This window comes from bacterium (assembly GCA_016703265.1).
Classification (GTDB): domain Bacteria; phylum Krumholzibacteriota; class Krumholzibacteriia; order LZORAL124-64-63; family LZORAL124-64-63; genus CAINDZ01.
Genome location: JADJCK010000006.1, coordinates 1 through 115,343, shown reverse-complemented (window position 1 = coordinate 115,343; position 115,343 = coordinate 1). Strand labels below are relative to the sequence as shown.

Here is a 115,343-nt window from a genome sequence, read left to right as displayed (position 1 = left end):
GCTGCTCTGCAACTTCAAGGCGCAACTCGGCATCGACGAGGTGCTGTTCCACAAGCGCACCCCGCTGCTGTCGGACCGCAGCAAGGTGCAGGACCTGCAGCGGCGCGGCGCCCGCCTCGTCACTGACTCGGACCGTGTCGACGGTTTCACGAAGATGGGACTGCCGGTCGACATCACGACGGAAGATGCGCTCGAGGCCGCGCGCGTTGTCGTCGATTGCACCCCAAGCGGCAATGCGATGAAAGAGCGGTGGTACCAGAAGTTCGAGCACAACACCGACGTCTTCATCGCGCAGGGCAGCGAGTTCGGCTTCGGCAAGCCCTATGCGCGGGGCATCAACGACGACACGCTCAAGGTCGGTCGCGACAAGTACCTGCAGGTCGTCAGCTGCAATACCCACAACATGTCGGTGCTGCTGAAGACCTTCGGGCTGCATCACCATGGCCCCGAGAACCTGGTCGAAGGCCGCTTCATCTGCATGCGCCGCGCCAACGACATCAGCCAGGACGCCGGGTTCGTGGCCAGCCCGCAGGTGGGCGCGCACAAGGACCAGCGTTTCGGTACCCATCACGCGCGCGACGCCTGGTACCTGTACCAGACGATGGGCCCGGCCTGGGACCTCAACCTGTTCAGCAGCGCCATGAAGGTCAACAGCCAGCTGATGCACATCATCCAGTACAGCCTCAAGGTGAAGGAGCCGGTGACCCGCGACGAGCTCATCGCGCGCTGCGAAGCCGACGACCGCATCGCCCTGACCTACAAGACCACGGCCAACAGCGTCTTCTCGTTCGGCCGCGACCACGGCTTCTGCGGTCGCATCCTGAACCAGTCGGTGCTCCCGGTCGATACGCTGCACGTCTCGAGCGACGGCACGCAGATCACCGGCTACAGCTTCACGCCGCAGGACGGCAACAGCCTGCTCAGTTCGGTCGCCGCCGTTGTCTGGGGGCTGTACCCCGAGACTTACGACAAGATCGTGCAGTGCCTGAAGCCGTACTTCTTCCAGGAAGTCTGATCCACGCAGGGTTGCGAACGGAAGCGGCCGGGTCCACGGGGATCCGGCCGCTGTCGTTCGTGGTTGTCGGCCCGGCTCAGGGCACCGGCTGGCCGCCGCCGAGTTGCCGATGGAGCTCGGCCGCCTCGCGCAGGATCGGCAGGTCGGGGTCAGCCTTGGCCAGTGCCCGATCCAGCTGCGTCAGTGCAAGGGTAGCTGCCTCGGTGTCCCCGAGATCGCGGTGGCATTGCGCCTTCAGCCGCAGCATCTCCGGCAATCGCGGATTGACCGCCAGCACCGGATCGATCTGGGCGAGTGCTTCGCGTGGCCGCGAACTGCCGCGCAGGGCATCGGCGAGGCGGATCCGCAGGCTGAAGAGCTCGTAGTCCGGGAGCTTGTGCTTCAGGATCTCGATCGCGGCTGCCCAGGCTTCGGCCGCGTGGGCGCGGTCGCCGCGCAGGTCCGCGGTGATGCCGTCGAACTGCAGGGCGGCAAACTCGACCCCGTCGCGCTCGCCGGGGTGCTCCGAGTACCTCTTCGAAGCGCGCGCCACGGCCAGGCTGGAGTCCATGACGGCGCGTGCCTCGGCCTCACGTCCCAGATAGGCGAGCCTCGTCGCCCGGTAGATCGAGGCATCTTCCGCATCCGGATAGCGGCCGATGAACCGCCGCGCAGCCTCGTCCAGTTCACTGGTGAGTCCCGCCCGCAGGTAAGTCCGGATGATCTCGCGATCGACGCCTGACTCGAGTTCGGATCCGGCGAACTGGGTACGCAACGTCTCGAGAATCTCGATACCGCGCTTCAGTTGCCCGCGCGCCAGGTACACCTTGCCGATATTGATCAGGGAAAAGTAGAAGTCGGGTTGCATGCGGACTGCAGCCTGGTATTCCGCCTCGGCTTCCTCGTACCGGCCCAGCACCCTGTAGACATCGCCCAGCGAATCGTGCGGATTGGCGAGATTCGGGGCGAGGAATGCGTACTTCTGCATGTGCTCGATCGCGAGGTCATAGTTCCCGCGGTTCAACTCGATGTAGCCGAGCTGGTTGTAGCTCTGGGCGTAGTTCGGGTTGCCTTCCAGTATCCTGCGCCAGACGCTGGCGGCCTTTTCGGGATCACCTTCCTGTTTGGCGCGTTCGGCTTCGACCTCCAGGACATAGATGTCAGCGGGAGTCCGCTTGAGAAGCAGTTCATAGATGGAGTCGCGCATGGCGTAGTACCTGGACTCCGGCAGCGTGCCCAGTCGAAGCTGTGCCACCAGGCGCCGCTGGTCGTCGCGGAGTGCGCCCGTCAGGCTGTCCGCACGCGCCAGTTCGCGCTTCATGTTGTTGCGCTCGCGAAGTGTCAAGAATGCCATGGTTCGCGAAATGGACGCTTCGGCCAGCGACGGATCCTCTTCCAGGCTGCGGCCCAGCTTTTCCACCGCGGCCTGGAACCGGAACGCGTGCAGGTCCGCCGTGCCCTCCTCGCAAAGGGCCGCTGCCTCCGGATTGCGCGAGACGCGCCCATCCTCGTGGGAGCCGGTCGCCACCAGCCCGATGCCGATCAGGGCCGCCGCCGCCGCCAGTGCAATGATGAACCACTTCACGTTTCTGCCTCCACCCGTCTAGGCCGATGCGCCGCCCGCCATGGCCATCCTGTCGACCGTCGTGATCTTCAGGCCGATCATCGTGATGTCGTCGTCCGAATCGTCGCGGCCGCTGAATGCACGCAGGTCGCGCGTGATCGCGGCGAAGATACCGGCCAGGTGCAGGTCCCGCTCGCTGTGCAGCAGGTCGCCCAGGCGCAGTTCGCCGAAGTCCTCTTCGCCGTCGGGGCCCTTGGTCTCGGTCAGCCCGTCGGTGTACATGAACAGCAGGTCGCCGGGTTCCAGCGTGAGCCGGCCCTCGTCGTAGGTGCCGAAATCGAAGGCCCCCAGCGGCAGGCCGCCTTCGCTGAGCAGCTCACGCGTCCCGTCCGCACGCACCAGCAGGGGCGGATTGTGGCCGCCCGAACTGTAGACCAGCTGGCGCGTGAACGGATCGTACATGGCCAGGAACAGCGTCGCGAAATGCTGCGGGTCGGTGCTGGCATGCACCTGCCGGTTGATCCGTTCGAGCAGCAGGCCCGGCGAGTCGCACATGTCGCACTGCGCGCGCAACGCCGCCTGCAGGTTCGAGGCGAGTATGGAGGCGGGCACGCCCTTGCCGCTGACATCCGCGATCACGATGGCCAGCCGGCCGTCCTCGCGCTCGATCACGTCGTAGTAGTCGCCCGAGACCTGCTTGCTGGAGATGTTGACCGCGTCGATCTCGAGGCCGGCCGCGCTCGGCAGGTTTCGCGGCAGCAGGCGCGACTGGATCTGGCGCGCCATCACCATCTCCTCCTCGAGCCTCTGCTTGGCCGCTTCCTCGGCATAGAGGCGCGTGTTCTCGATCTGCAGTGCCGCCTGGCCGGCCACGATCGCCAGCAGTCGCAGCTCGTGCAGCTGGTACTCGCCGTCGCCCGGCCGCTTCGGCAGGGCCACCACGCCCACCAGGCGGCCCTGCAGCACCATCGGGATCAGCAGTTCGACGCCGGCCTCGGCCAGCAGCTGCTGTTCCTGCAGGCGGGCCAGCAACTCGACCTGTTCGCGCGTGATGGCCTGGCGGCCGACGGCCTGGTCGGCGCCTGGTGCCTCGGTCCACAGCGGCTCGCCACGCAGGGCAAGGTGTCGTGACAAGCCAGGCAGGGAGAGCTTTTCGGGATAGTGGGCGCGTGTGGCGGATAGCCCGCCGGAGCCGGTCGCCTCTGCGGCGCGCAGCGGCCGCGAACGGGTCTGCGAGGCCAGCTGGTAGGCAGTGCCGTCGCCCCCCGGGGTGGCCACGTAGACGGCCAGGCTCGGCAGGTCGAGCACGGCCTGCAGTCGCGCGCCCACCCAGCGCAGCATGATCTCACGCTGGAACAGCCGGGGAATCTCCTTGCTGAATTCCTCGATCAGCGTTGCCAGGTTGTCGCGCGAATGGAAGAAGCGTGCGTCCAGCGCCCGCTGCGCCTGGCGACGCACGGGCCATAGTCCAGCCGCCACGGCCAGCGCGGTGCCTGCTGCGGCCAGCGGCCCGGCACCCGGCAGCAGTGTCAGCGCCTTGCCGCCCAGCCACCAGGCGCCGCCCAGGAAGCCTGCCCAGATCGCGAACGTCAGCAGGCCGTACGAGAGGTTCCGCTTCAGGAGCACGTCGATCTGGAGCACCTGGTAGCGCGCCACGCAGTAGCCGAACGAGATCGGGATGGCAGCCAGCGGCAGGGCGCCCAGGCGCGTCAGGCCCGTGCGGAACGACAGCTCTTCCATGCCGATCTTGAAGACCAGGAACGGGATCACCGCGCCCAGCGTGCCGAACGTCAGGATGCGCACGCGCTGCCGCATGAGCGGATCGCGATAGCTGAAGTAGGCGTGCAGCAGCGCGGCCAGGCCGCACATGTAGTACATCCCCAGTACAATCCAGCTGGCCGCATGGATCCGGGCACCCTGTTCGCCGAGGAACTGGTCCAGCGTGAACCGCAGGTACAGGGCCCAGGGCAGCAGGTAGAGCAGCGGCACCAGGAACGGGTGCCGCATCAGCACCAGCTTCTTGGTGGGGAACACGAGGAAGAAGTTGAGGAACACCGCCGGCAGCATGAAGCGCGCGAAGGCACCCATGTTCTGCGCGATGATGGCGCCCAGGAAGTAGCTGGCCGCCTGCAGGTTCGTCATGAAATAGAGCGCGAACAGCAGGCAGAGGACGTAGAACAGGGCTGCCGGACGGTCGTCCTGGCCGCGCAGGTAGACCGCGAACCCGATGACCAGGTAAATGACCGCCAGCACCACGTTCACCGCGTAGTCCTGCAGGTCGACGCGCGTCGAGGTCAGTGGCACCTTGACGGTGATTTGCCGTCCATCGCGCTTGATGAGATAGTTGATCTGCTGTCCGGGTTCGTGGCGGCGCAGTTCACGGGCGGCGCTCTGGGGCGAATCGACGATGGAGTTGCCGAGGCCGACGATGATGTCGCCTGCCTGCAGGGGCGTCGGCAGTCCCTGCGGCCGCGGCAGGACGTCCAGCACTTCCAGTTGCGGGCGGCCCAGCAGCCAGACGGTGCCGTCGCTCGGGCGTGTGCGCGTGGCGTCGAAGCCGCTGAACAGGACCGCCGCCAGCGTGAGCGCGCCCAGCGTCAGGTGCGCCTGACGCGACTGCAACAGTCGGGCAAGACCCGACAGGGCGTGGGACTGCTGCCGTACTGGGCGGCATGATGCTCCGTGGTTCGCGTGTCGCGCCCGGCGCGGCAGCCGGGCATTCGGTCAGGTTCAGGTCCGCCGGTCCTGCGCGGCCGGTCCGGTGGTGGGATCCGGGTGCCGGCAGTATATCCCCTGCGGGCGCTCCCGGCACCACCTGAGCCGCCACGCTACCCGGCGTGACGATAAGGTATTCGGCGGCGGCCATGGCCGGCGACAGGTTATGACGGTCCGGACCCCGGGAGGGTTGCATGGCGGCTGAACTGCGGCGAACAAAGGCCCTGGTCTGGGACCCGGCAGCCCTGCCGGGACCGGTCCGCGTCGGGCGCGGCCGGCTGGCGGTGAGCCTGGAGGTGAGGTCCCTCGGGCGCGACCTGCTCGTGACCGTGTCCGGGGGCCAGGCCCACGCGGGGGCCGTGGCGATGGCCGCGTCCGGCGTTGCCGCGCCCGGGGGCGGCCTGCTCGTCCTGCCGCCGCACAAGGAAGGCCCGCTGGCCGAGGAATGCGCGCGGATGGTCTCTGCAGCTGCCGGCTGCACGTGTGTGGCGACGGCCGGCATCCATCAGGACGGGGCCACGCCGCCCGAGATCGCCGCCATCGTGGCCAATGCCCGTGCGGGGATCAAGCGCCTGACTGCGGAACTGGCCGCGGTGCCGCCGGCTCAGAGATATTGCAACGCCAGGCTTCCGAAGCCCAGGACACCGTAGGACAACCAGGCCGGGTGGCCGCGCCCGAGCTCCTGGCGACAGCGCGCGGCGGCCTGCCAGGCGGCGGCGCCGGCGCACCAGCCACGGCCCATCCCGGCATACAGGTGGCCGGCGTAGAGCCGGGCCGGGCGGCTGTAGATGGGCACCAGGGGCCCCACGAACGTCGAGGCGCCGGCACGCACGAAACGGGCGCCCAGTTCCGGCACCGCACACCAGCTGTTGGAGAATACGAGCGGCGGCAGCTGGCCGCGCTGGCCGAGGATCTCCGGTGACACGGGCCCGTCATCGAGCAGCCAGGCCGCCGATCCGCCGTGCGCGGCCGGGCCGGCGGTCGCCGCGGCGCCATTGCCGCCAGCATGCAGGCCGGCCGAGGCGTGGGCCGCCTGGCGACCGTGGTTCTCGCAGATATCGTCCAGGAGCGACGTGACAGGATCGACACCCAGGATCTCCCCTTCGCAACCGAAGGCCTCGGCAACCTGGTCGTCATCGGCGTACGACGCTTCCTCCAGCAGGCGATTCATCCAGTACTCGCCGAGCGTGTCGTCGTGTCGCGCCGGGGCGCTGGTCGGACCGGCAAAGTGGAGGATCTGGTAGGCCACGTTCTGGTCGCAGAGATGCCGGGGTGTCACGGCGTCGACCGGGACTTCCAGGCGCGCGAGCGGCCGGCCGGCCACGCCGGCGCCGAGCGCTTCGGCGATCATTTCGGCTTCGCGGTAGATCAGGCGACGCATCTGGGGATCGGTGTGCCCGGGGATGAACAGCAGCTCAGGCAGGCGGGCGCCGGGCGACTGCAACTGGTCACGCACGGACCGCAGGTCCTGGGCGCCACCATCGCCGACCAGGAAGCCGGCGCGCACCTGGCGCTGCATCCAGGGGCGTCGCGCCTGTTCGGGCGGCAGGGCGGCCGGGCGCAGGCTCGCGCACAGCGGGTGCTGCTCGAGGATGAAATTCAGGCCGTTGTGCAGCCAGCCCCAGGGCAGGCCGAGCCAGCAGGCGTCGACCACGAGATGGAAGCCGGCCAACGCGTCATGGACCGTCTCGCCGACGGCCGGGGCGTCGAGGGTGGCCGCGCGCCGCGAACGGTCGAAGGCGTGGGGCACGGCCCGGGTCAGGGCCGTGAAGAGGCAGCGTCCGGTTTCTTCCATGAGCGGCATCAGGCCGAGGGCGTCCATCCCGTCGCGCGCCTGCACCTGCGGGAAGCGTGCCGCCAGGGCAGCCGCTTCGGCCAGGGACTGGTCCAGCACCTGGTCGGTTCCGGGCTCGGGCAGGATGATATCGTACCAACGCATTTCGTCCTCCGGCCGGGGCCCTGCCTGGGCGGCGGGCTCCGCTCACTCAAATTGTTGCCGGACAAGGCGTTGGTCGCCAGCTGAGGCGACGCCGGCCCGGCGCTTGGACGCAACGGGACCGGTTCTGCAGAAAACGTGCCGAACGATGTCGGGATCAGCCTCCCGCCCCGGACAGGAGTGGGGGGGGAAAGCAAAAATCCCCTGCTTCAGCAGGGGATTTTATCGAGCAAAGGCATTCTTAACTGAGGAAGGTATGGTGCCCAGGAAGAGACTCGAACTCCCACGGGGAAACCCCACTACGACCTGAACGTAGCGCGTCTACCAATTCCGCCACCTGGGCACTCGACTTCAGACTGGTCACCGGGATGCGACAGCTGAAAGCGGCCTCGAAACCCGACCCAAACCTGAAAGCGAGTAGCCATCCTCGCGCAAACTCCACGCTATTGCGTTTTGCTGCGCCTGCCCGCAACCGGGCAAGCGGCGCCAATCTAGCGGGCGCAGCAGGGGCTGTCAACCCGGGCGGTGAAAATGGTACGCCGCGACCGGCAACGCCCTGTTCAGGCAAGCCTCGATTGGCAGCGCCCGCAGTGAAGGGTATATTCTGCAACCTGTCATACACCTCGGGATCGCGGGCGGGAGCTGGGCATGGCGCGCAAGGTTGACAATGAAGGCATCAAGATCGTGGCTTCGAACCGCCGCGCCCGCCACGAGTATGAGATCCTCGAGACATGGGAGGCCGGCCTCGTGCTCCAGGGGACCGAGGTCAAGGCCCTGCGGGAAGGCCATGTGAACCTGGGCGACGCCTACGGTGAGATCCGTGACGGCGAGGGCTGGGTGGTCAAGATGCACATCGGCCCGTATGAGCAGGGGAACCGGGAGAACCACGAACCCTTCCGGCCCCGGAAGCTCCTGCTGCACCGCCGTGAGATCCGCAAGATGCTGCCGAAGCTCGAGGAGAAGGGCCTGACCCTGGTGCCGTTGCGCCTGTATTTCCGCGAAGGGCGGGCCAAGCTTGAACTGGGACTCGGGCGCGGCAAGAAGCTGCACGACAAGCGCGAGTCGAAGGCGAAACAGGATGTCCAGCGGCGCATCGCCCAGCACATGGGCCGCCGCGAGCCGTGAGGAAACGCGCCCGATGACTCGTTCCGCCGCCTACTGTTCCCTGGGATCGGGCTGGCCTGCGTGCCGGGCGCTGGTCCGTACGATTGCGCCGTACCTGCGCGCGAGGCCCCTGTACGTATTCCTGGTGGTTGCGGCGGTGCTGCCGCTGCTGGCGGCGGCGTTGCCGGCGCACGCCGCCGACAGCTACCTCGACCCGCTGGCCTGGACGCGTATCGATGCGCGCGCGCCGGTGGTCAATCTCGTGGTGGAGCAGCGGGGCACCCGACAGACCCAGACGGTCGGGGCCAGGAGGCTCCTCGAAGGCTCACGTGAGATCTACGTCCGTTCAGCCGACTTCGCGACGGCGCTGCGGGCCGGTCGATTCTGGCAGGACACGCTGCGCCGCCTGGATCTCGACGTGGGCGGCAAGGTGTTCACGGTGACCGGCGGGAGCCGCGTCGTCATGGGCGGCCCGGGCGAATCGCTGCTGCCGGTGCCGGTGCTGGATCACGCCGGTGACCTGTGGCTGCCGCTCGACGCCCTGCTGCGCGTGGTCGGCCCCGCGACCGGGCTCGAAGTGGCGTTCGACGCCGGCACGGGGCGCGTGACATTGGGACCCTCGGACGACAACGTCGAGAAAGTGACGATCGAAACTCTGGGGCACAGCACGGCCGTTCACCTGCGCTGCCGTGATCCGCTCGGCTGGTCGGTGGAACGTCCCGCCTTCGATCAGGTGACGGTGTCCCTGCGCAGCGGTCGCGCCAACGCTGCGGCATTGTCGGCAACGCCGGCCGCAGGATTCGTGCGTGCCGTCGAGGCCCGCCAGGACGCCGACCGCCTGGTCGTCACGCTGCGCCTTGGCGACGGCGCGGGCGAGCATCGCGCCTACGCAGCCGACGGCGGTCGCGACGTGGTCGTCGTGCTGGCCGCGGCCGCGGGGATCATGGAAAAGGACGTGAACCTGGCCGTCGCCCGCGAACTCAAGCAGTACCTCGAGCGGTCAGGTGAGCTCGACGTGGTGCTGACCCGGCAGCGTGACGAGGCGATGGACCTCGACGCGCGGGCCGAGGCGGCCAACGCGGCCGGTGGCGACCTGTTCATTTCCCTGCACTGCAACAGCTGGTTCGACGACCAGGCGCGCGGGTTCGAGACGTACTTCCTTTCGCCCGCCAGCAGCGACTGGGCACGCAGCGTCGAAGCCGCCGAGAACGGCGCCTCGGACGGCGGGCGTGAGCCGGGCGATGTCGAGTTCATCGTCTGGGAACTGGTGCAGAACCGCTACATCACGCGCAGCAGCCAGTTCGCCGAATACCTGCAGGCGCGCGCCTGCCGTGAACTGGGTTCGCCTGATCGTGGCGTGCGCCAGGCCGGTTTCCGGGTGCTTGTGGGAGCCTACATGCCGGCCGTGCTCGTGGAACTCGGCTTTCTCAGCCACGCTGATGAAGAGATGCGCCTCGACGAGCGCTCCTACCAGAGGCAGCTGGCGAGGACCATCGGCGATGCGGTACTCGGCTTCGCCCGCACTGCCGCCACGGCGGGCGCCGGCACGGAGGCGTCACGGTGAACGGCGAACCGAACGGCGACAACGGCGGGCTGCCGCCGCTGGATGAAGGGCGCGGGGGACCTCTCCGTTTCCTGCGCAACCCGAGGGTCCTGGCACCGCTGGTCCTGCTCACGATCGGCGCGCTGGCCGTGGTCTGGTGGACGGCGCGGCAGGCAAGCCGTCCGGCGGACCTTGCAGGTGAGATCCAGGATGCGCCCGGGACTGTGGTCGATCTGCCGAGGGCGGGCGATCGCGCCGTGGTGCTCGTGTTTCCCCGTTGGGACGGCGACGGCTGGATCAGCGAGGATCGGCGCGTGCCCAGCCGCGGCGAACCCGGCGAAGACCTTTTGGCGCTGATGACGGCGCTGTGCGACGGTCCCGGGACCGGACGCGCGATCAGCGCGCTGCCGCGCGGCACGCGCGCGCTGGCCGCCTTCGTCGATCCGGCTCGCGGCACGGCCTTCGTCGACTTCAGCCGCGAGCTTGTCGCCGGACATCCCGGCGGCAGCGCCGCCGAGACGGCAACGGTCACCTCCATCCTGCGCACCGTCGCCGTCAACTTCCCGCAGGTCGGGGCCTGCACGATCCTGGTCGACGGGCGCCAGGTCGGAACGCTGGCGGGCCATGTCGACCTGGCTCACCCGTTCGCGCCGCGGCGGTGGCTCTAGGTGGCGATCCGGACGACATCCCGTACACGCGCACCGATCGGCGTCTTCGACTCCGGGCTCGGCGGGCTGACGGTCCTGCGCGCGCTGCACGAGCGGTTGCCCGGCGAGGACCTGCTGTACTTCGGCGACACGGCGCGCGTGCCGTACGGCACGAAGGGCGAGAAGACCGTGCGCGCGTTCGCGCGCCAGGACGCAGGCCTGCTTGTGGCGCGCGGCGTGAAGATGGTCGTGGTCGCGTGCAATACGGCGAGCGCGTTCGCGCTCGACCACCTTCGCGAGGTGCTGCCGGTGCCGGTGCTCGGCGTCATTGAGCCCGGCGTGCAGGCGGCGCTGGCCGCCACGCGGGGCGGCGCGGTCGGTGTGATCGGGACCTCGGGTACCATCCGTTCAGGGCGCTACCAGCAGGGACTGGCAGCGGCCGGATTGTCCGCCGGGCGCATCGTGGCAGCCGAGTGTCCGCTGTTCGTGCCGCTGGTGGAGGAAGGGCTGGGCGGCCATGCGATGACGCGCCTGGCGGTCGCCGAATACCTGCGCCCGCTGCGCGAGGCGCGGCTCGACACGCTCATCCTGGGCTGCACGCACTATCCGCTCCTGAGTGCCGACATCGGCGCATACCTGGGGCCGGACGTGCGCCTGGTCGATTCGGCCGAGTCGCTGGCGACCGCCGCGTGTGCGGCGCTGGCCGACGGCGACCTGCTGTGCCGCGAGCCGCAGGCCGGACGCCTGTCGTTCATCCTGAGCGACATCCCGTGGAAGTTCGCGGAGATCGGGGCCCGTTTCCTGGGCAAGCCGATCGCCGATGTCGAGTCCGTCGGGCTCGACGAGATGGAAGAGGCCGGGCGTGCGCTCGGTCCTCAGGCTGGCGACGACGCCCCGCACCGAAAGGACCGATCGTGATCGAACGCGCCGAAGGCCGTGAACCCAACCAGCTGCGCCCGGTGCGCATCACGCGCGACTACCTGCCCCATGCCGAGGGCTCCTGCCTCATCGAGATGGGCCAGACGCACGTCATCTGCACGGCCAGCATCGCCAACGGGACGCCGAAGTGGCTCAAGGGCTCGGGGCAGGGCTGGGTGACGGCGGAGTACGGCATGCTGCCGCGTTCGACCGGGGAACGCATGCGGCGCGAGGCCACCGGTGGCGGCCAGGGCGGTCGCACCATGGAGATCCAGCGCCTGATCGGGCGTTCCCTGCGCGCGGTGACCGACCTCAACGCGCTGGGCGACCTGACCATCACCGTCGACTGCGACGTGATCCGCGCCGACGGCGGCACGCGTTGCGCCTCGATCAACGGCGCCGCCGTGGCGCTGTACGACGCGCTGCTGCGACTGAAGCTGCGCAAGCACCCCATGCACTCGCTGGTGGGCGCCATCAGCCTGGGCGTGATCCAGGGCAACGTGCTGGTCGACCTCGACTATCGCGAGGACTCGGGCGCGGATACCGACCTGAACCTGGTGATGGCCGAAGGCGGCGGGCTCATCGAGGTGCAGGGCACTGCCGAGCACCGCCCGTTCACGCGCGCGCAGCTCGAAGCCATGACCGACCTGGGCGCGGCGGCGATCGCCCGCGTCAACGAACTGCAGCACAAGGTCCTGAACCTGGGCTGAAGGGGATGCATGTGACCACGTCTCGCAAGGTCGTGCTGGCCAGCCGCAACCGTGACAAGTTGCGCGAACTGGCCGAGCTGATGGAGGGACTGCCGTTCACGGTGGTCTCCGCACTGGACTATCCCGGGCTGCCCGAGGTTGTCGAGGACGGCGTGACGATCCGCGGCAATGCCGTGCGCAAGGCGCTGGTGGCGGCGGCCTGGACCGGCGAGATCGCGCTGGCCGACGACACGTCGCTGCAGGTTCGCGAACTGGTCGGCTGGCCCGACATCTTCGCGGCGCGCTTTTCCGGGCCCGGCGCCACCTACGAAAGCAACGTGGCGCTGCTCCTGGACCTGATGAAGGATGTGCCCGACGGTTCGCGACAGGCGCGCTTCGCCACCGCCTGCGCCTGGGTGGACCCGCGTCCCGGCCCCGGCGACGTTTCCGTCTCGGCGCCCGCCTACAAGCGCTGGCTGCACAATCCCTGGGCGCGCGCTGTCGAACTGCGCGTACCCGGCGAGGGCCCCGCGTTCTGGGCGACGCTGGGTGCCGATCGCTCCGAGTGGAACAGCTACGCGGCCCTTCGCAGCGCCGACCTGGCCAACTGGGGACACGATGCGGCGCATCTGCGGCGCGTGGCGAACGCATTCCTTGAAGCGGGACCCGACGGCGCCGCCGAAGCGGCCGGCGCCGGTGCGGTGCGCCTGCCCGAGCCGGAACTGTGGGCGGCCTATTCGCGCGAGGAACCGGGACGGCCACCCACGATCGTGGCGCCGGCCGGGTTGTCGCGTGAAGCGCCCGGCCGGGAGCGCCAGGAACCGCTCTGGCTGGAGCTGGGTGCCGAAGGGCGCCTGGTCGGCGAGATCACCCGGCAACCGCTGGGCACCGGCGGCTTCGGCTACGACCCGGTGTTCCGCCCCGAGGGTTCCCCGCTGACGCTTGCCGAGCTGGATGGGTCGCAGAAGCACGCGATCAGCCACCGGGGACGCGCCCTGGCCCGGTTGCGGCGGGCCGTCATCGACGCCTACGGGCTCTCGCAGGGCGATTGAGCCCTTTCCAGCCTGGCGGCCGGTGCCCCCAGGCGTCTCGGCGCCCGTGTCCGTCACCCGGCGCTGACGCCGGCGCGATTGACAAGCCGCCTGCCTGCCGTTACCCATAGGGCCGCGGCGCGCCGGAAACCCCGGCGGGCGGCCTGCCCGGATGTGCGGCAGTCGATCGGGAACAGCAGATGCATCAGGTCGGGGCGTGGCGCAGTCCGGTAGCGCACCTGCTTTGGGAGCAGGGTGTCGCAGGTTCAAATCCTGTCGCCCCGACCAGCGGATCGACGGTCTTGACACCGGGGTGCCACATCGCCATTATTCGCGTCCGCCCGCGGGAAACGACCTTTCCCCGAGCGCGGGTTCCGACGATGTCGCGTTTCGAACGATGTCACATCGGCGCGCCCGTAGCTCAGCTGGATAGAGCAGCGGATTTCTAATCCGCAGGTCGCAGGTTCGAGCCCTGCCGGGCGTGCCAGAAAACCGCGAATAATGGTGGTGGATGTAGCTCAATGGCGGAGCCCCTGGTTGTGGTCCAGGTGGTTGTGGGTTCGAGTCCCATCATCCACCCCATTTTTTTTCCGCTTTCCCGGCTTGTTCTGTCATAGTCCGACCTCCCGCTGATCAGCCTGGAAAACAAACCGAGGACGGGGGCGGCCCGCGATATGCGGCAGCCGTCCCGACAAGGCAAGGAGAACGCGATGGCTGGCGTCAACAAGGTCATCATCGTCGGCAACCTGGGTCGTGATCCCGAGATCAAGTACACCCAGAGCAACGTGCCGGTGGCGAACTTCTCGGTGGCGACCACCGAGAGCTGGAAAGACAAGAACAGCGGGGAATGGCAGGAGAAGACCGAGTGGCATCGCGTGGTCGCGTGGCGGCACCTGGCCGAGCGCGCCGAGCGTTACCTGAAGAAGGGCAAGCAGGTCTACGTCGAGGGCCGCCTCGAGACGCGCAAGTGGACCGGCCAGGACGGCCAGGAGCGCTACACCACCGAGATCATCGCGAACCAGGTCATGCTGCTCGGCCGCCGCGACGAAGGCGAAGGCCAGGGCGGCGGGAGCTTCGGTGACGGCCCCGCGCGCGGCGGCCGCGCTGCGAGCGGCGCCGCCGGCGGCGGTGGCAGCGATTTCCGTCCCGATCCCATGAGCGATCCGGGCCCGTCGGACGACGACGATCTCCCGTTCTGATCCGCAGCGAGCACCGCTGAAACGAGAAGGCCCCTTCACGGGGCCTTCTTGTTGCCGTTAGCCGGCAGGTGTGCACGTGAGCGCAGCCTCAGGACACCGTCAACCCCAGCTTGCGGCGGATCTCGTCCTGGACCCGCTCGGGCGCCTGGGTGCCGTCTACGTCGATCACGAGGTCGTGCGCGCGGAAGAAGTCGAGTACGGGCGCCGTCTGCAGGCGGAAGTCGGCCAGTCGCGACGCGATGGCCACGGGCGTGTCATCCTCGCGCACCACGACGGCGCCTCCGCAGTCGTCGCACACGCCCTTCGCGCGCGGTTGCCGGCCCTGCAGGTTCCAGTCGCGGCCGCACTCGGCGCAGATGCGGCGGTCGAGCATGCGCGCCGTGACGACCTGGTCCGGTACCGCCACATTGATCACGGCATCGAGTTGCAACACATTGAGCAGGTACTTCGCCTGCTGCAGGTCGCGCGGATAGCCGTCCAGTACGAAGCCGCGTTGGCAGTCGCCTTCGCTCAGACGGGTGCGCAGCACCTGGTTGACGATGCTGTCGGGCACCAGATGGCCGTCGGCAACGAGGTCGTGGATGGTCTTGCCCAGGTGCGTCCCGGCACGGATGTGGCCGCGGAAAACCTCGCCCATCGAGATATGGACCAGGTTGTAGTCGGACGCCAGCAGCTTGGCCTGCGTGCCCTTGCCGCTGCCCTGGATACCCATGATGACGTACTTGCCCATCGTCGACGCTCCCGGCTGGAGGACCACCCCTCAGCCCGGTTATCGGCCGGCCGCGCCGCGCCTGTAGCTTTTCAGGCGCGCGCCACGCACCAGCGGAACAGCCCGCAATCATCACACTTCGGCGACCGCGCCGTGCAGGTCTTGCGCCCGTGGTCGATGATCAGGTGCCCGTAGTCGCGCCAGTCGGCCTCGGGCACGCATTCGTTCAGCTGGCGCTCCGCCTTGACCGGGTCGTCCTGGTCGGTGAGTCCCAGCTTGCGCGAGATGCGCCCCACATGGGTGTCCACGACCACGCCCGCCGGCTTCCCGAACACCTCGCCCAGCACCACGTTGGCGGTCTTGCGCCCGCAGCCGGGAACCTTGACCAGCTCGTCGATGCTCCCGGGCAGCCTGCCGCCATGCTTCTCGATGAGCGCCCTGGCGGCGCCCTGCAGCGACTTCGCCTTGTTGTGGTAGAACCCCGTCGACCGGATGGCCTCCTCGATCTCCTCGATCGGTGCCGCGGCGAAATCGGCGGGCGTGGGGAACTGCCGGAACAGGCCAGGGGTGACCTGGTTGACGCGGGCGTCGGTGCACTGGGCCGACAGGATGGTGGCCACCAGCAGTTGCCAGCCGTCGACGTGTTCAAGGCTGCAGCGCGTGTCGGGAAACTCGGCTCTCAGGACCTTGAGGATGGCGACGGCCTTGCGGCCGCGTTCGGCCGGGGGCGCCAGCGCGACGGTCTTCGGCGCCGCAGCCTTGCTGCTTGCCTTCTTGCTGCCCGTGGGGCGCGCAGGGGCCATGATCGGACCTTTCCTCATGTTGCGTCGGGCCTGCCGGCCGCACCGGCCGCAGGTCGCGGCGGCGTTCTTGACAAGGCCGTTGGCGGCTGCTATTTATTGCCCCCTGCCGTGCCGGGGCGTTTTCATTGGCGTTCGTCCACGCTACACGCGGACTGCCTGCATGGCTACTGCTGGAATGCCAGCGTTCGATTCCGGTGCGCCGCTAGCTCAACTGGTAGAGCAACTGACTCTTAATCAGTAGGTTCGGGGTTCAAGTCCCTGGCGGCGTACCACCTCTCATCGCGCGGCGCAAAGGCGCCCGACGCAGGACAAACGAAGCGCCCCGGCCAATCGGCCGGGGCGCTTCCGTATCTTCGTTGTACCTTCATCGTCGCGGCGCGGACGGGCGGGAGGCTCAGGCCTTCACGTTCTGCTTCGCCCACACGCCGTACTGCTTGTCCGATTTCTGGATGTGGTTGCGCACCCAGTCGCGCAGGAATCCCATCAGCTTGACGGAGATCATGGCCTTGCCGGCGTCGTACTCGGCCTTGAAGGCGGACACCTGCTTCATGAGCTCGGCGTGCTCCTTCTTCTGCTGGGCCAGGCCGGGGTAGCCGATCTTCTCCATGTAGCGTTCCTCGGACGCGAAGTGGGACTGCGTGTAGCGCGCGAGTTCGCCGAAGACGCGGTCCATCTCGTCCTTCGTCTTGCCCTGCTTCATCGCCTCGTTCAGGTTGTTCACGAGGTTGATCAGCTTCTTGTATTCCTCGTCCATGCCAGACTCGTCGACACTCAGGCTCGAGTTCCAGTCCAGCAGCGCCATGTTCCTGCTCCTTGCGGTTGGGTCCCGGCCGCATCTCGGCCTTGCCTGGACGTTGCGGCGCACGCAGTGCGGTGCCGGCAACCCGTCCCCCTGTGGTTCCCGGAAGTCCCTGGAACCTTGTCAGAATTGCTTGGACTCTTCGGCCGTTTCCCGGTCGGCTGTAGCAATGACTTGTCCTGCCTCCGCACGCCGTGAACCTCGGGCATCGTGCCACTGGTCGATGCGGCCGACCGCTTGCACCAGATGGCCCGCCAATGCCGTCAGTTCCTGGCAGCTGGACGCTGTTTCCTCGGTGCTGGCTGCGTTGTCCTGCACCACCTGGTCCAGGGTGGTCAGGCTGTGTCTGTTCGTGCCGCGCGATTTGGGCCGCATTGATTCTTCCAGGGTGGCGACAAAGGCCCCGCCGGCCGGAATCCCGCGTCAGTTCGGGTCGTTGCGCCTCCCTCCGGCCAGGATCCGCCCCCCCCCCCTGGGCCCCGGCCCGCCCCCCCCCAAGGCCCCGCACCACCGCCGCCGCTGCCGCCAACGCCCCGACCAGCACCAGCGGCGCCAGGCTGCGTGCAACCAGGGGTGTCTGTTTCGACTTCCCCCGTAGGAGTGCCTGCCAGTGCGGGCCAGGCCGTATGGCCTGGCCCGTAGGGTGATCCGGCGGCGAACGGGGCCGATCAAAGGCCGCGACGCACCAGCAGCGGCTCGATGCCCGGGTCACGCCTGCGGAACCTGCGGTAGAGCGCCATGGGGTCGTCGCTGCCGCCGCGTTCGAGGATGTTCCGCCGGAACGCAAGCGCCGTTGCGGGGTCGAACACGTTGCCGGCCTCGGTGAAGGCCGCGAACGCGTCGGCGTCCAGCACCTCGGCCCAGACGTAGGAGTAGTAGCCAGCCGAATAGCCGCCGCCGAAAACGTGACGGAAGTACGGGCTGCGGTAGCGAGAGGCGATGGCGTCGATCAGCCCGAGACGGCCGAGAGAGGCGGCCTCGAAGGTGTCGGGATCAACCCCGGCAATCGTGTCGGGGTCGGCAATCGTATGCCAGTCCATGTCGAGGAAGCTGGCGGCGAGGTACTCGACCGTCTCGAATCCCTGGTTGAAATGGCGAGCGCCGCGCAGGCGCTCGACCAGGGCTGCGGGCATCGGCCTGTCCGTCTGCCAGTGCCGGGCGTACAGCGCCAGCACGTCGGGCTCCAGGGCCCAGTTCTCCAGGACCTGGCTGGGCAGTTCCACGAAGTCACGCGCCACCGCGGTGCCGCTCAGCTTCTCGTAGCGGCACTGCGACAACATGCCGTGCAGCGCGTGGCCGAACTCATGGAACATGGTGCGGACTTCGTCGAGGCTCAGCAGTGCCGGCGTTTCGGCCGTCGGGCGCGTGAAGTTGCCGACGTTGTACACGAGCGGGAGCACGCGCTGCCCGCCCTCGATGCGTTCCTTCCGCAGGGAACTCATCCAGGCGCCGCCGCGCTTGCTCTCGCGCGGGAAATAGTCGCTGTACCAGACGGCCAGGCGCGTGCCGTCCGCATCGAGCACGTCGTAGACCTTCACTTCGGGGTGCCAGGTCTCGATGTCGTTGCGCTCGGTGAAAGTGAGTCCCCACAGCCTGCGCACAGTCTCGAACAGCCCGGCCCGTACGTTCTCCAGCTCGAAGTAGGGGCGGAGCATCTCCTCGTCCAGGTCGTAGCGGGCCTTCTTCACCTTCTCGGCGTAGTGCCACCAGTCCCAGGCAGCCAGGGTGAAGCCGCCGCCCTCCTGGTCGATCAGGGCCTGCATGTCGGCGGCTTCGGCCGTTGCGCGCGCCAGCGCGGGTGTCCACAGCTGGTTGAGCAGGCCGTACACGGCATCCGGAGTGCCGGCCATGTTCTCGTCGAGCACATAGTGGGCGTGGGACGGGAACCCGAGCAGCCGGGCGCGCTCGAGCCGAAGCTGGACCGTCCGCTTCAGGACATGACGGTTGTCCAACTCGTCTCCGTTGCTGCCCATTGCCAGGTAGGCGCGATAGATCTGCTCGCGCAGGTCGCGGCGGGTGCTGGCCTGCAGGAACGGGATCAGGCTCGGGCGGTGCAGGGTGAACACCCAGCGGCCCGGCTTGTCGCGCCTGGCGGCTGTCTCGGCGGCGGCCTGCACCAGGGCCGGCGGCAGGCCGGCCAGTCCCGACTCGTCCTCGATGACGAGTTCGAGACGGTTCGTTTCCTTCAGCACGTTCTCGCCGAACTGCAGGCCCAGCAGGGACAGTTCCTCGTTGATGGCCCGCAGGCGCCCGCGACCGGCCTCGTCCAGGTCGGCGCCACCGCGCTTGAATTCGCGCCAGGTTTCCCGCAACAAGCGCTGCTGCTCGATATCCAGTGGGAGCTTATCGCGTTCGCGGTACACGGCATCGACCCGCGCGAACAGCGCCTGGTCAAGCAGGATGGAGTCCGCGTGCTGCGACCGCTTCGGTGCCAGGCGCCGGGCGATCGCCTGCAGCGAATCGCTGGTCGATGTGCCGTTGAGCGCGGAGAACACGCTGCCCACGCGGGACAACAGCTCGCCGGCGCGGTCATGTGCCTCGATCGTGTTGCTGAACGTCGGGCTCGCCGGATCATCCCTGATCGCAGCGATCTCCGCGTCGTGCCGGTCCATCGCCTGCAGCATGGCCGGCTCGATATCGGCCAGCTCGATGTGGGCGAACGGGGGCGTCGCCTCGGGAGTGTTCCAGGTCGCAAGCAGGGGATTTCCCCGCGCGGGCCCGGCGACGGCGTCGCCGCCGCCGACAATGCTGATGAATACCATGATGGCTGCAATCCTCCTCATCTCAATTGCCTCGCCAGTTCTGCTCGCCCTTGGGGCGGTTGTCCAGGATCTCCTCGATCCGTTCCAGCACATCGGGCGTCAGCCGCTCGGCAACGGCCAGGGCGCCCAGGTTGTCCAAGATCTGCTCCGGCTTCGAAGCCCCGGTGATGACGGTGCTCACGTCCTCGTTGGCGAGGCACCAGGCCAGGGCAAGCTGTGCCATTGTCGCGTCCAGTTCCTTCGCCAGCGGCGCCAGTTGCCGGACCTTGGCCAGGCGCGGCGGCCCGTCCGGGCCTTCGACGATGCTGCGCAGCCAGCCGTATTCGGGCAGGGCCAGCCGCGAGCCGGCGGGAATGCCGTCGTTGTACTTGCCGGTCAGCAGTCCCGAGGCCAACGGACTCCAGATCGTCGTGCCCAGCCCGATCTCGTCGTACAGCGGGGCGAATTCGACCTCGACCTTGTCGCGGTGGAACATGTTGTACTGCGGCTGCTCCATCGTGGGAGGGACAAGGTGCTCGCGGCGCGCGATGTCGTAGGCCCGGCGGATCTGCGCCGCCGACCATTCGCTGGTGCCCCAGTACAGCGCCTTGCCCTGGTTCACGAGGTGATCCATGGCGCGGACGGTTTCCTCCAGCGGCGTGTCGATGTCGGGCCGGTGGCAGAACAGCAGGTCCACATAGTCCAGTTGCAGCCTCTTCAGCGCGGCGTTCGTACCCTCGACAAGGTGCTTGCGGGAAAGGCCGCGGTCGTTCACCCCGTAGCGGTAGGGCTTGCCGGGCCCCTGGTACTCGCCGCCCCAGAAGATCTTGGTCGAGACCACGAGATCGCTGCGGCGCCAGCCGGCACGCTGCAGCACCTGGCCCATGATGGTCTCTGCCTGCCCGCCCCCGTAGGCCTCGGCGTTGTCGAAGAAATTGACGCCGGCCTCGAACGCGGCGCTCATGCAGCGGTAGGCCAGGTCGGCGTCGACCTGCTCGCCGAAGGTGACCCATGCGCCGTACGACAGTGCGGAAACCTTGAGGCCCGACTTGCCCAGGAAACGGTATTCCATGGCCTGACTCCCTGTGTGGCTGGTGAATGGTCGGCCCAATGTACCATGGGCCCGCCTCCGCCGACAGCAGCGGACCGATTAAGCCCTCATTACCCTTTACCCGGGGATGGGATCTCTGTAGCTTGAGGTAACCCTTTGCAACCGGTCCGCATCGAGGAGAGCCCGGCAACTCTGGTTCCGCTACCCTCGCGATGGTCCGGGCAGACCCGGGAGGCACCCTCATGAACCGCTGGCTCCGAATCGGTCGCGGCCGCCAAGGCCGCAGCCTCGTCACATTGGCGCTTCCGCTGGCCTGCCTGCTTCCGTTCACGGTGACCGCCCGCGAGGACATCTCCAACGGCGGCGGCGACGGCGATTCCCAGAACGGCGATCCCCTCGATTCCAACGACTTCGGCAGCGGCGGCGGCAGCGGGGAACGCTACCAGCACGACCCGAACTGGCCCGGGATCCAGTCGAAGCCGGTGACGGGTCCGGTCATCGACGGCCGCCGTGTCCTGTTGATCCCTGTCAATCAGGGCGGTCTGTTGACCTTCAGGCTGGTGATCATCGACGAGCGTGTCTCCACCGCGGAGCCCCACGATGCGCGCTGAGTTTCAGCGGGTAGAGCCCGCTGCCCCGGCGCCGGCGGCCCTGAGCGAACGTTGCCTGGACCCGACGCGCTGGGATGCCGCCTGGCGGCGCTTCCTGGACGAGGACTATGCGGCGGCCCTCGAGTTGGCTCGCGGATGCCTGGACTGCCTGGCTGACGACGGCACCGGGTGATGCGGAACGGCAGCGTTGCCGACAGTCAAGGATGCGGTGGTGCTGGCGGCCCGCTGCCTGTTCCAACTGGAGCGGCGCGCCGACCTGGACGTCCTGCTGGCCTCTGCCGGTCGCTGGGGACTGGTGCCGGGTGACCTGCCCGAGCTGGAGGCGATCCAGTTGGCGTTCGGCTGCAAGGCCGGCGAGTACGCTCGCGTGGTCGAGGGCTGCAGCGCCTGGATCGCGGCGTCGACCGGCGAGTTGCCCCCCGGTATCGCCGACTTCCTTTATCTCCGCGGCCTTGCCCTTTCGCATCTGGGTGAGCCTGAGCGTTCGCGCGAGGATGCCGAATCGGCCTTCGCGCTGTTCCGCCTGCTTGGTCGCGGGTTCGAGAGTGCCCGCGCGGCCAACCTCCTGGGTATCGTGGCTTTCCGCGAATCGCGCTATGACGAGGCGGAGACCTGGTGGCGCCGTGCGCACGAACTGCATGCCGCCCTGGGCATGATCAAGAACATGGGCGGCAATCGCCTGAACCTCGGCCTGGCAGCCGGCAAACGCGGCAACTTTTTCCGGGCCGAATCGGAATTGCAGGCAGCCGTGCGCCTGCTGGAACAAGTGGGTGCGCGGGTGAGCCTGTGCAGGGCCGGACTCGCGCTCGGCCAGGTGCTGCGACTGCGCGGGCAACTCTCGGCGGCGCGTGTCCAGCTGCTGGAAGCCTTCCGCCAGGCGGGAGAGTTGTCGTTGCCCCGCGAGGAAGCACTGGCCCTCGAGTTCCTCGGCGACGTGCAGCGTGACGACGGCCGCCTCGACCAGGCCCTGCGGTACTATGACCGCGCCCTGGCCCTGGCCGTGAGCATCGCGCCGGACGGGGATATCGTCATGGAAGTCCGGCACCGGCAGGGGCTCTGCCTTGGTCGCCTCGGTCGCTCGACGGAAGCCGTTGCGCTGTTGCGCACAGCCATGGGCCAGGCCCGGCGATTGCGCGACCGGTTCGAGGAAGGTGCGATCCGGCGCGCGCTGGCCGAGAACCTGATGGCGCTGGCCGACCCCGATTCGGCCGCTTCGGCGATCTGCGAATCGGTGCGGCTCCTGCGCGAGGTGGGCGCCGAATACGAACTGGCCCAGTCGCTGCTGATGTCTGCCGAACTGGGACTTGCTCGCTTCGAAACCGGGCTCGTGGTTGATCCGCAGGCGGTGCTCGACGATGCCTGGCAGGATGCACTCTCGGCGCTGCACCTGCAGCTGCGAATCGAATCGGAACCCGGCATCCGCAGGGCCCATGAACTGGTTGCCAGGGTTGCCGATCGCCGCCAGCGATTGGCGCAGGAGCCGGCGCCGTCTGCGGCCGGTGCTTCAGTGAGGCACGCGGCGCGGGCCGTGTCGGCTCCCGTCCGGATCGTCCATGTTTCTTCCGTGGTCCGTGACCTGATCCAGTTGACCGACGCCTTTGCCGACAGCGACGAACCCGTGTTGATCACCGGCGAAACCGGCACGGGCAAGGAACTGTTCGCCCGCCGCCTGCATGAGCGCAGCCGGCGTCGCGGTCGTGAGATGGTGGCGGTGAACGTCTCGGCCGTGCCCGAGTCGCTGTTCGCACGCGAGTTCTTCGGACACGTGCGCGGCGCCTACAGCGGTGCCGACGGGGATGGCCTCGGACTGGCGGCGCGGGCCGACGGCGGCACGCTCTTCCTCGACGAGATCGGCGACCTGCCGCTCGAACTGCAGCCAAGGCTGTTGCGGCTGCTGCAGGACGGCTCGTACCAGGCGATCGGCGACCCGGCCGCGCGTCACGCCGACATCCGGCTGGTGGCCGCCACGAACGCCGACCTGCGCGCACTGGTCGCTGCGGGCCGCTTCCGGGCCGACCTCTATTACCGCCTGCGCATCCTCGAGCTGAAGTTGCCGCCGCTGCGCGAGCGGCGTGACGACATCCTGCCCCTGTTGCGGCACCTGCTCTCTGAGGCTGCCGGGCGGCCGGTCGAGTTGACGACCTACTTCAGCCAATCGAGCCTTGAGCGGGCCCAGCAGCACCGCTGGCCCGGCAACGTGCGGGAACTGGGAATGGTGGCCCGCCAGGCGCACCATCAGCTCGCGGCCTGTGGTCGGGTCCAGGTGGACCTCGAGGCCCTGGACGGCGGGCGACTGGTGCTCGACGGCCCTGCCGAGGACGACGCCCGCACGGTCCGCGGCCCGGAAGAGGCGCCCCGGACCGGCGGCCGGGCCCTGATCCTGGCCGCGCTGGCGGCCAGCCGTGGCAACCGGGCCCTGGCCGCCCGGCGCCTGGGTGTCAGCCGCAGCACGCTCTATCGCCAGATGGAGCGTCTCGGGATCGAGCCGCGTCCGGTCGGCCTCTGAGGCCGGCCAGTCTCGCATCAAGGCGCGGCGCAGCCGGCCGAACATGATGCCGGGCCTGTGCCCGGTCGCGAGTCCCTGGACGGGAGTCGCCACCGGCGCAGTGCCGGCGCCCATGACAGCAGGCGGAACAATCGCGAAGCGCCTGGCGCCCCTGACGGCCGGATGGCGGAGCCTGCGCGCAAGCGTCTGGCTCGCCTGCTTCATTGCCGCGGCAACCCCCCTGTCGATCCTCATGATCGTCTTCCCGGGAGCCTTGCCGACGGTGCCGGTTGCGGAGTTGTTCCTGGTGTCCCTGCTGATTTCCTACCAGACATCCGTCTACATCGTCCGGCCAGTGGTCGATCTGGAACGCGCGACCCGGCGTGCTGCCGTCGATGCTGCCGACAAGCTGGCGGCGGCGGCACCGCTCGAATTGCGCGCCGTGGCCGAGCGAATGACGACGCTAACGCACGAGCGGGACGCGGCGCGGCGGCTGGCAGGTCGCCAGGCCCGGCAGTCCGCGGCGCAGGTGGCGCTGCGACGCGCACTGCGCGCGGGCACGACATCGCGCGCCCTCGCGCGCAGCATCCTGCATGTACTGGCCGAAGTCGGCGGTGCACGTGCCGGATCCTTCTACCTGATGCGCGGTGGCCAGGTGCTGGAGCTCGCGGCGCATTGCGGACCGCGCTGGCCCGCGACGCCACCGACGGAACTGAAGCTGGGGGAAGGCCTTGCCGGACTGGCGGCAGCCCGACGCGCGCCGCTCAGCGATGACCGGACGCTCACTGCGGACGGTGCCGCGCTGGTGGCGGTGCCCTACCAGTTGACCGGGCGCGTGAAGGGCGTGGTCGTCCTGGCCTGGGATCGGGCACCGACGGACGCCGATCTGGAGTTCCTCGACGACACGTCCGAGCCGATCGCGATCGCGCTTGATGCGCGCCGGGCCCGTGAGCGCGTGCAACTGCTCCTGGAGGAGACGCGTCGGCATGCGTCCGTGTATGCGACACAGCAACTGGAACTGCAGCAGACGAACATCCGACTGCAGCGCTCGGATCGCTACAAGAACGAATTCCTGGCGAACATGACGCACGAACTCCGTTCGCCCCTGAACAGCATGCTCCTCCTGTCGCAGGTACTGGCGGAGAACCGGCACGGGCACCTGGCCCACGACGAAGTGGATGCTGCCCAGATCATCAACAAGGCCGGGCGCGAGCTGCTCGTGATCATCGACGACATCCTGGACCTGACGAAGGCGGAGGCGGGGCGCCTCGAGATCCACCCCGGCGATGTGCAGGTTTCCGACCTGGCCGAATCGTTGGCGGGGAATGTACCGGCCGCTGGCGGTGCGCAGGGGCCTGGCGTTCAGCGTTACCGTCGAGCCGGGGACGCCTCCGGCGTGTTTCACCGATCCGACGCGACTCGGCCAGATCCTGAAGAACCTGCTGAACAATGCCCTGAAATTTACGGAGCGAGGCTCTGTCGACCTGCGCATCGCCGCTTCACCTGATCCGCACGGTGCAGGCCCGGCCCTGGACTTCACGGTCACCGACACGGGCATCGGCATCAGCGCTGATGTGCTGCCGGCCCTGTTTGCGGCGTTCACCCAGGGTGACGGCTCGATCGCGCGACGCTTCGGCGGATCCGGCCTCGGGCTCTCGATCTGTCGCAAACTTGCCGAGCTGCTCGGTGCGCGCATCAGCGTGACAAGTCGTGTGGATCACGGCAGCACCTTCACCCTGACCCTGCCCCTGTCGCCGCCGGCAAGCGTGGGCTGGCAGGGGCAGGAGGCTTCGGCGGCCGACGTGCTCGTCAGGCCGCCCCTGCCCGTTGCCGGGGCGAGTGCCGCCCGGACACATTGCGAACTGCTGCCGAGCGCGGTGCCGGCCGGCGCCTCGTCGCTCGCCGCCGTGGCCGGCCGGCTGGCGGGACTGTCGATCCTCGTCATCGACGGCGACATGCGCTCGGTCTTCCGCCTGACTGCCATCCTGGAGGCAGCGGGATCGCGCGTTCGCGTGGCACGGGATCCGGCCGCAGGCCTGGCGCGCCTTGTCGAAGGTCCGCCGCCACGCCTCGTACTCACGCGCCCTCGCGTGCTCGAGGCGCTGCCTCCTGCGGCCCGCCAGTCCTGGTGGGCCGATGTCGCCGCATCGGGCGCCTGCCTGGTTGTCCTGTCCGCGTTGATTCCGCCGTCGGCGGACCTGCCGCCCGGCCTGCCGGTCCTCGATCCCGAAGCGCCCGCTCCCCGTCTCTGTCAGGCACTCGCGGGCCTGGCGTCAGCCGAACCGGCCGCGCGACAGGAGGTGTGCTCATGATGACCCCCGGCGACACGGCTTCCCCGATGCTCAACCTCCTGATCGTCGACGATCGTGAGGCCAACCTCCTTTCCCTCAGCCAGCTGCTGGCGCGCGATGATGTGCGCATCTTCACGGCACTCTCCGGCAACGAGGCGCTGGGGCTCCTGCTGGAGCATGATTTCGCACTGGTGCTGCTGGACGTCCAGATGCCCGGCATGGACGGCTTCGAGGTGGCCACGCTCATGCGCGGCCACGAGCGGACGCGGCACGTGCCGTTGATCTTCGTGACCGCGATCAGCAAGGACCGGCAGCACATCTTCAGCGGTTACGATTCCGGGGCGGTGGACTACCTCTTCAAGCCCCTTGATCCGCACGTGATCCGCTCCAAGGTGGCCGTCTTCCTCGAACTCAAGCGGAGCCAGTTGGCGCGCGAGCGTCTGCTCGACAGCCTCAGCCGGGCCAATGCCCAGCTCGAGGAAGCCTCTCTCGTGAAATCGGACTGCCTGGCCGCGGCAAGCCATGAACTACGCACGCCGCTCACCGCAATGAAGGAATTCTGCTCGCTGGTCCACGACGAAGTGGTCGGGCCGCTCAACCCCGAGCAGAAGCGTTGCCTGGAGACGGCACTGAGGAACTGCCGACGGCTCGGCGGTATCGTCGAACACCTCATGGACCTGGACAGCCTGGAAACCGGCCGCCTGCGCGTACGGCGCGGAAGTGTCGACGTGGGTGAGATCGTCCGCACGGCCGCTGCTGCCTACAGCGCGCGCTGTCGCTCGGCGGGCCAGAAGTTGGAGCTTTCGGTCCCGCCCTGTCCCCAGGACGCGGAAGCGCTCGCCGATCCCGAGCTGGTGGCCGGGGTGCTGGCCCAGTTGCTCGACAACGCCCACAGGTTCTCGCCGTCCGGCGGCACGATCCGGTTGCGGGTGCGTCGCCTCGATGGGCGCGTCACCGTCGAGGTCGGCGACCAGGGGCAGGGCATCGAGCCTGCGCATCGCGAGCGGATCTTCCTCAAGTACGGGCAGGTGGACAGGCGGGATGGTCCCGGAACCCAGGGCCTGGGCCTCGGCCTCGCGGTAGCCACGCGTCTGCTCGAACTGCAGGAAAGTCGCCTGGATCTTGTCAGCACGCCGGGCCGGGGATCCATCTTCGGATTCTCGCTTGCCGCCTATACCGAATCGGCACACCTGCGCGCCTTCTGCGGCGACGGTGTGCGTCAATCCACGCGTCGCTGGGAGCCCCGCTGCCTGGTCCTGGTCGCCGACCGTGCAGGCCTCGCCTTGCCGGAGTGGCTGGAACCGGCGGCGGAGCGGGCGGCGACCGGGCCGGACGAACGTTGGGGAGCGGTGCCTCTGTACGGCAGGCCCGCCCTGGCTGCGCTCGTCCGCCTCGAGGATCCGGGCGCGGCAGGCTGGGTCGCCGGTCTCGCGCAGCAGGAGCCGGCTCCCGGTGCCGCGACGAGCTTGATCTGGACTGCTGTGGACGTTGATGAAGCGGGGACGCCGGGTTTGATCGCACCGGCGGCCGAATGGTTCGAACTGGTGTCGCAAGAGGCGCCGCAGGTGGAAGGAGTCTGGCGATGAACAAGGGCAGGATCCTCGTGGTGGACGATGAACCCGACATCGTGCAAAGCCTGACCCTGCGGCTCGGTGCCGCGGGCTACCAGGTGATGTCCGCCATGGATGGTCTGGGCGCCACGAAGGCGGCGATCGAACAGCAACCCGACCTCATCATCCTGGACATCGGCATGCCTGCCGGTAACGGGCACGTCGTGGTCGAGAGGCTGCGCCACATCGGCGCCACCAGCCACATCCCCGTGATCTACCTGACGGCGCGCACAGGCGAGGATGACTACCGACGCGCCCGTGACGGCGGTGTGGCCAAGTACATCACCAAGCCGTTCGAGGCCGCCGTCCTGCTGGCCGCCGTCGAGGACCAGCTCGAGCGGTCGCAGTCGGCGCGCTGACCGGGTGTCTCCGGTCCCGGGCCGGTGGTGGTCCGGCTGCGAATGCCGCGCCCCGGACCGAGGTGTCCACTCGAGGGTGCGGCGTCCCCCCGCGGGGACACCAGCGGGCCCGACGAAGCGCCGCCCCCGGACCCGGCTGCCGACACCACACGGCGCTAGCCGCCGCCTCCGCTTCGGGTTACAGATATCGGCGCGGCGGGGTCCGACCGGGGCCGACAGGCACTTTCCGTGCATGGACCGACCTGCCGAGCCGGACCCAGGCCCCCTGCGGGGTGCCATCACCTCAGGAGCGTGAGACATGCGTAACCCGGGGAACGGAACCGCAACCGTCGCGATGCTGGTGTTGTCGTCGATCCTGCTGGTCGCAGATACGGCCCATGCCCGGGTCGTGCTGGAGTCCAGGGGGCCCCGTCACCACCGCGCGCCCTCGCCGCATGAATTCGTTCTGGAAGGGGGTCTGGTCCAGCCGGCCGGCGACCTCGGGGACGACTTCTTCACGACCAATACCGGCTTCGACGCCGGGACCGGATACCAGCTCGGTGTGCGCCTGCGCCAGTTCGTCGGCAGCGATTTCTCCGTGGCGCCGGCGATACACTGGAACGCGTTCGGCGCCGCCGACGGCCTCGGTGACTTCGGCGGCGACCTGCTCGGTTACCGGCTCGAAACCTCGACCATCCGTTACGGGCTCGACCTGCAACTGGACCTGGGCGAACCCGGCGGCGCTGCGCGCCCGTTCGTCACCGGCGGCCTGGCGCTGCTCCACAACCGCTATCGCGACGAGCTGGAGGACAACGGCTCGTTCGAGAGTTCGGTCAACGCGCCGGGCCTGAGCCTGGGAGCCGGGTTGCGGATGGGGAATCTCGAATTGACGGGCGAGTATACCTGGAATCGCTTCACGACCGGCAACTTCAACACCGACGGCCTGGACCTGGACTACAACTGGGACTACCTGGCCGTCCGCGTCGGCGTGGCGCTGGGACGTTGACAGCCGCCGGCGCTGCACATAATTTGGATAACGATATCTGAAAATCGGGTTCCAGCCATCGGCGTCGCTGCCGCGGGGTGCCTTTGTTCTCGCTGACCATCGAATATGCCATGCGCGCCGTCCTGGCCCTGGCCAGTTGTGGCGGCCGCTCGATGACGACCCGCCAGATCGCCGACGCGATGCATGTGCCCCCGAGCTACCTGTCGAAGGTGCTGCAGTCGCTGGTGCGGGCCGGCATCGTCCAGTCGACCCGCGGCCTTCGGGGCGGCTTCGTACTGGTCGGCCGCCCGGAGGACTGGCGCATGCTGGACATCCTGAACGCCGTCACGCCGCTCAAGCGCATCGAGTCGTGCCCCATCGACCTCGAGAGCCACAGCTCCGACCTCTGCCCGCTGCACCGCCGGCTCGACAATGCGCTGGGCATGGTCGAGCAGGCGTTTGCTTCGACGACGCTTGCCGAAGTGTTGTCCGAGGAGAATCGCTGCCCGACGCTGCAACGGCAGATGGCGGCGTTCGCACTGATCGATCCCGAGCTGCGCCCCCGCTGATCCGCGCGCGCTGAACGGTCCACCCGTCGACTTCAGGAGGTGGAACGCGCCGCCGTCACGGCCATCGTGATCAGGGCCGCCGCGTGCGGGATGTCCTGCGGCCGCGTCCCGCGACCCAGCGAGATCCGCAGCGTGCCGCGCGCGTATTCAGGGTCGACACCCATGGCCGCCAGCACGGCCGAGCCCGCGCCGCCGCTTCCGTGGCAGGCGGCGCCGGCCGACACCGCCAGTTCCGGCATCCTCTCGATGATCGCGGCGCCGATGGTCCCGGCGAACCCGATGCTGAGCGTGCCCGGCAGCCTCTCGGCGCCGGCCGCGTGCACGCGGGCGCGGGGCACGGCTGCGACCAGCAGCGCGGCCAACTCGTCGCGCATGGCGGCCAGGCGCGGCGCTTCGGCTGCCAGTTCGCGTCCGGCGATCGCGCAGGCGGCGCCCAGTCCGACAATGCCCGCCACGTTCTCGGTGCCCGGTCGCCGACCGGCCTCGTGACCGGCGCCGAACATCAGGTTCGGCAGTTCCAGGCCTGTCCGTACGCAGAGCAACCCGATGCCGATCGGCGCATACAGCTTGTGACCGGCCACCGAGAGCAGGTCCACGCCCAGTTCGTCGATGCGTACCGGGATCTTGCCCACTGCCTGCGCGGCATCGGTGTGCACGACGGCGCCGGCGGCGCGCGCCGCGGCGGCAATGGCGGCGACGGGTTGCACCACCCCGGTCTCGTTGTTGGCGAGCATCACCGAGACGAGCGCCGTCCGCGGCCCGACAAGCGCGCCGACCGTGGCCGCGTCGACGCGGCATGCGGCGTCGACCCCGGCAACGCGCGTCACGCACCCTTCACGCTCCATGAAGCGACAGACCTCGGTGACCGCCGGATGCTCGACGGCGGAAATGACGAGCTCACAACGGTCGGTCGCCGCACCCAGCCGCGCCGCGCCGATGATCGCATGGTTGTTGGCCTCGGTGCCGCCGCTGGTGAAAATGATGGACCCGGGGCCGGTGCCCAGCAGCTCGGCTGCCTGGCCGCGGGCCTGGTCGATCGCCGCGCGGGCGCGACGGCCGGGAGCGTGGCTGCTCGAGGGATTGGCGCAGCCTTCACGCAGCCACGGCAGCATGGCCTCGAGCACGCGCGGGTCGAGCGGTGTCGTCGCGTTGTAGTCCAGATAGAGCAGGTGCGGGCGGGTCACGATGATGGCCTCCGGGCTGAAAGACCACCCCCGCCGCTGGGGGTGCCAGGGCGGGGGCGGCTCGACCAGGAAATCCGGGCGAATCGGGCGAGAAGCAGAGCTGTTGTCCTTCAGGCTGTCCTTCATCAAGTCGATTCGGGAGTTGGATTTCCCGGGTCGCACGTCCACGATGATATCGATGGGCTGCAGCCGCTGCCACCGAAATCGGGCGGCGCCGGCGGGCCCGGCGCCATCCTCCGGAATGTCAACCGGTTGCGCGGCGACTGATCAGCACGACAAGGCTGTGCGGAGCCACGTGCACCGTCGCGGCGGCCACCGCCGGCTCGGAGCCCGGCTCGTGGTAGTCCGCAGGCGCGGGTCTGGCCGTGTCGACGGCCAGGCGCCAGTCGGCGTTAACGGGCTCGGCCGGCAAGGCGAAGTCGAGGGCCTGCGGGCTCGCATTGGTCATCACGTGCACCAGCTGAGAGCCCGACGCGTGCTCGAGCGTGAAGGCCAGGGCGCGTGAACGCGGGCTCCAGTCCGGGCGCGCGGTCTCCACGCCGTGCCACGAGATGTCGCCGGGATGGCCGGGACTCGTGGCTGCCCAGTAGCGGTCCTCCTGCAGGATCCGCAGCGACGAGGTGAAGGCAATGAGTCCGCGCGTGAAGCGCAACAGGCCTGCGTCCTGCGCTTCAGGCGACCAGTCGAGGTGGTTGAACGCGTTGTCCTGACACCACGGGTTGTTGTTGCCGAGGCGCGTGTGGCCGAATTCGTCCCCGGCCAGGAGCATGGGCGTGCCGTGTGCCAGCAGCGTGAGTGCGGTGAAATTGCGGACCTGCCTCGCCCGCAGCGCCGCCACGACAGGATCATCCGTCGGCCCTTCACTGCCGCAATTCCAGCTGAGGTTGTCGTCGGTGCCGTCGCGGTTGCCCTCGCCGTTGGCCGTGTTGTGCTTGCGGTCGTAGGACACCAGGTCGCGCAGGCAGAAGCCGTCGTGGCACGTCGCGAAATTGATCGAATGGGAAGGCTTCGCCTCGGCGCCGCGCAGGAGGTCGGGGCTGCCTACCAGCCGCGCCATCAGGCTTTCGATCGTGCCCTCGTCGCCGCGCCAGTACCGGCGCACGTCGTCGCGAAAGCGACCGTTCCAGACGCCGAAACGTCCACCGGGAAAATCACCGACCTGGTAGAGCCCCCCGGTGTCCCAGGCCTCGGCGATGAGCGCCGTGCCTGCCAGCTCGGGGTCGGTGCTGATGGCCCACAGCACGGGCGGTCGTTCCAGCGGGACGCCGTCCTCGCCGCGCGTGTGCGTCGACGCCAGGTCGAAACGGAAGCCGTCGACGTGAAGGTGATTCACCCACCAGCGCAGCGAATCGACGATGAGTCGGCTGGTGACCGGGTGGTTCGCGCTGATCGTATTGCCGCAGCCGGTGAAGTCGGCGTAACGGGCGCGGTCGGCGCCGGCGATGTAGTAGGCCCGGTTGTCGAAGCCCCGCCAGGACAGGATCGGGCCGTCGGGCCCGCCTTCGGCCGTGTGGTTGTAGACCACGTCGATGATGACGCGCACGCCGGCGCGGTGCAGCGCCTTGACCATGTCCCGGAATTCGTCGACCGGCCCGGTCGGCGTGCGGTCGGAACTGTAGGCGGCATGCGGCGCCGACCAGGCGACCGGACTGTAGCCCCACACGTTGGAAAGGCCCGGCGGTCCGTCCTGCGGATCGAACTCGTGGACGGGCATCAGTTCGACGGCAGTGATGCCGAGTGATCGCAGGTAGCCGGCGCGCGCGGCCAGTCCGGCGTAGGTGCCCCGCTGCGCCGCGGGCACGTCGCTGGAGGCATGGGCCGTGAATCCGCGCACGTGCAGCTCGTAGATCACCTCGCGCCCGGCCGGACGCGGCAGGGGAGCGTCGCCCTGCCAGTCGTACAGGGTCGGGTCGACCACCACCGAGCGCAGGGCCCTGGCGGTGTTGTCGCCGGCGGCGGCGGCTGCGCGCCGGTCGTAGCTCAGATGCCCGGTCACGGCCCGGGCACTGGGGTCGAGCAGGAGCTTGTCGCCGTCGAACAGCAGGCCGCGCGCCGGGTCGCGTGGGCCGGTGGCCCGCCAGCCATATGCCTGCCCGTGACCGATCCCGGGTACGGCCACGTGCCAGTAGGGCCCGGTTCGGTTCCGCGTCGGGTCCAGGGCGACCACCAGCGCCGGCGCCGGCGCCGCCGGCTCGGCGAACAGGACGAGTTCCATGGCCGTGGCTTGCGGCGAATAGACGGCGAAATTGACCGCCCCGGCCTCGACCTGCGCCCCAAGGGGGGCCGGACGTCCGGGCAGGCAGTTGCTGGCGGAGGGGATGGGCACTTCGGTTTCGCTCACTCGGGCCGGGGCCGCTGGACGCATCGCGGGCGCCCGGGCGGCTGGTCCTAAACCCCACCGGGCGGTCAACCGATACATCATGCGGTGGGGTTTTGCAACGGAGGGGCGCCGGGATACGGTTGCCCTTGAGAGGTGGATGCGCGCCGCATGATTCCAGAGGCACTCGACACCATGATCCGCGCCGGCTCCGACGCCCTGCAGACGACATGCGGGCTGACGGTGACGCACGCCCATGTGTCGCTGGTGCAGCAGGGCAGTCTCACCTTCCCGGCGCTGGGCGAGCTGCGCATCCGCAACGGCACGCTGCAGAAGGTGAACCTGGGTTGCGACACCGTGCTGGTCGGGCAGCTGGCGGGACGCGTCCTGGGCGGTGGGCCGCAGACGGGCGTGGAGAATCTGGCCGATCGTGTGCTGGCCAACCTGCTGGAGGACATGGAAGGCCGTCGGCCGCGCGGCAACGTGGAGAACCTGGCCGTGACGCCCATCACGCTGCAGACACGCGGCCAGCGCACCTTCGGCGTCCGCCTCGAGACAGACGCCGGCCGGCTGTTCCTGTTGGCGGAGATCCCCTCCAAGATCGAGCTGGAGGACGCGAAGAACAGCGACTACGTAGGCACCATGATCACGACCTACCTTCCGCGCGACTGGATCAAGCGCGAGAAGCTGGATACCGGCGGGGTGATCGACAGCTTCCTGGTCTTCGCACGCAAGGTGGAGGCTGACCTCTACCTCGAGGTCCCGGGCGGCGGCGACGCGGCCGGACTTCGCGGGGCATTCCTGATCGGCAACGGCATGCTGGAGGGGCATCGCGCCCTGAAGGTGTGTGCCGACCTCAAGGATTCCGATCTTGCCGCACCGTCGCGGGGCGACACCGTGCGTGCCACCATGGGGTTGGCCGACCGCTCCTTTTCCTTTGAACTCACCTACCTCGGCGAGGGGGAACACGAACTGTGCGGCGGTGCCTCGCTGCCCTGTGCCTGGTTCGCTGTCCCCGAACTTGTCACCATCGGACAGCGCCGGAGCGCGTTCCGGTTGCCGCTCCTGACGCCGGTCACGGCCGAACTCGAATGCGCCGGGGCGCACTGTTTCCATTCGCCGTGGGGCGATGAGGATCCGGTCGCGCCCCGCATGGTGGCCGGGCGCGTCAAGGACCTGAGCTTTTCCGGCGCGCGCATCGTGATGTCGGTCGCCGAGGACGATCCCGGCCTGGAACCCGGCAACCGCGTGCGCTGCCTGCTGCGCCTGCCGGGGGAAGAGACGCCGGTGGTGGCCAGCGCGCTCATCCGCCGTGTCACGCTCAGCCTGGCCGACCGGAACGAATGGCAGCGCGACGTGGGCCTGGAGTTCCAGGTGACCGGGTCCGAGGATCGCGACGCCGTTGCCCGCATCCGCGAATTCGTGCTCGCACTGGAGCGGTTCCAGCTGTCGCGCCGCGTCGACCTGTCCGGTGCGCGTCCCTGGTAGGATCCCTTCGCTCCTGGTCCCTGTTGCGCGCCGCCGCCGCCCTCCCTGCGCATCGCCGGGCTTGATCCCCCGCCTGTCGGCTCCTATCCTGAGGCCACCGGGCGGGTGGTTCCCCGCCGCCTGATCCATTGCGCCACCCCGGGAAGCCGATGCCCAGCTACCAACGAGCCCTCCTGATCGTCAATCCCGTGGCCGGCCACGCGCGTGGCCTGCGCCTCGGGCAACAACTGCGCGAATCGCTGGAAGCGCGGGGGCTGGTCTGCTCGGTGCGGGTGACCAACGGCCAGGGCGATGCCCGGCGGTGGTCGTCCGCCGCCGCTGCCGACGGCTTCGATCTGATCGCTGCGATCGGCGGTGACGGCACGGTGGGTGAGGTCGTGGCCGGTCAGGCACGCTCGGAAGCCAAGGTCCCGATCGCCATCGTCCCGGTGGGTACGGCCAACGTGGTCTCGCTGGCGCTGGCGCTGCCCTGGCTGCCCGGCATGGCGATCTCGAACATGCTCGAAGGCCGCGTGCTGCCCTTCGATGTCGGCTACCTGCCGCACGAGGACCGCCACTTCTTCCTGATGGCCGCCCTCGGGTTCCCGGCCCGGGTCATCCGCGATTCCCCGCGGCGCCTGAAGAACCTCTTCGGCATCTTCACCTACATGGGCGCGGCCCTGCGCAATGCGCTCAGCCTCGACGAGGTGAGCATCTTCATCGAGGACGACACCGGCGTTTCCCGCGAGTTCGAGGGCAACACCATCCTGTTGTCGAACGTCGGCAAGATCGGCGACATCAACCTGAAGGTGACGCCCGATACCAGCGCGCACGACGGGCGCTTCGACGTCAGCGTGATCTCGAGCCGCTCGCTGTGGGACCTGCTGGCGGTGCTTTTCCGGATGCTGACCTGGCGCTACCGGCCGACGCAGCGGCTGCACCATTTCCAGTCGAAGCGGGTGGTGATCACGACCGAGCCGCCGGTGGCGGTGCAGATCGACGGCGAGGACCTCGGTCACACGCCGCTGACGGCGGAAGTGATCCCCGGCGGCGTGCACCTGGTCGTGGGGGGGCGCTACCGCGAGAATCCCGACGGCGGCGGTTTCCTCAAGGAATTCCACGTGCCGTGGACGGCCCCGCGTCCGGCCCGGCGGTGGCTGCCGAAGGGCCGCTAGGCGCGCGCCGGGGTGCCGGTGCCATGGAGCCGCAACCCCGCCAGTTGGTCGATGAGCCGGCTGGCCGCGGCCGGCTGGCCGTTTGATCCCCCCTGGCCGATCCACCAGTGCAGGACCAGCATCAGGCTCCCGACCAGGGCCCGGGCGGCGATCTCCTCGTCAACCTCGCTGCGGACCCAGCCCCGCCCGCGATCTTCCGCCAGCCCTGCCGCCTGCGACGCCACCAGGAACGCCAGGGTGTCGGCACCTGCCGGTGTGCCCAGGTTCGCAGGATCGAACAGGACAGACGCCAGGTCCCGGTGCTCGTCGGCGAAGCGGACCAGTCCCTCGGTGCGCTGGCGGACGTCCTGGGCCGCGGTGCGGGCCGTGCGGGTCGAGGCCGCGCCGGCCAGGCAGGACTTCAGCTCGCCGAGGGCCTCGGCCAGGACGGCCTGGAGCAGCGTGTCCTTGTCGGCGAAATGGAGGTAGACGGTGCCGGCGGCGATGCCCGCCTCGCGGGCGACCATCTGTATTGTGGTCGTACTACTACCATGAAGTGCGAAACAGGCGGCGGCGGCGTCGAGCAGGCGGCGTCTGGTGGTGGCCTGGCTCCGCTGCCGTGCCTGACCTCCGGATGGCTGGTTTCCTGCCATGAGGCACCTCGATGGATGAATGTGTGTTCAGTGATTGAGTCTATCATCATTGACTGAAGACAACAACAGAATGCTCGCCCGCCCGCCCGGCCGCTTGCCCGGCCGCTTGCCGGGGCGGCCCCGGGTCCGTACCGTCAGGTGCCGGCCGTTCCGCCGTGGGTGCAACAGAATGACGGGGAGTCCTGGATGACGCAGCGCTCCGGCGCTGCGGCCGCGGACCCACCTCAAGCCATCGCACCAAGAGTACGGACCAGGTCGACCAGGGGGAGGCTGCGGCTTCCCCCTGTTCCGTGTGTCAGCGTCCGTCGCGGCCGGGCTTGCGCTCGTGCTTGAAGAGGAAGGAAAATCCCGCCTGATCGGCTTCGTCGGCCGAGAGACTGCGGGTCCACGGTGCCGGGGCGGCGGCGGGTTCGGCGGCGGGCTTCGGCGTTGTCGGAGGCGTGTCGGTCTTCTGGGGCGCCTGGATCGTCGAGGTTGTCGGGGACGTCGCTGCCGCTGCGGGAGAAACCGCGGGCGCCTGGGCGGGGGCCGAAGGTTCGTCGGCACGGGCAGCGGCACCATGGTCGACGGTGGCGGCCGGCATCTCGGCGGCGAACGACGGGAACGACGCCGGCAGCGGGGCGTCCTCGGCGGCGGGCGCTTCGACGGCGGGGGCTTCGACGACGGGCACTTGCCGGCCGGAGCCGGCGCGTACGCCGGTCCGCCAGCACTGCTCGAGGTAATCGGCCCAGACCCGGGCCAGCACGCTGCCGCTGCTCCACCAGCCGCACGGCCCCTCGGAGGCCGTTCCTGATTGTGGTAGCAAAGCTACAAGCCAGCTCTGGTCGTCGCAGGCCACCAGCAGCCAGTCCTCGTTCTGGTCCTGGCCCAGCCGGCCGGCCGTCGGCAGGGCCGAAATCTCCACGACGGACGACGAAAACGCCTGCGGACTGACGACGCGGACACGGCAGCCGGGTGTTTCGGCGACCCGTTCGAGGTCGAGGCCCAGTTCCCGCACCATTTCGGGTGATCCGGCTACCAGCAGGTCGCGCCGGCAGGCAGCGAACAGGGCGCGGGCCCTGGTCGCGGTCTGCTCGCGGCCGGTCAGCGCCTGGGCAACCCCGTCGGCGCTCTGGCCGCCGAAATCCTCGAGCAGGGAGACGGCCTCGGCGCCGCGCCGACGCATGCGGCCCAGCAGGTGGTCGGTGAATTCCTCGGGCGGCACGGCGACGAACAGGCGTGGTTTTTCCTGCACCACACGGATGGCCTGCAGGTGGGCCAGGGCGTTGACGATCTTGCCCACGTTGGCCGGGTCGCGCCCCATTTCCTGCGCCACGCGGTAGCTGCTGAGCGTTCCGGCCCCGCCGGCGCCGAGCTGCAGGCACGCGAGGTAGACTTCCGACTCGGCGCGGGACAGGCCGAGGTCGCGAAGGACCTGGATCTGGCGGCTGGCGTGGCTCTCACTGCTCATCGGGACGCCTCCGAAAGGCTGGCCGGGACTCCGGCAGAGGTCATGGGACCGTTGTTGTGGTGGCAGTACCACATCGATCTTGCAAGACGTGGGCCGGAAGGTCAAGCGCGGACCGTCCGGGTCCCCGGGGAGGGCTGGCGCCGCCGGCCACACGGCGGCTGGCGGGCAATTGGCGGCTCCGGGCGCTCTCCGGGGCATGGGGCCCTTCGGGGCGGCCGGGTGGCGCCCGGCTGTCGCCACGTCGAGACTGTCGCAAAAGCCCTGCGGCGATTATGGTTGTCCGTCACCCAACCACCACCATGCCACCCCGAGGCCTGCATGCAGATCCGTAATGTTGCGATCATCGCCCACGTCGACCACGGCAAGACGACCCTGGTGGACCAGATTCTCCGCCAGTGCCATGTGTTCCGCGACAACCAGGTCGTGCGCGAATGCGTGATGGACAGCGGCGACCTCGAGCGCGAGCGCGGGATCACGATCACGTCGAAGAATTTCGCGGTGATGTACGGGGACACGCGCATCAACCTCATCGACACGCCGGGCCACGCCGACTTCGGTGGTGAAGTGGAGCGCGTGCTGAAGATGGCCGACGGCGTGCTGCTGCTGGTCGACGCCTTCGAGGGGCCGATGCCGCAGACGCGCTTCGTACTGCAGAAGGCGCTGCAGCTGAACCTCAAGCCGGTTGTCGTCATCAACAAGGTCGATCGCCTGAACGCGCGGCCGCAGGAAGTGCTCGACGAGATCTTCAACCTCTTCATCGAGCTGCAGGCGACGGATGAACAGCTGGATTTCCGCGGGGTCTATGCCGCCGGGCGCGATGGCTGGGCCATCGGCGAACTGGAGGACGAGCGCACGGACCTCAAGCCGCTGCTCGACATGATCGTCAAGCACGTGCCGGCGCCGCCGCACCTGGAAGGGCCGGTCCAGATGCTGATCGCGGCGATGGACCACAGCGACTACGTGGGTCGCATCGGTATCGGGCGCGTGGTGCGCGGCACGCTGCAGGCGCGCAAGCCCGTGGTGCTGATCAAGCGGGACGGCACCGAGGTGAAGACGACCGCGAAGCAGCTCTATGTGTTCGAGAACCTCGGTCGCGCCGAGGCCGAAGAGGTCATCTGCGGGGACATCTGCGCCGTGGTCGGCCTGGATAACGTCGACATCGGCGACACCCTGGCCGATCCCGCCTGCCCGGAGCCCCTGCCGATCATCGCGATCGACGATCCTACGCTGTCGATGGTCTTCCGCGCCAACGACAGCCCCGGCTTCGGCCAGGAGGCCCGCTTCAGCACCAGCCGGCAGCTGCGGGAGCGCCTGCTGCGGGCCCAGGAGCGCGATGTGGCGCTGAAGGTCGAGGACTTCCAGGAGGGCTTCAAGGTCTCCGGTCGCGGCGTGCTGCACTTCTCGATCCTGATGGAGCAGATGCGGCGCGAGGGCTTCGAGTTCATCGTCGGCCAGCCGCAGGTCATCTACAAGGAGATCGGCGGGCGCAAGTCCGAGCCGGTCGAGGTGCTGACCGTCGACGTGCCGAGCGAACTGGCGGGCACCGTCATCGAATACGCGGCTTCGCGCAAGGGCGAGATGGTCCGCATGGACGTGCGCGAGGGGCGCACCCACCTGGACTTCCACATCCCGAGTCGCGGCCTGATCGGGTTCCGCAGCCGGATGCTGCGGGCGACCGCCGGCGAGATCGTCATGCACCACCGCTTCCACCAGTACGAGTACTTCAAGGGCTCGATTCCCGAGCGCACCTCCGGCAGCATCATCTCGATGCACGGCGGCAAGGCCGTGGCGTTCGCGCTCGATGCGCTGCAGGACCGCGGGATCTTCTTCGTCGAGGCGGGCGACACGCTCTACACGGGCCAGATCATCGGCGAGACGCCGCGCGACGAGGACATCATGGTCAACGCGCAGAAGGCGAAGCAACTGTCGAACATGCGGGCCTCGGGCAGCGACCGGAAGATGAAGATCGCCCCGCCGCTGAAGATGAGCCTCGAGGAAGCGCTCGAGTACCTCAATCACGACGAGTACGTCGAAGTGACGCCCAAGTCGATCCGGCTGCGCAAGGCGCTGCTGGACGAGAACGACCGCAAACAGGCGGCCAAGCGGGCGAAGCTTTCCGGTCCGGAGAGCTGAACGGGATGGCCGGCGCCGCCGCTGCACCGTGCGGCGGCGCCCGGCGCGTCGAGGTGCCGCGATGCGCGTCGAACTGCAGGCTCCCGACTGGGCCACCCACCTGCTGAGCGATTTCACCGACTGGCAGCGCGCGCCGCTGGCGGTGGCCGGGTTGCGTCCGTTCGACCTCCCGGAAGATGCCTATTTCGAGTACGCCTGGCAGGATGCCGCCGGCCAGCGCCGTGAAGACCCCGCGAACACCAGCCCCCGCCTGAACCCCTGGTGGCCCTACGCCTGCCATGTGGCCGGGCCCGGTTTCGCGGTCGAGAGCGACTTCGCGGCGACGGCCGGCACGGCGCCGCGCGGCCGCACGCTGCGCCTGCAGGTGGAATCGGCGCTCCTGGGCCAGTCGCGCCCGGCCCTGGTCTACACTCCGGCGGGATTTGCCGACCACGCGTTGCCGCTGCTGCTGTTCCAGGACGGCAAGGCCTACTACGGCTGGGGCCGCGTGCCGCAGGTGCTCGACCGCCTGCTCGAGCGCGGGGAGATCGGCCCGGCGCACTGCGTGTTCGTGCCGCCGCGCGAGCGGACAGCCGAGTATTTCTTCAACGAGCGGTATCGCGCCTTCCTGACCGGCGAACTGTTGCCCGCTGTCGCCGCCCGGGTCGGGCTGGACGGCCGCCAGATGGCCTGGGGGGCCAGCCTCGGCGGGTTGCTCAGCGCGCAGCTCGCCTGGGAGTCGGCCGGCGGGTTCGAGGCGGTCATCGCCCAGTCCGGGGCGTTCCTGTTTTCACCGGACATGGTCCGGGGGAATCCGTTCGCGGGGCGCGAAGCCTTCCATGATATTGTAGTAAATTCACCACCACAAAACGTGCGCTGGCGCCTCGAATGCGGCGCCTTCGAGTGGCTGTTGCCGAGCCACCGGCGCCTGGCCGCCGCCCTGGCGGCCACCGGGCACACCGTCGAGGCGGTGGAGAGGGCCGCCGGGCACAACTGGGTGAACTGGGGGCAGGGCATCGCGGCCGGGCTGCGCTTCGCGCTGGGGGTGTCCCGCGACGGCGCACCGGGCGGCGAACAGGCCGCGAACGGGTCTTGATTCCCCGCACGGGAGCGACGATCCTTGATCCGATGCCCGCGAGGGAGCGGGCCCTCACCTTTTCATCGAACGACGGAGGGAATTCGGCCATGCGTATCCTCATTTCGCTGCTGACCGCGATCCTGGTCACGGCTGCGGGCGTTGCCCTGGCCGGCGACGGCGGCAAGACCTACGGCAAGGGTGTGGCGGGTGCCGACACGGTGCGCGTCAGTGACCTGCTGGCCCATCCCGATGCCTGGGTGGGCAAGACCATCCGCGTGCAGGGCAAGGCCGTGGGCGTCTGCGAGCATCGCGGCTGCTGGATCAACCTGGCCTCGGACGTCGAGGGCCAGACGGTGCGCGTGAAGGTGAAGGACGGCGAGATCGTGTTCCCGCCCGAGATCCTGGGCGACACGGTGATTGCCGAGGGCGTGTGGACGGCGAACCAGCTCGACATGGAGACCACGAAGAAGGTCTGCGAGGCCAACGCCAAGAAGGAAGGCCGCGAGTTCAAGGCTGACGAGGTCACAGCGTGCATGACGCTGTACCAGCTCAGCGGCACCGGCGCCGTCGCCGCGAAGAACTGACCGGCCGATGCGGGACTTCCGCAAGGTCTGCTGGACCCTGCATCGCGAGATCGGGTTCCTGGTGGTGGGCCTGACCATCGTCTACGGCGTCAGCGGCATCGCGCTGAACCATGCCCACCACTGGGACGCGAACTACGCCCGCGTGGCCGAGCCGGTGAAGATCGTGCCGCCAGGCGCCGGCCCGACCGCCGAGGTCGAGCCACTGGTGCTGGAGCGGCTGGGGGTGCCGCGCGAGCAGGTGAAGACCACCTGGCGCGCGTCGCCGGAAGTGCTCCAGATCTTCCTGGAAAACGGTGGCTACGAGGTGAACCTGGTGACGGGCGAGGGCGTGCGCCGCGGCGTGCGGCCGCGCCCGTTCCTGTTCGACCTCAACTTCATGCACCTGAACAATGGCAAGGCGCCGTGGACCGGCATCGCCGACATCTATGCCGGCCTGCTGATCGTGCTGGCCCTGACCGGGCCGTTCCTCGTGCGCGGGCGCAAGGGGCTGGCTGGTCGCGGCGGGGTGCTGATGGGCATCGGGATCGCGTTGCCGCTCGCCTACGCCGTGGCGATGCGACTGGCCCGCTAGCCCGCTTCCCGGCCGGCAGGACATGACGAAGGGCCCCGAACGCGATGCGGACGGGGCCCTTGTCGTTGCTGCATCACCGTGTCCCCGGACCGGCTCCGGTTCAGGCGTCGGCGTAGGGCATCGGCGGTGCGTAGCCGAGCAGCCGGGCATAGACCGAGAGCGCGCCGCGGTGGTGCGCCATGTGCTCGGCCATCGCGCCGACGATGGCGATGCGCGGCAGGCCGCCCATCACCGGACCGGCCGCGATCGGGGCTGCCATGTCGGCATCGCTGCGGGCGGCCAGGTCGGCCGCGGCTGCATCGACGGAGCGGGCCAGCCAGGCGAAGGCTTCCGGCAGCGACTCCACGCGCCGTACGGCGGCCTGGTGCGCGGCGAAGTCCAGGTCGAAGCCGGCGGGCCGGAAGGCACCCTCGACGAACCAGTCTATGGTCTGCGCCACGTGGGCCACATGCTGGGCAACCGAGAACTGGCCCGGCGTGGGTGCGTAGCGGGCGTCCTCTTCGCGGAACACGCTGCAGGTGCGGCTGAAGAACTGCAGTGACTGCTTGAGCACCATGACTTGAGCGTTGGCGGACATCGCGACTCCTTCCCGGTGGCCGAAACCGGTGGCGACCATGGCTGCGAAAACCCTGCGGGGGGCGCCTCCGGAAAGCGGAGTCTATTCCGGACCAGGGCGCGTGTCACGCCCGAATTGTGCGCAACCGGGCCGGTGACCGTTCCACCTGCGACGGGGCAGGGCGTGTTCCTTGACGGGCCACAGGCCGCCCTCTAGCTTTGCCCGCGAGCCGGATGCGCCGCGTCGAAAACGTCGGCGGCGCGATCTTCCCCGGCCCTGACCTGTTTCCTCGCGGGCTTCCTTCCAAGCGGTGACTCTCGTGGGCGTGACCATCGGCATCCGTCGCGAAGACAAGAACAAATGGGAGCGCCGCGTTCCCCTGATCCCCGGTGACATCGAGACCCTGCGCGCGCGCCACGACCTGGCTTTCGTCGTGCAGCCGTCGCCCATCCGGGTCTACGGCGATGAAGAGTATGTGGCCGCCGGCGCCGAGGTGGGCGAGGACCTGACGCGTGCGGGGATCGTCGTCGCGGTCAAGGAAGTGCCGCTCGACCTGCTGCAGGCACGCACGGCGTACCTTTTCTTCTCGCACACGGTGAAGGGGCAGCGCTACAACATGCCCCTGTTGCAGCGGATCCTCGACGTCGGCGCCACGCTCATCGACTACGAGCGCATCGTGAACGAGCAGAACCGGCGCCTCATCTTCTTCAGCCTCCATGCCGGCTATGCGGGCATGGTCGAAACGCTGGCCGCGCTGGGCCGCCGCCTCGCCGCGCAGGGCCGCCCGACGCCGCTGCAGGAGATCCGCCCCGCGCACTCCTACGAGAACCTCGACTCGACGAAGGCGCACCTGGGCGCCATCGGCGCGCGCCTGGCCGCCGAAGACGACGGCGCGCCGATCATCATCGGCATGGCCGGGTACGGCAACGTGGCGGCCGGTTGTCGCGAGATGCTGGCCTGCCTGCCGATCCGCGAGATCCGCGTCGAGGAACTGCCGGCCGCCGCCGCGGCGGATCGCGCGACCATGGGACCGCTGGTCCTGGTGACGTTCCGCGAGGAGCACATGGTCGAGCCGCGCTCGGCCGAAGCGCATTTCGTGCTGCAGGACTACTACCAGCGCCCGGAAAACTACCGTGGTGTCTTCGAGCGCCACCTGCCGCACCTGGATGTGCTCGTCAATTCCATCTACTGGGACACGCCGTACCCCCGCCTGCTGACGCGCAAGTGGGCCCGCGCGAACTGGGGTCCCGGCAAGCAACCGCGCCTGCAGGTGGTCGGCGACATCAGTTGCGACCTCGAGGGCGCCATCGAGTTGACGACGCGCCCGACCATGCCCGACGAACCCTGCTACGTGGCCGTCCCCGACAGCGGCGAAATTCTGCCCGGTGTGGAGGGTCCCGGACCGGCGATCATGGCCGTGGACAACCTTCCCTGCGAGGTGCCGCGCGAGTCGTCGGAGTACTTCAGTCGCGTGCTCAGCGAGATGATCCCGGCCCTGGCCCGCGCCGATTTCCGGGTGGGGTTCGAGAGCCTGTTGCTGCCGCCGCACCTGAAGAAGGCCGTGATCGCGCACCGGGGTGCGCTGGCCCCGGATTACCGTTACCTGCAGGAATACCTGGACCGCAGCCGGCGCTGAGCCGCGGCGGCGCCGCCCGGCCACGGGCCCGGCGGTGCGGAAAGGTCGTGAGCGATGGCGAAGATCCTCGTCCTGGGCGCCGGCATGGTGGCCGGCCCGCTGGTGCGCTACCTGCTGGAGGCCGGCGCGCGCGTCACTGTCACCAGCCTCGAGGCAGCTGAAGCCGAGCGCCTGGTCGGCGGCCATCAGGCGGGCGAGGCGCGCGCCTTCGACCTGGCCGACGATGCGGGGCTGTCGGCGCTCGTGGGCGCACACGACCTCGTGGTGAGCCTGGTGCCGTACGCCTTCCACCCGAAGGTGGCCGGGCATTGCCTGCGTCACGGCCGGCACCTGGTCACGGCGTCCTATGTGGCGCCCGCGATGCAGGAGCTGGACGGCGCCGCGCGCGCGCAGGGACTGACCTTCCTGAACGAACTGGGCCTGGACCCGGGCATCGACCACATGTCGGCCATGCGGGTTATCCACGCGGTCGCCGCCGAGGGCGGCCATCTCGGATCGTTCCGCTCCTATTGCGGCGGCCTGCCCGCGCCCGACGCCAACGACAATCCGCTGGGCTACAAGTTCTCGTGGGCGCCGCGCGGCGTCCTGATGGCCTGCCGCAATGCGGCCCGCTACCGCCGCGAGGGCCGCGACGTGGCCGTGCCGCCGGACCGCCTGTTCCGCGACATGCACCTGCTGCACGTGTCCGGCGCCGGCGACTTCGAGGCCTATCCCAACCGCGACTCGCTGGTGTACCGCGAGGCCTACGGCTTGCCGGCCGATATCGAGACGCTGTTCCGCGGCACGCTGCGCAATATCGGCTGGTGCGACACGCTGCACGCGTTCGGCCGGCTCGGCCTGCTCGACGACCAGCCGCGCGATGGCGGGACCACCCGTGGCGCCTATGTGCGATCGCTGCTGGGCGCTGCGGCGGGCGCCGACGTCCGCGCGGCGGCGACGGCGAAGCTCGGCCAGGCCGACGGGTGCCTGCCGGCGGCGAACCTGGCCTGGCTCGGGCTGGGCGACGAGACGCCGCTGCCGGCCGGTCCGCGTTCGCCGCTGGACGTGCTCGGGGACGCGATGCTCGAGAAGCTCTGCTACCGCCCGGGCGAGCGCGACATGGTGGTCATGTTCCACGAGTTCCTCTGGAAGACCGCGGCCGGCGCCGGCCGTCGCACCACGTCGCGCCTGGTGGCCTGCGGGGAGCGGGACGGCGACTCGGCGATGGCGCGAACGGTTTCGCTGCCGGCGGCGGTCGCCGCGCGCCTGGTGCTCGAAGGGAGCATCAGCGTACGGGGCGTGCTGCGTCCGGTGGTGCCGGAAATCTACGACCCGGTGCTCCACGAGCTGGAGTCGCTGGGGATCGAATGCCTGGAAGAGACGGAAGACTGCTGAACCGCTGACGGCCGCGTGCTGCGGCCGTGCTCCAACGAGGGGGAATCTGGACATGGCCAAGACGGAACCGACCCTGAACAAGAACCGCATCTTCAAGGCCCTCGGCCTCTCGGCGCGCATGAAGGGCGCCAACTGCGGCGGCGAGTGGTTCGCCGGCAGCGGCGACTTCCTGGTGTCGCAGAACCCGACCACGGGCGAAGTGCTGTCGCGCATCGAGCAGGCCGACCCGGCCGACTACGAGCGCGTCATGAAGGCTGCCAGGGAAGCGTTCGTCACCTGGCGCATGCTGCCGGCTCCCCGTCGCGGCGAGATCATCCGTCAGTTCGGCGATGCGCTGCGCGCGAAGAAGGACATGCTCGGCGCGCTGGTCAGCCTGGAAATGGGCAAGATCCTGACCGAGGGTCACGGCGAAGTGCAGGAGATGATCGACATCTGCGACTACGCGGTGGGGCTGAGCCGCACGCTGAGCGGCCCCACGCTGCAGAGCGAGCGCCCGCGCCACCGCATGATGGAACAATGGCATCCCCTGGGCGTGGTCGGCGTGATCAGCGCCTTCAACTTCCCGGTGGCGGTGTGGGCCTGGAACTCGGCCCTGGCCTGGGTCTGCGGCGACAGCGTGCTGTGGAAGCCCTCGAGCAAGACCCCGCTGTGCGCGATCGCCTGCCAGAACATCGCGAACGAGGTGTTCCAGGCCAACGGCCTGCCGGCGGGACTGACCTGCGTCGTGATCGGCAAGGGATCGACCGTGGGCGAGATCATGATCAAGGACCACGACCTGCCGCTGATCAGCTTCACGGGCTCGACGAAGATGGGGCGGCGCATCGGCGGGATCATCGGCGAGCGCCTCGGCCGCAGCATCCTCGAGCTGGGCGGCAACAACGCCATCATCATCTCCGAGAAGGCCGACCTGACCTGCGCACTGGCCAGTGCGTTCTTCGGCGCCGTGGGCACCGCCGGGCAGCGCTGCACCAGCACGCGCCGGCTGATCATCCAGGAGAAGGTGTACGACGCCTTCCTGCAGAAGCTGATCGCCAACTACAAGCGCGTGCGCATCGGCGATCCGCTCGATCCGGCGACCCTGATGGGGCCGATGATCGACGAAGGCGCGGTTGCCGACTTCGAGAAGGCGATCGAGGCCGCGAAGAAGCAGGGCGGGAAGGTCCTCTACGGCGGAAAGGTGCTCAAGCCGTTCGGCGTGCCGACCTTCGTGCAGCCGACGATCATCGAGCTGAAGAACGAGGCCGAGATCGTGCAGACCGAGACCTTCGCGCCGATCGTCTACGTGATGAAGTACCGCAAGCTGACCGACGCCATTGCCATGCACAACGGCGTGCCGCAGGGCCTCAGCAGCTCGATCTACACCGACAGCCTGGCCGAGGCGGAGAGGTTCCTCAGCGCCGAGGGCAGCGACTGCGGCATCGCGAACGTGAACATCGGCACCAGCGGCGCCGAGATCGGCGGCGCCTTCGGCGGCGAGAAGGAGACCGGCGGCGGGCGCGAGAGCGGTTCGGACTGCTGGAAGACCTACATGCGGCGGCAGACCAACACGATCAACTGGGGCGGCGAGATCCACCTGGCCCAGGGCGTGGAGTTCCACCCCTAGGAGGGTGGGAAGGTCTCCAGCGACACGGCGGGCCCGGGAGGCTGCTTCCCGGGCCCGCCGCTTTTCAGGGTGCCGGCGGAAGCCGGTTGGCGGGGGAGGCCTTGATCGGGTAGGGTATGCGCCATGCGAACCGAACCGAAAAGCAGCGCCGGGGGTCCCGCGCACGAATTCCGGGGCTTCGGGCACCTGATGCCCTACCGCGTCCAGGAGATCCTCCTGGTCGCGTCGCAGTATGACGCCTATACGCTCGAAGAGGGCGGGCGGCTCACCGAACTGCTGCTGAGCGAGTACCGCGAGCTGAACCTCAGCTACCCGCCCCACGTGGCCCGCGCGGCCAGCGGCGACGAGGCCGTCAAGCTGCTCGAGGCCCACCGCTACGACCTCGTGGTGACGATGACCCGCCTGGGCGACATGTCGGCTGCCGAACTGGCCCGCCGCATCCGCAGCCGGACGGCGGAGGTACCCATCTACACGCTGGCGTTCAGCCCGCGCGAGCTGCAGCACCTGCAGGAGTCGGACAGCCAGGGCTGCATCGACCGCTATTTCCTGTGGAACGGCGATGTGCGCCTGCTGCTGGCGATCGTCAAGTGCTGCGAGGACGAGCGGAATGTGGCCCACGACACGCGGTACGGTGACGTGCGGTGCATCCTGCTCGTGGAGGACTCGGTCCGCTTCTATTCATCGTACCTGCCCCTCCTGTACAACGAGGTGCTGGAACAGACGCAGTCGCTGATGGCCGAGGGCATCAACCTCAGCCACCGGCTGCTTCGGCTGCGGGCGCGGCCCAAGATCCTGCTCGCGTGCACGTTCGAGGAGGCCTGGGAGCTCTACTCCAGCTACAAGGACTCGCTGCTGGGGCGTGATCGTCGACGGTCGCTTTCCCTGGCAGGGCGTGGCCCGCGACGACGCGGGGGTGGAGTTCATCCGCCGGGTCAAGTACGTGGATCCCCACACGCCGGCGGTGCTGCAGTCGACCAACGGCGACCTGGCTGAGGTTGCCCACCAGGTGGGGGCCGGGTTCATCCGCAAGCGGTCGCGCACGCTGCTGCAGGAGCTGCGGCGCTTCATGCTCGACAACTTCGGGTTCGGCGAGTTCGTGTTCCGCCTGCCGGACGGGACCGAGGTCGGCCGCGCCGCCGACCTCAAGACCATGGTCTGGCAGCTGCGGACCGTGCCGGCGGCCTCGGTGCAGCACCATGCGTCGCACGACCATTTCTCGAACTGGCTGCGGGCGCGCACCGAGTTCCAGCTGGCGGCGGCCATCCGGCCTCGCAAGGTGACCGAGTTCGACCACGTGGAGGAGCTGCGCGAGTTCCTCGTGCAGACGATTACGCGCTTCCGCAGCGAGAGCCAGCGCGGCGTGGTGGCTGATTTCTCGCGCCGGCATTTCGACACCCTCAGCGCCTTCGTGCGCATCGGCGGCGGTTCGCTCGGCGGCAAGGGCCGGGGACTGGCGTTCGTCAATTCGATCCTGCACGGGTACGGCATCCATGACCGGTTCCCCGGCACCATCATCCGCGTGCCGACCACCGCCGTCATCGGCACCGACGTCTTCGACGCGTTCTTCGACCAGGGGAAGCTGCGCGACGACGTGCTTTCGGACTGGGACGATGCGCAGATCATCGAGGCCTGCCTGGCGCACAAGCTGCCGTCGGAGATCTACGGCGACCTGGAGGCCTTTCTCGACCAGGTGCGCTACCCGCTGGCCGTGCGCTCGAGTTCGCTTCTGGAGGACAGCCAGTTCCAGCCGTTTGCCGGAGTCTATGCCACCTACATGCTGGCCAACAACCACCCCGACCTGAAGGTGCGCCTGGACCAGCTCTGCGACGCCATCAAGCTGGTCTACGCCTCGACCTATACGCGCGCGGCCAAGAGCTATGTCGACGCCACGGCCAACCGGATCGAGGAAGAGAAGATGGCGGTGATCGTGCAGCAGGTGGTGGGACGCCGGCACGACCACTACGACTACCCGCACTTCTCGGGCGTGGGGCTCTCGGCCAACTATTACCCTGCCGGCGACCTGAAGCCCGAGGACGGTGTGGTGACCGTGGCGCTGGGCCTGGGGCGCACCGTCGTCGGCGGCGGCAACGCCCTGCGTTTCTGCCCGGCGCGGCCGCTGGCGCTGCCGCAGTTCGGCACCCTGAACGACTGGTTGCGCGAGAGCCAGCGCGAGTTCTTCGCCGTGGATGTCAGCCGCCCCGAGCAGTACCCCGGGCCCCGCGACGATTTCAACCTGGCGCTGCTGGACCTGGCGACGGCCGAGGAGCACGGCACGCTGGCGCCCGTGGGCTCGGTGCATGTGCCGGCCGAGAACATGATCTACGACGGACTGGACCGCGAGGGCGATCGCCTGGTGTCGTTCGCCGGCGTGCTCAAGGCCAAGACCTTTCCGCTGGCCGAGATCATGACCCTGCTCCTGGACCTCGGCCGGCGCACGATGAGCGCGGAGGTCGAGATCGAGTTCGCGGTGGTCCTGGGCGACGGGCAGGACGTGCCGCACCAGTTCGGATTCCTGCAGATCCGCCCGCTGGCGGCCGGCCTGGAAGCGCCTGCGGTGCCGCCGGCCCTGCTGGCGGCGCCGGATGCGCTGGTCGCCACGACCACCGCTCTTGGCAACGGCCGTTCGGCCGACATCCGCGACATCCTCTACGTGCCGCGGGCCGGGTTCGACCGCGCCCACACCCTGGAGGTGGCCGGCGAGATCGCGGGGTTCAACCGGCAACTGGTGGCGGAGGGACGCCCGTACCTGCTGGTGGGACCGGGGCGCTGGGGCTCGTCGGACCGCTGGCTCGGGATCCCGGTGCGCTGGGACGAGATCTCCGGGGCGCGCGTGATCGTCGAGGCCGGACTCGACGGGTTCATGGTGACGCCCAGCCAGGGCTCGCACTTCTTCCAGAACCTGACCTGCTTCCAGGTGGGGTACCTGACCGTGGCCGAGGGCGCCGGCGGCGGGCGCCTGGACTGGGACTGGCTGGACGGGCAGCCGGCGGCCGGACAGGGGCGCTACACCCGGCACCTGCGCCTGGCCGCGCCGCTGACGGTGTTGATCGACGGGCGCTCGCGCCGGGGTATCGTGCTGCGCCCGGATGCCGGGGAGGGCGGGGGCGGGCCCGGGGAATCAGGACCGGGATGGACGCCCGAAGGCGCCTGATTCTCCTTGCTTGCGCCGCCGCCGACCGCGATTTTTCCGGCATTACGGCACAGGGCGCGGCCTGATGCGCCCAGGCTTCAACACGGGGTGACTAGGATGGCTCACGACGCTTCGTTCAACCCATTCCAGATGGCCCGCGCCCAGTTCGACAAGAGCGCCGACCTCATCGGTCTCGACCAGGGCACTCGCGACCTGCTGCGCAGCCCGTTGCGCGAATTCCACTTCAGCATCCCCGTCCGCATGGACGACGGCACCGTCAAGGTGTTCGAGGGTTTCCGCGTCCAGCACAGCGACGCGCGCGGCCCGGCCAAGGGCGGCATCCGCTTCCACCCGCAGGAGACCGTCGACACGGTGCGGGCGCTCGCGATGTGGATGACATGGAAGTGCGCCGTGGCGGACATTCCGCTGGGCGGCGGCAAGGGCGGCGTCATCTGCGATCCGCACAACCTGAGCGCGCGTGAGCAGGAAGCGATCTGCCGCGGCTGGGTGCGGCAGATGAACAAGAACGTCGGCCCCGTGGAAGACGTTCCGGCCCCCGACGTGATGACCAACCCGCAGCACATGCTGTGGATGCTCGACGAGTTCGAGACCATCCGCGGCGGGCGCTATCCCGGCATGATCACCGGCAAGCCGGTGGGCATGGGCGGCTCCCTGGGCCGCACCGAGGCGACCGGCTACGGCTGCGTCTACTGCCTGCGTGAAGCGCTCACCGAGATGAAGGTCGACGTCAAGAGCACGACCGCCAGCGTCCAGGGCTTCGGCAACGTGGCGCAGTACGCGATCGAGCTGTACACCCGCATGGGCGGCAAGGTCGTCTGCGTGTCGAGCTGGAACCAGGCCGAGCAGAGTCGGTCTCGTACCAAGGCTGCCGGTGTCGACCTCGCGCAGCTGCAGGCGATCACCGACCGCTTCGGCGGCATCGATCCGGCCAAGGCCCGCGAGCTCGGCTACGAGATCCTGCCGGGCGAGGCCTGGCTGGATCGCGAAGTGGACATCCTGATCCCGGCCGCGATCGAGAACCAGATCACCGGTGCCAACGTCGAGAAGATCAACAAGCGCGTGAAGCTGGTCGTCGAGGGCGCGAACGGGCCGACGACGCCCGAGGCCGACGCGGTGCTGTCGAAGCGCGGCATCTTCGTGATTCCCGACTTCCTGGCCAACGCCGGCGGCGTGACCTGCAGCTACTTCGAGCAGGTCCAGTGCAACATGAACTACTTCTGGGACCGCGATGACGTGCTGAACAAGCTGGACGCCAAGATGACCGCGGCGTACCACTCGGTCAGCGACCTCGCACGCAAGCAGAAGCTGTACATGCGCGATGCCGCCTATGTGGTGGCCGTGAACCGGGTGGCGGCGGCCTGCCGCAGCCGCGGCTGGGTCTAGCATGGACAAGGCGCGCGGCGGGCAGCCTGATGACTCCCGCCGCGCGTTCGCGGCCGTGCCGTGGCGCGAACTGCTGGAAGTGATCCGCCAGGGTCGCGGCCGGCAGTTCGTTCGCGTTTCCAGGAAGATGCTCAACCACCTCTGCTCGATCGGCCTGAGCGAGGCGCAGGTCATGCTGGCCGAGGTGGATGCCGGCCCGGCCGGCCCGGCCCGGCGCGAGGGGCGCCCCGCCGGAAGCGGGCAACACGGCCTGAGCAAGAAGCCGGGGGCACGCGTGCCCCTTGAGCATTCCCCGCTGATGACCGGTGCGCCGTTCGAACTGGCGGCACGGTACATCCCGGACGAGGAGATCTCCGAGCGGCTGCAGCGCTGGCTCAAGGAGGACGAAGCCAGCTTCTTCGGTACGGTCGTGGCCGATCCGCGCAGCACGATGCCGGAGATCGCCGAAGCCATCAGGCGCTACAACGACGTCCTGCGCGGGCGCAGCGGCCTGGCGCCGAGCACGCTCAAGAGCCTGCGCGTGTCGCTGATCCAGCGCTTCCTCACCGAACAGCTCGACTACATCAACGTGGCCAAGAAGTGTGGCGCGGATCACCGACTTCCACGATCTGCTCGATCGCGTCATCATGACGCGCGGCTGCTACGGCAAGCTGGGCGGCAAGGCCTCGGGCCTGTTGCTCGCCGGCTGGATCCTCGAGCAGCCGGAAGCCCGTGAACTCGGCGTCGGCGACATCAAGACTCCCCGCACCTGGCATGTCGTCTCGGACGTCATCATGGATTTCATCCGGCTGAACGACCTCGACGATGTCATGGACCAGAAGTACAAGGACATCAGCCAGGTCCGGCGCGAATATCCGAACATGGTGCAGCTGTTCATGAACAGCCCGTTCCCGCCGGAACTCGTGGAGGGGCTGGCGCGGGCCCTGGACTACTTCGGCGACGTGCCGCTGATCATCCGCAGCTCGAGCCTGCTCGAGGACCGCTTCGGGACGGCCTTCTCCGGCAAGTACAAGAGCCTCTTCCTGCCCAACTGCGGCACCCGCGAGGAACGCCTCTCGGCGCTCCAGGATGCGGTGGCCGAGGTGTGGGCCTCGATCCTCGGGCCCGACCTGATCGAGTACCGGCGCCGAGCGCGGCCTGCAGGAATTCGTCGAGGAAATGGGCATCCTCATCCAGGAGGTTGTCGGCACCAGGGTCGGGCGCTACTGGCTCCCGCGTTCGCCGGGGTCGCCTTCAGCCTGAACGAGTTCCGCTGGTCGCCGCGCATCCGGCGCGAGGACGGCCTGGTCCGCCTGGTCCCCGGGCGGGGCACGCGCGCCGTCGACCGCGTGGGTGATGACTTCCCGGTGCTGGCCGTGCCCGGCCAGAGGGGGCTGCGGGCGCACGCCACGCTGCAGGAGACGTTGCGCTACAGCCCGCGCCGCGCCGACGTCATCAACTTGAGACCGCCGAGTTCGAGACCGTCGACCTGGATGCGCTGCTGAAGGAGTTCGGCGACGAGTATCCGCTGGTCGACCGCGTCTTCTCCGTGCTGCGGGGCGGCCACCTGCAGCAGGTGCAGAAGATGATGATGGATCCCACGAAGGAAGACCTTGTGGCCGACATGCGCGGGCTGCTGGACGGCACCGACTTCATGCCGCGCGTGCAGGCCCTTCTCAAGACGCTGGAGATGTACCTGCAGTCGCCGGTGGAGACATCGAGTTCGCCCACGACGGCAAGGACTTCTACCTGGTGCAGTGCCGGCCGCAGGCCATGTCGGGCGACACGGCGCCGTCGGTGATTCCCCACGACGTCAGTCCCGAGGATGTGCTGTTCACGGCGAATCGTTTCGTCTCGAACGGCCAGGTGCCGGACATCACGCACGTCGTGTACGTGGTGCCGGAGGCGTACACGGCCCTGCCGGACCGCGAGACGATGGCCCAGGTCGGCCGCGTGGTCGGCGCGCTCAACGGCCTGCTGCGGAAGCGCTCGTTCGTGCTGATCGGGCCCGGGCGCTGGGGCAGCCGCGGGGACATCAAGCTGGGCGTCTCGGTGACGTACGCCGACATCAAACAACACGGCGATGCTGGTCGAGGTGGCGCGCGCCGGCGCGGCGACTATGTGCCGACCTCAGCTTCGGGACCCATTTCTTCCAGGACCTGGTCGAGGCGGGCATCCGCTACCTGCCCCTTTATCCCGACGACCCGGGCGTTGTCTTCCAGGAGGAGTTCCTCCTGACGGCGCCCAATCGCCTGGCCGAGCTGCTGCCGGACCATGCGCCGCTGGAGCACTGCGTGCGCGTGATCGACATCCCGGCGGCTTCGCACGGGCGCGTGCTGCGCATCTACCAGAACGCCGACCTCGACCATGCGCTGGCCGTCCTCGAGGAGCCCGGCGAACGGAGGGGCCCGGGTGTCGGGCGCGGCGCCACGGGTGCGGGCTCGCCGCTGCGGCATGCGCGCTGGCGCCGGCAGGTGGCCGAGGAACTGGCGCGCGGGCTGGATCCGGCCACGAGCGGCGTGGTCGCCGTGCACCTGCGCGGTTCGGTCGCCGACGGGCGGGCCTCGACCGAGAGCGACCTCGACCTGGTGCTGCGTTTCGGCGGCGACGCCGGGCAGCGGGCGCGGCTGGAAGCCTGGCTCGACGGCTGGAATCGCGCGTTGACGGTGCTCAACCAGCAGAACACCGGCGTGCGCGTGGAGCGGTTGCTCGACGCCGTGATCGTGGCCGCCGACGACATCGAGGTGGCCGGCGGGCAGCAGTTGCCCATGGCCGGCGAGGACTGACTACCCGCATTGCCCGGCTAATCGAGTTCCCTGGTTACCATGTACCCTCACCACGCAAGGAGCACCATGAGCACCGCCGCCCGCCCCAGCCTGACGCGCCGCATGGCCGAGTACGCCGTAGGCCTGCGCTATGACGACCTGCCCGCCGACGACGTGAAGGAAGCCAAGCGCTTCCTGCTGGACTCGGTGGGCTGCGCCCTGGCCGCCGTGCGAAACCCGGACATGGCCGCCATGTACCGGTTCATCCGCCGGCAGGGCGGTACGCCCGAGGCCACGCTGATCGGCACCGGCGAGAAGACGAACGCCGCGAACGCATCGCTGATGAACAGCCTGCTGATCCGCGCGCTGGACTACAACGACATCTTCTGGGAGCAGGATCCCAGCCATCCCTCGGGCATCATCTTCGGCGCGCTGTCGCCGGCCGAGGCCTGCGGACGCGACGGTCGCGAGGCCATCGTCGGCATCATGATCGCCTACGAGCTGGAACTCCGGTGGTGCCTGGCCTGCTTCCCCGGCGTGCGCGAGGTGGGCTGGCACCATGCGACGCTGACACAGTTCGTGAGCCCGTTCGTGGCCGGTCGCATGTACGGGCTGGGCGTCGACCAGCTGGTGGCGGCCGCGGGCATCAGCGGCAGCAGCCACTTCACGCTGGGCGGCGTCGTAGCCGGTCACCTGACGAACATGAAGAACACCGCCGACCCGCTGGCCACGCAGGCCGGCGTGCTGGCGGCGCAGATGGCCGCCGAGGGTTACGAGGGTCCGGTCGAGGTCATCGAGGGCAAGGAGGGCTTCCAGCACGTCATCCACAATGTCCAGCTGAAGCCGGAGATCCTGCTCGACGGCCTGGGCACGCAGCCGCCGATGATCCGCCGCTGCGGCTACAAGGCCTTCCCGACCGAGGCCCTGACGCACCAGCCGATGTCGGCCGTGCTGGGCGCGATGCAGGAGAACGGGCTGAAAGCGGAGGACCTGGCGTCCATCCACATCCAGACCACGACGCGCGGCGCCGACATCCTCAGCGACGCAAGCAAATACGATCCGCAGACCAAGGAGACGGCCGACCACAGCCTGCCCTACTGCCTGGCGGCGGTGGCGGCCGACGGCGGCGTCTACCCCAGCAGCTTCGAGAAGGAGAAGCTCTTCGACCCGCGCATCCGCGCGCTGCTGCCGAAGATCAAGGTCGTGGCCAATGCGGAGATCGATGCCATGTTCCCGGGCACCAAGCGCGCCATCGCCACCCTGACGACCGGCGACGGGCGTACGTTCACCAAGACGGTCGACCACGCCAAGGGCAGCCCGCTCAACCCGCTCAGCGACGACGAACTGGTCGCGAAGTTCCGCGCCAATGCCGGCGGCGTGCTGGACAAGGCCGCGCAGGACCGCGTCATCGAGGCCACCTGGGACTTCGAGAACTGCCGGGACCTGGGCGGTTACCTGAAGCTGCTGAAGACGGACTGATTCCGCGCGGGCAGCGAGCGACAGACGGAGGCGCGCTTGGCGATGGCCGGGCGCGCTTTCGCATGCTATATTGAACAAAGCGCACCACTGGTGGGTACGCTGCAACGATTCCTGGCTCGTGGGGGCGAATTGGTCTCGACGTGGTCGGAGGACCGTTGGCTGCATGCCGAGATCCCGCCTATCTCGTTAAACGGTGGAAAAAAAACAAGTGACGAAGCCAACTTCGCACTGGCTGCCTAATTAAGTAGCCCGTTCCCGGGTCGGGGGGTCGCCGGACTGGCCCAATGGGAGCGCCGTTTTCCGGTGTCTGGTCCAGAAGCAGGTCCCTGGCGGACGGACGAGACTTTTTAGAGGGACTAGCCTGATGGTTGGCACGTTCCCTGGCCATCCTGAGGGTTAAATTAACAGGGGACTAAGCATGTAGATGCCGGCGGGGCGCCGGTTACGGACGCGGGTTCGATTCCCGCCGCCTCCACCAGAGACAACAAGGGGTCCGACGAGCCGAGTGCCGCCGGACCCCTTGTCCATTGTGGGGCATTGTCCGTTCAGCGGCGTACCTTCAGCGGTGTCACAAGTCGTTCGCAGGCTCACCGAATCGCCGGAATCCGTAGTACACCAGGACCCCCAGCAGCAGGCCGACGATAGCCCTGCGGGGCCGCAAAGGCAACGACACCGACCAGGAGCGCGATGGCGAGATCCCGGGGATTCCTGGCCTGGTCGCGCATGAAGCTCAACAGCGTGAGAGCCTCGAACAGGAGCACGACGCCGAGGATGGGCTGGGGGAAGACCTTCAGCACCTCATGCAGCGGTCCACCCAGGAACAGGCCCAGGACCAGGAAATACCCGCCGTAGAGCACGACCGAGCCGCCGGTGCGCGCGCCGAACGTGTAGTGGCCGGCCATGCCGCCGCAACCATGGCACACGGGGATGCCGCCGAGGAATGGGGCGAGCAGATTCGCTGCCGAGTAGGTGAACCCGATCCTGCGGGCACTGACCGAACGCATCGGAAACAGGTCCCGCGAGGTCTGTTCGGTGGCGATCACCGAATTCGAGATCGACAGTGGCAGCTGCGGCAGGGCCAGGATGACGAATCCCGTGAGAATGTCGGGGATTTCCGGCAGATGGAATGCCGGCAGGGCGAACCCGAACCCTGCGCTGATCGCACCCAGTTGCAGCCCGGTCCCGAGTGCGTAGGCTGCTCCGATGGCGATCACCACGAGCCCCGGGGGGACCCGCCGGTTGCCCCACAGGGCGAACATGACGAGCATTGCAGCGCCGGCCAGTGCGTATCCCGGTCCACCCGCGGACGGTATGTAGGTCCTGATCGCAAGGGACGCCAGGGACAGGCCCAACCCGAACTGGACCCCCGCGGACCACGCACCGCGGTACCCAGCGCACGAACAACTGGAGGGCACCCGAGAGGGTGAGGATCAGCATCGTCGCACCAATGGCCACGCCAGCCCCTAGCAGCACATCCCCGCCGATCTTCTGCGTGATGACCAGGACAGCCATGGCTTTCAGGGGCTGCATGGGCATCGGCATGCGGTAGACGAACCCGGTCAGGATCTGGAGCAGACCGAATACGGTGAAGACACTGCCGGCGTCGAGGCCGGTCGCCAGGATGATGCCGACAATGAGAGGCAGGTCCGTGCCGAGATCACCGAAACTCCCGGCGAGCTCGTTGCGGTCGAACCGTATGCCGTTCAGGACCCTCACATCCGCTCAGCGCCGCTTGACGAGCGCCGTGGCGAAGTACAGCGCGCCGGTCAGCAGGATCGTCACCGCGCCGGCCGGCAGGTCGGGCCCGTAGCTGAGTGCCAGCCCGGCCGCCGTCAGCCCCGCACAGAGCAGCGCCGCGACGATCATCATGTGCGACAGTCGCCTGGTCAGGTGGTTGGCCGTGGCGGCGGGCAGCGTGAGCAGCGCGATGACCATGATGATGCCGACCACCGACACCAGCACGACCACCGTCAGTGCGGTCAGGCCCAGCAGCAGGAAATGGTAGCGTGCCGTGCGCACGCCGCGGAGCGAGGCGAACTCGTCGTCGAAGCACACGGCGAGCAGTTGCTTGTGGAAGAGCGCGGCCACGACCAGCACCGCAACGGCCAGCGCCGCGATCAGGTAGAGGTCGCGCGGCGTGAGCATGAGGATGTTGCCGAACAGGTAGCTCATGAGATCGGCGGCGTAGCCGGGCGTCAGGCTGATCAGGACGATGCCCGCAGCCATGCCCACGGCCCAGACCGCGCCGATGACGGTATCCTCGCGCTGCCGCAGGCGCAGGCTCACCCAGCCGATGACCAGGGCCGAGAGGAGCGCGGCGCCGGCGGCGCCGGCCAGCGGCGACAGCCAGGTCATGCCGTGCACCACCCGCAGGTACTGGACCAGCCCGAGACCGGCCAGCACGGTGTGCGAGATGGCGCCCGCGATGTAGCTGATGCGACGGATCACCACGTAGCTGCCGACGATCCCGCAGGGGATGGCCACCAGCAGGCCTCCCAGCAGCGCGTACTGCAGGAAGGCGTGTGCGGCCAGCGGGCCGAGGAAGGCCGGCGTCAGCACTGGTGGCCCTCCTCGCTGCAGCGATGGTCATGCCGGATCATGCGCATGTCCGCGCCGTACAGGTCGGCGATGACCTGGCCCGTGATCGCACTGGTGGGGTGCACGACCACCTTCTGGCCGACGCAGATGACGCTCTTCACGAAACCGGCGACGAAGCCCAGGTCGTGCGAGACCATGATGATGGTCAGGCGGCGGTTCAGCGTCTCCAGCAGGCGGAAGAAGCCCTCCTCGACGTGGGCGTCGAGTCCGGCGGTCGGCTCGTCGAGCAGCAGCAGTTCAGGTTCGCCCGCGAGCGAGCGCGCAATCAGCGTGCGCTGCTTCTGGCCGCCGCTGAGCGAGGCGAAATGCCGGTCGGCGTGGTCGCCAGACCGACCTCGGCCAGGGCAGCGCGCGCCGGCTCACGGTCGCGCCGGCGCCAGGGACCGAGCCCCGCGCCCAATCCCAGTCGTCCCATGAGCACGACATCCAGGGCCGAGACCGGGAAGAGGGGGTCGAGGTGCGTATGCTGCGGCACGTAGCCGATCCGGTGACGTGCGCGTTCGGGGCGCTCGCCGAAGACCGTCACTTCGCCGGCCGTCGGGCGCAGCAGGCCGAGGGCCAGCTTCAGCAACGTCGTCTTGCCGCTGCCGTTGGGGCCGACCACGCTGACGAAATCGCCGGCGGGGATGGCCAGGTTCACGCCGCTCAGCACCGGCCTGCCTTCATAGCCGAAATCGAGGTCGCGGCAGGCGAGCACGGGATTGGCGACGACGGTCACGGCGCCGACTTCCCGTCGCCGCAGCCGAGCAGTTCCTGGAGCGTGGCGGCCAGGTGACGCAGCCCCGCCTCGTAGTCGGACGACAGCGGGTCGGCCACGACCAGGCGCGCGCCCACGGCGCCGGCGACGGCCTTGGCCGAACGCTGCGGGAACTGCGGCTGCACCAGGATGGCCTTGGCCCCGACGGCTTTCGCACGTTCGATGGTCTCGGCCAGGTGGCGCGCGCCCGGCTCGTGGCCGTGGTCCTCGACGGCGACCTGCACCAGGCCGTAGCGCTTGGCAAAATGCCCGTAGGCCGGGTGGAAGACGAAGAACTCGCGGCCGGCGCAGCCCTGCAGCATCGCGGCGCAGTCACGGTCCAGCACCGCGAGCCTGGCCGCCAGCGCGTCACGGCCGCGGGCGTACTCGGCGGCGTTCCCGGGACGCAGTTCGGACAACACGCGACAGACGGTGTCGGCAAAGGCGACGGCTTCGGGCGGATCGAGCCAGGCGTGCGGGTCCTCATCGTCGCCATGGGTGCCGTGGCGGTCGCTCAGCGGGCGGCGACCGGCCGTTCGCGGCGCACCGGGCATGGCGCGCAGGCGCGGCAGCAGGCCCAGTTCGAAGGCGACGCCGGCGCTGAAGAACGCCTCGGCGGACTGCAGGTCGGCGACCTGCCGGGGCGTCGGTGCGAAGTTCTCGGGCGACTGTCCCGCGCCGACCAGTACCGACACCTGTATGCCGGCGCCCGCCACCTGTTCGACCAGCCACTGCTGGGGGGGGATGCTCACGGCAACGCGCAGGGGCGCTGCCGGCGCCGCCGGCGCTGTCCCGGCCGCGAGGAGGGCTGCCATCAGGATGACAGCCGGGGAGGCCACGGTCGTCCGGCGGTGCCCGGGAAGCGGAATAGCCAAGGGATAACCGTCCTGGTTGGATGCCGGACCCATGATAGCGGTCGCCGGCACCCGCGCAACCGCGAAAACCGGACACTGACGGCTCGGCGATTGCCTTGTCCTGTCGCTTGTTATAGGTTGGAGCGGCAAAGCCGGCCCCGTTTCTTCCTGCCCCGCGAGGAGTCGATCATGCCACTGATCCCGATGCGCGTCCTGCTCGACCACGCCGCTGAACACGACTACGGTGTGGGCGCCTTCAACGTGAACAGCATGGAGCAGATCCAGGCCATCATGATGGCTGCCGCCGAGACCAACAGCCCGGTCATCGTGCAGGCCAGCCGCGGGGCCCGATCGTTCACCAACGACAACTACCTGCGCCATCTCATGCTGGCCGCGTCCGAACTGAACCCGAAGATCCCCATCGCTATGCACCAGGACCACGGCAACAGCCCGGCCACGTGCTTCAGCGCCATCGACCAGGGCTTCACCTCGGTGATGATGGACGGCTCGCTGATGGAGGACGGCAAGTCGCCGGCCACCTACGAGTACAACGTCGAGGTGACGCGGCAGGTCGTGAAGCGCGCCCACTCGCTGGGCGTGACGGTGGAGGCCGAGATCGGCTGCCTGGGCGGCATCGAGGACGGGCACGGTGCCGGCCTGACCGGTGACGAGGCCCTGGCCCACCTGACCGACCCGGCCGAGGCCGAGCGCTTCGTCGCCGACACCGGCTGCGATGCGCTGGCCGTCGCCATCGGCACGAGCCACGGCGCCTACAAGTTCACGCGCAAGCCCGAGGGCGACGTGCTCAAGATGGACGTCATCGAGGATATCCATCGCCGCCTGCCGAACACGCACCTGGTGATGCACGGCTCGAGCAGCGTGCCGCGCGAACTGGTCGACATGATCAACAAGTACGGCGGCAAGCTCAAGGAGAGCTACGGCGTGCCTGTCGAGGCCATCCAGAAGGGCATCAAGCACGGCGTGCGCAAGATCAACGTCGACACCGACAACCGCCTGGCGATCACCGGCGCCATCCGCAAGGTCTTCGCCGAGACGCCCGAGAAGTTCGATCCCCGCGACTACATGAAGCCGGCGCGTGAAGCGATGGCGCAGGTCGTGAAGGAACGCATGATCGCCTTCGGGCAGGCCGGCTGGGCCGACAAGGTGCCCAACATCGGCCTCGACGAGATGGCGCGCCGTTACCGTTCGTAACACCTGGGAGGCGGGGATGTACGGGAAACTGGGAGAGGTCCTGCGGGGCGAACTGGATTCGTTGCGTGCGCAGGGCCTCTACAAGGAGGAGCGGGTGCTCGAAGGCCCGCAGGGCGCCGAGGTGACCGTCGGCGGCCGCACGGTGCTGAACTTCTGCGCGAACAACTACCTGGGACTGGCCTCGGATCCGCGCGTGACCGAAGCCGCGCGGCGCACGCTGTCCGAGTGGGGCTACGGTCTCAGCTCCGTGCGCTTCATCTGCGGCACGACCTCGCTGCACAAGCAGCTCGAACGGGAACTGAGCGACTTCCTCGGCACCGAGGACACGATCCTCTATGCGGCGTGCTTCGACGCCAACGGCGGCATCTTCGAGCCATTGCTGGACAAGGACAGCACGATCATCACCGACCAGCTCAACCATGCGTCGATCATCGACGGCGTGCGCCTGGCGAAGGCGCAGCGGTTGATCTACCAGCACGCGGACATGAACAGCCTGGAAGAGCAGTTGAAGGCCGCGCAGGCGGCGCCGTTCCGGCTGATCGTGACCGACGGCGTGTTCTCGATGGACGGCGACCTGGTGAAGCTGCCCGAGATCTGCGACCTGGCCGAGAAGTACGGTGCGCTGGTGATGGTGGATGACAGCCATGCCACCGGTTTCGTGGGGCCGACCGGCCGCGGGACCGCCGAGCGGTTCGGCTGCATCGGTCGTGTCGATATCGTCACGACCACGCTCGGCAAGGCGCTCGGCGGGGCGCTCGGCGGCTGCACCAGCGGGCGCGCCGAGGTCATCGAGTGGCTGCGCCAGAAGAGCCGCCCGTACCTGTTCAGCAACTCGTTGCCGATGATGATCTGCGGCGCGGCACTCGAGGTCCTGCGCATCCTGCGCGAGGACACGGGCCCGCTGCGTCAGCTCGAACGCAACCAGCAGCGCCTGCGTAGCGGCCTGCGCGAACTGGGCTTCGACGTCGATCCCGGCGAGCACCCGATCATCCCGGTGCACTTCAGGCGCCACCAGGACGACGCGATCATGGCCCAGGGCATGGCGAAAGACCTGCTGCAGCAGGGCATCTACTGCATCGGGTTCAGCTTTCCGGTCGTGCCGCGGGGGCAGGCGCGCATCCGCCTGCAGGCCTCGGCCGCGCATACCGATGCGCACGTGGACCGCTGCCTCGAGGCATTCGCGAACGTGGGCCGGCAGCGCGGCGCGATCTAGCTCCCGCCCGGGGACGCGACGCGGCGGCCGGAACGCTCGACAGGGGGATGGATCATGGCCAGCTTCACCTGGGCCCGCCGCCGGCGTGTCTGGATCCCGCTCGTTATCGTCGTGGTGGTGGCGCTCGCAGGCGTCTGGCTGGTGCCGGGCGATGCGGTGCGCAACCTGGTCAGCAGCCGCCTGCAGGCCGCTCTGGGCCGTCCCGTCACCATCGGTACGGTGCAGGCCAGGTTGCTGCCGTCGCCTCGCGTCGTGCTGCGCGACGTGCGCGTGGGGCCGGGCGGAGCCGGGCCGCTGCTCGAACTCGACATTGCCCGCCTTGAACTCTCGCTCGCGTTCGGCCCCCTGCTGAAGCGGCAGGTCGAAGTGACGACCCTGGCCATCGATGCCCCGCGCGTGCTGGTGCAGGTACCCGAGTCGGGCGCGAACGGCGGCGCTCGCGCGCCGGCAACGGCTGCGGGGTCGTCGCTGCGCGTCAACATCCGCAGCCTGACCATCACGAACGGTTCGGTGGCCGTGCGCCGCGCCGATGGCGCGCCGCTGCTCGAACTGGCGGGGTTGTCGGAGAAGCTCACGGCCAGCCTGGCGCCCGGCGGCGATATCGCGCTCAAGGGCCGCACCACCCTGGACACGCTGCGGTTCCACTCGCCGCAGGGCACGCTCGGCGAGGGCATGCGTCTGTCCTGGGACAAGGAGCTCACCTGGACGGCCGCGGGCAAGCGGCTCGGCATCACGGCCTCGACCCTCTCGCTCGGCGACCTGCCGGTCACGGTATCGGGCACGGTCGATGTGGCCGATGCGAAAGCGCCGGTGGCCGACCTCGCCTTCACCGGCGGCCCGACCCAGGTCTCGTCGCTGGTCGGCTTCCTGCCGCCGTTCCTGGCGCCGCGGATGGAAGGTGTCACATCGGCTGGCGAAATTGCCTTGGCCGGCACCGTCAAGGGCCGCCTGGCGGCTCCCGCGGCCAAGGGACAACCGCTGCCGTTCGCCTACGATGTGCAATTCGACCTGGCCGGCGGCCGGGTCACTGCGCCCGGCTTGCCGGCGCCGCTCTCCGGCATCGAGCTCCACCTGCGCGCGCATGACGACGTGGTCGACATCACGCGCTTCGCCGCCGCCACGGCGCGCAGCCGGGTCGACCTCGCGGGCACGATGAATTCGCTGCTCACCACGCCGCAGGTCGCCCTCAAGGTCACGGCCGACGTGGACCTGGCCGAGGCCATGGCCCTGCAGCCGCCGAAGCCCGGCCAGCCTGAGATGTCCGGTCGCGTCAGCGGCGTGTTCGACGTGAGCGGGCCGGTGCAGCCGCCGACCGCCCTCTCACTCGTGGGCGAGGGGCGCGTCCACGACCTGAAGATGTCCGGGCCGGCACTGCGACCGGCCATCGACCGCATCGATGGGCCGTTCCGCCTGCAGGGCCAGCGCCTGTTCGCCGACGGCGTCGTCTATCGGCAGGGCACGACCGACCTGACGATCACCGGCACGGTCGACAACTACCTGGCCCTGGTGCCGGAACTGAAGGTGGCGCCGCCGGCGGTGCTGGCGGCGAAGGTCGATGGCCGCCTGCTCGACGCCGACCAGTACGCGGCGCCTCCGGGTACGAAGAAGGAAGCAGCCGGCCCCGACAGCGGACTGGCGCGCATGGCCCTGTTGACCGGCCGGGCCGACGTCACGATGAAGCGCCTGCTCACGCGCGGACATGAACTGCAGGATGTGCAGGGCATCGTCGCACTGGACCGCGGGCGCCTGGACCTGCAGGGCGTTCGCGGCACGCTCTACGGCGGACGCGTCGACATGTCGGGCACCGTCAACCTGGCCGACCCCGCGCACGGGACCATGGATCTCGACGTGAAGCTGGCCGGCGTCCAGGCGCAGGAACTGAGTCGCCGCGCCGTGGCGATGAGTCGTTTCGCGCGACTGGGCGGGCTGGTCACCGGCCTGGTCGACGGGCAGGCGAAGCTGAAGGGCGCGCTCGACGACACGTTCGGCCTGGACCTGATGACGTTCACTACCAAGGGCCAGGTGGAGTTCCGCGAGGCGCGGCTCGCGGGCTCGCCGCTGCAGATGAAGCTGGCCGCGCTGCTGGCGGCGCCCCAACTCGAGTCGATCGCGGTCACGCAGTGGTTGCAGCCGTTCCGGATCGAGGACGGCAAGCTGTACGTGGACGGCCTGCGCCTGACGGCCGCCGGTATCGGCGTGAAGGCCGGGGGCTGGCAATCGCTCGACGGCACCGTGGCGCTGGGCGTGGAAATGACCGTGCCGCAGGCGCTCGCCGCGGGGCTGCGCGCGAAGCTCCCGTCGGCGGTGGCGGCGGTGCTGTTCGACGGCTCGGGTGCGCCCCTGGTCGTGCCGGTGGGCCTGACCGGCCGCTGGGAAGACCCGCAGGTGCAGCTCGACACCGACGCGATGGTGGGCGCGGCGCGCGACCGGGCCACGGCTGCCGTGGGGCGGCAGGTGGACCAGGCGAAGCAGCAGGTGACCGACAGGCTGGCCGAGGAAGCCGGCCGGGCTCTCGACCGCCTGACCGGCCAGAAGCCCGATTCCGCGGCCGCAGGGGCCGATTCGGCCGCCGCAGGGGCCGATTCAACCCAGGCGCCGGCCCTCCAGGACCAGGTCAAGTCGATCCTGAAGGGACTGCGCGGGGGCAAGGGGAAGTAGGCCCGGGAACCGGCGCCGCCACCCCGGCGGGGGACGGCGCCAACCGGACCGGGGAGGGCGGATTTGCGTTCCGGGGCGGCGCAGGCTATTTTCCCCGCGAGCCACGTCTGCCTGACCTGCATCCCGGCCAGTGCGGACGTGTTTTTTTGAGCGCCGCCGCCGACCCGACCTGGGCCGGCCGTGCGTGCGCCTGACCACCAGGGGGGCGGCCACCGGGCGGCCGCCGCGTAAAGGACAGACGGCATGATCACGGATCTGGGCAGGATCAGGAATATCGGCATCAGCGCCCACATCGATTCGGGCAAGACCACGCTGACCGAACGGATCCTCTTCTACACCGGGCGCATCCGGGCCATTCACGAGGTGAAGGGCAAGGACGGCGTCGGCGCCACCATGGACTCGATGGAGCTTGAGCGCGAGCGCGGGATCACGATCCAGAGCGCGGCGACGCACACCGAGTGGCTCGACCATCAGATCAACATCATCGACACCCCGGGGCACGTCGACTTCACCATCGAGGTGGAGCGCGCCCTCAAGGTGCTCGATGGCGCCATCCTGGTGCTGTGCTCGGTGGCCGGCGTGCAGAGCCAGTCGATCACCGTCGACCGGCAGATGCGCCGCTACAACGTGCCTCGCGTCGCCTTCGTGAACAAGTGTGACCGCGCCGGCGCCAACCCGGCCCGCGTGACCGAGCAGTTGCGCGAGAAGCTCAAGCACAACGCGGTCATGATGCAGATCCCGATCGGCCTCGAGGACAAGCTCGAGGGCGTGATCGACCTCGTGAAGATGCGCGCGTTCCGCTTCGAGGGCGAGAACGGCGAGCAGATCATCGAGGGCGAGATCCCGGCGTCCCTGAAGGTCGAGGCCGAGCTGCGCCGCGAGGTGATGCTCGACGCCGCCAGCATGTTCAGCGACGAGCTGATGGAGGCCCTGCTCGAGGGTACCGCCACCGAGGACATGATCCACACTGCAGTGCGCAACGGCGTGCTGTCGACGAAGCTCACGCCGGTGTTCATGGGCAGCGCCTACAAGAACAAGGGCGTGCAGCTGCTGCTGGACGCCGTGACGCGCTACCTGCCGGCGCCGACCGACATCGACAACACGGCCATCGAGGTGATGCGGGGCGGCGAGGAGCGCGAGTTCATCCTCAGCCACAGCCCGGAAGCAGGCCTGGTCGCGAACGCCTTCAAGCTGGAAGAGGGCCCGTACGGCCAGCTGACCTACGTGCGCGTCTACCAGGGTACGATTCGCCGCAGCGACGACATCTACAACAGCCGCACGGGCAAGAAGGTCAAGGTGGGCCGTCTGGGGCGCATGCACGCCAGCCAGATGGAGGAGATCACCGAGGCCTGCTCGGGCGACATCATCGCGCTGTTCGGCGTCGACTGCGCCAGCGGCGACACGTTCACGCACGGCGACCGCATCTCGCTGTCGAGCATGCACGTGCCCGAGCCGGTCGTGAGCCTGGCCATCGTGCCTTCGGACAACAAGGCCGCCAACGCCCTGAGCAAGGCGCTGCACCGCTTCACGCGCGAGGATCCGACGTTCCGCGCCCACGTGGACGACGAGACCGGCGACACGATCATCAGCGGCATGGGCGAGCTGCACCTCGAGGTGTACATCGAGCGCATCAAGCGCGAGTTCGGCGCCGGCGTCACGTCCGGCGCCCCGCAGGTGAAGTACCGCGAGACCATCACCTGCCCGGTCGACTTCGACTACACGCACAAGAAGCAGACCGGCGGCTCGGGCCAGTACGCCAAGATCCAGGGCACGCTCGAGCCCTCGGATGACGGGCAGTTCCACTTCGACAACAAGGTGATCGGCGGCAACATCCCGTCCGAGTACATCAGCGCCTGCGAAAAGGGCTTTGCCGGTTCGGTCGACCACGGCCAGTTCATCGGTGCACCGGTGCAGGGCCTGCGCGTGATCCTGCGCGACGGCGCCTCGCACGCGGTCGACTCCAGCGACATGGCCTTCCAGGTGGCCTGCCGCGCCGCGGTGCGCAAGTACTACAACCACGGCAAGCCGGTGGCGCTCGAGCCCCTGATGCTGGTGTCGCTCGAAGGCCCCACCGAGTACCAGGGCGAGATGATCAAGACGCTGATGCAGCGCCGCGGCGTCATCGTCGGCACGACCGAGGACGAGGGCTTCGTCCGCGTCGATGCCAACGTGCCTCTGGCCGAGATGTTCGGCTACGCGTCGGTGCTGCGCTCGGCGACGGCCGGCAAGGCCGAGTTCACGATGGAGTTCGCCCGCTACGCCCCGGCCCCGGCCGAGGTGACCGAGCAGCTGGTGAAGAAGTTCCAGGATAAGCGGGCCGAAGGCCACTAGAGAAGACGGTTCCGCAAGGACCGATGTTCCCGAAGCAGGGGACCCGGCGCGTCGCCGGGCGTCCCCGGGAAAAGACTGCCGCCGGCCTTCGCGCCGCGGCGCCATACGTCAGCGAGTGAGGACGACGATGCCCGAGAAGTCCATGATCGAACGCAGCCCGGTCCGCGTGTTCGACCGCGCCATCGGCGGCGGCCTCGGGGCCGGCAACATCGGGGTGGTCCTGTCGCGCAATGGCGGCGGCAAGACCGGGTTCCTGATCGGCCTGGCCATCGACAAGCTGCTGCAGGGCAAGCGCGTGCTCTACATCTCCACGAAGGAGTCGGTGGAGCACGTCAACGATTTCTTCGACCAGATCTTCCATGCCATGGCGGCGTCGCTGGCCATGGACGAACTTCCGCAGCGGCAGCTGCAGATGGAGCGCAATCGCCACATCCTCGTCTACAACCGCAAGTTCTTCAGCGTCGAGAAGCTCGAGAACTCGGTGACGTTCCTGACGGACACGACGGGCTTCACGCCCGACATGGTGGTCATGGACGGCACGCCGCGGTTCGAGAGCACCGAGCAGTGGGAGCTTGACGGCATCCGCAAGCTGGCGCGTCAGTGGAATGCCGAGGTCTGGACCAGCGGCCTGCTTCACCGTGAGGGCCAGGTGTTCGACGAGCGCGGCATCCCGCAGGAGATCGCGCGTTACGATGCCGACCTTGCCGTGGTCATCCGGCTGGCGACCGAGAACGGCCGCATCGGCCTGAAGGTCCTCAAGGAGCACGCCAGCACCGAGCCGGCCCAGGTCAGGATGGAACTGGACCCGGCGACCCTGCTGCTGCGCTGGCAGTGATGGACGCCCGGCTCGTGGCCGGGCGGCTGGCCGCGGTCCGCGAGCGGATCGGGGCGGCCTGTGGGCGCGCCGGACGTGACCGGGGCGCGGTGCGACTGGTGACGGTGACCAAGCAGGTGCCGCTGCCCCTGGTGCTGGCGGCCGTGCGCGCCGGCGCCGTCGACCTGGGCGAGAACAGGGTCCGCGAAGCGATGGCGCGCCAGGATGAACTGGCGCGCCTTCTCGCAGATGGCGGCGACGTGTCCGTGGCGCCGCGCTGGCACTTCATCGGTCACCTGCAGCGCAACAAGGCCGCGCGCGCAGCGGGACGCTTCGCGCTGCTGCACGGTGTCGATTCGGCGGAGTTGGCAGCGATCCTCGCCGAACGGGCGACCGCCGAAGGTCGTCGCGAGCCGGTCCTGCTCGAAGTGAACGTGTCCGGCGAACCGCAGAAGCACGGTGTCCGGCCGGAGGCGTTGCCGGAACTGCTCGACGCCGCGGCGGCGCTGCCGGGCATCGACCTGCTCGGATTCATGGGCATGGCAGCTTACGGCGTGGTTGAGGCGGACGCCCGGCGCGCGTTCGCCGGGCTGCGCGAACTGGCCGCCCGCGAGAGGGCGCGCACCGGACTGCTGCTGCCGGAGTTGAGCATGGGCATGAGCGGCGACTTCGAGGCGGCTGTGCTCGAAGGTGCCACCATCGTCCGCGTCGGCGGGGCCATCTTCGCCCCGGGCGAAGACTGACCGGCGGCGGCAAAGGCCGCGCCGCCCGGAAGGAACGTCATGGACATCGTCAGGCTCGGTCTCGCGCTCCTGCAGGTCTATACCTGGCTCATCCTGGGCCGGGTGATTCTCAGCTGGGTCAATCCCCAACCCCGTAACGAATTGCTGCTGTGGGTGATACGGCTGACCGAGCCCGTGCTCGGCCCCTTGCGCCGGCTCATCCCGATCCCCGGCATCGACCTCTCGCCGCTGGTGGCATGGCTCTTGATACAGCTCCTCATGAGATTGATCGCACAGGCCGGCGCCTGACCAGTTTCGTGCCGCCGCGCGTCGCCCTTTCGGCGCCGCCACGGCCCTGGTCGGTGGCTTCCGGCGGGACCCGGCCGGAGGACCAGTATCATGAGGATCACCCCCCTGGACGTGCGGAAGCAGGAGTTCGGCAAGTCGATGCGCGGTTTCGACTGTGACGAGGTCCGCGCCTTCCTCAACACGCTCGCGGACGAATACGAAGCGGTGCTTGTCGACAACAAGCAGATCCGCGAACGCACGCTCGATCTCGAGGACAAGCTGGGCGAGTACCAGCGCCTGGAGAAGAACCTGCGCGACACGCTGATGACGGCCGAGCGCCTGACGCAGGAGTCGCGCGAGTCGGCGGCCCGCGAAGGCGAGCTGATCATCCGCGATGCCGAGATGAAGGCCCGCGGCGTCCTGGAGGAGTGCCGGCTGCGCACCGAGGAGCTGCGTCGCGAGATCACCGGACTGCGCAAGGAGAAGGAGACCTACCTGGCGCGCTTCCGCTCGCTGGCCGAGGCCCAGATCCAGTTCATCGACACGCATCGCAGCGACTTCGAGGACCTCGACCGCCGCCTGACCGATATCGTCGATACGGTGGTCACGCGTACCGGCCCTTCGGCCCCGGCCGCCCAGCAGACTTGGAACAACCCGTACGTGCAGGCGCCGGCCGGCCCGGCTGCGGCCTACGCACCGCCGAGCGTGCCGACGGCGTCGGGCCCGATGGCTGCGCCCCCGGTGCAGTCAGCCCAGGCACCGACTGCGCATGCGACGTTCGCACCGCCGTCGGCCAACGACATCTGGCGCGACTACATTCCCGGGCGCACGGCCCAGGGCAACCCGGCGCCGGCGACCCCCCAGTTCCACCAGCCGGCGCAGGCACCGACGTACGGCCAGTCGACGCAGACCGCGGCCGCGCTGAACCCGGCCCCGGCCTACGAGCCGGAGGAGGACCTCAACGGGGTCATCGCCCACACGCTGGCCGAGGTGGGCGACCCGGTGCACGGTCCCGAGCCGCGGCCCGGCGCCCCCGAGGCCTGGCGTCCCGAGCCGGTGGTCACCGAGGTGACCAACATCTGAGCGCACAGTCCCTTGCGGCCTGCCGTGGACATGACCGGGGCGCCCCAGGCGCCCCGGTCGTTTTTCCTTTGTCGGCCTGCGGCAGCGTGCTAGTTTGTCTCGCCCGGCGGCCCGGCGGCAGCGGTGCCGTCCCGGAACGGCCTCCAAAGGAGCCATCTTGAGCGACTACTGGACACAGATCCAGGAAGCGGCCGCCTATATCCGGGCGCGCACCGACTTCCAGCCCGAGATCGGGTTGATCCTCGGCACCGGCCTGGGCGAGCTCGGCCATCGCATCGAGGCCGCCTGCGCCATGCCGTACGGCGACGTGCCCCATTTCCAGGAATCCACCGCCGAGAGCCATGCCGGACAACTGATCCTCGGCACGCTCGGCGGCCGCCGCGTCATGGCGATGCAGGGCCGCGTCCACTTCTACGAGGGCTACACCATGCGGCAGGTGGCCCTGCCGGTGCGCGTGATGAAGGCGCTCGGCTGCCGCGCACTGCTCATGAGCAACGCCGTCGGCGGCATGAACCCGCACCTGGCGCCCGGCGACATCACGGTCATCACCGATCACATCAACCTGATGGGCGACAATCCGCTCATCGGGCACAACGACGACCGGCTCGGACCGCGGTTCCCCGACATGTCCGCACCTTACGACCGGCGCTTCATCGAGTGCCTGGAGAAGGTGGCGCTGGCGGCGGGGCTCTCGCTCAAGCGCGCCGTCTACGTGGCGGTGGCGGGGCCGAACCTGGAGACCGCTGCCGAGTACCGGTTCCTGCGCGTGATCGGCGCCGACACCGTCGGCATGTCGAGCGTGCCCGAGTGCCTGGCGGCCGTCCACGGCGGGATGCGCGTGCTGGGGCTCTCGGTGATCACCGACGCCTGCTTCCCGGACGCGCTGAAGCCGGCCGATGTCAGCGAGATCATCCGTGTGGCCAACGAAGCCCAGCCGCGCCTCGAGGCGCTGGTGACGGGCTTCCTGGCCGCTGCCGAATTCTGAGCCCGGCGCCGGCTTCGGCCGGAATGGCCGCCGCGACGAACACGACAAAGTAGCCGAGGGGACGCAGCCAGAACATGTCCGCCCCAGATTCACAGCCGCGCGCGCCGCTGTATCCGGCCCTCGCCCGCAAGTTCCACGACGCCCAGTCGGAGGAACTCATCAGCGCGTTCTGGCGCCGCCACGACACGTTCCGTCGCAGTATCTCCGCACGCGAGGGTTGCCCCGACTGGGTGTTCTACGAGGGGCCGCCGACGGCCAACGGCATGCCGGGCGTCCACCACGTGATGGCCCGCCTGTGCAAGGACATCATGTGCCGGTACAAGACGATGACCGGCCACCGCGTCATCCGGAAGGCCGGCTGGGACACGCACGGGCTGCCGGTCGAGCGCAGCGTCGAGAAGACGCTCGGCATCCAGGGCGCGCAGGCCATCCTCGAGTACGGGCTCGAGCCGTTCAACGCGAAGTGCCGCGAGAGCGTCTGGACCTGCAAGGAGGTCTGGGACGAGTTCACCGAGCGTGTCGGCTACTGGGTCGACCTTGAGCACCCGTACATCACCTACGACAACGACTACATCGAATCGGTGTGGTGGATCCTCGGGCAGTTCCACGCCAAGGGCATGCTGTACCAGGGCCACAAGGTTGTGCCCTACTGCCCGGTCTGCGCAACGCCCCTGAGCAGCCACGAGATGGCCAACAGCTACCGCACGGTCTCGGACCCGAGCGTGTACGTGAAGCTGAAGGCAGCCGATGCCGACGAGTACTTCGTCACCTGGACGACGACGCCCTGGACGCTGCCCTCGAACGTGGCGCTGGCCGTGGGCCGCGAGTTCACCTACGTGCGTGCGCGCTTCCAGGGCCAGGTGCTGATCCTGGCCGAGGCGCGCCTGGGGGTGCTGCAGGCCCTCGGCGAGGTCGAGGTGCTGGGCACCTGCAAGGGCGCCGACCTGCTGGGCCGCCGTTACGAGCAGCTGCTGCCGTTCGTGGCGCCCGGCGACCGCAAGGCCTTCGTGGTCGTGGCGGCCGATTTCGTCACGCTCGACTCGGGTTCGGGCATCGTGCACATGGCGCCCGCGTTCGGCGAGGACGACTACCAGGTGGGGCTGCGCGAGGACCTCGCGTTCATGCGCCCGGTCGATGCGAACGGCAAGTTCACGGCCGAAGTGACGCCGTGGGCGGGTCTGTTCGTGAAGGCGGCCGACCGGAAGATCATCCGCCACCTGGCCGAGCAGGGTTCGCTGCTGCATGAAGAGACGTACACGCACGAGTACCCGTACCACGACCGTTGCGACAATCCGCTCATCTACCTGGCCACGCCGAGCTGGTTCATCCGCACCAGTGCGATGCGTGAACAGCTGGTGGAGGCGAACCGCACCATCACCTGGGCGCCGCCCGAGGTGGGCTCCGGCCGGTTCGGCAACTGGCTGAGCGGGGCCATCGACTGGAGCCTCAGTCGCAACCGGTTCTGGGGCACGCCGCTCAACATCTGGATCTGTGACTCCTGCGGCCACCAGCACCTGCCCTGCACGCGCGAGGAACTGGGACGGCTCACAGGGAAGGACCAGTCCGGGCTCGACCTGCATCGCCCGTTCGTGGACAGGCTCGAGTTCCCCTGCCCGCAATCGGGTTGTGGCGGCACCATGCGGCGCACGAGCGAAGTCATCGACTGCTGGTTCGATTCCGGCAGCATGCCGTTCGCGCAGTACCACTATCCGTTCGAGAACAAGGGGCTCTTCGAGAGCCAGTACCCGGCCGACTTCATCAGCGAGGGCATCGACCAGACGCGCGGCTGGTTCTACACCATGCTTGTCATCAGCACGTTCCTCACCGGCCGCAGCAGCTACAAGCGCTGCCTGGTGAACGAGCTGATCCTGGACAAGAAGGGCAAGAAGATGTCCAAGAGCATCGGCAATACCGTCGATCCCATGGCCATCATGCGTGAGGAGGGCGCCGACCCGCTGCGCTGGTACATGGTCAGCTGCAGCCCGGTCTGGATGCCGACGCGCTTCGATCGCGAGGGCGTCAAGGAGGCCCAGCGCAAGCTGCTGGCCACGCTCGAGAACACCTACGCGTTCTTCTCTATGTACGCGAACCTCGACGACTTCCGGCCCGCGGAAGGGCCCGTGGCGACGACCGACCGGCTGGACCGCTGGATCCTCAGTCGCCTGCAGAGCGTCACGGCGTCGGTGCGCGACGATCTCGAGGCGCTGCACCTGAGCCGCGCCGCGAAGACCCTGGGCGCCTTCGTGCTCGACGATGTGAGCAACTGGTACGTGCGCCTGAGCCGCCGCCGGTTCTGGAAGGGTGACGGCACCGGCGCCGCCGACGCGGCCGACAAGCAGGCCGCGTTCTCCACTCTCTACGCTGTTCTCGACGCCACCCTGCGCCTGCTGGCCCCGTTCGTGCCGTTCGCCAGCGAGGAGATCTACCGCGGCCTGAAGGCGCCGCTCGATGCGGAGGCCTCGGTACACCTGGCCGATTTCCCGGCCGTCGAGCCGGGCCTGGTCGATCGCGCGCTCGAGGACGCGATGGCCGTGGCCCAGGTCGTGGTGGGTCTGGGCCGCAGCGTGCGCCAGGATGCCGCACTCAAGACGCGGCAGCCGCTGGGCCGCCTGCTCCTGCACAGCGACGACGGGCGGGCCGCGGCGCTGCTGGCCGACCCGCTGCTGAGCGGATACGTCTGCGACGAACTGAACGTCAAGGAGCTGGGCCTGGTCGCCGACCCGCGCGAAGTCGTGCTGCTGTCGGCCAAGGCCAACTTCCGGGCCCTGGGCCCGCGTTTCGGCAAGCAGGCGCCGGCAGCCGCGACCGCCATCGCGGCGATGACTCCGGCCCAGATCATGGGCCTGCGCGCCCAGGGCAGCGTCACCCTGCCGGTGGAGGCCGCGGAGGCCGAGTTCGGGTTCGAAGAGGTCCAGGTCGTGGAACTGGGCGTGCCCCCGTTCGTGGCCACGGCCGCGGCGGGGCTCACTGTGGCCCTCGATACGACGCTGACCGACGAGTTGCGGGCCGAGGGGCTGTGCCGGGAGATCATCAACAAGGTGCAGAACCTGCGGAAGACCAGCGGTCTGGCAGTGTCCGACCGCATCGAGCTGTCCGTCACGGGCCCGGCGCCCGTGCTGGCGGCCGTGGCCCGGTTCGCCGCGCGCATCGCCGCCGATACGCTTGCAGTGACCGTTGCCTCTACGAGGGATTTGCCTTATAAAGAAGCGTTCCAACTCGACGAGAACGAGATCGGCATCGCCTTGGACAGGGTGTAAGGCCGCTGGACAGGGTGTCAGGCCACTCGGGAGGAAGGCCCATGCGCAAGACTGATCTTCAGCGATTCCGCAAGCTGCTGCTCGACGAGAAGGAGCGCGTCATGCAGTCGCTGGCCCAGCACGAGAAGGTCATCAAGCACACCGATCTGTCCGGTCTCGAGACGGGCAAGGCCCACTCGAACCACATGGCTGACCAGGGCTCCGATGAGTTCCTCTACGAGACGACCATCAAGTTCGCCAATGCCGAGGGCCGCTATCTCTACAGCATCGAAGAGGCGCTGAGTCGCATCGAGGACGGCACCTACGGCCGCTGCCTCGGGTGCAGCAAGATGATCGCGCCCGAACGGCTGAAGCGACTGCCGTACACGCGCCTCTGCATCGAGTGCAAGGAGAAGGAAGAGGCGGAGGACGCCTGATGCCGCAGCGCCTGTGGCGGCCCTGGTTCTGGGCGCCGCTTGTCCTGGTCGTGGACTTCGTCAGCAAGCGCCTGGTCCTGGCCAACGAGGACGCACTGCGCGGCCGTATCGAGGTGATCGGCGAATTCGCCCGCTTCATCTACGTGCGCAATCCCGGGTCGGCCATGGGGCTGTTTCCGGTGGGCCGCTGGGTCCTGGTGGGTGTCAGCGCGGCCGCTGCCGGCTTTCTCGTCTATCTTTACGCCACGAGCCGGCCGCGCCGGTCCGTGCGCCTGGCGGCCATGGCTGCCATCCTCGGCGGTGCGCTCGGCAACCTCATCGATCGCGTCTTCTACAAGGGGCTGGTGGTCGACTTCATCGACCTCGGCATCGGCGCGCATCGCTTCTATACCTTCAACGTGGCCGACATCGGGGTCAGTCTGGGCGGTCTCGTGCTTTTCCTCAGCCTTCTGCGTGAAGACAGGGCCGGGCGACCGGAGGCCGCCGTGCCGACGGGCGCGGACGCCGCTGCCGCCGATGCGGCCCCATCCGACGTGGTATCCGCCGAGGCATCCGCCGAGGCCGGCCCGGCCGGCGGCGGACCGGCCCGCGATGTCTGAGCCCGGATCACCCATCCGCTCCTTCACGGTCGAAGAGGGCGACGAAGGCACACGCCTGGACGTGTTCCTGGCAGCCGGTTGCCCTGACCTGTCGCGCAGCCGCGTGCGCGTCGATCTGGACCAGCCGGGCGCCGTGCTCGTCGACGGTCGGCCGCGTCCGGCCTCGTTCCGGCTGCATGCCGGCCAGCGCGTCGAGTTCCGCTCCGCCGAGCGCGCCGCGTTGAACGCCGAGCCGCAGGCCATCGACCTGGACGTTGTCTGGGAGGACGCGCACCTCATCGTGATCAACAAGCCGGTGGGCTTGGTGGTGCACCCGGCGGTGGGCCATCCCGACGGCACCCTGGTCAACGCGCTGCTGCACCGGCAGGGGCCCTTCACGGCGGGGGGCAACCCCCTGCGGCCGGGCATCGTACACCGGCTCGACCGCGACACCAGCGGCCTGCTTGTGGCCGCCCTCGACGATCAAGCGCACCGGCGCCTCGCCGCCCAGTTGGCGGACCGGCGGATGGGGCGCGTCTACCTGGCGCTCAGCTGGGGACGTTGGGCGCAGGATGAGGGCGATCTCGACGGCCCTGTGGCCCGCGATCCGAAACGGCGCCAGCGCATGGCGGTGGTGGGCGGGGGACGCCAGGCCCTCACACGCTACCGCGTGCTGGAGGACTACGGGTTCGCCCAGTACTGCCGGGTCGAACTGGCGACCGGACGCACGCACCAGATCCGCGTGCATTTCAGCCACGGCGGGCATCCGGTGGTGGGCGATGCCCTGTACGGCGACGACGGACGCGCCCGTGGGGTGCACGGACCGGATCGCCGACCGGCCGAGCAGCTGGTGAAGCTGGTTCACCGCCAGATGCTGCACGCGGCCGAACTGCACTTCCGGCATCCGGTGACCGACGAGGGGATGTCGTTCACGGCGCCGGCGCCGGGCGATTTCGCCGCTGCACTGGCCCTGCTGAGGGCCGGTTCGGGCGAGGGCAAGGGCCAAGGCTGAAATCTGGACAGGGCTGCCCGGGTGCCCTATCCTGTGACGGTCGTCTGCGGTTCCCGAAGGGGTTGGGCCGCAGCGCAAACCAGAGCAAGGCGGTTGCGGCCGTTGAAGATCAGGGAACGCAAGCGTGACGGGGTGGCCATCCTCGAGATGAGCGGGAAGCTCATGGGTGGTCCCGACGCCGACGCTTTCGACGAGACGCTCAAGACCCTCATCCACGAGGGTTGCCGGAACGTCGTCGTCAACATGGACAAGGTCAGCTGGGTCAACAGCACCGGGCTGGGCATCCTGATCTCCGGCTACACCACCCTCAAGAAGAGCGGCGGGGAACTGAAGCTGCTGAAGGTTTCCGACCGCATCGAGAACATCTTCATCGTGTCCAAGCTCTATACGGTCTTCGCTTCGTTCCAGGACGAGGACGAGGCCGTCCGGAGCTTCTCGTGAGGCGCGGGACGGGCGGACTGTCATGAGCACCCGCGTCGAGCTGCGGCTTCCCAGCCGCATGGAGTATCTCGGTGTGCCGGACGTCGTGCTGCTTGAGATCGGCGGTGAGCTGGGCTGCGGCAAGCGCCGTCTCGAGGAACTCGGCACGGCGATCATCGAGGCCTGCACCAACGCCATGGAGCACGGCAACCACCTGGCCGAGGAACTGTTCATCGAGATCTGGTTCGAGCTCGACGACGAGAACATCACGGTGACTGTCCTGGACCAGGGCCCGGGCTTCGACCACGCGGGCTGGATCCCGAGCGAGGACCTGATGCGCCAGCGCGGGCGCGGCATCCTCATCATGCGCGAATTCACCGACCATCTCGAGTTCAGCCGCCACGCGGACGGGCGGTTCCTCACCCGCCTGGTCAAGAAGATCGGCCCGGACGACGGGCAAGAGTGACCCAGTGCCCGTGTACCTGGGCATCGACCACGGCGCACGCCGCGTCGGGATCGCCGTCAGCGATCCGGACGCGGCGTTCGCCTTCGCCCTGGAGACACATGTCGAGGGACGCGACGGTTCAGTGCTCGCAAGGCTCGCTGAACTGGTGCGCGACCGCGAGGTGGCGGCCGTGATCGTCGGATTGCCGCTGACCGCCGACGGGCGCGAGGGCGAGTCGGCCGTGCGGGCGCGCCGGTTCGCCGAACGGCTGGCGCCGGCCCTGCCGGTGCCCGTCGAACTGTGGGACGAGCGCTACACGAGCCAGGAGGCCGACCGCTTCCTGCCGCCGCGCCGCGGGCGCGACAAGGGTGAACGCGATGCCGTGGCCGCGGAACTGATCCTCCAGGGCTGGCTCGACCGTCGTACCGCTCTGGTCAAGGCAGCCGACCGGCGCGAACCGGGAGACGACGCGTGAAGCGCCTGTTCATCATCGCCGGACTGGGGCTCCTGCTGCTGGCCGCCGGGCTCGGGTGGTCGTGGTCGCAGTGGACCCAGCGCTGGCCGGTAGGGCCGCACTACGTGGTGCAGCGGGTGCGCGTGCCGACGGGCATGTCTGCGAGCACGCTTGCCGACACGCTTGCTGCGCGCGGGCTGCTGCGCCATCGCACGGTGATGCTCGTGGGAGCCCGCCTGACCGGCCAGGGCCATCGCCTGCAGGCCGGGTTGTTCGAGGTACCGCCCGGCCTGCCGGTGCGCGAACTGGTGACGCTGTTCACGAAGCCGGGCCTGCCGCCTGCGCGCGTGACCATTCCCGAGGGACTCGACGCCGGGCAGACGGCGCGCCTGCTCGCGGGCGAACTCGGCTTCAGCACCACGGCATTCCTCGACGCCGCCAACCGCGCCACGGGCGCCGCCTGGAAAGAGCGTGGGGGGACGGCTGCCGCGCGCGCCATCGCGCGCCTGGACAGCGTGCTGGTGCGCGAGGCGGTGCGCGCCGGCCGCGTCTTCCACCGCTGTGAAGGCTACCTGGCGCCCGATACCTATTTCTTCGCGGAGGACACGCCGGCCGAGGCGGCGGCCGAACGGCTGGTGGGTGTGCAGTTCGCGCGGCTCGACTCGGTGCTGGCAGGCCCACGTTCGCCGGCCGCTGCGGGCCTGACGCCGCACCAGTTGCTGACGCTCGCCTCGATCATCGAGGCCGAGACCAGCCGGCCCCAGGAGCGCGCCCGTGTGAGCGCCGTCTACCTCAACCGGATCCGGCTGGACTGGAACCTCGCTGCCGATCCGACGGTGGCCTTCGCGCTGCGGAAAAAGGGGCAGAGGCTGCTGTTCCGCGACCTCGAAAGCGACTCGGCGTGGAACACCTACCGCCTGCCCGGCCTGCCGCCGGGGCCCATCGGCGGCCCGGGCATGGCTTCGCTGCGCGCTGCGGCGCAGCCGGATCCGGCGTGCCGCGCCCTGTTCTTCGTCGCCGACGGCCAGGGTGGCCACGTCTTCTCGTTGACGGCGGCCGAGCATGAAGCGGCGGCCCGGCGTTACCACGCGCGGCGCGATGCCGAGGCCGCCGGTCATCGTCGCTGACGGCCGGCGGGAACTGCCGCGCGGCGGCGCCGTTGACGGGCCCGCGGCGGGCGCACTATCTTGGTTCATTGCCTTGGCTCATCGCTCCGGCTCCCGTGCCGGGACAACGGATCGTGAAAGGAACATCGATGGCCATCCTTCGCAGGTTCTGGTTGCTGTGGACGGCGCTGGGCGCGATCGGCGCCGGCTTCCTGCTGCTCGGGGCCGGCAGCCTGTCGCTCGGGCCGCTGCTCCTGGTGGGGGGCTATTGCGTGCTGCTTCCGTTCTTCCTGTGGCGCTCGTTCCGCCGGAGCGTCGGTTAGCCGAGGCATCGGTCAGCCGAGGCATCGGTCAGCCGAGGCATCGGTCAGCCGAGGACTGCCGCACTGAGCTCCACCTGCCCGGGACCCCGGGACCGGCGCGTCGATCGTGGGCGAATAGTTCAGCTGGTTAGAACGCCTGCTTTACACGCAGGAAGTCACAGGTTCGAATCCTGTTTCGCCCACCACCCAACCCTCCCGCGAGCGTTCCCCGGACATTCGCGAGGCCGTTTGTCGCGATTCGACAGGCCCCGTCACCGGGGACCGTTCCGCCACCCCGTCCGAACCATTCTTATGTTATTCAATTTCAATTAGTTGCACAGGAACGACGGCGCGGGACAAAAAAAGCACGGCCCAGGGCAGAATTTTCCCGTGTTTCGTCAATTTTCCATAGTAGAGCGGAAAATATTCGCTTGCGCGCCTTGAGCCTCCGTGGTACTCTCATCTCGTCAAGTGATGGACGCGTGAGTGGGAAGGAGAGTTCAACGCAGTTGTCAATGAGTGCGCCTGGGCTAGCCACCCTCGCAGGATCATGCCTTATTTGGAGGTGTCCTAATGGTTCTTAGGAAACTCACAGGAGTCTTCTCGATCGCTCTGGTCATCGCCGCGGCGTCTGCCATGGCCGGTGTGCCGGATCTTCAGCTCTCGACGGCCAGCACCGCAGCCGGCGTGGGTGTGACCCCGGTCATGTACAACCTGCCGAACGGCCTTGGCACGACCTTTGCCAATGCCCGCTCGACCGGTGGTGTCGTGAACGCGACGATCACCCTGACGGTTCTCGATGGCGGCGGCGTTCCCGTTGCCAACTTCTCGGCCAACGACATGTGGCTGGAGAAGGAAATCGTCGCCAGCACGGGCAACTTCCTTGCCTGCACCGGCGGCACGACGGCTGACCTGAACACCAACGCGTCCGGTGTCACGACCTGGGCCGCTCCGCTGCGTGCGGGTGGCTGGTCGACGTCCAAGACGCTCGTCGTCATCAACGGTGCGGCTCTGACGAGCAACACCGGCCTGGTGCTCCAGCACAACAGTGCTGACATCAATGGTGATGGCAATGCCAACCTGTCCGACATTCCGCTGTTCGTGGCCGACTTCTACGGCGCCTACTCGTTCCGCTCGGACCTGCTGTTCGATGGTATCGTGAATCTGAGCGATATCCCTCGCGTGGCGTCCGGTGTCGGCGCGGTTTGCCCGTAAGCCGGTTTGGATGAGGCAACGGAACCGCTGCCTGTTACGAAAGCAACTGGATTGATTGGCCCTGCTGATGCAGGCGGCAGGGCCAGACGTTAAGATCGCCCGTTGATCTGAAGCACAGCGGTCTTGTTCGACACAACTCCTGCGTTTGAGGAGACAACTACAATGAAGAAGTTGGTAGCTCTGCTGCTCGTCAGCATGATGGCGTCGGTGGCCTTCGCCGGCCTCGATCCCGACACCGATTCGTTCGGCGTCTACTTCGACACCGCCGGCATGACGAACTGCGCCCCCGTGGGCATGTTCGTGCCGACGAACGTCTACCTGCTGCTGAGCAATCCCGCGGGCCCGACGAACGGCTTCGAGTGCACGCTCACGCCGGTCGGCGTTCCCTACTTCATCCTGTCGACGAACCTCGGACCCAACGCGCTGGACGTTGACGGCTCGGCCAACGGCTTCGCCGTGGGCGCTGCCGCCAACTACCCGGTCGTGGGTGGTCAGATCGTCCTGGCGACGCTGCAGGTCATGCTGCAGGGCGCGGGCGAGCTGGCGTTCTACATCACGGACGCGACCGCGCCTTCGATGACTGGCGAGCTGCCGGTTGTCACCGGCGACGGCACGCTCCGTCGTTGCGGCGTTGCCTCGGGCAGCGTCACGATCCCGGTTGGTGGCGCGAACCTGGCCACTTGCCCGGTCGGTGTGGAAGTCGACAGCTTCGGTGGCGTGAAGAGCCTGTTCCGCTAGGACGGGTTTGGATCGGCGACTCCGGTCGCCAGGAAGCCCGGCCGGGAAACCGGCCGGGCTTTCGTTTGCGTTCCGGTCAGGAGCGCCGCCCGGACGTAGATTTGCCGCCCCCTGGATACATCGAGGCATGCCCTTGACAGGTTCGGCGGCCGTGCGGATATTCACGCGGTGACGCCGGGGGTCGCCCTCGGCCCGGCGTCGTCGGCGGAAGGCTGCGGAAACCCGGCAAGGATGCAAAAACTCCCCTTGTCGCACCAGTTACGGCTTGGTATGTTGCGCCGGTGCGAGTTCGCCCGGGCTTGGCCTGCGGCCTGTGACGGGGTTGGGCTGGACCGGCACGTTACGTGCTCGACGGGCCTGCGAGGTGGGTGCGGAGGAGCCGTGCCCGCAGGGGCCCTGTAGAGTTGGATGCGATTTCCGAGAAAGGGGAATCCGAACATGAAGAAACTGCTCTTTGCTGTTTGCGCTCTTGCGGCGATTTCGATGCTGGCTCCCAGCGACGGTTTCGCGCAGTTTGAGAACCGGATCGGCCTGTACACCACTGAAACCGCGTCGTTCGCCCACCTGAATACCCAGGCGCCTTTCGCGCCCTTCAACATGTACCTTCTGGCCATCAATCCGCTCAATTCGGACGGCTCTCCGGCGACCTTCGTGGACGGCTTCGAATGCCGGCTGAGCGTGACGGGTCCTGCGTACTTCAGCCTCTCGCAGACGCTGCCGCCCAATTCGCTCGATGTCGACGGCGACCCCCTCGGTTTCGCCGTGGGCATGGCCGCCCCCGCCGCGGTCACGAATGGCATCGTGGTCCTGATGACGTGGAACGTGATGCTGCAGGCCGCGATCGACGACACCGGGTGCCCCGACAACTGCGTGAACCACTGGAAGGTCTTCCTGGGCCCGGCCACCGCGCCTTCGGTCCCCGGCGGCTTCATGGCCCTCAATGTGCCGAACAGCCCGGTGCTGCTGGTCCCGCAATCGCCTTCGTCCGGAGCCAACGATGTTCCGGTGTTCACGATCGGTGAGACCGGTGTCGCCACCGAGACCAGTGCGTTTGGCGCCGTGAAGGCCCTGTTCCGCTAGTTCGACACGGAAATATTGCCCCAGGCAGCTGGCCGCCCCCGGCAACGGGGGCGGCCGCTTATTTGGCGCCGAGGCCGTTGCCGACGGGTACAGTGGCGCGAGCGCGCGTGCTATTGACCAAGCGACGGATCGCATCTATACTCTCAGGTATGCCCGCCGGGCCAAGCCCGCCCCTGATCGACAGTTCTGTCTGCAAACCCAGGAGACCCGCATGGGCCGTGCTCCGAGATGCCTCGTGACAGGGCGCAGCTTTACTGTTTGCAGCCTTCTGTCGAAGGACGCCGTTGAACGCAGTTTTCGGCGTTGGATCGTTCCCGTGGCCGTGGTTCTGCTCTCGGTGGGCGGCCCTGGCGGGGCGCTGGCCGCCGGTGCGGCGACGCCCGTGCCGATGGCCTCGGGCGTGCCCGGCCGCGTCCAGGTGACCGCCAGCACGGCCCAGGGACTCACCCTGGCCGTCGCCGGCCTGGAAGCCCGCTGGGACCAGGCCTATCTCGGCCCGGACGGCCAGCCGCGCTGGGCCCTGTCCATCGACGGTTTCACCAGCGGTGGCGCCCCCGGCAGCCCGCGCGTGCCGACCAGCGGCTCCTGGCTCGTGGTGCCGCCCGGCATGCGCCCGCAATTGCGGGTGCTGGCCGAGTCCTGGCAGCCGGCCGACGGCCGCCAGCTGGCGTTCGAGACGATGCCGGTCGAGGTGCCGGGCTCCGGGAACCAGCCGGCCACGCTGCGCGAACTGCTCGTGGAGCCGGACGGCGTGCTGCCGCCGGGGGCGTCGATCCTGCCCGAACTGGCCGCGGCCCGGCACGGACATGCGGGGCCGGCCGTCGTCATCGACGAACCGGTCTGGTGGCGCGGGCGGCGCGTGGCGGCCTGCCGCATCGTCCCGGTGCGCTACGACAGCCGCGGGCTGGCGCAGCAGGTGCTGAGCGACGGCCGCTGGGAAGTCGTGTTCGTGCCCGAGGGCGCGGGCAAGTCCGCCGCGCCCGCTGCCAACGCGATGCTGCGCGACGGCGCCAACGACGCGCACTTTGCCGGCGCCTTCCTCAACGGCGACCTGCTCACGCAGCTGCCGACCGAAGGCACCTACCTCGGCGCCGCAACCACGCAGTCGGCCGAGGAGCCGTTGCCGCGTGCCTCGGCGCAGGCCACGCTGCTGGGCCCGGAGGCGCGGCTGGCCGTCTCGCGGACCGGCCCCGTGCGCGTGACCTATTCCAGGTTGAGGCAGCGCGGCCTGATTCCCGACGTGCCCATCCAGGAAAGCCAGGTGCGCCTCTACCAGCGGCGCTACCTCGGGCGCGCGGACACCGGCACGGGGGCGCCGTACGTCGAGGTCGAGGTGCCCATCCACATGGTGGGCGAGGGCAACGCCTTCGACGGCGACGACTTCTTCGTGTTCTACGGCCTGCGCCTGCGTGAAGACGGCAGCTGGCTGGGCGACCTCGGCGTCGGCCCCGAGACGGTGCCGGGCTGCGGCGACCCCTTCGAGATGAACAACGAGGCGAACATCTACTGGCTGGCCTGCGCGCAGCCGTCCGTTGGTGAGGCCTGGCGGCGCATGGCGACCACGAGCCTGGCGGCGGCCAGCGGCCAGCCGCTGGCGAATTTCCGGCACCAGACCCGCATGGAGGAGCAGGCGGCGTTCCGCGAGAACCTGCCGTCGACGGTCACCGACCGCATGTACCTGAACCTGCACACCGACACGGAAGCATCGCTGGCGTTGAGCCCGTTCTGGCGGCCGGACCCGGCCGGCGGGACCGTGAACCTGACCGTGGCCGTGGCCGGCTTCAACAACATCTCGCGGCCGCTGCGCTTCGAACTGGTGACGGACACCGCCAACGTGACCGCGCTGGAGGAGTTCAACCTCAGCGTGCCCACGCAGGTCACGCGGAACTACGCGCTGACACCGGCGGCGATCAACGGCGCCAGCACCAAGGTCGTCGTGTCGCGCGGTACGGGAACACCGAGTTTCCCCTTCCTGTTCGCCTACCTGAACTGGTTCGAGATCGCCTACGACGCGCTCTACCAGGCGGTCGGCGGCGAGCTGCGGTTCCACGGCGGTGACACGGCGGGCGCGCGCCCGATGGAAGTGACCGGCTTCACCAGTGCGGACGTGGGCCTGCTGGAGATCACCGACCCGCGCGCGCCGGTCTTCGTGACGATGCAGGCGGGCAACGTGGTGCAGGACGGCGCCACCTGGAAGCTGTCGGTGATGCCCACGCAGTCGGGTACGCGGCGGGTCTTCCATGCGCTGGGCAATTTCGGCTCGGCCGGCGCGGTCGAGTTCAACTACGTGAAGTCGAGCCTGGCCGACGATCCGACCGACCCGACGCTGCTGGCCGGCGGCAACCCGGACCTGGTCGTCGTCACGCATGCGCAGTTCCGCACGGCCCTCGACCGCTGGGTGCAGCACCGCATCGCCCGCTCGGGCGGCACACTGAAGGTGCACGTGGTCGACGTGCAGGACCTGTACGACTGGTACAGCGGCGGCCTGCGCGACCCGTGGGCCGTGAAGCGATTCTGCAACCACGCGCTGACGCGCTGGGAGAGCTGGGCGCTGGCGATCGTCGGCGATGCCAACGAGAACGCGCTGGGCAAGCGCGTGCTGTCGCAGGCCGACGGCTGGGCCACCGACTGGGTGCCCACGCACTACCACACGCAGCGCGCGCTGTCCTATGAACCGGAGCTGATGGCCAGCGACAAGTGGTACGCGACGCTGCAGTCGGGCCAGAACTACCCGGTCGAGGACTTCCCGCGCACGCAGGCCACCCCGTTCGACATGCTGGCCGGGCGGCTGCCCTGCAACAGCGTGGCCGAGCTGGACGTGATGATCGACAAGATCATCACCGTCGAGAGCCCGCAGGCGGGCCAGGACTGGCGGCGGCGCGGCCTGTTCATCGCCGACGACGAGTGGTCGAACGGCTACGGCGCCGAGGCGCTCCTGTCCCTCGAGTACATGCCCGGTGAGCTCGATTTCCTCGAGAGCGAGCGGGATTCTCTGGCGACCCAGTGGGCCACGGGCACCGGTGTGCCGCTGGAAGCATCGCTGGTGACGCTGAAGTCGCTGCTGGATCCCCAGTTCCCCTACGACCCGGATAGCCCGGGCGTCCGGGGCCTGAACACGGTACGCATCTTCACGGCCGCCTCGGCCACGCCGGCCCTGCTGGCGGCGCTGAACCAGGGCGGGCTGTTCGCCAGCTACCAGGGTCACGCGAACCAGTACGTGCTGTCGTCCGAGTACTGGATGCAGGACATGCCGACCATCCCCAACCAGCGCGTCGACACCGCGCTGCTGTCGAACACGGGCCGCCCGTGGTTCTTCATCGGGCTGGGTTGCCACATCAGCGACTGGGCCCAGAACCCGGTCAAGAGCGAGCAGGCGCCGCAGGAACGGAGCATCGGCGAGAAGCTGCTGTTGCGGCCGATGAGCGGGGCCTCGGCGGTGTACGCGAGCAGCGGCTACGAGTACATCATCAACAATCGCGTCTTCGGCGAGTATATCTCACGGCGCTGGACACAGCGTCCGCCGGCCGTGCGCACGGTCGGCCCCGGTGCCAGTGCTCCCGGCCGCAGCCGCTGGGTGCTGGGCGAATTGCTGTGGGCGGCCGAGGCAGACCTGGCAGCGAGCGTGTTTTCCAGCGGTACCTACAGCGAGATGCTCGCGCAGTACGAACTGCTTGGCGACCCGCTGATGACCCTCGACGGCGGCGAGCCCGTCGTGGCCGCGACGCTGCACGGCGAGCCCGACCAGGTGGTCAGCGGCAGCGTGGAGCTGGCGGCCCTCGACGCGACGAACCAGCGCACGCTGGCGATCTCGGCGCGCGACGAGGCCGGCATCGACCGGCTCGAGGTGTTCGACGACGACGGCAACGACCTGACGTCCGCGATCGTCGTGGAGACGCTGCCTGCCGGCGCCCAGACGCACCAGCGGGTGGACTACGCGCTGACGGTGCCCGTGCGGCCGTACGACCACACGCTGACCGTGCGCGTGTACGATACCGGCGCCGCGCTGCCGACCGACCGGCATTGGGAGCTGGAACTGGCGATGCCGCAGACGACGGTGCTGACCGTCGACGGGCAGGCGCACGATCCGCAGGCCTTCGTCTTCGAGACGGGCGTGCCGGTGAGCTTCGGCGCCACGGTCACCACGGCTGCATGGCTGACGCCGGAGATGGAACTGACCCTGACCAGCGGGACGCTGACGCTCACGGGCGTGCAGTTCAACCTGGACAAGGGCCATGGGCTCAGCCTGGGCTTCACGGCGACGGCGAACGAGGCCGGCAGCGCCAGCGGGCACAGCGTGACGCTGGGCATCGACGGTAACGAGACGGTGATCGTGCTGCAGGCGGCGCCGGACGACGGCGGCGTGATCGGCATCGGACGGGTGCTGAACTACCCGAACCCGATGGGCGAGGACACGCGCTTCCTCGTCGAGACGGGCGCGACCGGCACCGGGCGCATCAGCCTGTGGTCGGTGGCCGGCAGCCCCGTGGCGCGGATCGGCTTCAGCGCCGACGGCGACGACACCGTCATCGAGTGGGACGGACGCGATGCGCACGGCGACGAACTGGCGAACGGGACCTACCTGTACCGCGTGGAGATCGAAGGGCACGGGGGAACCGCCCGCAGCGATGTGCAGCGGCTGGTGATCATGCGCTGAGGAACCGGCGGCGGCGCGCCCCGCGGGCGCCGCCTGCCGCGGAAGGATAGGAATGGGACGGAGCTCACGCCCCGGCCGGACTGGCGGCGGCGGGTGGCCGACATGGCCGCTCGCCGCCGTTCTGTTGCTGCTGGCGTTCGCCCAGGCCGGCTGCACCGGCCCCAAGCGGTTGCCGCCGGTGGAGACCTCGCCGCGCCCGCGGCCCGGCGTCGAAGCCCTGCCGACGGACCCGGTTCCGGCCGTGCCGGGCGAACCGGAACACCCGGAGGCGCCCGCCATTCCCTGGCTGGAACCGGCCGAGCCGCTCCTGCTGCTGGGTGTCGGCCTGCTCGAGGACAAGGCACTGCTGGAATTGCGCGCCGAGGGCGCAGCCTGGGTGCGCGACGCCGACTCCGGGCACACGCTGGCGGCGCTGGACGCCGGCGAGCCGTTGCTCTGCCGGCGCGACGGCGACCGTGTGGCCTGGCAGGCCGGCGATGAAGAAGGCAGCGTGCGCTCGGTGGCGCTGCAGCCCATCGACCCCGGCTTTCTCGTCAGCGCTCCCGGCGGCTCGTACCGCGGCGAGTTCCTCGTGGTCGCCACGCCGCGCGGGCGTGGCGTGACGCTGGTCAACAACGTCGAACTGGAGGACTACCTGAAGGGCGTGGTGCCTTGGGAGATCGGCCGCCACGACGCCGGGAAGTTCGACGCTCTCTGTGCGCAGGCGGTCGCCGCGCGCACCTATACCATCTCGCACCTGGGTTCGCGCAAGGCACGCGGCTTCGACGTGTACGCCACGGTGATGGACCAGGTGTACAAGGGCGCCGCCGACGAGGACGCGCGCTGCAACGAAGCGATCGCCGCGACGGCGCCGCTCGTGCTGCGGCACGGCGGGCGCGAGATCGAGGCCTACTACAGCGCCTGCTGCGGCGGCAGCAGCACGGCCGTGAGCGAGGTCTGGCCGAAGGACGACCGCCCGTACCTGGCGAAGCGAACCGACGGTCCCGCGCCGGGCGGCGAAGCCTGGTGCGCCGGTTCCACCTACTACCACTGGCGCGAGACCTGGAGCCCGCGCGCGCTCGAGGCGATCCTGCAGCGCACCCTGCCCGACTACGTGGATTACATGGCGCAGGAAGGACGCAGCCGCTGGGGCGCGCCGTCGTTCACGCCGGCACGCGGCGGCGCCGCGGCCAGGCCGGGGAGCCTGCGCGACCTCGAGATCCGCCGGCGCACGCCCAGCGGCCGCGTGGCCGAACTGGCCGTGGTCACCGACGCCGGTACCTATCACGTGCGCGGCGACCGTGTGCGCTGGGTCCTGACGCCGGCGAGCGGCAGCCCCGCCATCCTGCGCAGTGCGCTGTTCGAGCTGGAACTGGTGCGCGACGGCGACAAGCTGCGCGAAGTGGGCGTGCGCGGCCGCGGTTTCGGTCACGGCATCGGCCTGTGCCAGACCGGGGCGCTGGGCATGGCGGCTGCCGGCCGCTCCTGGCGCGACATCCTCGCCCACTACTACCCGGGCGCGACGCTCGAGGAAGTCCCGAGGCGGAAGCGATGAACGAAGATCTGGAAGCGACCGCGGCAGCCGCGCTGGCCTCGCGCCTGGTGGTGGGCCTGGCCGGGCCCGAGCCGACGCCTGCTGAGTGGGCCTGGCTGGCCAGGTACCGGCCGGCCGGCGTCATCCTGTTCGGGCGCAACGTCACCGACCCGGCCCAGGCGCAGTCGCTGTGCGCGCGCCTGCGCGCGCTGGTGCCCGGCCTCGAGGTGATGGTGGACCACGAAGGCGGCCCGGTGGCGCAGATGGCCGCCGCCGCCGGTCGCCCGCCTGCCGCCTGGGCCCTGGGCGCGCTCGACGATGTGGAACTGACCCGCGAGGTCTGCCGCGAGACCGGGGCGCGGCTGGCGCAGTTGGGCGTCACCCGCGTGCTCGGACCGGTGGCCGACGTGCTCGAACATCCGCGCAACCCGGTCATCGGCGCGCGGGCTTTCGGCGGCGACGCTTCGCTCTGTGCGCGGCACGTGGCCGCCGCCGTCCGCGGCTACCGGCAGGCCGGGCTCAACGTTTGCGTGAAGCACTGGCCGGGCCATGGCGGCACCGCCACCGACAGCCACCTGTCCCTCGAGGCCCAGCTGGTGTCCGGCTGCCGCGAACCGTTCGTGGCCGGCCTGGCCGCCGGCGCCGACGCGGTGATGGTCGGGCACCTGCCCGTCGCCGCGGGCGATGGTGGTGCCTCGCTCCCCGCCACACTCGACGCCGGTTACCTGGCGGGCGCCCGCGCGGCCCTGTCTGCCGGCGGCGGGCCGCCGCTGCTGGTGGCCGACGACGTGACCATGGGGGCGCTGCGGCTACCGATGAAGCAGGCCGGCGTGCCCGATCCCGACGGCCTGGAGGGCGGCCTGGTCGACCCCGGCCTGCTGCCCGCAGCCTGGCTGCAGGCGCTGGTGACGGCCGGCTGCGACCTGCTGCTGATCCGCGGGATCCCCTGGCGGGCGCTGCCCGCGGGCGACGACGCCGCGGCGCCGGCAGCCGTGCCCGGCATGGTGGCGCCGGAAGGCCTCGATGCCCTCACGGACGAGGCGCTCACCGTCGAGGCGCCGGCCTGGCGCGCGGCCCGCGCCCGCCTGTGGGCCGTGGCGGCCGCGGGCTGGGCCGACCCCGACCTGGACCTGGGTTGGATCGACGCGACCACCGGCGACCGCTGGGGCGCCGCTGACGCGCGCAGCGGCGCCGCGTTCACCGCTCGGCTGGGGCGCCTGTTCGCTGCGGTGCGCCACGTGGATGGCGACCCGGCGGGGGCCGGATTCCGGCCCGTGCGGCTGCTCGTGACCTCCCACCGGCCGCTGGCCCTGACGGTGCTCGCAGCCCTGCACCCGGCCCGGTCGGGCGTGGCCGTGGCGATGGGGCACCCGAGCCTGGCCGGTGACCTAACCCGTTTCCTCGGGGCCGGTTGGCGGGTCGGGCAGGTCTATGACTGTGACGTCGCCGACCTGGAACCGGAATCGACCGGACCGGTACAATAATCTTTTGACTGGGAGCGGAATCGCGACTATATTCCCCCCTCGCCAATCCAAAGGCGGGGGCGTAGTTCAGTTGGTTAGAACGCCGGCCTGTCAAGCCGGAGGTCGCGAGTTCGAGTCTCGTCGCTCCCGCCATCTGTCTACCGCGGCTCCGGTCGCGGTTTTTTGTTTTCAGGGCCATGTTGGTCGGCAGGCCGGGGCGTCGGCCGCCCCGACTCCGTGAAGGAGCAGGACCCATGAGCATCGACATGCGCAGCGCGCGGCGCTCAATCACCGCGATCAATTTGGTCACCGCGATCAATCTGGTGACCGCGATCATTCTGACGGCGGCGCTGGTGGCGTCCGGCGGGGCGCAATGCAGCCAGGCAAGCGAGGCGGTCATGACCGATCATCCGGCCTACGTCGACGGGAACTGCGGCTGGGCGGCCGCGGGCGAGCTCAAGGTGACACCCGACCTGGATGCGCGCGTGCGCGCCTATGTGCCGACCACGCTGGACCCCGCGCTCGGGCATCTCGATGCCGGCGAACAGGCCGTGCTGGGCAAGCTCGTGGAAGTGGCGCGCATCATGGACGCGCTGTTCGGCGTGCAGGCGACGCCGTGCGCAACGGAACTCGCGGCGCACATCGCCGCGTTGCCGGCCGACCGGCAGGACGCGGCGCGGCGCTATTTCGCCATCAACAAGGGCCCGTGGGACCGCCGCTTCCATTACGAACCCTTCATGGGCGAGTGGCCGCATCCGGCCGGCGCCAACTACTACCCGACCGACCTGACGGATGCCGAGAAGGCGCGCATCGCCGACCATGCGAGCGGGCTCGACGGCCTGTTCACGATGGTGCGACGCGACGCGAACGGCGGCCTCGTGGCGGTGCCCTATTCGCGGTACTTCGCGGCGGAACTCGGCCGGGCGGCATCGCTCATGCGCGAGGCCGCGGCGCTGACCGGCAACGCCAGCCTCAAGGCGTTCCTCGAGTCGCGCGCGGCGGCCTTCCTCAGCGACGACTACTACGAGTCCGATCTGCTGTGGATGGACCTCGACAGCACGGTCGAGATCACGGTGGGGCCGTACGAGACCTACGAGGACGGGCTCTTCGGCTACAAGGCGGCCTTCGAGGCGTTCGTCACGGTGACCGACCCCGTGGAGAGCCAGCGGCTGGCGAAGTTCAAGGACGAGTTGCCCTGGCTCGAGTCGCAGATCCCGATGGACGAGCGCCACAAGAACCCGAATCGCGGCAGCGAGTCGCCGATCCGGGTCGTGGACGAGGTCTATTCGGCGGGCGACACGCGCGCCGGCGTGCAGACCATCGCCTTCAACCTGCCCAACGACGAGCGCGTGCGCGAGGCCAAGGGCTCCAAGAAGGTGCTGCTGCGCAACGTGATGAAGGCCAAGTTCGACCAGATCCTGGTGCCCATCGCGCAAGTGGTGGTGGCCGACGACCAGCTTGGCGACCTGACCGCCGAGTCGTTCTTCCTGCACACGCTGTGGCACGAGATGAGCCACGGCCTGGGGCCGGGCAACATCAAGGTCGACGGACGCGACACCGAGGTGCGGCTGGAATTGAAGGACACCTACTCGACGATGGAGGAGGCCAAGGCCGACGCCATGGGCGAGTGGGACATCTTCATGTTGACGCGCGCGGGCCGGGGCTATTTCCCCGAGGCGATCTTCCGCCAGCAGTCCGCGACCTACCTGGCCGGTATCTTCCGTTCCGTGCGGTTCGGCATCGGCGAGGCGCACGGCAAGGCGAACGCGATCCAGTTCAACTACCTGGTCGCGAAGGGCGCCATCCTCCACGATGCGCAGACCGGGAAGTTCCGCATGAACGTGGCCGTTTTCGAGCAGGCGATCGCCGACCTGGTCGGCGAGATCTGCACGATCCAGGCCGAGGGCGACTACGCCGCCAGCCAGGCTTTCATCCAGCGCTACGGCGGCATGCCCGAGGTGCTGGCGGAGGCGCTCGCGAAGCTCGACCATATCCCCGTGGACATCGCGCCGGTGTTCCCGCGCTGGGACAACCGGTAGGCCCGCATGCGGGGGCGCGCAGCTTCGGCTGCGCGCCGCTCCCGCCGACGGTGGACGGGGACATGCTCCTGATCAGTGAAATCTACAAGTCGATCTGCGGCGAGTCGCAGTTCAGCGGTCGTCCGTGCACGCTTGTGCGGCTGACCGGCTGCCATGTCCGCTGCGGGTGGTGCGACTCGGCCCACGCCTTCAACGGCGGCGAACCGCTGGCGGTCGATTCCGTGCTCGCGCGCGTGCGCGAACTGGGTCCACGCACGGTGCTGGTGACCGGCGGCTAGCCGCTGCTGCAGCCGGCAGTGGTCGACCTCCTGCAGGCACTGCTGGCCGATGGTCGCGAGGTGCTGCTCGAGACCAGCGGCACCGTGGGGCCGCGCACGCTGGTGCCGCTGGCGGCGGTGCCCGTCGGCGTCCATCGCATCGTCGACCTGAAGGCGCCCGGCAGCGGGCTCGAGCCCGGCGTCATCGACTGGGCCGGCATCGCCTGCCTGGGTGCGGGTGACGAACTGAAGGCCGTGCTGGCCGACCGGCGCGATTACGAATGGGCGCGTGACCTGGTGCGCGAGGCGGGGCGCCTGCCTGCCGGCGTGCCGGTCAGCTTCTCGCCGGTGCAGGACGGGCTGTCGGCGGCGGACCTGGCGCAATGGATCCTCGAGGACGGCCTCGAGGTGCGCTTCCAGCTGCAGTTGCACAAGATCGTCTGGCCCGGCGTCGAACGGGGGGTCTGACGATGGCGACGGCCCGTGAGACGGCGATCGTCCTGGTGAGCGGCGGCATGGATTCGTGCGTGTGCCTGGCCGAGGCGGCGCGGGAGTTCGAGGTTGCCGCGCTGCACATCAACTACGGTCAACGCACCGAGGCGCGCGAGTTGCGCGCGTTCGGCGACCTCTGCGACCACTACGGCGTGGTGCGGCGCCTGGCGGCCGACATCTCGTACCTGAAGGTGATCGGCGGCTCGTCGCTGGTCGATGCCTCGTGCGCGGTCGAGACGGGATTGCCCGAGCCGGGTCAGGGCGTGCCCTCGACCTATGTGCCCTTCCGCAACGCGCACATCCTGTCGGTGGGCGTCTCGTGGGCCGAGGTCATCGGCGCCACGGCGCTGTTCATCGGCGCGGTGGAGGAGGACGGCAGCGGCTACCCCGATTGCCGGCGCGAATTCTACGACCGCTTCGAGGCCGCCGCCAATGCCGGCACGCGCCCGGACACGCAGCTGCGCATCATCACCCCGCTGATCCGCCTGGACAAGGGCGCCATCGTCAGGCGCGGCGTCGAGCTGGACGCGCCGCTGCACCTGACCTGGTCGTGCTACACGGGGGAGGATCTCGCCTGCGGCGAATGCGAGAGCTGCCGCCTGCGGCTGCGCGGATTCGAGCGCGCCGGCCTGGCCGACCCGATTCCCTACCGCCGCTGAGGCGAGCGCGCCGGCTCAGGCGCCGGGCGCGGTCGAGAACCTGCCGAAATCGTAGTCCTTGTAGGCATTGCAGCGGCTGCAGAGGTGGATCAGGTCGCGCCGGCCGTCGTCCAGCATCTCGCGCAGGCAGCGCGCGGCGTGGCCCTGCCAGATCTCGAGCACCGATTGCTGCAGCACGTTGCCGATGACGGCCTTCTCGTGCACGTCCCAGCAGCAGATGGTGGCGTTGCCGTCGGTGTAGAAGAACATCTCGTCGAGGATCTTCAGGCACGGCTTCATCACGACGTCTTCGGGCTTCTGGCCCGTCCACGGCCACTGGTAGAGCTGGGTGACGAGCACCTCGGTGCAGCGCGGCTCCCAGTAGGCGCGGTAGTCGGCGATCTCGTGCCGGTTCTCGGGAACCTCGATCATCCGCACCTCGGTGAAGACCTTGTCGCGCCATCCCTCGCGATCCCAGATCTCGAGGAAGCGCGTCGTGCGCTCGAGCACCTTCTGGTAGGGAATGCCGACGCGCGAGGGCTCGTAGGTCGCGGCGCTGAAGCCGTCGATCGAGAAGCGCATGATGTCGACACCGGACTCGAGCAGCTCGCGGCCCAGGTCCTCGGTGAGCAGTTCCGCGTTCGTGTTGAATTCGACGCGCGCCGTGGGGTCGTGCTGCTTGATGTAGCGGACGATCTCCGGCTGCCGCTTGTCGACGAACGGCTCGTTGGTCAGGAACGGGCGGTAGGTCAGGCCCCAGCCCCGCGTGTCGTCGATGATCTTCTTCCACATGGCGTCGGGCATGCGCGCGGGATCGCGCACGATCTCGTTCTGCGGGCAGAACGGGCACTTGGCGTTGCACTTGGTGACGGTCTCGAGCTGGATGTAGCGCGGGCGCTCGGCGTACGGCAGTCGCCAGCGCGGGCCGGCGCCGGCGCCGCTTGCGGTCGGGGATCCGTTCCACTGGTCGGCCTGGGCTGGACGCATGCGGGTCTTCCTCCGGAGCCGGACGGGGCCGGCGGTTTCGTTCAGCGGCCGCGCAGCAGCGGCTCGAGCACGGCCAGGCTGCGGGCGGTGGCCCCGCGCTGGGCCAGGACGACTTCGCGCGCGGCGGCGGATGCTGTGGCCAACAGTGCGTCATCGCCCAGCAGCCGCGTGGCGGCGGCGAGCGCCTGCCCGGGCGTGGACACGACCTGGCCGGCCTGCTGCCGCACCAGTTCGCCGGCTTCCTCGGCGTTGTCGATCACCGGGCCGAACAGCACCGGCAGGCCGGCGATCGCCGGCTCCATCGTGTTGTGCACCCCGGTCGTGAAGCTGCCGCCGACGTAGGCAAGATGCCCCGCCCTGTAGATTTCCGCCAGTTGCCCGATCGAATCGGTCAGGACCACGTCCGGCGGCGCGGAACCAGGGTGTTCCGCAGCTGCGGCCACGACCTCCGAGAGGCGTCGCGTGGACAGCCCGTCGGCAGCCAGCGCGCGCTCCAGCTGCGCCAGGCGCGCCGGCGACGGCTCGTGGGGCGTCAGCACGATGCGAACGTCGGGATGCGCCGCCCGCAGGCGCCCGAGCACGGGCAGCCACAGCTTCTCGTCGGGTGGCCAGGTGCTGCCCAGCACCAGCAGGCGGCCGCCGAGGGCGCGAAGTGCCGCTGCGGTGGCGCCGCCCTGCGCGGCTTCCCAGCGCAGGATCACCTGCTCGGCGCGCGTATCGCCGGTCACGCTGACGGGGCAGTGCACGCCCAGTTCGTCGACGAAGCGGCGCTGGTCCTCCCGCGTGCACACGCCGATGTGCGCGAAGCGGTCGAAAAGATCGCGGTAGAGGGGGCGCGCGAAGGGATGCAGGCGCGTGCTGCCGGGCCGGAGCGAACCGGCCATCAGCACGATGGGCACGCCGGCGCGGTCGGCGGCGAGCACCTGGTTGGGCCAGCAGTCGAACTTGACGAACACCAGCAGGCGCGGCCGCCAGGCGGCGACGAGCCGCTCCATGGCCCGCGGCCGGTCGAGCGGCAGGTACTCGTGGATGTCGGCGCAGGGGCGGCGCTCCGCGAAATGCCGCCCCGAGGGCGAGAAATGCGTGACCACGAGCGGCGGGTGGCCGGGCTGTTCCCGCAGGGCGGCGATGAGTGGCCGGGCCTGCTCGTATTCGCCCACCGACGTCACGTGGAACCAGACGCAGCCCTGGGCCGCGGCGGCAGCCGCCTCGATCCGGTCGTCGAGGCCGCGGCGGCCACGCAGGCCTTCACGCAGCTTGGGCAGCAGGGGCGCCGCCAGCGGCGCGAGCGCCGCCAATGCCGGACTCAGCGCGCCGTAGAGGCGCAAGGGCCGCGCCCGGGGCGCGGGCTGCCCTGGTGTCGCGGCCGGTTGGTCTGCGGGCGCCGGTGCTTCGTGCGCTCATGGCGTGCTCCCGAGCGACAGCAGGGCGCGCGATGCCGTCGCGGGCTCGATCGCCACGAGGCAGGCGAGGTCACCGCGGTGGCAGGGCCGCTTGCCGTTGCGCGAACAGGGGCGGCATTCGATCGCGGTCTCGAGCACGCGGCTCGCGGGCAGGCGCGGGAAGTAGCCGAAGGCGCGCACGGTGGGACCGAAGAAGGCCAGGACCGGCGTGCCTGTGGCCTCGGCCACATGCAGCAGGCCGCTGTCGTTCGTGGCGAGGGCGCGGCAGCGGGCCAGTTCGCGCGCGACCTCGACGAGGTCGCGGCCCTCGATCACGACGGCGCCGGCGGCAACGGCGGCGGCCGCGAGTCGGCTGCCGGGGTACCACGAGCGCTCGTCCGGGCCGAGAAAGATGCGCAGGTCCTTTTCGCCGGCGGCGGCCAGGCCCTCGATCAGCGCGAGCCAATGGTGCTCGGGCCAGCGCTTGGTGGCCCAGCGCGCGCCGGGCGCGAGGGCCAGCGGCGCCCGCGTGCCGGCAGCCGCTGACGAGCGGACCGCCAACGACTGCAACGGGGGTCGCCGGTCGTCGATGCCGCGCGTGTCCGGTCCCGGCCCGGCGGGCCGGGTCAACAGGATGTCGTCGAAGCGGGCGACCATCGTGCGCGTCAACGCCGCGCCCGCTTCGCCGCCGGCCAGCAGCCGCAGCCGCGCCGCGGTGTCCTTGGTCAGGCGTGCGTCGGCACGGCGCCCGATCATGACGAGCAGTGCGTGGCTGCGCAGGACGTGGTGCGCATCGACGACCTGGTGCCACTGCCGCCCGCGCAGGCGGCCGGCCAGTGCAGCGAGCGGGGCCAGCCCGCGACCGTCCAGGGACACGACTTCGTCCACGCCGTGGAAGTGCGAGGCCAGCGGCGCGAACGCCGCCTTGGTCACCAGCGTCAGACGACGGTCCCCGGCATCGGCCGTTTCGGCCAGCGCCGACAGCGACCAGCCGAGCAGGCAGAGGTCGCCCAGGGAACCGAAGCGCAGGACCAGCCAGTCACGCACGACCACTTCCGTCATCCAGGGTCCGGGCCGGCCCGCCGGTCCGGCGGGCGCGGCGGCCCGCAGCGGGCCGTTCGCCGGCAAGAGAAACACATCCCGGGCGGCGGCGCCAGACCGGTGGCGCCCGGCCCCGACCCGGCCCTCCGGCAGGGTCTTGCCGCCTTCGCCGCACCGGGTTAACATCGGCCGGTTGCCCTGTGCCGCCCCGCGACGGCGCCAACGATGGAGAGCCCCGGTTTGGAACTTGTCCTACTCATCGTGCTCCTGGCCTTGTCGGCGTTCTTCTCCGGCTCGGAGTCGGCCTTTTTTTCGCTGAGTGCCGCCGAAGTGGCCCATCTGGAGGCCACCGGCGGCCGTCGCGGGCGGCGTGCAGCCGCCCTGGTGCGCCGCAGCCACGACCTGCTCTCGGCGCTGCTGATCGGCAACCTGCTGGTCAATACCGCGGCCAGCGTGGTGGCCACCGGGCTGTGCCTGGCCTGGTTCGGTGCGCAGGGCGTGGCCATCGCCATTCCGGCCGTCACCCTGCTGCTGCTGATTTTCGGCGAGATCACCCCCAAGCTCCTGGCGCTCGGCCGGCGCGAGCAGGTGGCCCTGGCGGCGCAGTGGCCGCTCCGGTTCTGGTTGCTGGCGACGCGTCCGGCGCTGTGGCTGACCGGCAAGCTGGTCGGCGCCATGCTCGCCATCCTGCCCGCCGATCGCCCCGGATCACGGCCGCTCGGCACGGCGGAACTGCAGACCGCCTGCGACCTGGCCATCGAGGACGGCACGCTGACCGAGACCGAGGGCCGTTCGCTGGCGCGCCTGCTGCAGCTGTCGGAACTGGAAGTGCAGCACATCATGGTGCCGCGCACGGCGGTGGTGGCATTGCGCGCGGACATGACCAGGGAAGAGGTGCTGCGCGTGGCCCGCCACGCGGGCTTCAACCGTTATCCCGTCGTGTCGCCGGAGGGTGGCCGTCCGGTCGGCATGTTCCACCTGAAGGACCTGCTCGGCGCCGGGCCGGGCTGCGACCTGCCGCTGGCCGGCGGCGGTCGCCCGCTCCTGTTCGTGCCCGAGAGCAAGGACGTGGACGACCTGCTCTCGCAGATGCGCCGCGGCGGCAGCCATATGGCCGCCGTGGTCGACGAGCACGGCGACTTCACCGGCATCGTGACCATGGCCGATTGCCTGCAGGCCCTGCTCGGGCCCGTTGCGGACGCGGCCTCGCGCGACCCCGACGTGATCCCGCTCGGCGAGGGGCGCTGGGTGGTGAGCGGCCGCACGGACCTGCGCGCGCTCGAGGAATCGTGCGGCGTGCGCCTGCCGCCCAGCCGCGACTACGTGACGGTGGCCGGCTTCCTCATGACCTCGCTCGGTCGCGTGCTCGTGCCCGGCGACCGCGTCACCTTGCCGGAAGCGCGCCTGACCGTGCTGGAGATGCAGGGGCATCGCGTCGAACGGATCCAGGTCACGCGCTGGCGCTCGGGCCCGGGCGAGGTGACGGGATGAGCGCGAGCGGTGACAACGGCCTGTTGCTGTGGCTCGGACTTACGGGGTGCCTGCTGGCCTCGGCTTTCTTTTCCGGCACCGAAACGGGCCTGATGAGCATCAGTCGCGTGCGCCTGCGCCGCTCGCCTGCGGCCGAGTCGCCGCGCGGACACCGCCTGCGTCGCCTGCTGCGCGACCTCGAGGAACCGGTGATGACGTGCCTGGTCGGCAACAACCTCGTCAACGTGGCGTTCAGCGCGCTGGTGACGATGGTGCTGACCGCGCGCTTCGGCGACAGTGGACAGGGCCTGGCGGTGGCCGTCGTCTCGATCGTGACGATGGTCGTCGGCGAGATCCTGCCGAAGACCCTCTATCGCGAGTATCCCGAACGGCTGTCGCTGGCGACTTTGCCGGTGTTCTCGGCTGTCATGGTGGTGCTGTGGCCGGCCCGACTGGTGCTGCGCGCCTACCGTCGCCTGCTGCAGCGCCTGCTGCCCGCGCCTGCCGGCAGCCGTCGTCGGCTCGACCGCGGCAGCCTGGCGGCACTCATGCTGGCGCACACGCCGCCCTCGAACACGGAACGCGGATTCGGCGATATCCTCGAGCGCTTCCTGCAACTCGCGCACCGTCCGCTGACGGCGCTCATGCGGCCGCTCGATGCGATCGTGTCGCTGGGGCCGGAAGCCACGGTCGCCGAATGCCTGGCCGTGGCGGCCCGGTCGGGCCTGAGCCGCCTGCCGGTCACGCGCGAGGACGGCTGTGCGCTGCAGGCCTATGTGACCGTGCGCGACCTGCTGTTCCTGCCGCCGGAAGGGGCGGCCGAGCCGGTGCCGCGACGTCTGTGGCGACCGCTGGTGCTGGTCGATGCGCGCATGACGCCGTACGAGGTGTTCGAGGAACTGCGCGGCCAGGGCAACCAGATGGCTGCCGTCTGCGACCCGGCGGGGAACCCGCAGGGCCTGATCACGTTGGAAGACCTCATCGAGACGGTGATGGGTTCCATCCACGACGAGTTCGACCCCCAGGCGGCCGCCGGGCCGGCGGCCTGAACAAGGAGCGGTGATGAGCGACGACCTCGAACTGACACGGCATGACCACGTGCTGATGGGCCTTGTCTTCACCCTGCAGGCCGGGGCCATGCAGCAGATGGGCAAGCTGCAGGACCCGTCGACCGGTGAGGTGCGGCGCGACCTCGAGCAGGCCCGCGCCACGATCGATATCCTCGAGATGCTGAAGGTCAAGTGCCGCACGAGCACGCCGCCGGACCTGGTGCGACTGCTGGACCAGGCCGTGCTCAACCTGCAACTGAACTACATGGACGAGATCGGGAAGCCGGGCGAAGGCGCCCCGCAGTCCGGGGAAGGCACCGACGCGGCGCCGCAGGCGGCAGACGACCCGGGAACCGGAGCTTGAACCGTCCCTCGGTATGCGCCGGAATACGGCGATTGTTGCGACCCCGGTCGTCGCGCCCGGCATTCTTCGGCCGTGTCCGGTCGGCGTGCCTGCCGGCCGCCTTCATTGCCGCCGCCGCCCTGCCTGCGCAGGGCGCTGCGGCTGGCGACGCCCCGGTACCGGAGAGGCTGCAGGACAGCGTCCGGCTGGTGCGGTTGCATTCGGCGGTGCTCCCGCCCGACGGCCTGCTCGCCTGGGGGCTCGGCGCGCGCACCTGCAGCACCGTCCACCTGGTCGACGGGGACCGCTGGCGCATCCAGCGGAAGGAAGTGTTCCTGACCGGGGAATGGAGCCCCTTGCCGTGGTTGCAGGCCTGGGCCGAACTGCCCTGGCGCACCTGGTCGGAGGGTGCCGGCTGGATCCCGGAATCGGGCAGCGGACTCGGCGACGGACAATGGCAGCTCGTGGCCGGACGTCCGCTGGCCGGCGGCGTCCTGCACCTGGCCGCCGCCGGGGGCGGCAACCTGCCGGTTGGCGATACCGATGCGGGACTGGGCGAAGGGGTGTTCTCGCCGCGACTGAGCCTGGCGGCAACGGCGTGCTTCTGGCGCGATGCCAACGTGCCGGAAATGCGCGTCCACCTGAACGCCGCGCGCACGTGGAACGGCAACGAGGATGCCGGCTACGGCTGGGGCCAGTCGGGCTTCGAGCCCTGGCCCACGCGCTATCCGGCCGCCGCTGCCGTTGGCGGTGACGGCGGCAACGACATCACGACGCTCGGCGCCGCACTCGAATTCCGGCGCGGTTCGACCGCGCTCTGGCTCGAGTACAGTCGCGACCGTTTCCCCGCCACCGAGGTCGTCAGCCCGAAGGAACAGTTCAGCGGTGTCGGCGCCGGGCTGCGCTGGGGGTTGACCGAGGGCTGGGCCGCGCACGGATCTTACCTTGTCTCGCTGGCCCGCGACGACGCAGCAACGGCATGGTACCCCGCGTTCCCGGACTGGACGATGTCGGTGACGTTCTCGCGCCAGTTCGGCGTCGGCGGGCGCGACAGCGACCGGGACGGGGTCGTCGACCGTCGGGATCGCTGCCGCGACCTGGCCGAGGACCTGGACGGGTTCTCCGACGATGACGGCTGCCCCGACGTCGACAACGACCGCGACGGCGTCATCGACACGCGTGACCTGGCGCCCAATGAGCCGGAGGACCGCGACGGCTTCGCCGACCACGACGGCGCGCCCGACCCCGACAACGACGGCGACGGCGTCCTGGACATCGATGACCTCTGCCCGGACCGGCCCGAGGATCTCGACGGACAGGCGGACGAGGACGGCTGTCCGGACGAACTCACGGACAGTGACCGTGACGGCGTGCCCGACGACCGTGACTCGTGCCCGGATGTGCCGGAAGACCTGGACGGATTCGCCGACAAGGACGGTTGCCCGGAGGCAGACAACGACTTCGATGGCATCGAGGACGGCCAGGACGAGTGCCCCGACCAGGCCGAGGATTACAACGGCAACGCGGACAACGACGGCTGCCCGGACGCGGGCTAGCCGTCGCCCCCGGCCAAGCGGCGCTTCGCTGCCTGCCATGAGGTTTCGAGCTCGTCGAGCGTCGCTTCGCCCATCGCACGGCCCTCGGCGCGGAACTGCGCTTCCACCAGCCTGAAGCGTTCGGCGAAGCGCTGGTTCGCCTTGCGCAGCGCCATGTCGGGCTGCACGTGGTGCCAGCGGGCCAGGTTCACCAGCGAGAACAGCACGTCACCCAGTTCGTGCTCGATGGCCGCTGGGTCCTGTGCGGCGGCGGCTTCCTCGAACTCGGCGAGTTCCTCCTGCAGCTTCGCGTTCACGCCGTCAATGGTCGGCCAGTCGAAACCGACATCGGCGGCATCGTGCTGCCAGCGGTAGGCCAGGTGCAGCGGCGCCGTGGAGGAGGGCATCTCCTTCAGCACGCTCTCGGCCTCCGGGTCCAGGCCCTTGGCGCGCTTCTCCTGCGCCTTGATCTCGTTCCACAGCCGCTGGCTCGTGCCCACCTCGTGGGCCTGCTCGTCGCCGAACACGTGGGGATGCCTGCGGATCAACTTGGCGTTGCCCTGCCGGGCGACGTCCTGCATCGAGACGCCGGCGGTTTCGCCGAGGATCTCGCAGCAGAAGCAGGTCATGAAGAGCAGGTCGCCCAGTTCCTCGCGCACGTGGTCGGCATCGCCCGAGAGGGCGGCGTCGACCAGCTCGCCGGCCTCGTCCAGCAGGTAGCGGGCCGCGTCGACCAGGGTCTGTTTGCGGTCCCAGGGGCAGCCGCCGGGCGAGCGCAGCGTGTGGATGGTGGCCAGCAGGTCCTCGAAATCGGACGGCATCTCGTTCCTTCCCGGGGCGGGGTTGCGTGGTCGACTGGAGGCCCACAGTAAATGAGTTTGGCGGGTCGGCCAACTCCCGGTTATCCTGAACGGTCGCGCGCTGCGCAAGGATCCGACACCTCCCGCATGGGTGATCGGCGATGGGTGAATGACGATGGGATCGACGACGTGACCGACGACATGACTGGCCACAACGTGCCCGACATCAACACGAACGCCGTCCCTGAACCCGGCGGGCCCGACGCCATCGAGTGGATCCGCATCAAGGGCGCCCGCCAGCACAACCTGCGGAACATCGACGTCGACATCCCGCGCGGCCGCTTCACGGTGGTCTCCGGCCTGTCGGGCTCGGGCAAGTCGTCGCTCGTCTTCGACACGCTCTATGCCGAAGGCCAGCGCTGCTATGTGGAGTCGCTCTCGACCTACGCGCGCCAGTTCCTCGAGCGCCTGCCCAAGCCCGATGTCGACTGGATCGACGGCGTCAGCCCGGCCATCGCCATCGAGCAGCGCAACGCCGTCACGAGCGGGCGTTCCACCGTCGGCACCGTCACCGAGATCAACGACTACCTGCGCGTGCTGTGGGCCCGGGCCGGCTCCGTGCACTGCGCCGCCTGCGATGTGGATGTCGATCGCCACACACCCGACTCGGTCTGGCGCGAGGTGCGCAAGCAGCGCGCCGAAGGCGATGCGATCCTTGTCTGCTACCCGCTGCCGGCCGGCACCGGCGCCGCCGTGGGCTGGTGGGAGCCGCTGCTGGCGCAGGGATTCCAGCGCGTGGTGGCCGGGGGCGCCGTCCACACGCTCGACGCCGCCGACCCCGCGGCGCTGGCCGCGGTGCCTGCGGGCGACGGGATCGACGTGATCGTCGACCGCCTGCACCTGAAGGCGACGGCGCGCTCGCGGTTCGTCGAGGCCGTGGAACTGGCGTTGGCCCAGTCCGGGCTCGTGGCCGTGCGTGATCGCGACCTGACCTGGCGCGCCGAGTTCTCCGGCGACCTGCGCTGCAGCGGTTGCGGCCGTGTCTATCCCGACCCTTCGCCGCGGTTGTTCTCGTTCAATTCCCCCGAGGGCGCCTGTGCCGCCTGCAAGGGCTTCGGCAACAAGCTGGAGTTCGACGAGGATCGCATCGTGCCCGACCCGGCGCTGACGCTGCGCGAAGGCGTCATCAAGCCCTGGAGCACCGAGAGCTTCGCGCGCGATTTCACGGCGCTGCTGCGCTTCTGCGCGCGCCGCAAGATCCCGACCGACGTCCCGTTCCACAAGCTCTCGCGGACCCACCAGCGCCTGGTACTGGAAGGGAAGGACGAAACCTACCCCGGCGTGATTCCCTTCCTGGAGACGATGCGCCGCGAGATGAAGAAGGGGCACCACCGCTTCTTCACGCGCCGCTTCATGGGCGACACGCTGTGCCGCGCCTGCGGCGGCAGCCGCCTGCGCGAGGAGGCGCTCGCCGTGCGCGTGCAGGGACTGGACCTGGGGCAGGTCGGCCGGCTGTCGGTGGAGGAGGCGCTGCAGAAGATGGGCTCGCTGCGCCTGGGCAAGTCGGCGACGGCGGCGGCCGGCGAGGTGCGCGACGAAGTGGTGCACCGCCTGCGATTCCTGGAACGCGTGGGCCTCGGCTACCTGACCCTCGATCGGCTGACCCGCACGCTGTCGGGCGGCGAGGCCCAGCGCATCCACCTGGCCAACGCACTCGGCGCACGGCTGGTCGATACCCTGTACGTGCTCGACGAACCGACCTGCGGCCTTCACGCCGCCGACGTCGAACGCCTGACGGACACGCTGCGCGACCTGGTCAATGCGGGCAACACCGTGGTCGTGGTCGAGCACGACCTGTCCGTGCTGCGCGCTGCGGACCACTTCGTGGAACTGGGACCGGCCGCCGGCACCGGGGGCGGCCACCTCGTCTTCCAGGGGCCGCTTTCGGAGGCGCTGTTGGCCGACACGCTCACGGCGCGCCACCTCCGGGGCGAGGCGCGCGCCACCGACAAGCGGCCGCAGCGCGGGGCACCCGAGCGCTGGCTGGTGGTCAAGGGCGCGCGCCTGAACAACCTGCGCGAGATCGACGTCAAGGTGCCCCTCGGCCGCTTCGTGGCGCTGACCGGCCTCTCGGGCTCGGGCAAGAGCAGCCTGCTGAACGGCTGCCTGCACGACGGCCTGACGGCCAAGGCCGCCGGTGGCCTGGGGCGGGCCTTCCCGTTCACATCCATCGTGGGCGCGCACGGCGTCGGCCGCGTCATCCGCGTGGACCAGTCGCCCATCGGCAAGACCAGCCGTTCGAACCCGGCCACCTACCTGCAGGTGCTCGGGCCCATGCGCGACCTCTTCGCGAACACGCGTGATGCCCGGACGCGCGGCTTCGCTGCCGGACGCTTCAGCTTCAACACGGCCGGCGGCCGCTGCGCGAGTTGCCAGGGCCTCGGCTACCACCGCGTCGAGATGCAGTTCATGGCCGACATCGAGGTGCCCTGCGAGGACTGCCGCGGCAGCCGCTTCAATGCGGCGACCCTCGAGATCCGCTACAAGGGACTGAACATCGCCCAGGTGCTCGAGCTCACGATCGACGATGCGCTCGCGTTCTTCGGCGACGTGCCTGCGGTGGGGCAGCGCCTGTGGCTCCTCAAGAAGGTCGGGCTCGGCTACCTGGGCCTGGGCCAGCCCGCACCCACGCTTTCCGGCGGCGAGAGCCAGCGCCTGAAGATCGCGCGTGAACTGGCCCTGCCCTCGGGCAAGCAGAACCTCTACCTGCTCGATGAGCCCACCACCGGCCTGCACGCGGAGGATGTCCGCGCCCTGGTGAAGGTGCTGCACGAACTGGTCGAGGCGGGGCACTCCGTACTCGTGATCGAGCACAACCTCGACCTGATCGCCCAGGCCGACTGGGTCATCGATCTCGGCCCCGGCGGCGGCCGCCACGGCGGCAAGGTCGTGGCCCAGGGCAGGCCCCAGGACATCGCCAAGGTGGCGGCCTCCCTGACCGGCCGGCACCTGGCGCTGCAGATCGGCCTCTGACCGCCACGACCGGTGGCACCCCCCTTGCAGTTTTTCGCCCGGCGCGCGTGACAAGGGACGGGACCATTCCCGCAACCCCATGTCGCGCAAGGGGCCGGGCGGCCCGCGCGCGGAACATCAGCGACCGGCGGGAAAAAGTTGCCATCCGGAAACCGGCAGATTCAGCCCAGCGAGGACCCCACATCCCGGGTCCTGGCGCACGTCTGGCGCCAGGCGCCGGTCGGGCTGGTCCTGGTGGCGGACGGGGCGGTGGCGGCCTGGAATCCGGAAGCGCGGCGGTTGCTGGAAGCCTCGGTCGGGGGGCGGCCGACGGCGTGGCGCCGCTGGCTGGAATCGGCGGCCGTGCGGCTGCAGGCCATGTCCGGGGCCGCGACCGTGCTCGAGGGTCGGCAGGAGCACGCGCCGGCCCTGGAACTGACGGCCGCCGGCGACGACCGACGCGAAGGCATGGTGGTGCTCGTGCTGCGCGAAGCGGCGGACGGGACGGCGGGCGCTGCGGGCCGCAACCTGGTCGAGACCGTCAGCACGCTGAGCCACGAGCTGCGCACGCCGCTGGCGTCGATGAAGAGCAGCCTGTCGCTGGTCCTGGGCGGTGACGCCGGCGCCTTGAACCCCGACCAGTCGCGGTTCCTGGAGCTGGCGCTGCGCAACGTGACGCGGCTCGACCGCCTGGTCGGCGACCTGCTCGACATCTCCCGCGACGATGCAGGGCGCCTCAACGCGGACTGCCGCGTCACCGACCTTGGCCCGGTGCTCCGCGAGGCACTGGCGATGTTCGAGGACGGCAGCGGGCAGGCCGGACCGCGCCTGGATACGAGCGGCATTCCCGCCCACTTCCAGGCCTGCGTGGACGGCGACAAGATCGTGCAGATCGTGGCCAACCTGGTCGGCAACTCCCGCAAGTACGTGCCGGCCGAAGGCCGAGTGCGTGTGTGGCTGGACCCTCATCCGGCGCCCGTCGACCCGCCGGCAGCCGAACTGGCGCGTGCCTGCGGGCTGGAAGCGCGCACGTTCACGCTCGTGGTCGAGGACAACGGGCCGGGCATCGACCCGCAGGTCGTCGATCGCGTCTTCGAACCGTTCGAGCGCGGTCGGTGCGAGTTGATCGGCCGCGTGGGCGGCGCCGGGCTGGGCCTGCACATCGTGCGGCGCCTGGCCGAGGCGCACGGTGGCAAGGTCAGCCTGGCGACGGCTCCCGGCGCCGGCACCACCGTCTGGGTGCGGCTGCCGGTCGATCCTTCGGGCGCCAGCCTGCTGCAGGCCGCGGCGCGCCTGCAGGCGGACCTGTCCCGCAGGAGCGGGGAAGTCACAGCAGCGCAAGCGCCGGTTGCCGGCCGGCACATCGCCCTGCTCGACGTACGGGACCAGGGCGCCGCCGCCCCGGCCGTGGTCGCGGGCTGGAAGTCGCGGCTGCAGGGGCTGGCACCGGGGACCGCAGGCATGCCCTGCGAGCCGGCGCCCGGCCTGCTGGCGGTTGCGGTCCTGGATCCGGCCGGGTGGGATCGGGCCGCGCCGTTCAGGACGGGCAGCTGGCAGCGGCTGGCTGCGGCTGCTCCCGGGCCCCCGGTGGTCCCGGTACCGACATTCGGGGGTCAACCCGGGGCGGATGTGGTCGATAGCAATTCGCGGAATCTGTAGACGGCCGGCGGGGAACCCGGCAAACGAAAAGGGCAGGACCATGGACCGAGCGCTGAAAGTCCTCGTGGTGGACGACGAACCGGACATCCTGGAAACGCTGGAATTCAGCCTGGCCAGGCGCGGTTTCGACGTGGCCACGGCCGCCGACGGGCTCGAGGGCCTGGAGAAGGCCAAGCGCGTGCCGCCCGATTTCATGATCCTCGACGTGATGCTTCCGGGCTGCAACGGCTACGAAGTCAGCCGCATGCTGAAGGAGTGGATGGACAACGACCCGCAGTCGGCGCCCTTCCCGATCATGCTCCTGACCGCCCGCAAGGTGGACACGCGCGACCGCGAGAAGTTCATCGCCACCTGGTCGCGGGCCGATGCCTGCATGTACAAGCCGTTCGAAATGGAGGAGATCGTCTCGACGATCCACCAGCTCACGGCGCGGCGCAGCGCCTAGGCGGCGCCGGCGGGAAAAAACCACATCCTCCTGCCTTGACAACGGTTTGCCGGCCGTGTTTTATTGCCCGTTCGCCGCCGGCGGCGGCATCGGGTGCCTGGGTAGCTCAGTTGGTAGAGCACATGACTGAAAATCATGGTGTCGGTGGTTCGACTCCGCCCCCAGGCACCACCCGGTCTTTTTGGAGCTGGTGTAGCTCAGCTGGTAGAGCAGCTCACTCGTAATGAGCAGGTCCGCGGTTCAATTCCGCGCACCAGCTCCAGACCGTCCCCGCCGCGAGATTACAGCCCGTGCCGCCATTGGCGGTGGCACGGGTTTTTTTGTGTGTTGTGGGGATTGCCGCGGCGTTACAGTCCGCTGACATATCGGTGTCCTGACTCGAAACGTTCCAGGGGGACTTTGCATGCCTTTGCGCGTCAGCATTTCCGGTATCCGTGGTGTGATCGGTGACGGGCTCGATGCCGTCGGTGTGGCGCGCTGGGCCAGCGCGTTCGGCGCCTGGCTGCCGCCGGGCCCGGTGGTCGTGGGGCGCGACACGCGCCCGAGCGGGCCGATGGTGCTGTCGGCGGTGACCGCCGCGCTGAACTCGACCGGCCACGATGTCGTGGACATCGGCATCGCCACCACGCCGACGACCGAAGTCGCGGTGCAGCACGGCCCGGCCGTGGGCGGCATCATCATCACCGCCAGCCACAACCCGCAGCAGTGGAATGCGCTGAGTTCCTGCGCGGCGACGGCCTGTTCCTCAGCGCCGCCGACAATGCCGAAGTGACGAAGCGGCTCGAGGCCGGCGACGGCCACGTGGGCTGGGACCGACTCGGCCACGTGACGCTGCAGGCGGGCGCCGACGACCTGCACCTGGACGCGGTGTGCGCCGTGCCCTGGCTGGACGTGGCGGCCATCCGGGCGCGCGGGCTGCACGTCGTGGTCGACGCGGTCGAGGGCGCCGGCGGCTCCATCGTGCCGCGGCTGCTCGAGAGGCTCGGCGTGCGCTGTACGCCGCTCTACTGCGGCCTGACGGGCAACTTCCCCCATGACCCGGAGCCGACGCCGGCCCACCTGAAGGACCTTTGCGACGAGGTGCGCCGGCAGGGCGCCGACCTCGGCGTGGCCGTGGACCCGGACGCCGACCGCCTGGCCCTCGTGGATGGCGCCGGGACGGCCCTGAGCGAGGAGATGACGCTGGTCCTGGCGGCCGATTTCCTGCTCGGGCGCACGCCGGCCGGCTCGCCGGGCGACCTGGCGGTGAACCTGTCGACGACCGGCCTGATCGAGAAGGTGGCGGCCCGGCACGGGCGCCGCGTGTGGCGGACCCCGGTGGGTGAAGCGAACGTGGTCGAGACCATCCTCGGAAAAGGCTGTGTCCTGGGGGGCGAGGGCAACGGGGGCGTCATCTACCCCGCGGTCCACGCCGGGCGCGACTCCCTGGTAGGCATCGCCATGCTTCTGCAGCACCTGGCTGACCGGAAGGCGAGCCTGGCGCAGCTGGCGGCCGAACTGCCGCCGGTGGCCATGGTCAAGACGAAGGTGGAGGACCCGGATTTCCCGTCCGGCGACGCTCTCGTGCACCGGCTGGAAAAGCTGGGGCCGGGCGAGATCGACCGGCGCGACGGGGTCAAATGGACCGGGGCCGATGCCTGGGTGCACGTGCGATCGTCGAATACCGAGCCGGCAGTGCGGATCATAGCCGAAGCTAAAGACGAGAGCGCCGCGGTCGAACTTATAAACCGCGTGAAACAAGCCTGATACGCGCGATCCGGTCCCTGCGGGGGCCGTCGCCCAAGGAGACTCAGCCCATGTGCGGAATCGTCGGAGTCACAGGGACGCAGGAAGCCGCCGCGATCCTCATCGAGGGCCTCAAGCGCTTGGAATACCGCGGCTATGACAGCGCGGGCATCGCCATCCAGAGGCCCGATGGCCAGTACGTGGTCAAGGAGAAGGGCAAGATCAAGAACCTCGAGGCGAGCCTCGACTGGGATGAACTGAAGGGAACCTGCGGCATCGCGCACACGCGCTGGGCCACGCACGGCGTTCCCAACCGGGACAACGCGCACCCGCATGTCGCCGGCAAGATCGCGCTGGTCCACAACGGCATCATCGAGAACTACGCCGCGCTGAAGGTGCAGTTGGGCAAGAAGGGCCACAAGTTCTCCAGCGAGACCGATACCGAGGTGCTGGTGCACCTGATCGACGATCTCTACGACGGCAACCTCGTCACCGCCGTGCAGAAGGCACTGGCCGTGGTCGACGGCGCTTTCGGCATCGCGGTGACGCACTCCGACGAGCCGAACCTGGTGGTCGGCGCGCGGCGCGGCAGCCCGCTGGTGGTCGGCGTGGGCGACGGCGTGAACTTCCTGGCCTCGGACGTGGCCGCGGTGATGGGCCACACGCGCCAGGTCATCTACCTGGACGACGGCGAGATGGTGACCCTGCGCCCGGACGGCGTCCAGGTGATGACCATCAGCAACGAGGAGATCACCAAGGAGATCCAGGAGATCACCTGGGACCTGGGGCAGATCCAGAAGGGCGGCTACGAGCACTTCATGCTGAAGGAGATCTTCGAGCAGCCCACCACGATCCGCGATGCCTTCCGCGGCCGCACGCTGGTCGACACCGGCGACGTCAAGCTGGGCGGCATCCAGTTGACGGACTGGGAGCTGCGCAACATCCGCCGCATCATCATCCTGGCCTGCGGCACGTCGTGGCACGCCGGGCTCGTCGGCGAGTACCTGCTCGAGGAGTACGCCCACATCCCCGTCGAGGTGGAGTACGCGAGCGAGTTCCGCTACCGCTCGCCGATCATCGAGCCGGGCACGCTGTGCCTGGTGATCAGCCAGAGCGGCGAGACCATCGATACCCTCGAGGCCATGCGTGAGGCGCGGCGTCGCGGCGCGAAGATCCTCGGCATCACGAACGTCGTGGGTTCGACCATCGCGCGCGAGAGCGAGTGCGGCGTGTACATCCACGCCGGGCCGGAGATCGGCGTCGCCTCCACGAAGGCGTTCACCAGCCAGGTCACGATCTTGGGCCTGATCACGATCCTGCTGGGACGGCGCGGCCACCTGAGCGCCGACCGCGGCACGCAGATGCTGAAGGAACTGGACCGCATTCCCGAGCTGGTGCAGCGCGTGCTGGACCAGTCGGAGTCGATCAAGAAGATCGCGCAGGTGTACGCGAACCATCACAATTGCCTGTACCTGGGCCGCGGCGTGAACTTCCCGATCGCGCTCGAGGGTGCGTTGAAGCTGAAGGAGATCAGCTACATCCACGCCGAGGGCTATCCGGCGGCGGAGATGAAGCACGGGCCCATCGCGCTGATCGACCTGAACATGCCGGTGGTCGTCATCGCGACGAAGGACGGCAGCTACGACAAGATCGTCGGCAACGTGCAGGAAGTGCGTGCGCGGCACGGCAAGATCATCAGCGTGGTGACCGAGGGCGACACCGAGATCGCCGCGTTGAGCGACCACGTGATCACGATCCCCGACACGATGAACTTCTGGATGCCGCTGCTGTCGGTGGTGCCGCTGCAGTTGCTGGCGTACCACATCGCCGCGATCCGGGGCGAAGACGTGGATCAGCCGCGGAATCTGGCTAAAGCCGTTACGGTGGAGTAGGCGCGAGGGATGCTTCGCGAGGGGCCGCGGGGCGGCGACATCGTGTCGCCGCCCTGCTCGCGTTCCGGCGCCTTCCGCCATCCATGGCTCCAGGCGCCTACGCGAGCCCCTCGCGCGAGCCGTCCCTCGCGCCTGCATCGCCGAAGACGCATTGCCGAGATTGCTCGCGCCTGCATCGCCGTAGCGGCTTCGCGGACTTGCCGGGTGAGGGCTTGTCGCGGGTGCGGACCGGTGCGACAATCGCGGGGTGTGTGGACTGCGAACCTGAAGACGGAGGCGGAGCATGAGCCGGCAGATCATCAGGACGGACAAGGCGCCGGGCGCCATCGGGCCCTACAACCAGGGCGTGCGCGCGGGGGGATTCCTGTTCACGGCGGGGCAGATCCCGCTCGACCCGAAGACCATGGAAGTGGTGGGGGCCACGGCGGCCGAGCAGGCGCGGCAGGCGCTGCTCAACGCCAAGGGCATCGTCGAGGCGGCCGGGCTGACGATGAACGACGTGGTCAAGGCCACGGTGTTCATCCGCGACATGGGGCAGTTCGGGGCCATCAACGAGGTCTATGCGACGTTCTTCCCCGGCGAGCCGCCGGCGCGCAGCGTGGTCGAAGTCTCGCGGCTGCCCAAGGATGTGCTGGTCGAAGTGGAACTCGTGGCGTATGCTTGACCCCGTCGCGGGGCCAGCTGGCCCCGCGGGTTCCCACCTGCAGATCAGGCGGGAATGAATGGGTCCTGGTGGGCCCCGGGGACTTCAAATCCTTCAGTCGGGCGCGTTTACCGTCCGAGGTGGGTTCGATTCCCACACATTCCCGCCACTCTGCCCGCCCGGCGTCCCCGCCGGGCGGTCGCGGCCGGAACCCGGAGCGGCCGGCCGGGGTTGCCTGGGCTTCGGGCCCGGCGCGGCGCCCCGGCGGCGTCCACCCCTGTTCCCGCTTGCCGCTTCCCGCTTGGAAAGGCACTCCCGATGACCGCTGAACCGGTGGCCCTGGACGAGCGTGCACGGCAATGGCCGGCGACCTCGGCCCGTGTCCGGGGGCGGTTCCTGCCGCTGGCGGTCGTACTCGTCGCGCTCGTGGCGGCAGGGCCTGCCGCTGCGACCGTGGCGGACGCCCCGGCGACGCCTTCGCTGCCGGCGGTGATGCCCGATTCGGCGGCGACGGTGGCGCCTGCGGTGACCATCGGCGGCGCGGTCAGCGACGAGACCAGTGATGCGGTCATTGGCGGGAGCAGCGACAAGCCCGCCGAGGGGCCGTCAACGCCGACCCGGCCGCCCCGAACCTCTGGGCCACGGGCGTCAATGCGACGGGCGCCGTGCTCATGACGCCGCTGTTTCCCGGCTGGGGACAACTCTATGCCGACGGCGGTTGGCGCGCGGCGCTGGCCTTCGGCGCTGAGATGTACTTCTGGAGCAACCTCCTGTCGCGCGATCGCCAGGCGCGGCGCGACCTCGAGTTCGCGGAAACACTGCCCGACGGGGACCTGCGCGGCGGGTTCGTCGCGAGCCTGGCGGCCGAGCACAAGGAACAGATGCGCGATTTCGTCTGGTGGTCGGGCGGTGCGCTGCTGATCATCGCGCTCGACGCCTATGTCGGCGCCCACCTGTTCAACTTCGACGAGGACGCGGTGCCGGTCCCCGACCGCTGGGAGGATGTGTTCGGGCCGGTGGGCTCCGGACCGGCCGTCAGCGCCGGCAGCGGGCCCGAAGTCACCGTTTTCCAGTGGCGAAAGGGGTTCTGACCCCTATCTTTGTCACGGCGCGACCCCTCAGGGTCGCGGTTTTTGGCATGGGAGGCGGTTCCCGCCGCCCTGATGCCCGTTGCCGCCGGGACCGTCGCTGCCGGATCAGCCGATCCGGTGCCCACAGGACCCGTCCCTCAGCCGACAGGTGACCGCCGCATGGCCTTCGACCGCGAACGCGCGCGAAACTTCTGCATCATCGCGCACATTGACCACGGCAAGAGCACGCTGGCCGACCGGCTGCTCGAGGTCACCGGCACGCTCACCGGCAAGGATATGCAGGCACAGGTGCTCGACTCGATGGACCTCGAGCGCGAGCGCGGCATCACCATCAAGAGCCACCCCGTGCGCATGGACTACCGCGACCCCGAGGGCCGCGACTGGGTGCTCAACCTGATCGACACCCCGGGGCACGTCGACTTCCACTACGAGGTCAGCCGTTCGCTGGCCGCCTGTGAAGGCGCGCTGCTGGTTGTCGATGCCGTGCAGGGTGTGCAGGCGCAGACGATCAACAACCTGTACCTGGCGCTCGAGCATGACCTGGCGATCATCCCGGTCATCAACAAGATCGACCTTGCGGCCGCGCGCGTGGACTATGTCACCGAGCAGTTCGTCGACCTCATCGGCTGCGCGCCCGAGGAGATCATCAAGGTCAGCGCCAAGACAGGCGTCGGCATCCAGGAACTGCTGCGCGCGGTGGTCGATCGCGTGCCGCACCCGAAGGGCGACCCGGACGCGCCGGCCCAGGCCCTGATCTTCGACTCGATGTTCGACTCCTACGTCGGCGCCGTGGCCTATGTGCGCATGTTCACCGGTTCGATCCGCAAGGGCCAGAAGATCCGCGTCTTCTCCAACGAGCGGCAGTTCGAGGTGGGGGACATCGGCTGGTTCCAGCTGGCCCGTGTCTCGCAGAAGGGCCTGTCGGCGGGCGAGGTGGGCTACATCGCTACCGGTGCCAAGGACGTGCGGCATGTGCGGGTGGGCGACACCATCACGCTGGCCGAGACGCCCTGCGCGGCGCCGTGGCCCGGCTACGCCGAGGCCAAGCCGATGGTGTTCTCGGGCCTGTACCCGACGGAGAACGACCAGTACAACGACCTGCTCGACGCGCTGCAGAAGCTGCAGCTGAACGACGCCTCGCTGACCTGGGAGAAGGAGACGTCGGCAGCGCTCGGTTTCGGTTTCCGCTGCGGGTTCCTGGGCCTGCTGCACCTTGAGATCGTGCAGGAGCGGCTCGAGCGCTAGTACGGCCTGAACCTGATCGCGACGTTGCCGAACGTGGAGTACGAGGTGCTGCTGCGCGACGGCACGGTGCAGGTCTGCGAGAACCCGGCGCTGTTGCCGGACCCGAAGATCATCGCCGAGATCCGCGAGCCCATCGTCAGGGCCTCGGTGATCACGCCCAAGGAATTCGTGGGCGCGGTGATCCAGATCTCACTGGATCGTCGCGGCGTGCAGACGAAGATGGAGTACCTGGACGTCGAGCGCGTGAACCTGGAGTTCGACCTGCCGCTCAACGAACTCGTGGTCGACTACTACGACAAGCTGAAGTCGGTCACGAAGGGTTACGCCTCGCTCGACTACGAATACCTGCGTCACCGGGCCGACGACCTGGTGCGCCTGGACCTGAAGATCAACGGCGACGATGTGGATGCCCTGACCTGCATCGTGCACAAGGACAATGCCTACAGCTGGGGCCTGAAGCTGTGCCAGAAGCTGAAGGAACTGATCCCGCGCCAGATGTTCGCCGTGGCGATCCAGGCTGCCGTCGGCTCGCGCGTCCTGGCGCGCACGACCGTGCAGCCGTTCCGCAAGAACGTGACCGCCAAGTGCTACGGCGGCGACATCACCCGGAAGCGCAAGCTCTGGGAGAAGCAGAAGGAAGGCAAGAAGCGCATGAAGCAGGTCGGCGCTGTGGAGATCCCGCAGGAAGCCTTCCTGGCCGTGCTAAAGGTCGAACGCTGACCGCCGTCGCGGTTGGGGAGGAACGATGTTCGGGTTGAAGAAGCGCAACCGCGTCGGCCAGGTCCGTCCGCCCGCACGCAAGCGCCACGTGGTCGTGGAGTACATCCGCTCGATCGGGTCGGCGCTGCTCATCGCGCTCGTGCTCAGGCAGTTCATCTTCCAGGCTTTCCGCATCCCCACCGGTTCGATGCTCGAGACGCTGCAGATCGGCGATTTCCTGTTCGTGAACAAGTTCCTCTACGGCGCCAAGAGCCCCGACCGCATCCGCATTCCACTGGTGAACTGGACGTTGATCGACGGCCTGCCGGTGTTGAAGCTGCCGGCGCTCCGCGAGCCGCGGCAGGGCGACATCATCGTCTTCGAGTACCCGCGCGACCGGAACCTCGACTACATCAAGCGCTGCGTGGCCGTCGCCGGCGACAGCGTGGCTGTTCGCGAGGGCGTGCTCTACGTGAACGGCAAGGTCTACGAGAGCAATCTCGGCCAGTACGGCGGCGACCATTCCTGCATCCCCACCTGGACCGACCCGGAAAGCTGCCCGCCGCCGCGCGCGAAGAAGGACCAGGGTTCCTACGTGCGCAACGCGCGCAACCACAGCTTCCCCTGGAAGGCCTGCCCAATCCCTACGTGGTGCCCGCCGGCCACATCTTCATGATGGGCGACAACCGCTACAACAGCATGGACAGCCGGTACTGGGGTCCGCTGGACACGAAGCTGATCAAGGGCAAGGCGTTGTTCATCTACTGGTCGTGGGACAACGAGCGACACCTGCCGCGGTTCTCGCGGCTGGGCGACGCGATCCGCTAGCGTGAACACTTTCGGGTTGTACGTCCACGTCCCGTTCTGCGGGTCGATCTGCGCCTATTGTCATTTCGCGCGCACGGCGACGCACGATGCCGCCGC

Annotated in this window: 95 protein-coding genes, 11 tRNA genes, 1 other RNA gene and 4 pseudogenes (1 of these 111 running past the window's edge); 87 read left to right on the top strand and 24 right to left on the bottom strand. The window is 69.2% G+C overall.

The window, feature by feature from the left end:
• Positions 1–1,015, top strand: the 3' portion of a protein-coding gene (locus tag IPG61_12345; GenBank protein MBK6734844.1) for a hypothetical protein. It extends 62 nt beyond the left edge of the window; the window shows 1,015 of its 1,077 coding nt (coding positions 63–1,077); its start codon lies beyond the left edge, outside the window; its stop codon occupies positions 1,013–1,015.
• A gap of 76 nt (positions 1,016–1,091) precedes the next feature.
• Here the strand turns inward: IPG61_12345 and IPG61_12340 are convergent, their stop codons facing one another.
• Entirely contained in the window at positions 1,092–2,579 is a 1,488-nt protein-coding gene (locus IPG61_12340; GenBank protein ID MBK6734843.1) for a tetratricopeptide repeat protein, read from the bottom strand.
• A gap of 18 nt (positions 2,580–2,597) precedes the next feature.
• Positions 2,598–5,180 (bottom strand): SpoIIE family protein phosphatase, encoded by a 2,583-nt coding sequence (locus tag IPG61_12335; GenBank protein ID MBK6734842.1) that lies wholly within the window; start codon positions 5,178–5,180, stop codon positions 2,598–2,600.
• A gap of 287 nt (positions 5,181–5,467) precedes the next feature.
• Here IPG61_12335 and IPG61_12330 point away from each other — a divergent pair, with 287 nt between their 5' ends.
• The gene (locus IPG61_12330) at positions 5,468–5,923 is read left to right on the top strand and encodes a hypothetical protein (protein MBK6734841.1); all 456 of its coding nucleotides are present in this window, start codon (positions 5,468–5,470) and stop codon (positions 5,921–5,923) included.
• Here the strand turns inward: IPG61_12330 and IPG61_12325 are convergent.
• The gene (locus IPG61_12325; GenBank protein MBK6734840.1) at positions 5,878–7,212 is read right to left on the bottom strand and encodes a hypothetical protein; all 1,335 of its coding nucleotides are present in this window, start codon (positions 7,210–7,212) and stop codon (positions 5,878–5,880) included. The two genes, IPG61_12330 and IPG61_12325, sit on opposite strands and share 46 nt — an antisense overlap.
• Before the next feature lie 254 nt (positions 7,213–7,466).
• A tRNA-Leu gene (locus tag IPG61_12320) sits at positions 7,467–7,552 on the bottom strand.
• A 305-nt stretch (positions 7,553–7,857) separates the two neighbouring features.
• Here IPG61_12320 and smpB point away from each other — a divergent pair.
• The 10 genes from smpB (at position 7,858) to IPG61_12270 (ending at position 14,340) form a co-directional block, all read left to right on the top strand.
• The gene (smpB, locus tag IPG61_12315) at positions 7,858–8,334 is read left to right on the top strand and encodes an SsrA-binding protein SmpB (protein ID MBK6734839.1); all 477 of its coding nucleotides are present in this window, start codon (positions 7,858–7,860) and stop codon (positions 8,332–8,334) included.
• Between the two features lie 13 nt (positions 8,335–8,347).
• On the top strand, positions 8,348–9,877 hold the full coding sequence (locus IPG61_12310; protein ID MBK6734838.1) for an N-acetylmuramoyl-L-alanine amidase: 1,530 nt from the start codon (positions 8,348–8,350) through the stop codon (positions 9,875–9,877).
• Positions 9,874–10,524 (top strand): GerMN domain-containing protein, encoded by a 651-nt coding sequence (locus IPG61_12305; GenBank protein ID MBK6734837.1) that lies wholly within the window; start codon positions 9,874–9,876, stop codon positions 10,522–10,524. Before IPG61_12310 ends, IPG61_12305 begins: the two co-directional genes overlap by 4 nt.
• A gap of 6 nt (positions 10,525–10,530) precedes the next feature.
• Entirely contained in the window at positions 10,531–11,421 is an 891-nt protein-coding gene (locus tag IPG61_12300; protein ID MBK6734836.1) for a glutamate racemase, read from the top strand.
• Positions 11,421–12,131: a ribonuclease PH gene (gene rph / locus IPG61_12295; GenBank protein MBK6734835.1), complete on the top strand. Its 711-nt coding sequence runs from the start codon at positions 11,421–11,423 to the stop codon at positions 12,129–12,131. The genes IPG61_12300 and rph overlap by 1 nt, the downstream gene beginning before the upstream one ends.
• Before the next feature lie 338 nt (positions 12,132–12,469).
• Entirely contained in the window at positions 12,470–13,162 is a 693-nt protein-coding gene (locus IPG61_12290) for a hypothetical protein (protein MBK6734834.1), read from the top strand.
• A 190-nt stretch (positions 13,163–13,352) separates the two neighbouring features.
• Positions 13,353–13,429, top strand: a tRNA-Pro gene (locus tag IPG61_12285).
• 122 nt (positions 13,430–13,551) lie between these two features.
• Positions 13,552–13,628: transfer RNA gene (locus IPG61_12280), tRNA-Arg, on the top strand.
• 20 nt (positions 13,629–13,648) lie between these two features.
• Positions 13,649–13,723 (top strand) — tRNA-His (locus IPG61_12275).
• Positions 13,724–13,851: 128 nt separating this feature from the next.
• Entirely contained in the window at positions 13,852–14,340 is a 489-nt protein-coding gene (locus IPG61_12270; GenBank protein ID MBK6734833.1) for a single-stranded DNA-binding protein, read from the top strand.
• Between the two features lie 88 nt (positions 14,341–14,428).
• Here IPG61_12270 and IPG61_12265 read toward each other — a convergent pair whose 3' ends face one another.
• Together IPG61_12265 and nth are read right to left on the bottom strand one after the other, a co-directional pair.
• Positions 14,429–15,070 carry a nucleoside monophosphate kinase gene (locus tag IPG61_12265; GenBank protein ID MBK6734832.1) on the bottom strand — a complete coding sequence of 214 codons (642 nt, stop codon included), beginning with the start codon at positions 15,068–15,070 and terminating at the stop codon, positions 14,429–14,431.
• Between the two features lie 71 nt (positions 15,071–15,141).
• Positions 15,142–15,870 (bottom strand): endonuclease III, encoded by a 729-nt coding sequence (gene nth, locus IPG61_12260; protein ID MBK6734831.1) that lies wholly within the window; start codon positions 15,868–15,870, stop codon positions 15,142–15,144.
• A gap of 178 nt (positions 15,871–16,048) precedes the next feature.
• Between nth and IPG61_12255 the strand changes: the two genes are divergently transcribed.
• Positions 16,049–16,124: transfer RNA gene (locus tag IPG61_12255), tRNA-Lys, on the top strand.
• 122 nt (positions 16,125–16,246) lie between these two features.
• Here IPG61_12255 and IPG61_12250 read toward each other — a convergent pair.
• The 4 genes from IPG61_12250 to IPG61_12235 all read right to left on the bottom strand — a co-directional run bounded on the left by IPG61_12250 (position 16,247) and on the right by IPG61_12235 (position 20,464).
• Positions 16,247–16,654, bottom strand: a complete 408-nt coding sequence (locus IPG61_12250; GenBank protein MBK6734830.1) for a hemerythrin family protein — start codon at positions 16,652–16,654, stop codon at positions 16,247–16,249.
• Between the two features lie 120 nt (positions 16,655–16,774).
• Positions 16,775–17,026: a hypothetical protein gene (locus IPG61_12245; protein ID MBK6734829.1), complete on the bottom strand. Its 252-nt coding sequence runs from the start codon at positions 17,024–17,026 to the stop codon at positions 16,775–16,777.
• 293 nt (positions 17,027–17,319) lie between these two features.
• On the bottom strand, positions 17,320–19,434 hold the full coding sequence (locus IPG61_12240) for a M3 family metallopeptidase (protein MBK6734828.1): 2,115 nt from the start codon (positions 19,432–19,434) through the stop codon (positions 17,320–17,322).
• 1 nt (position 19,435) lies between these two features.
• Positions 19,436–20,464 carry an aldo/keto reductase gene (locus IPG61_12235; protein MBK6734827.1) on the bottom strand — a complete coding sequence of 343 codons (1,029 nt, stop codon included), beginning with the start codon at positions 20,462–20,464 and terminating at the stop codon, positions 19,436–19,438.
• Between the two features lie 221 nt (positions 20,465–20,685).
• Between IPG61_12235 and IPG61_12230 the strand changes: the two genes are divergently transcribed.
• The 8 genes from IPG61_12230 (at position 20,686) to IPG61_12195 (ending at position 29,332) form a co-directional block, all read left to right on the top strand.
• Positions 20,686–21,054 carry a hypothetical protein gene (locus IPG61_12230; protein MBK6734826.1) on the top strand — a complete coding sequence of 123 codons (369 nt, stop codon included), beginning with the start codon at positions 20,686–20,688 and terminating at the stop codon, positions 21,052–21,054.
• Positions 21,044–21,226 (top strand): hypothetical protein, encoded by a 183-nt coding sequence (locus IPG61_12225; protein MBK6734825.1) that lies wholly within the window; start codon positions 21,044–21,046, stop codon positions 21,224–21,226. The genes IPG61_12230 and IPG61_12225 overlap by 11 nt, the downstream gene beginning before the upstream one ends.
• A gap of 15 nt (positions 21,227–21,241) precedes the next feature.
• Positions 21,242–23,560 carry a sigma 54-interacting transcriptional regulator gene (locus IPG61_12220; protein ID MBK6734824.1) on the top strand — a complete coding sequence of 773 codons (2,319 nt, stop codon included), beginning with the start codon at positions 21,242–21,244 and terminating at the stop codon, positions 23,558–23,560.
• Between the two features lie 43 nt (positions 23,561–23,603).
• Entirely contained in the window at positions 23,604–25,046 is a 1,443-nt protein-coding gene (locus IPG61_12215) for a GAF domain-containing protein (protein MBK6734823.1), read from the top strand.
• An 801-nt stretch (positions 25,047–25,847) separates the two neighbouring features.
• Complete coding sequence (locus IPG61_12210) at positions 25,848–27,416, top strand: response regulator (protein ID MBK6734822.1); 1,569 nt, start codon at positions 25,848–25,850, stop codon at positions 27,414–27,416.
• Positions 27,413–27,799: a response regulator gene (locus IPG61_12205; protein MBK6734821.1), complete on the top strand. Its 387-nt coding sequence runs from the start codon at positions 27,413–27,415 to the stop codon at positions 27,797–27,799. The genes IPG61_12210 and IPG61_12205 overlap by 4 nt, the downstream gene beginning before the upstream one ends.
• Before the next feature lie 298 nt (positions 27,800–28,097).
• On the top strand, positions 28,098–28,784 hold the full coding sequence (locus tag IPG61_12200; GenBank protein MBK6734820.1) for a hypothetical protein: 687 nt from the start codon (positions 28,098–28,100) through the stop codon (positions 28,782–28,784).
• 83 nt (positions 28,785–28,867) lie between these two features.
• Complete coding sequence (locus tag IPG61_12195) at positions 28,868–29,332, top strand: Rrf2 family transcriptional regulator (GenBank protein MBK6734819.1); 465 nt, start codon at positions 28,868–28,870, stop codon at positions 29,330–29,332.
• 32 nt (positions 29,333–29,364) lie between these two features.
• On the opposite strand, the gene IPG61_12190 is transcribed toward IPG61_12195, so the two are convergent.
• Complete coding sequence (locus tag IPG61_12190; protein MBK6734818.1) at positions 29,365–30,519, bottom strand: cysteine desulfurase; 1,155 nt, start codon at positions 30,517–30,519, stop codon at positions 29,365–29,367.
• Between the two features lie 241 nt (positions 30,520–30,760).
• A complete protein-coding gene (glgX, locus tag IPG61_12185) occupies positions 30,761–32,881 on the bottom strand; it encodes a glycogen debranching protein GlgX (GenBank protein ID MBK6734817.1) in 2,121 nt (706 codons plus the stop codon).
• Positions 32,882–33,004: 123 nt separating this feature from the next.
• Between glgX and IPG61_12180 the strand changes: the two genes are divergently transcribed.
• Together IPG61_12180 and IPG61_12175 are read left to right on the top strand one after the other, a co-directional pair.
• Positions 33,005–34,321 carry a PilZ domain-containing protein gene (locus IPG61_12180; GenBank protein MBK6734816.1) on the top strand — a complete coding sequence of 439 codons (1,317 nt, stop codon included), beginning with the start codon at positions 33,005–33,007 and terminating at the stop codon, positions 34,319–34,321.
• A 149-nt stretch (positions 34,322–34,470) separates the two neighbouring features.
• Positions 34,471–35,475, top strand: a complete 1,005-nt coding sequence (locus IPG61_12175) for a diacylglycerol kinase family lipid kinase (GenBank protein ID MBK6734815.1) — start codon at positions 34,471–34,473, stop codon at positions 35,473–35,475.
• On the opposite strand, the gene IPG61_12170 is transcribed toward IPG61_12175, so the two are convergent.
• Entirely contained in the window at positions 35,472–36,107 is a 636-nt protein-coding gene (locus IPG61_12170; GenBank protein MBK6734814.1) for a TetR/AcrR family transcriptional regulator, read from the bottom strand. The genes IPG61_12175 and IPG61_12170 overlap by 4 nt on opposite strands.
• A gap of 295 nt (positions 36,108–36,402) precedes the next feature.
• Entirely contained in the window at positions 36,403–37,557 is a 1,155-nt protein-coding gene (locus IPG61_12165) for a hypothetical protein (GenBank protein ID MBK6734813.1), read from the bottom strand.
• A gap of 318 nt (positions 37,558–37,875) precedes the next feature.
• Between IPG61_12165 and typA the strand changes: the two genes are divergently transcribed.
• The 4 genes from typA to IPG61_12145 all read left to right on the top strand — a co-directional run bounded on the left by typA (position 37,876) and on the right by IPG61_12145 (position 41,902).
• Positions 37,876–39,690, top strand: coding sequence for a translational GTPase TypA (gene typA / locus IPG61_12160; protein ID MBK6734812.1), 1,815 nt, complete (start codon positions 37,876–37,878; stop codon positions 39,688–39,690).
• A gap of 61 nt (positions 39,691–39,751) precedes the next feature.
• Positions 39,752–40,765, top strand: coding sequence for an esterase family protein (locus tag IPG61_12155; GenBank protein MBK6734811.1), 1,014 nt, complete (start codon positions 39,752–39,754; stop codon positions 40,763–40,765).
• Between the two features lie 89 nt (positions 40,766–40,854).
• Positions 40,855–41,331: a DUF4920 domain-containing protein gene (locus tag IPG61_12150; protein ID MBK6734810.1), complete on the top strand. Its 477-nt coding sequence runs from the start codon at positions 40,855–40,857 to the stop codon at positions 41,329–41,331.
• A gap of 7 nt (positions 41,332–41,338) precedes the next feature.
• On the top strand, positions 41,339–41,902 hold the full coding sequence (locus tag IPG61_12145; protein ID MBK6734809.1) for a hypothetical protein: 564 nt from the start codon (positions 41,339–41,341) through the stop codon (positions 41,900–41,902).
• Between the two features lie 100 nt (positions 41,903–42,002).
• Here the strand turns inward: IPG61_12145 and IPG61_12140 are convergent, their stop codons facing one another.
• Positions 42,003–42,479, bottom strand: coding sequence for a DinB family protein (locus IPG61_12140; GenBank protein ID MBK6734808.1), 477 nt, complete (start codon positions 42,477–42,479; stop codon positions 42,003–42,005).
• A 304-nt stretch (positions 42,480–42,783) separates the two neighbouring features.
• Here IPG61_12140 and IPG61_12135 point away from each other — a divergent pair, with 304 nt between their 5' ends.
• The 11 genes from IPG61_12135 (at position 42,784) to ssrA (ending at position 56,306) form a co-directional block, all read left to right on the top strand.
• Positions 42,784–44,094, top strand: a complete 1,311-nt coding sequence (locus tag IPG61_12135) for a hypothetical protein (protein MBK6734807.1) — start codon at positions 42,784–42,786, stop codon at positions 44,092–44,094.
• A gap of 54 nt (positions 44,095–44,148) precedes the next feature.
• Entirely contained in the window at positions 44,149–45,468 is a 1,320-nt protein-coding gene (locus IPG61_12130) for a saccharopine dehydrogenase NADP-binding domain-containing protein (GenBank protein ID MBK6734806.1), read from the top strand.
• A gap of 52 nt (positions 45,469–45,520) precedes the next feature.
• The gene (locus tag IPG61_12125; protein ID MBK6734805.1) at positions 45,521–47,071 is read left to right on the top strand and encodes an aldehyde dehydrogenase family protein; all 1,551 of its coding nucleotides are present in this window, start codon (positions 45,521–45,523) and stop codon (positions 47,069–47,071) included.
• Positions 47,072–47,930: 859 nt separating this feature from the next.
• Positions 47,931–50,222 carry a histidine kinase gene (locus IPG61_12120; protein ID MBK6734804.1) on the top strand — a complete coding sequence of 764 codons (2,292 nt, stop codon included), beginning with the start codon at positions 47,931–47,933 and terminating at the stop codon, positions 50,220–50,222.
• A 96-nt stretch (positions 50,223–50,318) separates the two neighbouring features.
• Positions 50,319–51,605 (top strand): Glu/Leu/Phe/Val dehydrogenase, encoded by a 1,287-nt coding sequence (locus IPG61_12115; protein MBK6734803.1) that lies wholly within the window; start codon positions 50,319–50,321, stop codon positions 51,603–51,605.
• Positions 51,606–52,186: 581 nt separating this feature from the next.
• Positions 52,187–53,089 (top strand): hypothetical protein, encoded by a 903-nt coding sequence (locus IPG61_12110; protein MBK6734802.1) that lies wholly within the window; start codon positions 52,187–52,189, stop codon positions 53,087–53,089.
• 44 nt (positions 53,090–53,133) lie between these two features.
• Positions 53,134–53,385 carry a hypothetical protein gene (locus IPG61_12105; protein MBK6734801.1) on the top strand — a complete coding sequence of 84 codons (252 nt, stop codon included), beginning with the start codon at positions 53,134–53,136 and terminating at the stop codon, positions 53,383–53,385.
• Positions 53,337–53,822: a hypothetical protein gene (locus tag IPG61_12100; GenBank protein MBK6734800.1), complete on the top strand. Its 486-nt coding sequence runs from the start codon at positions 53,337–53,339 to the stop codon at positions 53,820–53,822. The genes IPG61_12105 and IPG61_12100 overlap by 49 nt, the downstream gene beginning before the upstream one ends.
• A 56-nt stretch (positions 53,823–53,878) precedes the next feature.
• Positions 53,879–54,370, top strand: coding sequence for a hypothetical protein (locus IPG61_12095; protein ID MBK6734799.1), 492 nt, complete (start codon positions 53,879–53,881; stop codon positions 54,368–54,370).
• A gap of 66 nt (positions 54,371–54,436) precedes the next feature.
• Positions 54,437–55,828 (top strand): MmgE/PrpD family protein, encoded by a 1,392-nt coding sequence (locus IPG61_12090; GenBank protein ID MBK6734798.1) that lies wholly within the window; start codon positions 54,437–54,439, stop codon positions 55,826–55,828.
• 120 nt (positions 55,829–55,948) lie between these two features.
• Positions 55,949–56,306: a transfer-messenger RNA gene (gene ssrA / locus IPG61_12085) on the top strand.
• Between the two features lie 90 nt (positions 56,307–56,396).
• Here ssrA and IPG61_12080 read toward each other — a convergent pair.
• The 4 genes and pseudogenes from IPG61_12080 to IPG61_12065 form a co-directional block, all read right to left on the bottom strand.
• Positions 56,397–57,544 (bottom strand): annotated as a pseudogene (locus IPG61_12080) (putative sulfate/molybdate transporter).
• A gap of 6 nt (positions 57,545–57,550) precedes the next feature.
• Positions 57,551–58,384 carry a metal ABC transporter permease gene (locus IPG61_12075; protein ID MBK6734797.1) on the bottom strand — a complete coding sequence of 278 codons (834 nt, stop codon included), beginning with the start codon at positions 58,382–58,384 and terminating at the stop codon, positions 57,551–57,553.
• Positions 58,381–59,144, bottom strand: a pseudogene (locus tag IPG61_12070) (ABC transporter ATP-binding protein). The gene IPG61_12075 and the pseudogene IPG61_12070 overlap by 4 nt, the downstream one beginning before the upstream one ends.
• On the bottom strand, positions 59,141–59,977 hold the full coding sequence (locus tag IPG61_12065) for a zinc ABC transporter substrate-binding protein (protein MBK6734796.1): 837 nt from the start codon (positions 59,975–59,977) through the stop codon (positions 59,141–59,143). Before IPG61_12065 ends, IPG61_12070 begins: the two are co-directional and overlap by 4 nt.
• A gap of 228 nt (positions 59,978–60,205) precedes the next feature.
• On the opposite strand from IPG61_12065, the gene IPG61_12060 reads away from it, so the two are divergent.
• The 22 genes from IPG61_12060 to IPG61_11955 all read left to right on the top strand — a co-directional run bounded on the left by IPG61_12060 (position 60,206) and on the right by IPG61_11955 (position 82,345).
• Positions 60,206–61,228: a fructose-bisphosphate aldolase class II gene (locus IPG61_12060; GenBank protein ID MBK6734795.1), complete on the top strand. Its 1,023-nt coding sequence runs from the start codon at positions 60,206–60,208 to the stop codon at positions 61,226–61,228.
• A gap of 16 nt (positions 61,229–61,244) precedes the next feature.
• Positions 61,245–62,441, top strand: coding sequence for a glycine C-acetyltransferase (gene kbl / locus IPG61_12055; protein ID MBK6734794.1), 1,197 nt, complete (start codon positions 61,245–61,247; stop codon positions 62,439–62,441).
• 54 nt (positions 62,442–62,495) lie between these two features.
• On the top strand, positions 62,496–65,099 hold the full coding sequence (locus IPG61_12050) for an AsmA family protein (GenBank protein ID MBK6734793.1): 2,604 nt from the start codon (positions 62,496–62,498) through the stop codon (positions 65,097–65,099).
• 243 nt (positions 65,100–65,342) lie between these two features.
• Complete coding sequence (locus IPG61_12045; protein ID MBK6734792.1) at positions 65,343–67,430, top strand: elongation factor G; 2,088 nt, start codon at positions 65,343–65,345, stop codon at positions 67,428–67,430.
• 127 nt (positions 67,431–67,557) lie between these two features.
• The gene (locus IPG61_12040; GenBank protein MBK6734791.1) at positions 67,558–68,265 is read left to right on the top strand and encodes a hypothetical protein; all 708 of its coding nucleotides are present in this window, start codon (positions 67,558–67,560) and stop codon (positions 68,263–68,265) included.
• Positions 68,265–68,987: a YggS family pyridoxal phosphate-dependent enzyme gene (locus tag IPG61_12035; GenBank protein ID MBK6734790.1), complete on the top strand. Its 723-nt coding sequence runs from the start codon at positions 68,265–68,267 to the stop codon at positions 68,985–68,987. The genes IPG61_12040 and IPG61_12035 overlap by 1 nt, the downstream gene beginning before the upstream one ends.
• 39 nt (positions 68,988–69,026) lie before the next feature.
• A complete protein-coding gene (locus tag IPG61_12030) occupies positions 69,027–69,275 on the top strand; it encodes a YggT family protein (protein MBK6734789.1) in 249 nt (82 codons plus the stop codon).
• Between the two features lie 90 nt (positions 69,276–69,365).
• Positions 69,366–70,337: a DivIVA domain-containing protein gene (locus IPG61_12025; GenBank protein ID MBK6734788.1), complete on the top strand. Its 972-nt coding sequence runs from the start codon at positions 69,366–69,368 to the stop codon at positions 70,335–70,337.
• Between the two features lie 157 nt (positions 70,338–70,494).
• Positions 70,495–71,322 carry a purine-nucleoside phosphorylase gene (locus tag IPG61_12020; GenBank protein ID MBK6734787.1) on the top strand — a complete coding sequence of 276 codons (828 nt, stop codon included), beginning with the start codon at positions 70,495–70,497 and terminating at the stop codon, positions 71,320–71,322.
• Positions 71,323–71,396: 74 nt separating this feature from the next.
• Positions 71,397–74,579: an isoleucine--tRNA ligase gene (locus tag IPG61_12015; GenBank protein MBK6734786.1), complete on the top strand. Its 3,183-nt coding sequence runs from the start codon at positions 71,397–71,399 to the stop codon at positions 74,577–74,579.
• A gap of 41 nt (positions 74,580–74,620) precedes the next feature.
• Positions 74,621–74,995: a TraR/DksA C4-type zinc finger protein gene (locus IPG61_12010; GenBank protein MBK6734785.1), complete on the top strand. Its 375-nt coding sequence runs from the start codon at positions 74,621–74,623 to the stop codon at positions 74,993–74,995.
• Positions 74,995–75,594: a signal peptidase II gene (gene lspA / locus IPG61_12005; GenBank protein MBK6734784.1), complete on the top strand. Its 600-nt coding sequence runs from the start codon at positions 74,995–74,997 to the stop codon at positions 75,592–75,594. The genes IPG61_12010 and lspA overlap by 1 nt, the downstream gene beginning before the upstream one ends.
• Positions 75,587–76,585, top strand: a complete 999-nt coding sequence (locus tag IPG61_12000) for an RluA family pseudouridine synthase (protein MBK6734783.1) — start codon at positions 75,587–75,589, stop codon at positions 76,583–76,585. The genes lspA and IPG61_12000 overlap by 8 nt, the downstream gene beginning before the upstream one ends.
• Before the next feature lie 102 nt (positions 76,586–76,687).
• Positions 76,688–77,026, top strand: a complete 339-nt coding sequence (locus IPG61_11995; protein ID MBK6734782.1) for an STAS domain-containing protein — start codon at positions 76,688–76,690, stop codon at positions 77,024–77,026.
• 22 nt (positions 77,027–77,048) lie between these two features.
• Positions 77,049–77,471 (top strand): ATP-binding protein, encoded by a 423-nt coding sequence (locus IPG61_11990; protein MBK6734781.1) that lies wholly within the window; start codon positions 77,049–77,051, stop codon positions 77,469–77,471.
• Between the two features lie 10 nt (positions 77,472–77,481).
• Positions 77,482–77,925, top strand: coding sequence for a Holliday junction resolvase RuvX (gene ruvX, locus IPG61_11985; protein MBK6734780.1), 444 nt, complete (start codon positions 77,482–77,484; stop codon positions 77,923–77,925).
• A complete protein-coding gene (gene mltG, locus IPG61_11980) occupies positions 77,922–79,031 on the top strand; it encodes an endolytic transglycosylase MltG (GenBank protein ID MBK6734779.1) in 1,110 nt (369 codons plus the stop codon). Before ruvX ends, mltG begins: the two co-directional genes overlap by 4 nt.
• 128 nt (positions 79,032–79,159) lie before the next feature.
• Positions 79,160–79,333 carry a hypothetical protein gene (locus tag IPG61_11975; protein MBK6734778.1) on the top strand — a complete coding sequence of 58 codons (174 nt, stop codon included), beginning with the start codon at positions 79,160–79,162 and terminating at the stop codon, positions 79,331–79,333.
• A gap of 108 nt (positions 79,334–79,441) precedes the next feature.
• A tRNA-Val gene (locus tag IPG61_11970) sits at positions 79,442–79,518 on the top strand.
• A gap of 430 nt (positions 79,519–79,948) precedes the next feature.
• Positions 79,949–80,527, top strand: coding sequence for a hypothetical protein (locus tag IPG61_11965; GenBank protein ID MBK6734777.1), 579 nt, complete (start codon positions 79,949–79,951; stop codon positions 80,525–80,527).
• A gap of 162 nt (positions 80,528–80,689) precedes the next feature.
• Positions 80,690–81,265 (top strand): hypothetical protein, encoded by a 576-nt coding sequence (locus IPG61_11960; GenBank protein ID MBK6734776.1) that lies wholly within the window; start codon positions 80,690–80,692, stop codon positions 81,263–81,265.
• A 438-nt stretch (positions 81,266–81,703) separates the two neighbouring features.
• A complete protein-coding gene (locus tag IPG61_11955) occupies positions 81,704–82,345 on the top strand; it encodes a hypothetical protein (protein MBK6734775.1) in 642 nt (213 codons plus the stop codon).
• A gap of 486 nt (positions 82,346–82,831) precedes the next feature.
• Here the strand turns inward: IPG61_11955 and IPG61_11950 are convergent, their stop codons facing one another.
• Complete coding sequence (locus tag IPG61_11950; protein ID MBK6734774.1) at positions 82,832–83,221, bottom strand: hypothetical protein; 390 nt, start codon at positions 83,219–83,221, stop codon at positions 82,832–82,834.
• A 22-nt stretch (positions 83,222–83,243) separates the two neighbouring features.
• On the opposite strand from IPG61_11950, the gene IPG61_11945 reads away from it, so the two are divergent.
• From IPG61_11945 to queC, 8 genes and pseudogenes are all read left to right on the top strand, one after another.
• Positions 83,244–83,334, top strand: a tRNA-OTHER gene (locus tag IPG61_11945).
• On the top strand, positions 83,295–86,999 hold the full coding sequence (locus IPG61_11940) for a hypothetical protein (GenBank protein ID MBK6734773.1): 3,705 nt from the start codon (positions 83,295–83,297) through the stop codon (positions 86,997–86,999). Before IPG61_11945 ends, IPG61_11940 begins: the two co-directional genes overlap by 40 nt.
• 52 nt (positions 87,000–87,051) lie before the next feature.
• Positions 87,052–88,533 carry a SpoIID/LytB domain-containing protein gene (locus tag IPG61_11935; protein MBK6734772.1) on the top strand — a complete coding sequence of 494 codons (1,482 nt, stop codon included), beginning with the start codon at positions 87,052–87,054 and terminating at the stop codon, positions 88,531–88,533.
• Positions 88,530–89,996: a glycoside hydrolase family 3 protein gene (locus tag IPG61_11930; GenBank protein MBK6734771.1), complete on the top strand. Its 1,467-nt coding sequence runs from the start codon at positions 88,530–88,532 to the stop codon at positions 89,994–89,996. The genes IPG61_11935 and IPG61_11930 overlap by 4 nt, the downstream gene beginning before the upstream one ends.
• Before the next feature lie 55 nt (positions 89,997–90,051).
• A tRNA-Asp gene (locus IPG61_11925) sits at positions 90,052–90,128 on the top strand.
• A gap of 101 nt (positions 90,129–90,229) precedes the next feature.
• Complete coding sequence (locus IPG61_11920) at positions 90,230–92,014, top strand: peptidase (GenBank protein ID MBK6734770.1); 1,785 nt, start codon at positions 90,230–90,232, stop codon at positions 92,012–92,014.
• Between the two features lie 62 nt (positions 92,015–92,076).
• Positions 92,077–92,739, top strand: a pseudogene (locus IPG61_11915) (radical SAM protein).
• A 2-nt stretch (positions 92,740–92,741) separates the two neighbouring features.
• Positions 92,742–93,422 carry a 7-cyano-7-deazaguanine synthase QueC gene (gene queC, locus IPG61_11910; protein ID MBK6734769.1) on the top strand — a complete coding sequence of 227 codons (681 nt, stop codon included), beginning with the start codon at positions 92,742–92,744 and terminating at the stop codon, positions 93,420–93,422.
• A 15-nt stretch (positions 93,423–93,437) separates the two neighbouring features.
• Here the strand turns inward: queC and IPG61_11905 are convergent, their stop codons facing one another.
• The 3 genes from IPG61_11905 to IPG61_11895 form a co-directional block, all read right to left on the bottom strand.
• The gene (locus IPG61_11905) at positions 93,438–94,388 is read right to left on the bottom strand and encodes a radical SAM protein (GenBank protein MBK6734768.1); all 951 of its coding nucleotides are present in this window, start codon (positions 94,386–94,388) and stop codon (positions 93,438–93,440) included.
• 41 nt (positions 94,389–94,429) lie between these two features.
• Entirely contained in the window at positions 94,430–95,716 is a 1,287-nt protein-coding gene (locus IPG61_11900) for a hypothetical protein (GenBank protein ID MBK6734767.1), read from the bottom strand.
• Between the two features lie 72 nt (positions 95,717–95,788).
• Positions 95,789–96,898 (bottom strand): glycosyltransferase family 9 protein, encoded by a 1,110-nt coding sequence (locus IPG61_11895; GenBank protein ID MBK6734766.1) that lies wholly within the window; start codon positions 96,896–96,898, stop codon positions 95,789–95,791.
• Between the two features lie 153 nt (positions 96,899–97,051).
• Between IPG61_11895 and IPG61_11890 the strand changes: the two genes are divergently transcribed.
• From IPG61_11890 to IPG61_11875, 4 genes are read left to right on the top strand one after another with little or no spacing between them, the layout of a single operon-like run.
• Positions 97,052–98,302, top strand: coding sequence for an HlyC/CorC family transporter (locus tag IPG61_11890; GenBank protein MBK6734765.1), 1,251 nt, complete (start codon positions 97,052–97,054; stop codon positions 98,300–98,302).
• Entirely contained in the window at positions 98,299–99,330 is a 1,032-nt protein-coding gene (locus IPG61_11885) for a DUF21 domain-containing protein (protein MBK6734764.1), read from the top strand. The genes IPG61_11890 and IPG61_11885 overlap by 4 nt, the downstream gene beginning before the upstream one ends.
• Before the next feature lie 13 nt (positions 99,331–99,343).
• Positions 99,344–99,694, top strand: coding sequence for a DUF1844 domain-containing protein (locus tag IPG61_11880; protein MBK6734763.1), 351 nt, complete (start codon positions 99,344–99,346; stop codon positions 99,692–99,694).
• 32 nt (positions 99,695–99,726) lie between these two features.
• Positions 99,727–101,229 (top strand): hypothetical protein, encoded by a 1,503-nt coding sequence (locus IPG61_11875; protein ID MBK6734762.1) that lies wholly within the window; start codon positions 99,727–99,729, stop codon positions 101,227–101,229.
• Here the strand turns inward: IPG61_11875 and mazG are convergent.
• Positions 101,226–102,029: a nucleoside triphosphate pyrophosphohydrolase gene (gene mazG / locus IPG61_11870; GenBank protein ID MBK6734761.1), complete on the bottom strand. Its 804-nt coding sequence runs from the start codon at positions 102,027–102,029 to the stop codon at positions 101,226–101,228. The two genes, IPG61_11875 and mazG, sit on opposite strands and share 4 nt — an antisense overlap.
• Before the next feature lie 144 nt (positions 102,030–102,173).
• On the opposite strand from mazG, the gene uvrA reads away from it, so the two are divergent.
• From uvrA to IPG61_11795, 15 genes and pseudogenes are all read left to right on the top strand, one after another.
• Positions 102,174–105,041: an excinuclease ABC subunit UvrA gene (gene uvrA / locus IPG61_11865; GenBank protein ID MBK6734760.1), complete on the top strand. Its 2,868-nt coding sequence runs from the start codon at positions 102,174–102,176 to the stop codon at positions 105,039–105,041.
• Between the two features lie 138 nt (positions 105,042–105,179).
• Positions 105,180–106,679 carry a HAMP domain-containing histidine kinase gene (locus IPG61_11860; protein ID MBK6734759.1) on the top strand — a complete coding sequence of 500 codons (1,500 nt, stop codon included), beginning with the start codon at positions 105,180–105,182 and terminating at the stop codon, positions 106,677–106,679.
• A 40-nt stretch (positions 106,680–106,719) separates the two neighbouring features.
• Positions 106,720–107,124, top strand: coding sequence for a response regulator (locus IPG61_11855; GenBank protein ID MBK6734758.1), 405 nt, complete (start codon positions 106,720–106,722; stop codon positions 107,122–107,124).
• 95 nt (positions 107,125–107,219) lie between these two features.
• Positions 107,220–107,295 (top strand) — tRNA-Phe (locus tag IPG61_11850).
• A 15-nt stretch (positions 107,296–107,310) separates the two neighbouring features.
• Positions 107,311–107,386, top strand: a tRNA-Thr gene (locus tag IPG61_11845).
• Positions 107,387–107,527: 141 nt separating this feature from the next.
• Entirely contained in the window at positions 107,528–107,896 is a 369-nt protein-coding gene (locus IPG61_11840; protein MBK6734757.1) for a hypothetical protein, read from the top strand.
• Positions 107,830–108,870 carry a phosphoglucosamine mutase gene (locus IPG61_11835; GenBank protein MBK6734756.1) on the top strand — a complete coding sequence of 347 codons (1,041 nt, stop codon included), beginning with the start codon at positions 107,830–107,832 and terminating at the stop codon, positions 108,868–108,870. Before IPG61_11840 ends, IPG61_11835 begins: the two co-directional genes overlap by 67 nt.
• Positions 108,871–108,920: 50 nt before the next feature.
• A complete protein-coding gene (gene glmS, locus IPG61_11830; GenBank protein MBK6734755.1) occupies positions 108,921–110,741 on the top strand; it encodes a glutamine--fructose-6-phosphate transaminase (isomerizing) in 1,821 nt (606 codons plus the stop codon).
• A 283-nt stretch (positions 110,742–111,024) separates the two neighbouring features.
• Positions 111,025–111,405 (top strand): RidA family protein, encoded by a 381-nt coding sequence (locus IPG61_11825; GenBank protein ID MBK6734754.1) that lies wholly within the window; start codon positions 111,025–111,027, stop codon positions 111,403–111,405.
• 50 nt (positions 111,406–111,455) lie between these two features.
• Positions 111,456–111,553: transfer RNA gene (locus IPG61_11820), tRNA-Sec, on the top strand.
• A gap of 149 nt (positions 111,554–111,702) precedes the next feature.
• Positions 111,703–112,059 (top strand): hypothetical protein, encoded by a 357-nt coding sequence (locus tag IPG61_11815; GenBank protein MBK6734753.1) that lies wholly within the window; start codon positions 111,703–111,705, stop codon positions 112,057–112,059.
• Entirely contained in the window at positions 112,056–112,475 is a 420-nt protein-coding gene (locus IPG61_11810) for a hypothetical protein (protein MBK6734752.1), read from the top strand. Before IPG61_11815 ends, IPG61_11810 begins: the two co-directional genes overlap by 4 nt.
• Before the next feature lie 159 nt (positions 112,476–112,634).
• Positions 112,635–114,440 (top strand): annotated as a pseudogene (gene lepA, locus IPG61_11805) (elongation factor 4).
• 25 nt (positions 114,441–114,465) lie between these two features.
• Positions 114,466–115,095, top strand: coding sequence for a signal peptidase I (lepB, locus tag IPG61_11800; GenBank protein MBK6734751.1), 630 nt, complete (start codon positions 114,466–114,468; stop codon positions 115,093–115,095).
• Positions 115,092–115,247: a hypothetical protein gene (locus IPG61_11795; protein MBK6734750.1), complete on the top strand. Its 156-nt coding sequence runs from the start codon at positions 115,092–115,094 to the stop codon at positions 115,245–115,247. Before lepB ends, IPG61_11795 begins: the two co-directional genes overlap by 4 nt.
• The last annotated feature ends 96 nt before the right edge of the window (positions 115,248–115,343 follow it).

Bases quoted from the DNA above. Each gene is read 5' to 3' on its own strand.
- IPG61_12240 (MBK6734828.1), bottom strand. From the start codon at position 19,434: ATGAGGAGGATTGCAGCCATCATGGTATTCATCAGCATTGTCGGCGGC.
- IPG61_12325 (MBK6734840.1), bottom strand. From the start codon at position 7,212: ATGCGTTGGTACGATATCATCCTGCCCGAGCCCGGAACCGACCAGGTG.
- IPG61_11885 (MBK6734764.1), top strand. From the start codon at position 98,299: ATGAGCGCGAGCGGTGACAACGGCCTGTTGCTGTGGCTCGGACTTACG.
- IPG61_11905 (MBK6734768.1), bottom strand. From the start codon at position 94,388: ATGCGTCCAGCCCAGGCCGACCAGTGGAACGGATCCCCGACCGCAAGC.
- IPG61_12310 (MBK6734838.1), top strand. From the start codon at position 8,348: ATGACTCGTTCCGCCGCCTACTGTTCCCTGGGATCGGGCTGGCCTGCG.
- IPG61_12235 (MBK6734827.1), bottom strand. From the start codon at position 20,464: ATGGAATACCGTTTCCTGGGCAAGTCGGGCCTCAAGGTTTCCGCACTG.
- IPG61_11880 (MBK6734763.1), top strand. From the start codon at position 99,344: ATGAGCGACGACCTCGAACTGACACGGCATGACCACGTGCTGATGGGC.
- IPG61_12210 (MBK6734822.1), top strand. From the start codon at position 25,848: ATGATGACCCCCGGCGACACGGCTTCCCCGATGCTCAACCTCCTGATC.
- smpB (MBK6734839.1), top strand. From the start codon at position 7,858: ATGGCGCGCAAGGTTGACAATGAAGGCATCAAGATCGTGGCTTCGAAC.
- IPG61_12045 (MBK6734792.1), top strand. From the start codon at position 65,343: ATGATCACGGATCTGGGCAGGATCAGGAATATCGGCATCAGCGCCCAC.
- IPG61_12125 (MBK6734805.1), top strand. From the start codon at position 45,521: ATGGCCAAGACGGAACCGACCCTGAACAAGAACCGCATCTTCAAGGCC.
- IPG61_12165 (MBK6734813.1), bottom strand. From the start codon at position 37,557: ATGAGCAGTGAGAGCCACGCCAGCCGCCAGATCCAGGTCCTTCGCGAC.
- IPG61_12205 (MBK6734821.1), top strand. From the start codon at position 27,413: ATGAACAAGGGCAGGATCCTCGTGGTGGACGATGAACCCGACATCGTG.
- IPG61_12215 (MBK6734823.1), top strand. From the start codon at position 23,604: ATGATGCCGGGCCTGTGCCCGGTCGCGAGTCCCTGGACGGGAGTCGCC.
- nth (MBK6734831.1), bottom strand. From the start codon at position 15,870: ATGAGGAAAGGTCCGATCATGGCCCCTGCGCGCCCCACGGGCAGCAAG.
- lspA (MBK6734784.1), top strand. From the start codon at position 74,995: ATGCCGCAGCGCCTGTGGCGGCCCTGGTTCTGGGCGCCGCTTGTCCTG.
- kbl (MBK6734794.1), top strand. From the start codon at position 61,245: ATGTACGGGAAACTGGGAGAGGTCCTGCGGGGCGAACTGGATTCGTTG.
- IPG61_12130 (MBK6734806.1), top strand. From the start codon at position 44,149: ATGGCGAAGATCCTCGTCCTGGGCGCCGGCATGGTGGCCGGCCCGCTG.
- IPG61_12175 (MBK6734815.1), top strand. From the start codon at position 34,471: ATGCCCAGCTACCAACGAGCCCTCCTGATCGTCAATCCCGTGGCCGGC.
- IPG61_12040 (MBK6734791.1), top strand. From the start codon at position 67,558: ATGCCCGAGAAGTCCATGATCGAACGCAGCCCGGTCCGCGTGTTCGAC.
- IPG61_12155 (MBK6734811.1), top strand. From the start codon at position 39,752: ATGCGCGTCGAACTGCAGGCTCCCGACTGGGCCACCCACCTGCTGAGC.
- IPG61_12015 (MBK6734786.1), top strand. From the start codon at position 71,397: ATGTCCGCCCCAGATTCACAGCCGCGCGCGCCGCTGTATCCGGCCCTC.
- IPG61_12000 (MBK6734783.1), top strand. From the start codon at position 75,587: ATGTCTGAGCCCGGATCACCCATCCGCTCCTTCACGGTCGAAGAGGGC.
- IPG61_12090 (MBK6734798.1), top strand. From the start codon at position 54,437: ATGAGCACCGCCGCCCGCCCCAGCCTGACGCGCCGCATGGCCGAGTAC.
- queC (MBK6734769.1), top strand. From the start codon at position 92,742: ATGGCGACGGCCCGTGAGACGGCGATCGTCCTGGTGAGCGGCGGCATG.
- IPG61_11920 (MBK6734770.1), top strand. From the start codon at position 90,230: ATGAGCATCGACATGCGCAGCGCGCGGCGCTCAATCACCGCGATCAAT.
- IPG61_12140 (MBK6734808.1), bottom strand. From the start codon at position 42,479: ATGTCCGCCAACGCTCAAGTCATGGTGCTCAAGCAGTCACTGCAGTTC.
- IPG61_11795 (MBK6734750.1), top strand. From the start codon at position 115,092: ATGATGGGCGACAACCGCTACAACAGCATGGACAGCCGGTACTGGGGT.
- IPG61_12250 (MBK6734830.1), bottom strand. From the start codon at position 16,654: ATGGCGCTGCTGGACTGGAACTCGAGCCTGAGTGTCGACGAGTCTGGC.
- IPG61_12270 (MBK6734833.1), top strand. From the start codon at position 13,852: ATGGCTGGCGTCAACAAGGTCATCATCGTCGGCAACCTGGGTCGTGAT.
- IPG61_11955 (MBK6734775.1), top strand. From the start codon at position 81,704: ATGAAGAAACTGCTCTTTGCTGTTTGCGCTCTTGCGGCGATTTCGATG.
- IPG61_11840 (MBK6734757.1), top strand. From the start codon at position 107,528: ATGCCTTTGCGCGTCAGCATTTCCGGTATCCGTGGTGTGATCGGTGAC.
- IPG61_12030 (MBK6734789.1), top strand. From the start codon at position 69,027: ATGGACATCGTCAGGCTCGGTCTCGCGCTCCTGCAGGTCTATACCTGG.
- IPG61_12150 (MBK6734810.1), top strand. From the start codon at position 40,855: ATGCGTATCCTCATTTCGCTGCTGACCGCGATCCTGGTCACGGCTGCG.
- mazG (MBK6734761.1), bottom strand. From the start codon at position 102,029: ATGCCGTCCGATTTCGAGGACCTGCTGGCCACCATCCACACGCTGCGC.
- IPG61_11930 (MBK6734771.1), top strand. From the start codon at position 88,530: ATGAACGAAGATCTGGAAGCGACCGCGGCAGCCGCGCTGGCCTCGCGC.
- IPG61_12170 (MBK6734814.1), bottom strand. From the start codon at position 36,107: ATGGCAGGAAACCAGCCATCCGGAGGTCAGGCACGGCAGCGGAGCCAG.
- IPG61_12035 (MBK6734790.1), top strand. From the start codon at position 68,265: ATGGACGCCCGGCTCGTGGCCGGGCGGCTGGCCGCGGTCCGCGAGCGG.
- IPG61_12230 (MBK6734826.1), top strand. From the start codon at position 20,686: ATGAACCGCTGGCTCCGAATCGGTCGCGGCCGCCAAGGCCGCAGCCTC.
- IPG61_12200 (MBK6734820.1), top strand. From the start codon at position 28,098: ATGCGTAACCCGGGGAACGGAACCGCAACCGTCGCGATGCTGGTGTTG.
- IPG61_11810 (MBK6734752.1), top strand. From the start codon at position 112,056: ATGACGCCGCTGTTTCCCGGCTGGGGACAACTCTATGCCGACGGCGGT.
- IPG61_12060 (MBK6734795.1), top strand. From the start codon at position 60,206: ATGCCACTGATCCCGATGCGCGTCCTGCTCGACCACGCCGCTGAACAC.
- IPG61_12180 (MBK6734816.1), top strand. From the start codon at position 33,005: ATGATTCCAGAGGCACTCGACACCATGATCCGCGCCGGCTCCGACGCC.
- glgX (MBK6734817.1), bottom strand. From the start codon at position 32,881: ATGCGTCCAGCGGCCCCGGCCCGAGTGAGCGAAACCGAAGTGCCCATC.
- IPG61_12290 (MBK6734834.1), top strand. From the start codon at position 12,470: ATGAAGGATGTGCCCGACGGTTCGCGACAGGCGCGCTTCGCCACCGCC.
- IPG61_12065 (MBK6734796.1), bottom strand. From the start codon at position 59,977: ATGGCAGCCCTCCTCGCGGCCGGGACAGCGCCGGCGGCGCCGGCAGCG.
- IPG61_12145 (MBK6734809.1), top strand. From the start codon at position 41,339: ATGCGGGACTTCCGCAAGGTCTGCTGGACCCTGCATCGCGAGATCGGG.
- IPG61_12050 (MBK6734793.1), top strand. From the start codon at position 62,496: ATGGCCAGCTTCACCTGGGCCCGCCGCCGGCGTGTCTGGATCCCGCTC.
- IPG61_12330 (MBK6734841.1), top strand. From the start codon at position 5,468: ATGGCGGCTGAACTGCGGCGAACAAAGGCCCTGGTCTGGGACCCGGCA.
- IPG61_12225 (MBK6734825.1), top strand. From the start codon at position 21,044: ATGCGCGCTGAGTTTCAGCGGGTAGAGCCCGCTGCCCCGGCGCCGGCG.
- IPG61_11825 (MBK6734754.1), top strand. From the start codon at position 111,025: ATGAGCCGGCAGATCATCAGGACGGACAAGGCGCCGGGCGCCATCGGG.
- IPG61_12025 (MBK6734788.1), top strand. From the start codon at position 69,366: ATGAGGATCACCCCCCTGGACGTGCGGAAGCAGGAGTTCGGCAAGTCG.
- IPG61_12245 (MBK6734829.1), bottom strand. From the start codon at position 17,026: ATGCGGCCCAAATCGCGCGGCACGAACAGACACAGCCTGACCACCCTG.
- glmS (MBK6734755.1), top strand. From the start codon at position 108,921: ATGTGCGGAATCGTCGGAGTCACAGGGACGCAGGAAGCCGCCGCGATC.
- lepB (MBK6734751.1), top strand. From the start codon at position 114,466: ATGTTCGGGTTGAAGAAGCGCAACCGCGTCGGCCAGGTCCGTCCGCCC.
- IPG61_11975 (MBK6734778.1), top strand. From the start codon at position 79,160: ATGGCCATCCTTCGCAGGTTCTGGTTGCTGTGGACGGCGCTGGGCGCG.
- IPG61_11935 (MBK6734772.1), top strand. From the start codon at position 87,052: ATGGGACGGAGCTCACGCCCCGGCCGGACTGGCGGCGGCGGGTGGCCG.
- IPG61_11815 (MBK6734753.1), top strand. From the start codon at position 111,703: ATGACCGCTGAACCGGTGGCCCTGGACGAGCGTGCACGGCAATGGCCG.
- IPG61_12115 (MBK6734803.1), top strand. From the start codon at position 50,319: ATGGCTCACGACGCTTCGTTCAACCCATTCCAGATGGCCCGCGCCCAG.
- IPG61_12265 (MBK6734832.1), bottom strand. From the start codon at position 15,070: ATGGGCAAGTACGTCATCATGGGTATCCAGGGCAGCGGCAAGGGCACG.
- IPG61_11960 (MBK6734776.1), top strand. From the start codon at position 80,690: ATGAAGAAGTTGGTAGCTCTGCTGCTCGTCAGCATGATGGCGTCGGTG.
- IPG61_11950 (MBK6734774.1), bottom strand. From the start codon at position 83,221: ATGCGGCAGGCCGCCACGCGCCGCCCGCGCCACCAGACCGGTTCGTCG.
- IPG61_11990 (MBK6734781.1), top strand. From the start codon at position 77,049: ATGAGCACCCGCGTCGAGCTGCGGCTTCCCAGCCGCATGGAGTATCTC.
- IPG61_11965 (MBK6734777.1), top strand. From the start codon at position 79,949: ATGGCCGGTGTGCCGGATCTTCAGCTCTCGACGGCCAGCACCGCAGCC.
- typA (MBK6734812.1), top strand. From the start codon at position 37,876: ATGCAGATCCGTAATGTTGCGATCATCGCCCACGTCGACCACGGCAAG.
- IPG61_11855 (MBK6734758.1), top strand. From the start codon at position 106,720: ATGGACCGAGCGCTGAAAGTCCTCGTGGTGGACGACGAACCGGACATC.
- IPG61_12010 (MBK6734785.1), top strand. From the start codon at position 74,621: ATGCGCAAGACTGATCTTCAGCGATTCCGCAAGCTGCTGCTCGACGAG.